Consider the following 115,343-nt stretch of genomic DNA (forward strand, 5'->3'; position numbering starts at 1 on the left):
TAGATGCCTCAAAAAGTCAGTACATCCTCAATCTCTTTCATTTTGTTTATATTGAAATAATCGAAATGTATCTTTACAGCAAAATAGTATATTTTAAACATTAATATTCTCAAAAAAGTCTGTACATATAATTTTGTAAATATTTGTGTAATAGGTATATATATTTTTTGAAACTTCAAAAAGTCTGTATGTTTCTAATCTCTTTCATCTTTTATGGATATGAAATCTTTGCATAAAAGCAGGCATGTTTTAGATTGCCGGTGTCTGATATTGTTTTTGATATATCCGGAAAATCACTGGTTTTATGATGTTAATCGATCAATATGTAATAATTATTTAATTCAATCATTTGTGATAATGAATATCAAAAAAACAGCGTGCCGATATTTTGAATCTGACACGCTGTGATAAATCAATCATTTATTGATTAAAAGTTGAACAGATGCGATTTTAAATTTATCATAGTCTTTTGATAATCATATTCTGTTGCAAAATATTCTTTCATTGCGTTTTGATAATATTCCACCTCAAGGAGGTATTCTACCAAACTCATCTCACCTGCATCAAAAGATTTTTTCAACAGTTCTTGACTATCATACTGTTTCACTATGTAGGATATGTTTTGCAGATTTTCCTGCAGCATGACAGCTTGTTGATATAACGTAAACAGACTGTTATACATGCTGTTGTTATTGTTTATTATCATGCTTTCCGATGCTTCTGCCTGTGTTTTTGCCTGTTGTACAGTCTTTTTGTTATGCCAGAAAGGCAAAGATAAACCAACCACTACGCCATTGAAGCTGTTGCCGTCTTCATTTTCGTAGGCATAGCCGACTTTGAATTTTGGTATCCATTCAGAACGACATAATTTAACGTTCTGTTTATCAGCTTCATTGTTTAATCGAAGATAAACAAAAGACGGATTATTGGCTTGCACCGTACTGTACCATTGTCCGAAATCAGAGGGTAATACTACATTGTCATAATCTTCATAGGTGAAACTAATGTCTTTGCCACCATTAAGTGTTTTCAATTCTCCGAGAATATATTTTCTCTCTATACGTGTTTGAGACAATGCCGTCTTGCAATTCATCAGATTGATTTGAGCTTTGTTATAATCCAATACGTTAACTTCGCCCGCTTCAAGACTTTTATTGAAGCCGTCAGCAATGTTTTCAGCGTTATCAAGACATTGTTGATAGAAGTCGAGCATCTTTTTGTTATAGATAAGATCGAGACATAACTGTTGCACCTGATACATGATTTCATAATGTTGCATTTCGAGTTCAGCATCTATGATAGTATTATTTATCTTTCTGATTTTCTTTTTATTACTATAAACTGTAGGAAACTCTATTTCTTGCACGAGATTCAATTCCATACCATTGCCTGCTTCTCCTACACCCCATTTATATGCACCTTCCAACTCCGGATTTTCGACGAAAGACCTTGCATTATTGGCAGCTTTCATTGCATCATACTGTTTTGTCACGGATGACAGCACTGTGCTGTTTGTTTCTATTTGGTCTAATACCGATTGATATGCATTTTGTGCATACAAGATATTGACAGCCAATAATAATACTAAAACAAAACTATATTTCTTCATGGTTTTTCAGTTTTTCATATTCTTTTTATGTACCATTTCATATACTACCGGTATGACATAGATGTTAAGTAATGTCGAAGTCAACAAGCCGCCGAGTACGACGACAGCCATTGGGCTTTGTATCTCATTGCCAGATTTGTCACCATTCAACACCAATGGAATAAGTGCCAATGCCGATGTTAAAGCTGTCATTAATATCGGGGGCAGACGGTCTTTGGAGCCCTCTATTATGGAAGACCTTAATGTGCCACCGTGATGTTCTATGGTCTGATAACGAGATATAAGCAATATTCCGTTACGTGTGGCAATGCCGAACAGGGTGATGAAACCTATTATAGAAGGTATGCTTATCACTTTTGACGAGAAATAAATGGCGAGGACTCCGCCTATAAGAGCAAGAGGCAGATTCAGCAATGTTATTGCCGACAGTGTCACATCTTTGAACTCACCGTAAAGAAGCATGAATACAATGAACAGTGCTATTATGGACATTCCTGCCAATACACGAGAAGCGTCTTTGGCACTTTGGAACTGTCCTCCGTATTCGATACGGTATCCCTCTTCGAGTTTGATGTTGTCATTTACCCTTTCTTTTATATCATTCACAACACTCATGACATCACGGCCAGACACGTTGGCAGATACCACTATCTTGCGTTGTACGTTCTCTCTACTGATGGCATTAGGTCCGCCTACTGAAACTATTTCTGCAATTTCTTCAAGTGGTACCACACCGCCGTCACCTGTACTTATCAAAGCTGATTTTACGGCTTCTATGCTTTCGGTATATTGAGGTGCGAGACGTAATACAAGGTCGAAACTACGTTGTCCTTCATATATCTCGGACAGTTTTTCTCCTGCAAACGCCAATTCGATGAAACTGTTGAACTCTTCCATGCTGATGCCATAGCGTGCCAGCATGTTGCGATTGGCTCTTATTTGTAATTCAGGTGTTTCCGTCTGTTGTTCCACGCTGACATCTACAAGACCTTCTATGTCTGATATTTCATTTTTCACCTCGTTGGCAGTGATGAAAAGCCGGCTGAGGTCTGTGCCGAAGATTTTGATGGCTATGGCAGCTCTGGTACCTGTCAGCATGTGGTCTATGCGGTGGCCGAGAGGTTGCCCTACAGTAGAGGCGATGCCCGGTACAGAGGCAAGACGTTCTCTTACTTCTGCAAGAAATTCCTCTTGTGAACGCTCTCCAAGAGTATAGTTGACATCTATCTCAGCACCGTTTGTCGATTGGGAATGTTCATCTAACTCTCCTCGTCCTGTTCGGCGTGCTGTACTGTTGACCTCCGGTATCGCGAGTAACTCACGTTCAATGATTTTACCAAGTTCATGACTTTCATGTACCGAGATGCCGGGTTTACTGACTGCCGCTATCGTCAACGAGCCTTCGTTGAAATCAGGCAAGAAACTCTGTCCCATGGTGAAAAAAAGACATAAGGTTATGACAAATGCCGTAAAAGTGGTGAAAAGTATCCCTTTTTTGTGGTTTAATGCCCATTCCAAAGATTTATTGTAAGCTTTCAGCAAATTGCGTGTTACCCAACTTTCCTTTTTCTGACGCTCTAAATATTTGTCATTGGACAACATCATCTTGCACATAAGAGGTGTTATTGTCATTGCCACTACCAATGACATAAGCAAAGCTATGATGTAACTTATTCCCAATGGTTTAAGCATTCTGCCTTCCATACCAACGAGGAAGAACATAGGTGTGAACGCCACAATAGTTATCAAAGTAGCGTTGATGATGGATGTTCTTATCTCGCTTGAGCCGTGAAACACTACATTGAAGACACTGTCTCGTTCATCTCTTGGTTTTAAATAATTCTGTCTCAGTCGTTTATAAACATTTTCCACGTCTATGATAGCATCATCGACCAAAGAACCAATAGCTATGCACATACCTCCCAATGTCATGGTGTTGATATTCATTCCCAAGATATGAAGCACTATCAATGTACCGAGCAGAGACAGAGGTATTGCTATGACTGAGATGACAGTTGTACGGAAACTGCCGAGGAACAGAAACAATATTATTATCACGAATATGGCACCTTCTATCAGGGCACGAGCCACGTTGCTTACCGAAGCTTCTATGAAATCAGCCTGACGAAATATGCGGGTGTCCATTTTGACATCGGGTGGGAGGGACTTCTGTATCTCGGCAAGATTGTGTTCTATGTTTCTTGTCACCTCCAAAGTGTTGATATTAGGTTGTTTTGATATTGACAATATGACGGCATCTTCAGCATTATGCGAAGCGTATCCCATTTTTATTGCGCTGCCGACCACCACTTCGGCGACGTCGGACAATACGACAGGCATTCCGTCTGTTGTTTTGATATATGTTGAACCCAGTTCATCAAGATCGTTGGTTCTTGCCATGCCACGCAATGCATATTCATTGCCGAAGTCGCGTACCACTCCACCGACAGAATTTATGCTCAACGACTTGCCTACAGCTTCTATGTCAGCCATCGTTACGCCGTAAACATTCATTTTTACAGGGTCAACGAGTATCTGATATTGTTTCAGATCTCCTCCTATGATAGTCACCTGCGACACACCTCCTGTAGCAAGAATAGAAGGCTTCACCACCCATTCCGCCAAGGTGCGCAATTCCATCATCGAGGTGCTGTCTGCCTGTAATCCGACAAATAATATTTCACCCATCACTGAAGATTGCGGCGCCAACACCGGAGTGACGCCTTCAGGCAAAGTCTCTGCTAAGTTGACCATCTTCTCACTTACAATCTGACGAGCCTTGAATACGTCCATGCCCCAATCGAATTCTATCCATACGAAAGAATAACCCATCATGGAAGAGGAACGCACTCTGCGGACATCGGTGGCTCCGTTCATGGCTGTTTCTATGGGAAATGTCACTAATCTTTCTACTTCTTCTGCTGCCATGCGGTGGGCGTCAGTCATGACGACGACGGTTGGTGCGGTGACGTCGGGAAAGACATCTATGTCCATCTGTCGAGACGAGATATATCCTCCCACAACCAATAACAAGGCTCCAACAAGGACGAGTAACTTGTTCTCAAGCGAAAATTTTATTATCTTGTTTAACATGATCCCTCCTTTTAATGAACATGACCTGCATGTGGGTCGAGTTTACCGGACCCTTGTGCTAACTTGATAAAGATTGCTCCCTTGGTAACTATTGTCTCTCCGTTATCCACTCCTCTGATAATCTGTGTCTTTTCTGCATCAGTGACACCCCTTACAACAGGTCTTTTTTCATAAAGGTCGTGTCCTGTCTGTACGAAGACGAAGTGACTGCCCATCTCTTCCACTATTGCGCTGTTAGGCACCATCACACCTTCTTCATCTCCTACTGTTTTTATATAAAGATCAACAAAGGCACCTGGAATAAAAGTGCCGTTATTTTCTATTTCAAAAGTAACCGGGATAAGAGGATTGCCTGTACCTGTGGATTTTCCGTATGAAAGTAGCCTTCCGGAAAGGTCTTCAAGACTATAAACCTTGTCATCGTTGATATTTTTGATGTTGGCTGATACGATGTCTTTCAACACAGAATAATATTTTGGTTGCAGGTCGGCTTTTATATACACTTTACTGTTGTCCGCCACTGTCATGATAAGTTGTCCTGCTTCGACATAATCGCCGTTTTTTATGGCAATGTTTTTAACATAACCTGTCAATGGCGATTTGGTTACTTGTTTGCCATCAGGGAAGTTTTCCGACATATTACGGTATTCTTTCTCAGCCTTGATATAAGATGCCAATGCTTCCTGAAGGTCTTTTTGCGATACTATACGTTCGTCTGCCAATTCTTTCTTTCTTTCATAATCGGCTTTGGCACGTTCATATTCAGCCATGATTTCCTGTTTACGTACTTCTAAGCTGCCTTCAGCCATGTTGTTGTTGTCAATAGAAAAAATCATCTGTCCTTTTTTTATATCGCTACCTTCGACCAAACTCATATCGCTTAATTCTACCACACCATTGGTGGCAGCCGTTATTCTTATCTCGTTGTCTTGTGTCGGCAATATTTGGGCTGAAGTTCTTATTATCTGATATACAGGCTCAATGACAGCTTTTGTCACTTCAAAATTTATTTTGCTTTTCTGTTCACTTGTGAAAATGACCATGTTGCTTTCAAGTTCTTCATTATTTATAACATCATGGCTGTGGTTATCATCATAAGATAGATGTTCGTGTTCACAATCGGCATCGTGTTGATGTTCATGATTTGTATCATGCTGGTGGTTGTGGTCTTCGGTATTGGCATGACTGTGATTGTGTTCATCATGGTTATCATGGGAATGACTTCCGCAGGAAATCAAACTGATGACTATAGCTGTAATTACAAAAAATTTTTTAATCATATTTTTTCTTTGATTATTAAATACTTATTATTGGAATTGAGAATGCACAAATAACACAAGGATTATTAATCCAAGGATTGTGCATATAATAAATTAGAATGGTGCAATAAGTCAGCAGACAGGAGGGGCTCGCATCCCGAACATATCCACGACAACAGTTTCATCATAGAAGAAACACCATTGTCGATATTGAAATTTATTTCCGTTGTCACATGAAACAATATCATTGATAGAAGTCGGGATGCAACAACAGAAATCGGGAATATCCAAGTCTAAATGGAAATCAAGTTCGACATTGTCTTTTGGGAAGAAGAAGTCATCTACAACACATAATCCTGAATGAGAGGAGTGATTGTCGGCACAGTTGCAAGGTATGTCGTTACAGTTGTGTTTATAATGATGACAACATTGATTTTCAGATGATATCAAAAGACAAATCTCTTTGTAGTTATGGCAGTGATGAGGTATTATGGCATGAGCCAACAAAACTGTGCATGCCAATAAAAGACAAATTTTTGAAACAAAACTTCTCATCACGTCGATTTTGTGCAAAGGTATGATATTTTTCATTTTATGCAAAGATAAAACTCATTATTTTTCTATATTTGAACAATATTGCAATCAGGTTGCAATGTGTAAAAGAATAATGGTTACTTTTGCAGCACGAAACTATAAGACATGGATTTACTGTCGTTGATTTGTATAAGCATAGCTCTTTCCATGGATGCTTTTTCTGTTTCTATATGCAAAGGGTTGGCTGCGAGGAAATTTTCATTGAGGACTGCGTTATCATGTGGATTGTGGTTTGGATTTTTTCAAGCCTTGATGCCGTTGATAGGTTATTTTTTCGGAGTACAATTTGAACATTTTATCAGGAGTATTGACCATTGGATTGCGTTTATACTTTTGTTGTTGTTGGGTTCCAACATGATTCGTGAAGCTTTTGTCGGCGATGACAGAGAGGAAAAGGCTTCAGGAATAAAAACCATGCCTTTGCTTGCCATTGCTACCAGCATAGATGCTCTTGCTGTTGGAATCTCGTTTGCTTTTTTAAAGGTAAATATATGGAAGTCAGTGTTGCTTATAGGTATAACGACGTTTATTTTTTCTTTCGTCGGTGTAAGGATTGGCAATGTTTTCGGGGCCAGATACAGCAAAGTTGCTGAGATAATTGGCGGAGTGATACTTATATTGATAGGGACCAAGATACTTCTTGAACATCTTGAAATAATAGCTTTTTAATGTTTTTACATGTTGATATTAGAAATAATCGTAAGTGTGTTTTGTTATTGTTGATAGTCGAGATTTATTATTTTCATTTGTTGTTTTAAGATTATAAAAGATGATATTTTAATGAAAAAACAAAAAAATATTTGTCTTTTAGAAAAAAATAGTATCTTTGCAGACCAAAATATCGGTTCGGGATGTAGCGCAGCCCGGTAGCGCGCTTCGTTCGGGACGAAGAGGCCGCAAGTTCGAATCTTGTCATCCCGACAATGTCAAGGTACCATGGCCGAGGGGCTAGGCAGAGGTCTGCAAAACCTTTTACGGCGGTTCGAATCCGTCTGGTACCTCAAAAATATGGTAGTCAATCAATTGTTGATCATTTGATTGACTTTTTTTGTTGTAATATTATTTTCCGATCTTGTAAAAATTAAAATAATGAAAAAACTATTAATTAGCCATCATGATAATAACCACATTGACTGGCTGTAAAGAAATGCCTATGAACACTGAATTTAAATCCTTCGATGTACAGAAAGACTTTGCTGATAACGGATTCACTTTTTTCCAGAAAAATCCGATATTAAAATAGGAATATATTAGAAATAAGCTACTTATGAGCTTTTCTCATAGAACTAGGTAATGACTTGGCAACGGTCACAAATTCTGCGACTTGCGGTATGTTTCTGTCAAACAACTCTTAGTTTGTTTACAAAATTAGTACTTTCTTTTGAAAAACGAGCAATGTACCAAATAAAATTTTGTAACTTTGTGCCTGTCAGACAAAAGAATGCGAATATGAACCGAATAAAAGAGGCATTGGAGTCTAAAGGCATTGGTCAAACAGAACTGGCAAATAGGCTTGGAAAACTTTCAACATGGTCAATCTGTATGCCACTAATAAGGTGCAACCTCCTATTCCTGTACTGTATCGGATTGCAGACATCTTGAAAATAGATGTACGTGAGCTTCTTATTCCCAACAAACTTGATATAAAGTAATAAATGAATGCCTTTATTGAATAAACTATGCATAATATAATTTGTTTTGAAACGGAATGGTTATATAACAGCCACAAGGGTAATCAGTTCAATCTTGAAACCAAGTTGCTTTTGGATTGTTTGAGAAATTTCTACAAATGTGATATAATACATAGACACATTTTGTATAGAGAAGATTTACAATATTATATGGACTATTTTACTACCAAACGTAAATTCGCCAAATTCGATAAATATGATATCATTTATTTTGCATGTCATGGAAGGAATCATACTATATCATTTGAAGGAGAGAATGATGGGATTGATTTGATGGAACTTGCTGCCATGAACAAAAATTTTTTCTCCAGTAAGATTGTTCATTTCAGTTCATGTCGGACATTGACTAACGAAAAAGTTGCGTTAGAATTTAAAAAGCAAACAGGGGCAAAATTAGTGACAGGTTACAGTTCATCTGTTGATGCAATGAGGTCGGCAATAGCGGATATGGCATATTTCAATGAGCTTATGCACATCAAGAATGTAGGCGTTATTCTCAATGATACCAGTAAATTTTGTAAGACTTACAAATCTCTATTAGAAGAACTTAAATTTACCAGAATATGACTTTATTTGAACATCTGTCAAACTTCAAGCGTCATTCTTCTGAAGAGAAATTGACAGCGGCATTTGAGAAATTGGCACCTCATTTCATATATGGAGGCTATATTAAGGTGAATGATGCGTATAGAGTATACATTCGTACCATTGAATTTTACTACCATGATGAGAGCGACAAACCGGATGCAATCAAAGACCCAATCATGTATCACAGGAATCATACAAAAAAAGAAATAGAAGGACCTTACGAGGAACCTTATTTGCCGCTTATGTCGATTTACATGCACAGCTCTGGATATGACATCACTTTTGAGAATGAAGAACAAGAATACAGGGCTTCGGCACTGATTCGTGAATATTCGATATATGATGTTGAGCAAAAAGAGTTTCTCCGCCTGACTTCTAAAGGAATGTTTTGTGATGAACGAGTTCTATATTTGAAATATTATCTTAACGGCTTCTCGCTAAACGGCAAGCCCGGTATCGTATGGGTCGATGATGAACACTTCCCACAATCTAATCTTTTGCAAAATGCGAGAAAAGGAGTGTATATTATAAAAGACGGCAAGAAAACAACAGAAAAAGACAAACGGCAATGGAGCTTTAAACTCAATGAAGATATATGGTTACCGACCGATTGACTGATATTGTGTATTTCTCGGAATGGGCATTGAAGGACTTTCCTGTGCCCATAAATAATATCTGCAAGTTATTGGACAAGTATGGGATTAAATATGGCTTCCTGCGCCATACCAAAGATTATTGGTGCAGGGACTATATGCCCATACAAGTTAATGAAACCAAATTTGTACAATACGCTTATGCTCCTGACTATTTGCAGAACGAGAAAGATAGGAGGTATATAACCGACCCGACAGCCGTTTTGCATGACCTGAACACTCCGACCGTCAAAACAAATTTGATAATAGATGGCGGTAACATTATCAAGTGCCCCGACAAAGTGATAATGACTGAAAAGGTGTTTTGTGAGAACAAAAACATCCCGCGTAACAAGGTAATTGCCATACTTGAACAGTTGTTTGAATGTAGCATTGTCTTTCTGCCATGGGATAAATCAGAAACATACGGTCATGCAGATGGCATTGTCCGTTGGGTTAACGGAAATACAGTATTACTGACTGCTTACGAAATGTCCCGCTACTTTGCGAACAAGTTTCTCAAAGAGTTGGAACGGGACTTTGATGTCATAGTCATGAAATACTCCACTCGCCCACGGAACAGGGGACATTCTTGGGCATACATCAATTTTCTTCAGACAAAGAATGTTATCATAGTGCCTGTATTCAATATAAAGGAAGATGAACAGGCTTTACAGCAAATTGAGGCGGCATTTCCAGACTATCAAGGTCGTATCGAACCAGTTGATATCTCAAATATAATCAGTCATGGAGGGGGTCTCAACTGTATCTCATGGAACATAAAACAACCCTCATAAATTCATCGAACATACATTCAATGACAATCTCTAAAAAATAGGAAATCGACCAACGGAAGGATCGTAAGTCTGTTTTAGGCATACCAAAACACAAACTTGCTATCCTCCTATTATCATTGTTTATAATCCTATGCCCTTGCCTCTCCTGAGCGGCTCAACAGTCCTTCTGATGGACGAAAACAGCCTGTCAAACTGCTCCTTGAACCATTCGCCAATCGGTTGCCCGTTGATGGCAAGTGCAAGTTTAGACCTGTCTTTCGGGTCTTTCACCACTTGGAATCCCGCCCTTTCGGTCTTGAACTTCCGCTTGTGTTCCTCCGAATAGAGTTCGCCCTCGTAGAATAGCGGCTTGCCGCTGATAAGCGTGGCGGTCTGCCGCTCGTTGAAGCCGACTTTCAGGCAGAACTTCTCCATGTACACCAGCTCTTGGAACAGAGGAAACCATTTCTTGGCTTTCTGGATGATGGATTTCAGGAATGACACTTCCTTTTGGTGCTCCGCTTCCTTGTACGACATCTTCCGGCGGTACTTAGCTTGCAGTTCCATCAGTTGCCATTGGTGTTCCTCCCGCTGCCTCTCAATCTGTTGCTGCAACAGTTCTATGCTTTCGTCACGGGCGGCAACCTCGCCTTGCAGGGTGCGGTTGTCGGCTTCCAGTTCTTTCAGCTTTCCGCTGCCCATAAGAGAACCGACCTTTGCCATGAGTGCCGCTTTCGCCTCGGTCTTGGCGGCTTCCAGCTTCTCCGACCTGATTTCTTTCCGTACTTCGTCAAGCTGTTGTTCCGCCTGTTTCTGTTCGGTCTGCAACTGCCTCACGTTGGCTTCAAGCTCTCCCGTCTGCCGTTTCATGTCACGGTAGTATTGGGCTGTAGTGGTGTGCCGTGCGTCCGAGCCACGGACACCACGCTGCAAGCCGTATTTCGCCATTGCTGCGGCATAGCTGTCATGGTAGGCGACAAGCCTTTCACGGGTCAGGAGGTCATCGGCGCATAGGCGCACGGCGTTGGCTTTCTTGCGGTAAGTGCGCTTGCCTTCTGCTTGCTTTTTCCTTGCTTTTCTGCGCTCGCCCGTCACTATCGGCACGACCGTTGCGTGGATGTGCGGCGTATGTTCGTCCATGTGCAGCACCGCCGATACGGTGTTCTCCTTGCCGAATGTGCGGTGCAACCATTGCAGGTTGTCATCGCACCATTCGCCAAGCCTTCCCTCGTCCTGCATTTTAATCATGTCCTCATGCGTACCCGAAAGCACGATGCGGATTGCCCGTACTTGGTCGGGCGTTATCTTCCGCCTGATGCCCGCCGTGCGGATGCGGTGGCTTATCGCTCCGGTGCGGTCTGCCACGCCGTCGGGGAATTGCACCAGCTCACGGTTGAGATGGGTGCGTGTCGGGTCTGCGTTCTTGGGTGTGGTCTTGCGTTCTATGTGGTCGGATGCGCCCGTGTCAGCCGACCCTTTCGCCTTGTTGATTTGGATGCTGATATATCCCATGTTCATTTCTTGTTTTTAGAGGTTATGCAAACTTGTTTGTCGGTGTCCGCCTGCCTGCGGTCATAGCCGCACGGGGCAAGCGGGGGTGTCCAGAGGGGTGCAATCCCGCTGGCTCATTGGGGCGTTTTTAGCATTAGCGTCAGTGGTGCGTGAAGAAAACGCCCTAATGAGCTATGGCTTTTTGTCCCCCAAAAGCCTGCGGTGGTGTCGGCGGTGATGTCGGCGGACATTGGTTGCCTTTTTCTTTTTGCCACGATGTAGGCTTTTCCTTGTCGGTCGGCAGACCGGAAGTCCGTCCGACCAGCCTGCGGATGGCAGTGTTCACCTCTATTGCTTTCCCTACGGACTTGTTGAGGAGTGAAAATCCGATGAATTGATGATTGGACATCCTAACACATTGACATACATTGCAATATCCTTTCATCGGCGTTTCATCAAACCGCTCGCCAAAAGAAAAATGATGTGTGGGGCTGCATCCGCTTTCTCTTTTCATCAGCCAAATCCTTTTGTTGAGGGTTCGATGAGGATGTAAACCGCTGTCATTCTTTATGTTTATATATACTTTCATCATTTCATCAAAATATCAGAGTGTTTCCAACTGTTCCTTGCTTACCGTGTAATAGCGTCCAATCCTCCTGACGGGTGAGTAACGGCATTCACGGTTGTAGTCGTATTGGTAGGTCGTGTAGGAAAGCGAGTTGGATGCAGGAGCCAGCTTCCAGCATTCCTGCACCACTTTCCGAACCTGCGACTTCTCCACCTTGACTTGCGAGCAGACGAGCAACGGGATGATGTCATTGAGGCAAAAAGAAACAGAACTGACACCTGTGCTTGCCATGATGTCAAGCAGCAGTTCCGCCATCTCTATCTCCAAACGATTGCGGTTGCTTCGGATAATCTTCCGCAGGGCATCCGTCTCCAGCCGCTTCGGGTTGAACCACATGCGGCTCTCCTTTTCGGTGGAGAGCTTACGACCAGCAAGGAAATGCTGGAAAGCTGGGATTTCGGCTTTCAGCTTTTGCAGGAAGTTAGTATCATCGCTTTTGAGCGGCATAATCTTCCGCACCCAATAGCGTGTCTCCCCGGCGTCAATGATGACGGGCAGGTGCTCGTTGTTGGAGCAAAGCACGAACTTGGCGAAGAAGCCTATCTCGTCACGGTCCTTGCCTTTCGCCTCCACCTTGTAGGAAAGCGTGGTGCTGAGGTTCTTCAGCCTTTCGCTGTCCTCACGGCGGTTGAGCAACACTTCATCCACCATGATGAGCAGCTTGCCCGCCCAATCGGAATTGAACTGGCTGCGGAAGTCCTCGTTGGTGTTGAACGTCACGTTGTTTTGGAAGATAGCTTTCAGGAAATTCAGGAACGTACTCTTGCCCGTGTTCCTCTCTTCGGACACGAGCAACAGGATGGGCAGCTTCTGGACGGGGTAAAGGTAGAGCAACTGCAAATAGTCCATGCCCAACTCGTACTGTTCGCCGAAGATGTGTTCCACCAACGAGCGGATGCAGGGGAAGTCGCCCTGCACGGGAACATGGTTTATCGGCTCGTAGAGGTTGAGGAACTTGCCGACTACGGGCTTGTATCCCACATGGTCGGGTACGGTACAGAAGCCGTCATACTTTGGGATGCCAGCCATATAATCCTTGCCGTAGTCCTGCCGCAAGGTCTCAGAGTTCCATGCGATGCGCTTCCTCACATAGCCGCCGTCAATGCGGGGCTGGTTCACAATCTTGTAGAGCGTTGTGCCTACTCGGATGAATTCTTCTTTTTCAGTCATTGGCTTTACTTGGTTTTAGTGCCGCCGACACCTTGTCGGCAAGTGGATTAAACATGGTTGCAAAGCTACGGCAGGACGGCTAAAACATTGATAAGTAAAACTATGCGAAACGGCGCAAAAGAAACCGATAAACAAGAAAATGTGGCGGAACGGGTAATGCCAGCCATTAAAAGGCGAAAAGAAAAAGCCCGAAGAAGCAAAATCGCACTTCTTCGGGCTGATGATGTTGTGTACCTGAACTGTTGTGCTGACGCACGACAATCTCTCTAACATTAACACGATGTCCTGTTGCTTAACGACAACCACAGGACTTGCCTTTCTTTTCGCAAGTACATCCTTTCTAAAAGGGCATTACGCACCCATGCGGCATCGGACGTGTTGATACGGAAAGCAAGTGCCACGACCATCGGCAGGGCATACACGTCCGCATAATAGCCGTTGGACATTTTGATGCGCCTTTCCGTCTCGCAAGGCTTCAACACTCCGCTTTTGTACACGGCTCGGATGGCGGCACGGAGTGTCGGGGCAATTGCACCGAACAGCGTTACCAATTCCATTTCGTTCATCCACAAATTGGCGGCATCGGACGGCACGGCAACCCTGCCATACTCGTCCATCATGATTGTTGTCCGTTCCATAGGCTTATATGGCGAAACGTCCGCTTACCTTGTTCTCAAAGGCGGATATGTCGTTTTCAAGTTTAGCGTTGGTCACCTTCGCGTAAATTTGCGTGGTGGTTATGTTCGTATGTCCCAAAATCTTGCTTACGCTCTCTATCGGCATACCGTAATTCAATGCCAAAACAGCGAATGAATGGCGGCTTAGATGGAATGAAACCGGCTTTTCTATCCCGCATTTCTTCGCCACAGCCTTGATACGCTTGTTCACCATGTCAAGCGAGCCGATATTGAAAAGCCGCTTGTCTCTTCTGAACGGCTCGTAACGCTTGATTATCTGCATCGGGATGTCCATCAGCTTGATTTGGAACGGCACACCCGTCTTTTGGCGTTTCGACACAATCCAAGATGCACCGTTTATTTCCACGATATTGTCGGTGGTCAAATTCTTTATGTCCGTGAACGAAATGCCAGTCCAGCACCCGAACAGGAACAAATCCCTCGCCAATGCGAAGTTGGGATTGTCCAGTTTGATTGCGCCCAATGCCCGCATCTCGTCCTCCGTGAGAAAGCCACGCTCCTTGTGGTCGGGGTCAACGTGGTACATCGCAAACGGGTTTCTCGGTATCTTGCCGTTGTAGTGCGCCGTGGTTACGATGTGTTTCAGCGGTATGGAGTATATCCACACGGACGATTGCGCCAGCCCCACTTCGTTGCGCAAGTACAGGCAGTAGTCACGGATGAAGTCCTCCGTCAGTTCGTTCATCGCCATGTCCGTCCGCTTGTACTGCCGCTTGATGAACTCCGCCACGTATTTGCGGACGGTCAGGTACTTTTGATACGTGCGCTTGGAGCGGTCTTTTCCCACCCGTTTGGCAAACGCCTCGTTTTCCTTGTCAAAGGCACGGAGCAGTGTCTCGTACTCCGTACCGATACCCTGATAGGCGTTGCGTACCATTTCAGCCGTGACAAACGCCTCACGGTCGGAAAGCCGCTGGTAGTGCTTCGTTATCTGCGCCTTGATGTTGTCAAGCGCATAGTTCACCGCCACCGCCTCTCGGCTCTTGCCTTTGGCATCCCACAAATCCTTGGAGATGCGCTGCTTGCAACTGAACTGCGCGATAGTCCCGTTGATTGTAACCCGTCCCATGATGGGGACAATTCCGTTTTTCTCCTTGCTTCCGTTTACATAGAAGACGGTCTTGAAAGTACTCCTCATAATCCTACTTTTGTTTGGTTCAAAATTAGTTTACGGGAGTTGTAAAGGCAGAATGTAAACCTACGCAGAACGCAGAAATAGAGACCGTTAGTGTTAAATGTGCATTCGGTGTCGGGTAATGGTTTGGAAGTGCATCTGCTGCTGCAATCTGCCTAAATCCGTTTTCCCGACCTTATGCCGTTCTGTGCCACTTAAAGCCAAACTCTCTGACCGTCAGTGAGAATACTCAAATTCGCTTATTTTTGCTCTTTATCCTATTCTTTTCACAAAAAAACTTATCCTTTGCTCGGGAGACACCACTGAGAGCAATGCTATGACAATTGGCTGGGGCAGTATTGGAAACTATATTGGCAGTGATCGCCCAACTGTGACTGTCTATGTTGCTCCTGCTCGTTACACATGGGAGTTTATGGAGCATCATCCACGATTTACGATTATGGAGTTTGAAGATCCGGAAGTTTGGAAATATATGGGCAGTAACAGTGGCAGGGATGGAGACAAGGCTGCTGCGATAGGACTTCATAAAACTTATACTGAAAAAGGCACACCATATTACATGGAGGCTAAATTAGTTATAGAGTGTGAGATAATGACATCGTGGCACCAGAATGAAAACGATTTTCGTAGCAGTATTCCTAAGGAATGGTATGCTGATTTCGATGCCGGTATTCACACAATTTATATAGGTGAGGTTATTGGTGCTTGGAAAAAATAATTACTTTTTAAAACAAATCTTCTATTCCAAGTTGGTAATTGCACATTTCTGTGTAACTGCTTTATGATAATTTGTTTGGGTTTTCATAGTAAGAAAAAGAATTTCTTATCTTGTGAATGTGTTGATTCTACGCCTTAAGCGAGAATCTTCTTCATTATCTTGAGAGGGAAACATCAATTGTGTATTTAATTTATGAAATTTGATAGTTAGCTCATTTCTATCTATTGATATGCTTACTTGTATTTGTTTTCATGTGCAAAATAAATGCTTGTAATGATTGGCAGATTTAGATAAAATGACACATTCTCATTGATTATACTATGATTTTTGTATTTTATTTGGATTGCATTATTTTTTTGGCTTTTAAAGGATTGTAAAATCATTTGTTCCGTATTTGTGTTGGATAAAACGCATCTTCTATGTGATTGATGATATGTTCTCCGTTATCATTTATTATTATAGAGATAATATCGAAACGCACCTCCATGTTTATGTCGAATCTATTGACATAATTCTCGGCGGCATAAACGAGATTACGTTGTTTGGTACGGTTTACTGAAACTTCCGGTTCAATAAGACAATTGCTGTGTCGGGTCTTTACTTCGATAATGACCAAAACATCTTTGTCTATTGCTATGATATCGATCTCTTTATGGTTTGAAATCCATTTAGAGTTCAATATTTTGTAATTTTTCTTTATTAAAAATTCTTTGGCTATGTTTTCGCCTGAGTTTCCGGTATCGGTGGTTGATGTCATTTTCATAAATATTGGTATGCAAAACTAATCATTCATCCATGATATGATATAAGGAATTGTTAACAGATGATGATAAATAAGAAGATGTAAAAAATTTTTTGTTTAAATCCTTACATCTTTAAGGGATATGTTAATTTTTTTATTTTTAATCTTATTTTTCCTCAGTCAAGGTCATATTGTCGTCTGTATTCAAGCGGTGTACAGCCGACTTGACGTTTAAACAATCTGCTAAAATGTTGAGGATACTGAAAACCAAGAGTATATGCTATCTCGCTTATGTTTTGGTTGCTTCCTATGATACGTTCTTTAGATATATTGATGATTTTATTTTGAATGTACTCCTGTGCTGTTTTTCCTGTTTCTTTTTTTACGAGGTCGCCAAAATAACCCGGTGATAAACAGCATTTTTCAGCGAAGTATCTTACTGTTGGGAATCCGTTGTGTAGTATTGTATCATCTTTGAAATAACTGTTCAGCTCTTGTTCGAATTGTTGTAAAATATCATTGTTGATTTTTTCCCTTGTGATGAACTGTCTGTCATAAAAGCGCATGCAATATTCTAACAATAATTCAATGTTGACACACAACAGTTCGCGGCTGTGTTTGTCAATAGGGTGTTCCAACTCTTGTTGTATTTTGTCGAAGCAGTCGATTATTATACATCTTTCCTGAAGAGAAAGATGTAATGCCTCATTTTGTTCGTATGAGAAAAAAGTATAATTGTCTATTTTTCTTCCCAATGAGGTGCCATAAATCAAATCCGGGTGAAACAATACGCCTAAGACATCCGGTTTTATTTCATCGATATCGCTGTCGTAGCCTATCAATTGTCCAGGTGCAAAACTGACTATACTACCTTCTTGGTAATCATAGTTGCGTCTGCCATATTTTAAGGTACAGTTGACACCTTGTTTTAAATACAGTGCATATATGCCATAATGCATCTTGACATGATTCACGACATTAGCGGCTTTTTTAAGGTCTATGACAGCAACGAGAGGATGTAACGTTTCCAACCCGTATAATGTATTATAGGCATCTATGCTGTTTAATTCTATTATTCCGTTATTATTCTTCATCATGATGCAAAAATATGTAAAAAAATTTTTTCTATGACCATATAAAGTGTAAATACGTAAAAATGGTTGTTTATTCCATAATGTATATACATTATCATCAATGTCCGGCAAAAGTTTTTAAGAAATGAAAGACAATAAAGAAGTACCCGGGATTGCACCGAGACATTTTGATACCGACAATTATTTCATAAAAGCAGATAGTTCTGTTTTCAATACAAAATATTTATTGCCAATTGGTTGCGTTAAATCAATCATTCGGCATCAATACTCACGAAACGCATGGCAGAACTGTCGAACAAGCCTTTGTCACTCAATTTCAACTGAGGTATTACAAGCAAAGCCATAAAGGACAATGTCATAAACGGGGCGTTGATATCACAACCGAGTTCTTTGGCTTTCTCATTTATCTTACGATATTTGGCTGCCACATCAAAACCGTTGTCTGCACTCATGATTCCGGCCACAGGCAGTTGAATTTCCACCGTATCGTCGTTAGAATATGCCACAATGCCACCTTTGGAATTTATGACAGTATTGACAGCAGCGGCAATGTCCTCATCGGTACATCCAACGACGACTATGTTATGACTGTCATGTGCCACACTCGATGCCAAGGCGCCTTTTTTCAAGCCAAAATTATGAACGAATGCCACTGCAGGTTTGGCTTTTGAATATCTGTTGACAACAGCTATCTTCAGTATGTCATGTTCCACATCACTGACAATATTGCCGTCAACAACTTTTGGAACAGCTACAAAACTATTAGTAACAATCTGATTTTTAACGATATCAATAACACGTATGTTTTTTCCGTGATACTCCACCTTGAAATCCTGAGGAGAAAAGCTGTCGATGTTAAAATTATTGATACAATACGGTTTGGAAGACGACAAGAGTGTTTTGCCGTTCTCAGCGACAAGGATGCCATTAATATAAGTCTGCAAAACATTGAAATCATTGAAGTTATCCACTATGATAAAATCTGCCGGGTCATTTTTTTGCAGCAACCCTACGGGGAGACGATAATGACGCACAGGATTAAGCGTTGCAGATTTTATTACATCCAATATATTGTATCCTAAGGCTATGGCACGTTTCACCATCAGGTTAATATGACCCTCCACGAGTTCATCAGGGTGTTTGTCGTCAGCACAAAACATCAGATTCTCGGGAGCAATATTCATAATAGGTATAAGGTCATCGAAATTATGTGCCGCGCTACCTTCACGTATTAATATTTTCATGCCATGATTCAGTTTTTCGAGAGCCTCGTCCTTGGTATAACACTCATGGTCTGTTGTTATACCGGCATTACAATAATGAGTCAAATCCGTGCCTCTCAAGCCTGGAGCATGACCATCTACGGGCTTACCTTTCTCGAGAGCTGCCTTTATCTTGGCACAGACTTCATCATCATCATTAATTACGGCAGGGAAGTTCATCATCTCACCAAGAAAGTAAATATCGTCCGACTGCAGTAGAGCACGTATTTCCTCAATGCCGAGTACTGCACCGGAAGTCTCAAAAGGAGTAGCCGGAACACAACTCGGGGCACCAAAAAAGAATTTATACGGTGACGATTTGCCATCTTCTATCATATACTTAACACCTTCCATGCCAAGAACATTAGCTATCTCATGGGGGTCGCATACAGCAGCCACACCTCCATTGACTACATCGATTTTAGCATATTCCGAAGGCACAAGCATGGAACTTTCGATATGAATATGGGCATCCACAAGACCCGGCATGATAAGCTGTTTCTCATCATGTTGTTCTTCCTTTACATCGACAATCTGTCCGTCATGTATATATATGGCACCGGAGAAAATTCTATCATTTACAACATCAACAATCTGTCCCTTTAATTCCAAAACATTAGCATCCATAATAAAACTGATTTTAGCATGACAAAGATACAATTTTTGTTTAATAGATATTAATAACAACAGCAAATAAACAATGATTCAACAAAATATCACAAGGAAAACAAATATTTTTCAACTTTTTTTATTTTATATTAAAAACAATATTTATTAACTTTGCGATAAATATATGTAAAATATGGGAGAATTGTTACCACTATATCCTGTTATCAAGTTACGTGCCGGGAAAGATGAAGTAGTAAGGCGATTTCATCCGTGGATATTTTCCGGTGCAATAGGCAAGGTGTCACAGCGTTTACAGGCCGGTGATATAGTTACAGTTACAGATTATAAAGATGAAATACTCGGTACTGGCTTTTGTGAGACCGGTAGTATAGCAGTAAAATTACTGAGTTTTGAAAATACATTAATAGACAGCAGTTTTTGGAAGACTCGTCTTGAGAAATGTTTAACAATGAGAGAATCATTAGGATTACTCAATAACAAACACACTAATTGTTACAGATTGGTACATTCTGAGGGAGACAATTTGCCGGGACTTATAATAGACATTTACGGCAACACTGCTGTCATACAGGCGCATACTGAAGGTATGGCACTTCATATCAATGAGATAGCTGAGACTCTGAAAAGTTTTGACAAGTTAAACATCACTTCTATCTATAACAAAAGTGCCAGTACCATGCATAGAATGGGTAAAGATGCCATTGATGACGGATACCTTTGGGGTGAAAGTGATGTGAATTATGTATTGGAAAATGATGCAAGATTCCTTGTGGACTGCGAAGAAGGTCAAAAGACAGGTTTTTTTCTCGACCAACGTAACAGCAGAAACCTTGTCGGTATGATATCAAAAGACAAAACTGTCTTGAACACTTTCTGTTATACAGGAGGATTTTCCGTAATGGCATTAAAAGGCGGCGCCAAGAAAGTCGTCTCCATCGACAGTTCCAAAAAAGCAATAGAAACATGTCAAAAAAATCTTGTCTTGAACGGTTTTTCTACAACTGACAATCCATGTGTCGTTGAAGATGCCAAGATGTTTTTGACTAATATGCCTGACAAACAGTATGATATAATAATATTAGACCCGCCTGCTTTTGCAAAGAATCATAAGTCATTGCATAATGGTCTTTTGGGATACAAATTCATCAACAAAGAAGCCATAAGTAAGATAAAACCCGGAGGATTGTTATTGACATTCAGTTGTTCACAGGCTGTTGACAAGATGCAGTTTCAAAGTGTAATATTGTCAGCGTCTATCGAGACAGGACGTAACGTCCGAATTATAAATCAACTGTCACAGCCGGAAGACCATCCAATCAATATTTATCATCCTGAAGGTAATTATCTCAAGGGTTTGGTTTTAATTATTGAGTAGTATTTACAAAAAAACAAGGTAAATTTCTGTTGTATAAGTTGTCATCAGGCAATTTTTAGGCAGTTGTAGTTTTATTAAAAGCACTTCTTTCAATGGTGATACTGTCCCAAAAGTGTGTAAAAATTTCTTAAAAACTTTTACCGAACAGAAATAATATCATATAGATTTGTTACCAAAACAAATCCCCGACCATAAAAAGCCGGGGATTTTTCATTAAATTAGAGATTTGAGAATATTGATTATTTTACTATTATTTTAGCAGTTTTCATTGTTGAGCCAAGCACTTTAACGAAATACACTCCACTTGCAAGGTCTGATATGTCAATTTGTTTACTTCCGCTGAAAGTGAAGTTTCTGACTTCTTGACCTTGTGAGTTTATTATAAGAACGCTGAGTTTTCCTGTCTCATAATCGCTGCTGAAGTTAATATATTTGTCAGCAGGATTAGGATAGATGTCAATGTTATAAATATCATCATCTACAATAACATTGTTGATGCTGGTAAGGATATTGACATTATTGCTGTATCCGACAATTTTTCCGGAGACTCTCAATAATGGATTGTCCGGAGCAGCGCATTGAATACAAGTCTGTCCATCTACGCAATTGGGATGGTTGGGATGACAAAGGTCGAGATAAGTCGGGTCGAACTGATAAAATATTTCTATGTTGCCGTCGCTGATATGTTCTGTCAAATCATAATCCCATACCATGGCAATGCTACCGGGGCACCAACCGGAACGTTCGTATGTCCATGTTCCTGCTTGTGGCTGACAACCGGCAGGATTCGGATTACATGTCCTCCATAAGTCTTGTGTAAACTCCACCTCGTCATTGATATAAATGTTGTGAATTGCATGGTAAAATTCTGCAGCATTTCCGGTATTGTTGGTGTTGTTGGTACCGCTGCTCCAGTTGTGACCTGTTGTGATAAGTTTTAATTTGGCAGCAACAACATTGTCGTCAAAGAAATAGTTGGCTACTGGTACCGGGAATTGATTAGCATAATCTCCAAACGGGTATGTGTCGTACCATATCTCCTTGACATCAGCATACAGATAATCCGGAGTACCTTTGGTGAGTTCAAAGGTTAGAGTTGGATTAAATCCGGAGCCGTTCCATGATTCAAAATAAAATTCAAATTCCACCAATCCTTGCAGTATCGAAGTAAAATCTGTAACATCGACATTATCTTCACATTGAACTCCGAAAGGAGAGATATAACGGAACAGTTCCATCCATTCTCCTCTATAATTGCGCACTCTGATGCCACCCACTCTGTCGTATGTGTCACAGTTGCCGTCAACACAATTGTGGTCGTAGTGTGCAGTGATATCGTTAAATGCTCCTACATGCATTGGCATTTCATATTCGCCTGTTGCAGATTGTATTGTTGGAGTACAGATAAGGTCTCCGTTTAATGTGGTTACACTGAGATTGTCATATTCGTCAGTCACTGTAAATGTACATTGGTCTGTAGTCACTTTCCCACCAGATGTGGTAATGGTGACATTCATAGTATATTCACCGTATGATGTCGGTGTCCAATAACCATAGAAATAACCGTTGTCGTAATTGTTGGGATAGTCTGTCATGAGTATCACATCTTCTCCATCTATGGTACATTTCACCTCTTCAAATTTGATGGCATCCGGATGGTCGATATAAGTACTGAGGCACAATACCATAGCTCTTTTTTCAGGCATATATACAATACTGCCGTCATAAGGGCGACGCAATGTTATCTCAGGAGAATATAACATAGGATCGACTACGTCAAAGACTTTGAAGACATCTGGAGCTGGGAGCCAGATGTCGTTGCCGCCCTGTGTTGCCTTGATGGTGACTGTTCCTGTTTCCCCTGTCAATGTCAAAATATTGCCATTTAAAGTAGCAGGACCTTCTATAAGTTCAAAAGATACAGGTAAGCCTGACGTGGCAGAAGCAGATAATGAGATCGGAGGATTGTTGACAAGTTGTTTCGGTATGTCAGGCATATTGATATATTGCATGTTGCCTTCAGGCATCTGACGTACCAAAAGGTTATCGAAACCTCCTGTACCGCCTTGGCAGTGGAAGAATATGGCATCCCATACTCTGTAGTCCATTTTATCTCCTGAACCCGGGGTTAAACCCATGTTGACTTCTGTCAATTCTGATATCTGGCTCCATTCTCCCCAGCCCGATTCGTCCGAATAGGATTTTACAAATACTGTCACCGACCCGGCACCGTCGAAAGCACTGAAATCAAAAGACATTTTATACCTTGCCCAGCCATCTTGTATGAATGATGTTGCCAAGATACTTGTCCCATTAGGTAATGATAGATTAGGAGAGTAGTTGTTCTCGCTGCCTTTGCATTGCAAGAAGATGCCGCCGTCTCCTTCTGTCATTCCGCACAAGACATTGCCATCGCCGTCAGCATCGTAACCTACACCGAAATAACAGCCCCACCATACCATATACATGTCGAACTCCATGTCTATGATGCCACCGTTTTGGAAGTTGAAATTGAAGTTGTCTGTGGCTTTGCGGGTTGCTGTACGACCAACGCCGGGACCTCCGTAGGGATAGAATACAGCAATAGATTCATCAGGGGACAAGATGCTGCCGCAGGTGTAATCGACATCGAAATCCTGTGATGTTCCGGCTGTTTGATAGTGTGTTGACCAACCGTCCTGTCCGTTGAGGCATTGTGTTCCTGTTGTAAGGTTGTTGAAGTCATAGAGGAACTCTTCCTGTGCAAATGTTGTCATAGCACAAAAGAGAGCAAAAGTTAAATAAATCAATTTTTTCATCTTGTTAAATAAATTTAGTTGTTAAGTTATTTTGTCATCCACCACACTTTGGTTTCACGGCTGTCGCCGTGTGTCATTTTGGAGACTTGTTGTAAGTAATTGTCATAATTGTATGTTATCTCCGTAGGAGGATAAGGCATTCTGTATGATGTAAGTTTTTGATGGTTTGTCGTTGTTGGTGTCATGAAGGTACGACGTGCCAATGACCAGGCTTCTCCCGGTTGACGGAAGAGGTCTAACCATCTCTGTTGATAAATAAGTTTGAGATATGACTCTTCGCTATAGTCGAAATTTGGATTCATATAAATCAGTTGGTTCATCAGGTTTGATGAATAAGAATATGATACAGCCCATATATCGCTGTTACTCAATATGGTGTCCAATCCGGGGTAAGTATATTTCCATGTCGGATTATAATCTACATCATGAGGTTGCAGCCATAACAGATATGACATCTCAATGCCCTTGCGTATCATGTCGTCAAGTTCTATGCCGCTGTTTGGTACTATACCTTTAATCATCATCTCAGCTTTTATGAAACACACTTCCGCAGCGCTCATAAGAACTTTTGGCATGAAGCCGACCTCGTCGCTGTTGTCGCGTATCATGTAATAGTTGAATGGAGAATATATACAACTTGGACCTTTAAACTGATAGTTGGCATCACGAGATCTCTCGTATGGTGAGCCTCCTTCCGAAGGTGTTGATGCTGTTCTTATTTGAGGATATCCGACCCATGCTCCGTCAGGAAACTCATCTGTTTTGTGGTTTGTGTCGAAAAATACATACATGCGCAAATCGAAGATGTCTTTTCCTGTCGGATCCGGGGTGGATGACATTTGTGCAAAAACAGTCTCTCCCATTCTTAGATTTCTATGCTCACGGAAACTCCAGTTTACATCACCTATTCCGGTTGTCAGATAAGATGGCCATAAGATGAAACCACCATTACCGCTGTAATAATAATCATCTATTACAGGCATGTTGTATGCAGTAACGAGAAGAGTGTCGGCAAAGTTCGGGTCTTTGTCTCTCATTCTCATGCCATGTTTCAGAATCAATGAGTTGGCAATCTTACCCCATTTTTCGTAGTTGTTGGCATATAATACATCATAGGAGCCGAGAGAGTAATAATTGTTACCTAAGGAGGTGACATTGACAGGATTATTTAATATTCCGCGTGCCCAGACAAGTTCTTCGAGCAGAGACTTGTATATAGATTCTTGGCTGTCGAATTTGGGTTTTTGGAATGAAGTGTTTTGAGTGTTATACCATATCTTGCCGGCTTCGGAATACGGAATATCACCAAACATGTCGGTTACTTTAAATGTCTTGAATGCTTTCAATACTATCAGCTGAGCCCGTGCCTTATCGCAATATTCATCATCTCCCATTGCAGCACATTCATCATCGAAACGGCTTTCAATGTCGCGAATGTTGGATAAAGCATTATAATAGTTGTCCCATACAGCTTGGGTACCGATCTGATAATTGCCCCATGCGTCTGATATCAAAGCTCCAAGTTCAGATTCCGGGTAAAATATTTCGTTGTCAAGATAAAACATCTCATTGCCTTGAAATGTCAATGTACTCACCACTCCGTTGAAAAGCGGACCTATGTCGGTTCCTGTCGGATTGGTTGGATTGACATTCATCTCTTCAAAACCTTTGGTGCAGGAACATAATATCATTCCCGCCATAATTGCCAATGATGCTATTTTTTTCATTTTTTTTAGTTTTTCAGATTTATACAATGACATTACAAACCGACACGCAATGAGAATAAAAATGAACGTGTCATAGGATATGAACCGTATTCAAGACCTTGTGCATTGCCAGAACCGAGTGTACCTTCAGGATTGATATTGTCAGGAAGGTTTTTGTATATGTAGAACAAGTCTCGTCCTGTCAATGACAATGATGCGGTTTGGAACACTTTGCTCTTTTCCAACCATTTCTTTGGCAGGTTATATGATATTGTAATCTCTCTCATTTTAATCCAAGTATTGTTTACTATGCCGGGAGTAGTGATATAGTTGCCCCATCCTCCGAAGTTAGGCATATATTTGTAATAATAATGTACTACATTTTCATTGACGGTAGCATCGCCGGTTTCCGGATCGACATAAACGCCCGGCAATACCACACCATAATTACCAAGGAAGTTGCCATTGCTGTCGTAAAGAGGAATGCCGTTGCCTTCGCGTTCGTACAATGATTCTAAACTTTGTCCTGTTTGCATGGCAATGACGTATGAGCCGCAATATATCTGACCGCCAAGTTTCATGTCAATCAAAGAATATATCGAGAAATTTTTATAGTTAAAAGTCAAGTTAAATCCTCCTGTTATCAAGGGAGCGCAGTTACCAACAGGTACACGGTTGTCTGTTTTAAGGTATTCTGTTCCTTCTTCATTGATAAGAGGTAACATATTGCCGTCGTTATCGTAAAAAGGGCCTACCACGGTGCCGTCTGCCAAGGTAGTAGTATAAACATAATCCCAACCGTAAATGGTGCCGTATTCTTCTCCTTCAGCCACAGCTATTGCAGGACCGTTGGAGCCCCATACCTCTGACAATATATACATGTCGGCGCCGCTGAGGTCAACAATTCTGTTGGTGTTGCGAGCGAAGTTAAGACCCAACTGTAGATAACCCCTGGGATTTTGATATACATTGTAGTTGATGATGGCTTCAATACCCTTATTTGTCACCACTCCCGTGTTGATACGTACGCTTCCGGCTCCTGATGACTGTGCGATAGGTGCTGATAAAATCTGATCCCATGAATATATGTCATAATAGGTAAAATCTAAATTCACCTTATCCAAGAATCCTATGTCGAAACCAACTTCAAAAGAGCGTTGCCTTTGAGGTTTAAGTTGCAAAGGAGGTACTTGAGTAGGAAGGAAAGCTGTAAGTTGACCTCCGAAAGAACCGGTATTATAGGTGAAATCGAGTTGATATGGAGCATCATCGCTCGCAGTCATGGCAGCAGATGCTCTGAGTTTTAAGAAACTGATGATACCCCAATTCATCTTGAAAGCCTCTGTGGCCACAAAACTCAAAGTGGCAGACGGATAGAAATAACTGTTGTTGTCCAAAGGCAAAGTCGAAGACCAGTCGTTACGTCCTGTGATGTCGAGGAACAAGAATTTGTTGTAAGAGATATTCAAGAACCCGTACAATGAATTGACTTGTTTCTCATAAAATGACTCTCCGGGTAACATTGATGTCTCGTTAGTGCCATTGACATAATTATAAAAGGTGTATAAGTTGGCATAAGCCCATCTTCCTGTACCGGCCCAGATGCCATAGTCATTTTTATAATATCTCTCTCCTCCAAAAGAAAATTTTACATTGAACAGTGAGTGAAAGATATTGTCTTTGTAAAATGTAGCAAGGAAGTCGGCATCTAAGGTATAATAAGAACCTATATTCTGTTTGTAGTATCCGTCCGTTATACCGTCGCTCATGGTAGGTTTGTTGCGTGTCTCATATTGGTCGTAGCTGAAGTCCAAAGCCGCTTTGCCGGAAAGCATGAGCCAATCGGTGACATCGTATATTATTCTGGCGGAGCCATAGAGTTTGTTACGGTCGAGAGTAGTATTGTTATTATAGAAATTCCAGAAGGTATTTGAATATATATATTGAAAAGGATAATTGTCGAATACCGTCATGGTGCCGTCAGGCTGTTCATAAGACTGTGATTCTATGCCTTGCCAGCTGCGAGGCCAGCTGTACAACAAACCTTTGTTGAAGTTGTAATATGACTCACCGAGTACCGGAGAGTTAAGTCTGTGGTAGTCGAGATATGTCAATGAGACTTCTGCTTTTATTCTCTTTGAGATGTTAAGGAAAGAACCCACGTTGAATGTGGTCTGACGAAGGTCGCAGTTATCGATGATAGCATCGGAGCGTTCATCGGTGATAGATACTCTCACGGAGCCGAAGTCGCCTGCATTTTGGAATGATACGCTGTTAGTCATGGAATAAGAATTTTTGTACAGCATGCTAAGGTTGTCCGGTTGAGGAGAGTAGTTGCGCATCTGTCCGTCCCACCACAACATTTCGGTGCCGTCCATCACCGGACCCCAAGACACAGAGCCGCCATAGTAGCCGAATGTAGTGTTAGTTGGCTCGCCTTCAGGACCGTTGTCATCGCTATAATGTCCGTCATAGATGAAGTTGCCGTTTTCATCTGTTGTTAATGTAGGTGTCATGAAAGACACAGGTCCTCCGGCACCGTATTTGTTCTGTACATCACGATAGCCGTAGGGTGTTGTCATTTTGAATGTGGCAGAATAATTGATACCGAGCCCCTGTTGTTTCTTACCTTTTTTTGTGGTGATAAGTACAACGCCGTTGCCGCCTCGTGAACCATAAAGCGCTGCAGCGGTAGGTCCTTTCAAGATGCTGAGGTCTTCAATGTCTTCTTGATTGATGTTGTTAAGTGCAGTACCCCAATCTTGTCCACCGCTCCAACTTGTAATGCCGCCTTCGTTAGACATAGGTACTCCATCAACGACGATAAGTGGTTGGTTGTCACCAAAAATGCTGTTATTACCTCGTATTACTATACGAGAAGAACTTCCCGCCACACCATCACTGTTGATGATTTGCACACCGGCAGCTCTACCGCTTAATGCACTGATGACATTGTCACTGCCTGATTTTGCCAAAATTTCGCCATCAATATCTTCCGTAGCATAACCTAACTCTCGTTTCTGTCTTTTGATACCTAAAGCTGTCACAACAACATCGTCGAGAAGTTGCGTATCAGGACTTAATGCCACATCGATTTTGACTCTCCCGTTGATAGGCAGTACAATGGTCTTAAATCCTATAAATGAAAACTCTAAGGAATCGTTTGCATTGGCATTGATAATATAATCTCCGTCCAAGCCTGTTACGGTACCTTCTGAAGTGTTTTTTACACGTATTGTTACACCTGGTAATCCAAATCCATCTTCAGTCGATGTCACAACTCCGCTCACACTTACGATTTGTCCGAATGCTGTAGTGCATAATAAAAACAAGAGATAAAATAGGGAATAAAGTCTCTTCATAATCATTGCTTTACATTAAACAAATGTATTTAAACCGCAAAATTAAAATTTATTTTGACAAAATTCAATTTTTTTTTATCTTTGTATTAAAAAAATGATGATGTCTAAGACCAAGACAGTATTTTTCTGTAAAGAATGCGGGAATGAATCTCCTAAATGGATAGGTCATTGTCCGGCTTGTGGTTCGTGGAACAGTTATGTAGAAGAATCGGTAGTGACAGGTAAAAAGAAATACGACAAAACTGAAAGTTTCATAGTCACGGAATCAGTACCAGTTCCTATTTCAGAAATAAAATGTGGAGATGAAGAAAGATTAGATCTTTATTGTCAAGAACTTAACAGAGTTCTTGGAGGAGGCTTGGTTCAAGGTTCCCTTGTACTTTTGGGAGGGGAACCCGGCATTGGCAAGTCAACGTTATTATTGCAGACCGCCTTGCATCTTAAAAAAAAGGTGCTGTATGTTTCGGGAGAAGAGAGTTGTCGCCAAATCAAGATGCGAGCTGACCGCTTGGGTATTGATAATAAAGATTGTATTATTCTTACTGAAACTGATACTATGGAGATAATACGTCATTGTAAGGAAATCAAACCATGTATGGTAGTTGTAGATTCCATACAGACATTGGAGACAGCATCGGTGGACTCTGTAGCCGGCAGTATCAGTCAGATAAGAGAATCGGCAGCTCTTCTCAACAAGATGGCGAAAACTTCGCAGATTCCGGTGTTTCTCATTGGTCATATAACTAAAGACGGAAGTATTGCAGGTCCCAAAGTGCTCGAACACATTGTCGATACAGTGATTCAGTTTGAGGGAGATCGTCATTATGGTTTTCGCATTTTGCGCACCATCAAGAACAGATTTGGTCCATCGTCGGAAATAGGAATTTTCGAAATGGACCATAACGGACTTAAGGAAGTGCTCAATCCGAGTGAGTTGTTTTTGTCTCACAGAGAGGAATCTGTAAGCGGAATAGCTCGTGCCGCCATGATGGAAAGCATACGTCCCATGATGATAGAGACACAGGCATTGGTGAGCACTGCAGTATATGGCACTCCGCAGAGGTCATGTACAGGTTTCGATATCAGGAGATTAAATATGTTGCTCGCCGTGCTTGAGAGGAAAGCCGGTTTCAGACTCGGTGCCAAAGACGTATTTTTGAATATTGCCGGTGGAATCAGAGTGGACGACCCTGCCATAGACCTCGCCGTTATTGCAGCTGTCTTGTCTTCAAGTGAAGATATCCCTGTAGATGTAAAATATGCCTTTGCTGCAGAAGTAGGGCTGTCAGGCGAGGTGCGCGCAGTCAACAGAATTGAAACACGTATTTCAGAGGCAGATAAACTTGGCTTCGACAAATTGTTCGTTTCTAAATATAACGTCAAAGGAATAGATGCTTCTAAATATCATCTTGAAATAGTGCCGCTCGCTACTGTGGAGGACTTGCTGAAAGAACTTTTCGGATGATTTATTAGTAATGTTTCAAAAAGTGTGTAATTGGGACGCCATGATATGACGGCTTACAACATAAAAACAGAGACTGCCTGAACTTGTCAGACAGTCTCTTACAGTTAATATATAATGTTTCCTTTTTTACTATTTTTAGAATTACTATTGTTTTATCCATTTACCGCTTTCTGCCTCTTTTCCTTCACTATAAACTCTCCACAGATACATCCCTTTCGCCCATCCTTCTGTCGGTATCTTTGTGACCTCTTCGGTAATATCCTGTTTATATACCACTTTCCCGAGAATGTCATACACTTCTATCCTTCCTTCCGGTAATGCCGTCCTGATGTTCATCTCTCCTCTTCCCGGATTCGGATAACAATCACTTACTTCCAACTTATCATCGTTCTCTTCCACATTTAACGGATTCTCTATGAAATTACCATTTCCGTCATTATATAATATGTCAACATAATTCGGATACAACAGAAAAGTTCTTCTTGCCGTTGCTATGTCCTTATATTCGTCTCCGTTAAAATCTGCTATATGAATACGTCTCTCTCCTTCTTTATAATACTTCAATTGCACATAATGATAGTCTTCCGGATCGGTGAATTGGAAATTTCCCAGATTATACAGTATCCTGACACCTGACACTTCATTCGCTATCAATCCGTCTTCTTGGTAATATTCGATATTAAACACCCAATCGGGCAATCCGTCATTGTTCATGTCTTCCATCTTAAGATCATTGTTCCCGCCTACGTATTGACACAATACAGACTCTTCCATTGGATACAACGGCTCAAATTCTTCATTCCCCTGATTTACACATACTCCCAAAAGCATTATATCAGAAGCCGGTCCGGGTGGCGTTATTACCGTCGCTATGTCTTTTAATCCGTCCCCGTCAAAATCCACTATTCGAGTATATGTGTACCACACTTCAGGAAGACAGCGTTCCCTGAAATCTCTCCCTGTGGAATAATATATAAACATATCTCCTTTGCCTCCCGTTGTTACTACCACATCATCCTTCTTGTCATTGTTCAAATCCCCTATTTCTATATCATTTACACAACTATCAGGATATGTGCGGTAAACAGGTTTTGAGAATCTCCTGTTCCCGTAATTGTACAACACTCCCCATTGCTGCGTTGAACTCATATAGTTTATCCGTACAAAAATATCAGTAAGACCGTCCCCGTCTGCATCGCCAAAACTCAATTCACTCACAGGATCTGATGCAAAAAGATCATAATCTTCATAATAGTTGAAATTTCCTTCGCCGTCGTTATACCATATTCTTAAATAAAGACTAAGATCTTTACAATCACAATACAATGTTACCAAATCCGGATACTCATCCTCATCTATCCTCTCCGCAAATATGCTAAATTGGGCTCCTGCATACGTCTTTGTCGTATCGCTCATCTCATAACTGTTGTCTCCCTCATTCTTTAATATCGTAAACGTAATATCATCATCATAACACTCGGAATAATGTCCTAATATTATATCCATATCCCCGTCCAAATCCAAGTCACATGCATTTATCGACTCTGCTGCAGGTGGTATCTCATAAACTGTCTGTGCCATCCCTCTTATCATAAAAAAGGATATCATGGCTGTCAATAACAGGTAAAATTTGTTCATACTCATTTCTTTTATTTTTTATACATTTTGTTATTTCTATTTAATCTTCTGTCTTATAATCAATTTTATGGAATGTCATGATCAGAATAATCATTTCCGCGGACAATAGAACAGTCCTTCCTCTGTTCAACTTTATCTTTGTCTTATTGATGCCTTTATTCCTTCTTCGGTTACTGTCTCCGCAAACGGCTGCTCTTTTTGCGGGGACTTTATACAATGTATTTCTTTATGTGTTTCATGACTCGATGTTTTATATTCTGATTACATTACTCCTTTCTTCGCTCTGTTTCGTTGTCATACTCATTGCCTCCAAAAATTTTGTGTATAACTTTTGTTGCCATGCTCTCTTTATGTATAGCTTCCTTTTTTACTGATTTCATTTCCTTAATCCTTTTTACGTTCCATTTACGCAAATTTAATGAATATAATATTAAAAAAACAGGATTAAAAAAGCTTTACAAACTTTTTTCAGGACAGTTTTATATTTAAAATGTTGATTATAAATATTATATGTATATAACACGAAGAATTTTTTACAAACTTTTTTTCGGTTTTTACATGGTCTTATTGTCTGTTTTTGACATTTTGTCATATAATTTCCACCTGTATTTATCCATGCCATAAACAGAACAATGCATGAAATCGGCTTCTTACTGTCTCGACAAATCGAAATGTGACAGGATACATATCTTGAACTCCTTTTCATTCAAGTCTTGATATTGTGTTTTAATCATGTCTGTTCTGCCAGGAAACAATCTGTCAATATCGGATTGCAATGAAATCTAATGTGTTTTTATTGTTTTTGGGAATATTGCATAGACGCCATGATATGACGTCTATACTGAAAGACTTTCATTAATATTTTTTGATTCTAATGGCTGATGTGAAACCGTGTTTTTAATATCCTTTCAATCTTGCGTTCCCAAACGAGTATCATTGCCATGAAAAGCCGTGACAACAACATCCATAGGAAAGAACCTCCCAATGCCGTGAACAACAACAGGTCTTCCAAGTTGCTGTGCGATACGCAGATATGATGATTGAGCAAGTCGTTGTCTTCTTTTGAGGTATTTCCGTGTTCCGATTCATCTATCATTATGGCTGCACCGTAAGCAAGTCCCAAAGTATTGGCGATGAGCCATAAAAACGCAGTATGAGGCGGAAGACCGAAAAACTGCATAATCGGTTTTAAAAACTTTGCCATGTATCCTATGATGCCGAATTCCGATAATATCCTTTGCAAGATGGTAAGAAGATATACCAATATCACCATCATTATTGTCGTTTTAAGTGTCTTGAATGCCCATTCCTCGAGCATGATGATGAAATTCTGTTCTGTCATGCCGGTGTTTTGAGTCACTATGTTTTCATAATGGTTCGGCATGATTTTGTTGAGTATCCAAGCGAGAATAAAAGCCGACAGAGTACGTATCACTACTATCCTTGCTGCTGAAGACCCTGTCTTGTGTTGTACAGTTGTCTCGACTATCATGTTATGGGAACATAATACCATGACAGCCAGAATAGTGACGGCTCTTGTATCAAGATTGAGAGACACCATGACAGCCATGGCAGAATAACAGTTTACGAAGTAACCCGACACGTATGCCAAAGCTGCTTCACCGGGAAGGCCAAAATAAGAAAAAATGGGTGTCATCCAATTTGATACCCATTGAATGACACCGAAATATTGTAATAACATTATGCCGAAAGACACGCATATCATGATTTTTGCAAGCCAGATTACTGTCTTGGTGGCGTTGCGTAACGACATTCTGACACATTCCGATATACGTTGTCCCGTTGTCATTATTCTATAATTGTCATCTCGTCAATGAGACGTGTAGCACCGGCATATTTGTCTATTATAAACAATACATAACGTATGTCAACGGAAATATTTTTACAGACAGACGGGTCATAAACGAGGTCGCTCATGGTACCTTCCCATGTACGGTCGAAATTGAGACCGAGCAGATGACCGTCGGCATTGAGGATAGGACTGCCGGAGTTGCCTCCCGTAGTATGATTGCCGGCTATGAATGCCACGTGCATGCTGCCGTCGGCATCAGCATAACGCCCATAATCTTTATTTTCATATAACTCTCTGAGACGGTCTGTCACAACGTAATCGTAGATATCCGGATTCTCCTTTTGCATGATGCCATCCAAAGTGGTGAAATGTTTATATCTCACAGCATCACGCGGTGAGAATCCTCCGACTTTGCCGTATGTCACACGTAAGGTGAAATTGGCATCCGGATAAATCATCTTCTCCGGTCGTGTCTCTTTAAGCATCTCCATCTGTCCTCTCATGTAAAGACGACGTAATGTGTTTATTTTTTTGGAATGTCTTGAACTCTCCGGCATTATTTTGGTTCTGTAAAAATCCATAAAGTCCTCGTATGCCATCACGGCAGGGTCTTTGGTTATCTTCTTTGCTTTGGAGACTTTATAGTTGTCAAGCATTTTCATGACCTTATCTTTAGATGTAAACATGGATTTGTCGAACAAGTCGTTGACATATCTTTCTACCGAACCATCATATTTTTTGTCAATTAGGTTTAGAATAGAAGGACGGAAGTCTTCCGGCTGGTTTTCACGATATGCCGTCAGCATGGCGACAGCCACTTCTCTGTCGATAGGTTGATGATAGTCTTTAAAAAATGTTTCCGTTTCTTCTTTTAAAGATGAAATTATTGCGTCCAAATCCTCTTGACTTGTCTCCTTTGTCGTTTCGGCAAGTTCAGTAAATGCAGATGCAAAATATATCAGCTCTGTCGAAAGTCCTGCTTCTGTGAGATATATAATGGCGAGACGATATTTCTCCAAATCGTTATACGCAGTGTCAAAATTGTGGAGCAAGTCTATGTAGGCGTGGCGGGAACGTTTTTGAAGCACCCATTCCTGAAATTCTTTTTCAAACTGTTTTTTCTTCTGCACACCTTTAAATTTGTTGATGCCTTCCGTCACTCCCATATATTTTTTCCAACCGTTGGCGAGACCGGCATGTTTTGAGGCATATTGGATACGTATCTTAGGATCTTTCTGTTGGTATCTGTTATATATGTCAAGTATCTGCCCCCTCAAATCAACAACTACGGGATATATCACATTGGCTTCCTGATTTACAGCTTGTGAAGGAAGGTATTCGTTGGTGTATGCAGGATAACCGAATACAAAGGTAAAATCACCTTCATTGACACCATTCAATGATATAGGGAAGTGATAAGCAGGAGTGTAAGGTACGTTATCCTGACTGTATTCTGCCGGTTTTCCATCCGGTGAAGTATAGATGCGGAAGATGGAGAAATCTCCGGTATGACGAGGCCATACCCAGTTGTCGGTGTCACCTCCGAATTTGCCTATGTTTGACGGCGGTGCTCCAACCATACGTATATCTTTGAAGACTTCATTATACATAAGATAATATTGATTGTCGATATAAAATGATTTGATCGACACTTCATATTCAGTGTTTTTCTTGGCTTCTTCAATAATCTTGTCGATGTTTTCCTTTATTATCTTGCTACGTTCCTGTTCAGTAAGTTCATCAGTAACACCTTCCAATACTTGTGATGTCACATCTTTCATTTCCTTGAGCATCACAGCGGTAAGTCCCGGACAAGGCAATTCTTCTTCCATACTCATTGCCCAGAATCCATTTGTTAGATAGTCATGTTCTACACTGCTGTGACGTTGAATCCAGTCGTATCCGCAGTGATGATTGGTAAGAAGCAGCCCCTTGTCGCTGACTATTTCACCCGTACATCCGCCACCAAATAACACTACTGCATCTTTCATGCTGCTGTTATTGATGGAATATATATCTTCTGCTGTTATCCTCATACCCATCTCTTGCATTTCTTTCTCGTTGTTCTGCAACAACATGGGAATCCACATGCCTTCGTCCGCATGTAACATGCAGAAGGTCATAAATACGGTGATAAGTGACAAAAATGTTTTTCTCATAAAATTCACGGATTTAGTTTAATTTGCAAAAATATGCTTTTTTTGTCTTTCGACAATACTTTTTGTGACATTTGATGATAATGTCTCATCTTCTATGATTCAAAAGACATTTTGCATTGTAGTTGTATATCGAATAGATTCAGACTCGAAAAACTGCCGTGTTTTTTTATTACAAGTCTGTTTTTATATAAAAAAACGCCTGTAAACAGTCAAAAAAGTTTGTAAAATCTCCAGAAAAAGTTTGTAATGCAAATTTGTTGTTTCATTTATAATCAATATATTATATTGTATTTTAAGCTAAAAAAGTTTATAAAGCATGTTTGTAATGTAAGTTTTTAACATCATTTGGCATGATTTTTAATATTATTAAGTAGGTAAATAATATGATATACTGATGGAATTAAATGTGAAGTGAATAATAATGCCTTTTAATAATCATTACTTTAATTGTCTTTTAAGATTGTTATATGCCAAGACTTTTTTGTTGCAACTGTTAAATTATATTTTTTCAAATCAAAAGAATTTTGTATCTTTGCAAATTAAAAACTTAGTACTATGACCGATTCAGAAAAATTTGTTGAGGGAGGTCTCACATACGATGATGTGCTTTTGATACCTTCGTACAGTAACATTATTCCAAAAGATACAGATTTAAGAACGAAATTTTCGCGCAACATACAACTTAATATACCTATTGTAACGGCCGGTATGGATACTGTTACTGAAGCTCCTATGGCAATAGCCATAGCGCAGGAGGGTGGTATTGGTGTCATTCATAAAAATATGACCATCGAACGTCAGGCTGCTGAGGTGCGTAAGGTGAAAAGAGCTGAAAATGGCATGATTATCAATCCTGTGACGATAAGAGACACGGCTTTGGTACGTGACGCTCTCAAGATAATGAATGAGAATCGTATTGGTGGCATTCCTGTCGTCAACGAGAATAATGTTCTTGTCGGCATAGTTACTAACAGAGATCTTCGTTTTGAACGTCAGGTTAACAGGCCTATTACCGAAGTCATGACGAAAGATAATCTTGTCACCACGACGGAGTTCACTGATTTCGAGACGGCTGCCGACAAATTGCAGGAACACCGTATTGAGAAATTGCCTGTAGTGGACAAGGATTTTCATCTTATTGGGTTGATAACATATAAAGATATAATAAAAATCAAGGAAAGACCCAATGCCTCCAAAGATGCCCATGGGCGTCTCAGGGTAGCAGCCGCTGTCGGTATTGCGAGTAATACCATAGAAAGAGCCGAAGCCCTCGTTGCGGAAGGCGTGGATGCCATTGTCGTCGATACTGCACACGGTCATTCCCAAAATGTCATCAATGTAGCTAAAGAACTGAGAAATAAATTCCCTGATATTGACCTCGTCATAGGTAACATTGCCACTGCTGAGGCAGCATACGACCTGGCAAAACTGGATATAGACGCCATCAAGGTCGGCATAGGTCCGGGTTCTATTTGTACTACACGTATCATCGCCGGCATTGGCGTGCCGCAGTTGACGGCGGTTTACAACGTCTCCAAAGCGTTGGAAGGTGCCGGAATACCTGTCATTGCCGATGGTGGGATACGTTATACCGGCGATATAGTGAAAGCCATCGCTGCCGGTGCTTCTTCTATCATGGCTGGTTCCTTGTTTGCCGGCGTCAACGAGTCCCCCGGTGACACTATAATTTTTGAAGGAAGAAAATATAAATCCTATAGAGGTATGGGCTCTCTTGAGGCTATGCAACATGGCTCCAAAGACCGTTATTTCCAGGATATGGAAGACGATATCAAAAAATTGGTGCCGGAAGGCATTGTTGGCAGAGTGCCTTATAAAGGAAGCCTCTCCGAGGTGGTTTATCAACTTGTCGGAGGCCTTCGCGCCGGCATGGGTTATACAGGCTCCAAGAATATCAACGAACTTAAAAAAGCTCGCTTTATCAAAATAACTTCTTCAGGAATGCACGAAAGCCATCCTCATGACATCACAATAACTCAGGAGGCTCCTAATTATAGTACAAAGGCTTGACAATATTTGAATTTTGAATTCGTTACATAAAAAAACTAATATATGAAAAGAATATCTGTAACTGTTTTAATGGCACTGTTTATGTTGCCGGCTCTCGTTTTTGGGCAATCTTATAAATCAAAGACATTGTTGACTTTAGGTGATAAAGAATTTACTGCCGATGAATTTATGGCTGTTTATGAGAAAAATAATGTCAGAAGCGATGTTATCGATAAGAAAACAGTTGATGAATATATGGATTTGTTTATTAACTTTAAATTGAAAGTTACTGAGGCTGAAAATCTTAAAATGGATACAAGTGCTAAATTCATACGTGAGTTGAATGGTTATCGTCAACAGTTGGCAAAGCCGTATTTCTCTAATGATGAAGTTACAGAGAAAATAGTAGAAGAGGCGTATGAGAGAATGAAATATGACCTTAATGCGGACCATATTCTGGTAAAATGCGATTTACATGCCGTGCCTTCTGACACATTGAAAGCATATAATAAGGCTTTGGAGTTGCGTAAACGTATTTTGGCAGGAGAAGATTTCGGCGATGTTGCAGTGGAGGCTTCCGACGACTTGTCAGCAAGGGACATCGAGCCGGTACCCGGACAACATAACGGTATGAAAGGCAATCGCGGCAATCTCGGATATTTTACTGTATTTGATATGGTGTATCCTTTTGAGTCAGGAGCTTATAATACACCTGTTGGGGAGATATCTATGCCTGTACGTTCCGACTTCGGATATCATTTAATAAAAGTCAACAGTAAAACACCTGCTTCCGGCGTCATTCGTGCTGCTCATATTTTCCTTATCGTTGATGAGAATGACCCTGACAGACAAGACTCTGTGGTGAAAGCTAAAATAGATAACATATATAAGGAGTTGGAACCTGATGGATCCAACTGGAGCAATACCGTGAGAAAATATACCGATGATAAAGGTACTATTAAGAACGACGGTATGCTTAGCCCGTTTAGAGTGAGTAATCTCGTACCGGAGTTTATCGACGCTGTCAAGAGTCTTGAACCGGAACAATTCTCAAAACCTGTGAAAACAAAATATGGGTATCATATCGTTAAACTTATAGGTACCTCAGGAGTTGGTGATTTCGAGACAGAAAAAGACAGACTTAAAGAAAGAGTCGGAAAGGATATGCGTGCATCATTCAGCGAAGAGGTGGTGTTGAAACGTATCATGAAGGAGAATAAGTTTAAAGAAATGGCTGATGTGAAAGATAATTTCATCAACAGTATAGACAGCACCCTGTCTCTCGGAGTGTATAAGATGTCGGAAAATGTCAACAAAGATGAAGTACTCTTTTCCATCAATCAACAGAAATATACTATTGGCGATTTCGTAGATTATATCTATAAACATCAGGAACCTCAGCCTTTTATCTCTGCTGCTTCCTTTGCATATCAGCTCTATGATGCTTTTGTGAAAGAAAAAGTCTTTGAATATGAAGATGCTCATCTTGAAGACAAATATCCGGAATTCAACACTCTTATACAGGAATATCATGACGGCATTCTTCTTTTTGATTTGATGGAACAGCAGGTTTGGAGAAAAGCTATTGAGGATACCGTCTCATTGCAAAATTATTTTGAACAACATAAAGACGAATACATGTGGGGCGACAGAGTCAAAGCTATGGTGGTAACTCTTAATCGTCCTGATAATCTTGAAAAAGTAAAAGAACTTGTTACTGAAGAGAATGATATAGATAATTTGCGTAAGAGAATAAAGGAAGATAGCATACGATATGTGAATGCACGTTGTAATTTCTATCAGAAAGGCGACAATATCAATATTGATAAAATGGAATGGACTGTAGGCAATATCTTGGTGATACCTTCTACTGTAGATAAGTCAACGGAAATAATCAAGATATTGGAAGTTCGTGCTCCGGAACACAAGACTTTGAAAGAAGCAAAAGGACTTGTGACATCAGCTTATCAGGAAGAACTTGAAAAACAGTGGGTTGAAGAACTTAAGGTTAAATATCCTGTCAATATTAACAATAAGTTGCTCAAAAAAATAAAGAAATACTACGGACAAAAATAGTATTATTGTGATAAAGTATTTTCTGATAGGACTTGTTTTTGTCTTGTCTTTAACATCTTGTGGTGATAACAAGGTGGAAAGATCTGATGCGGTCGTTGCTTCTGTTTATGGCAAAGTGTTGTACAAGTCGGATCTTGAAAGTATTATGTATGAAGGTATTACTACTAATGACAGTATTGTGCGAGTCAAAGCATTTATTGATGCATGGATACGTCGTGAATTACTGATACGTAAGGCGGAAACAACTCTCGAGAAGGAAAAACTCGACTTCTCAAAGCAAATCGAAGACTATCGTAATTCCCTTGTGATATATACCTACGAGACGGAGATGTTGCGCGATAACCTCGATACGGTGATATCTGATGATGAGATAGAAAGTTATTATAATGAAAATGTTTCTAATTTCAGATTGGACCATAACATTGTCAAGGTTATCTTTTTGGAGTTCCCAAAAAACAACAAATGGAAATGGACGTTTTATAACCTGTTGAGCAATCCTGATACTGTTATGTTTGATTCTATCAATAATCTGGCATTGCGTTATTCTGATGTCTATGAAAGTAATTTGGATTCATGGAGACGTTTCGATGATGTGGTGGCAAGTTATAATTTAGACGTCAATGACGAGTTGTCATTTCTAAAAAACAACAATTTTGTAATGAGAGAGAATAGAGACAGAACTTCCATGTTACGTATATGCGAAGTTAGAGTGATAGGTGATTTTTCGCCATTGGAGTTCGAGAAAAAAGGTATCAGCTATATTATACTTAATGCAAGAAAAAAAGAGTTTTTAGAGAAATTGCATAATGACCTGTATGATGATGCGATGAAAAATCGTATTTTTGAAATATATTAATTATGAAGATAAAAAGTTATATAACATTGTTGCTGTTGTTTGTCGGATTTGAGACGGCATATCCGCAAGAGGCGAAAGTTATTGATAAAGTCGTTGCTGTAGTTGGTAAAAATGTGATATTACAATCTGACATAGATGCACAATATATGCAGTACAGATTACAGGGCGGTATAAAAGGTACTGCTAAAAGTATCAGATGTGAGATATTGGAAGATCTTCTTTTTCAAAAACTTATGCTTAATCAGGCAGAGATGGACAGTATCACTATTACTGATGAACAGGTCAACAGCGAGGTGGAAAGTCGTCTTCGTTATTTTATTAATCAACTTGGCTCTCAGGAGAAGTTGGAGAATTATTATAACAAGACAATGGCTGAGATACGCGAGGAACTTACAACAATAATAAGAGATCAGTTTCTTGTACAACAGGTTCAGCAGACCATAGTATCCAATGTCTTTGTGACACCTGCCGAGGTGAAGGAATTTTATCGTAGTATCCCGGCCGACAGCATACCTATGATAAATGCAGAATACGAGATAGCTCAATTAGTGAAAAAACCGCCTATCACTCTTGATGAGAAACTTGCTGTCAAAGACCGTTTGTATCAGTTGCGTAAACGTATTCTCGACGGTGAGAGATTTTCTACTATGGCTTTGTTGTATTCCGAAGATCCCGGCTCTGCCAAAAAAGGAGGAGAATTAGGATTCCATGGCAGAGGAGAATTCGCACCTGAATTCGAAGCTGCCGCATTTGCCCTTAGAGACGGAGAGATATCGGAAGTTATTGAAACAGAATATGGATTCCATATTATTCAAATGATAGAACGTCGTGGCGATTATATCAATGTACGTCATATATTATTGACTGTCAAAGTGTCTCCTTATGCACTGCAGGAAGCATACGATGAATTGGACTCCATAGCAACGCTTATTAAGAATGACAGTATGACATTCGATGAAGCTGTGACATTGTTTAGCGATGAAGGAGACAAAATCAATGGCGGTATTTTGGTAAATCCTATCACCGGCAGCACCTTGTTCGCAGCTGATGAATTAGACCAACAGGTATCATACGTCATCAATAACATGAAAGTTGGAGAGATTAGCAACCCGGTACCTATGAAAGACTCAAAAGATAAAGACGCTTATCGTCTTTTGATGCTTAAACGCAAGACTACACCTCATAAAGCTAACTTGAAAGATGATTATTCTCTGATACAAAATTGGACTATGCAACAAAAACGCGAAGAGGCAATAAACAAATGGATAAAATCCAAATCGAAAAAAGCATACGTTCGTATAGCTGAGGATTATAAAGATTGCGATTTTAGATTCGAATGGTTAATACAATAACAAAATGATTATGTACCAGTCTGATGTGGAAGGTGCCAAGGCACTTGTTAAGAAATATGATGATTTAAAAAAGGAGATTTCCAAGGTAATAGTCGGACAACATGACGTGATACACAAAACCATATTGTCGATATTCTGTCAGGGACATGTGTTGCTCGTTGGAGTGCCGGGACTTGCCAAGACATTGTTGGTCAACACCATAGGACAGGCTTTGGGTCTTAAGTTCAACAGAATACAGTTTACTCCCGACCTCATGCCTTCAGATATCATTGGAACAGAGATACTTGATGAGACACGACAGTTTAAATTTGTAAAGGGTCCTGTATTTGCTAACATAGTGCTTGCCGATGAGATTAACAGAACACCGCCAAAGACACAAGCTGCCCTTCTCGAGGCAATGCAGGAGAAAAATGTCACGGTGTCCGGTAAGAGTTATAGATTGCAAGAGCCTTTCTTTGTCCTGGCAACACAGAATCCTATTGAACAGGAAGGCACATATCCGTTGCCGGAAGCTCAGTTGGACCGTTTTATGTTTAATATCATGTTGGATTATCCTGCATACGAAGAAGAAATAGATGTAGTGAAAAATACGACCGGTGCCATGCTTGGTCAGGTGTCACCGGTGATGAATGCCGAAGAGATAGTATATTTTCAACAGTTAGTGCGTCGCGTTCCAGTGGCGGATAACGTATATGAATATGCTGTGCGTTTGGTGTCTCGTACAAGACCGCATACTGCTACTGCACATGAGATGAGTAATAAATATCTCAGTTGGGGCGCCGGTCCGCGTGCATCACAATATCTTATCATTGGAGCTAAAGGTAATGCCTTGCTGAAAGGCAAATACTCTCCCGATATCGAAGATGTCATGGAAATTGCAATACCTATTTTACGCCACCGTGTGGTACGCAATTATACCGCTGAAGCTGAAGGTGTCACAGTAGAAGATATTATCAATGGTTTGATGGAATAACATTAAGATATTGGATATTATCAATCTGTAAAAATAATAAACAAAGTTTTGCATTTAGAATCTTTTTGATTTTATTCGTTGTGTAAAAACATATTGAATTTCATCGGAATCCGACAATTTATTATAAATCGATTGATTATCAATATAATGGACTATTGTATTTGCTGTTTGCAGGATTTGAGAAATAATTTGATTTTCAAGATATTATAAATGAACTTGAAGATTTTTGTTGACAGTAATGGTTTTTATTAAGACTATCAAAATTATACTGTTGGAATATGGTATGGCAGTTATGATGATTCTTACTGATTTTGTCTATAGTCAATGGTAGCCCCAATGCTAAATTTAAGATAAAAACGACAATTGGATATTAAGAACAGACCGTAGAAATACACAATTCACGACATTGCAATATTTTAGTCTTTTAAGTCATTGATTTTATTGATAATATTAGTAGTAGAAAATCCATCGACAAGGTCTATGGTTATGACTTTACCGCCTTTGGAGGTGACAATATCATAACCCACTACATCTTCCGGTTTATAATCTTTACCTTTCACCAAGACATCTGGTTGCACCTTATTAATAAGATTATACGGAGTATCCTCGTCAAAAAATACGACGGCATCCACAAAAGAAAGAGCAGCGAGCAAAAGTGCCCTGGATTCCTGTCCGTTGACAGGACGTGATTCACCTTTGAGACGGCGTACCGATGCGTCAGTATTAAGACCAATTATCAAAACATCTCCCAAATCAGCAGCTTTGGAAAGATATTCCACATGACCTCGATGTAAAATATCGAAACAGCCATTGGAAAACACTATTTTGTCTCCATGTTCACGACACTGTCGCAACCAGACATCGAGACTTTCATTGTCAAGTATTTTTTTTGATATGCATTCTAAATTATTCATCATCGGCATTATTGACAGGTTTTCTTCTATCAATGAAAATCAGCAATATATATGACAGTCCTCCGGCTACTATATAAAACAACAGCTGAGAGGCATGATTTATTGCCACAAAAGAGGCGGCTGTCTGTTTAGAGATACCGTAAAAGCCGTTGAGAAGCAGAATACCAATATAATGATAGGTGCCGATGCCGCCCGGTACTGGTGCTACAAAACCAAGAGTGGCAAGACCAAGCAAGGTGACAGCTTCCACAATGCCAAGACTCGATGTCTCATTGAACATGTAAAATGGCAACCATGTCATAATGACATAAAAACCCCAAATCAAAACAGTATATAGAACAAACAACCATTTATGTTGCATGGTAAAGACAGACTTGATACCATCGACAAAACCATGCCATATTCCTGATATTTTAGATGCCAATTTTTTCTTTGGCATTTTGACTTTATCTTTTTTGAGATAAATAAAAGTCACTATGACAGCAAGAACCAACAATACGATTACTACTGTTAAAATATTGTTTGTAAGCATATTGAAAAAAGGTATAAGCCATGAAGTGATAAGGTCTCCCAACAACTGCCATTGAAACACTATTACCAACAAAGCCAATACAAGAAGTACCAACATATCGACAATACGTTCAGACACCACAGTGCCGAAAGACTTATCGAAAGGGATATTCTCACGTTTTGACAAGACACCGCATCTGACGACTTCACCCAAACGAGGAAACACGTTATTGGCGAGATAAGCTATCAACACAGCGCCAAAAGTAGTAGATGCACGTGTTTTATAGTCAAGAGCATTTATCATCAAGTTCCATCGTAAAGCTCTGAAGAACAGTGATATGGCAAGGCATGCCAAACTAAGGAACATCCATGAATAATGTGATTTTTTAATGTCTTCCCAAAGAAGAGACAAATCTATATTACGAAAACAAAGATATAACAGAAGTACCCCCAAGACGAGGAACACAATATATGTCAACACCTTAGGAGTTTTTTTCATCGATATTCCTATAGTTTATTGTTAGAATCAGGAAAGATAATAGAAGGTTTATGATGTTTTGCCTCTTCGAAATCCATGGAACAGTAAGAAGCTATTATCACAAGGTCACCGACATTCACTTTATGTGCAGCAGCGCCATTGATACCGATGACTCCCGAACCTCTTTTGCCTTTAATGACATAGGTGCTCAAGCGTTCGCCGTTAGTGATGTTATAAATGTCAACGCGTTCGTTTTCAATTATATTGACAGCATCCATAAGGTCTTCATCTATAGTGATGCTACCAATGTAATTCAAATCTGCCTGTGTTACCGTAGCACGATGAATTTTAGATTTCAGGACTTCAATATTCATAATTCAAAATATTCTGAGGTTATCGATTAAACGAACCTGCCCCAATTGCAGAGCTACAAAGATACGAGCATTTTTGCAATTATCCCATGATTTTATGGATTTTAGATTCGTTTCATCGGTAATTTCCACATATTCAATGTCAAAATATTTAATATCTGCATATTTCTCAAGGGCTGATTTTTTCATCTCGTCAGGAGACAATGAGTCTTTCAGTGCCGCCACTTCGCTAAGGACCTTATATATCATAGGGGCGACAGCACGTTCCTCAGGAGTCAGGCGCATATTGCGGGAACTCATGGCAAGACCGTCTTTCTCACGTACTATGTCACATGGTACTATAGTGAGGTTTAAAGAGAGGTCGGCGACGAGTTTGCGAATGATAGCCTGTTGCTGGAAGTCTTTCTCGCCGAAGTAGGCTCTGTCGGGCATCACTATCTCGAACAGTTTGCGCACCACTATTGCAACTCCGTTAAAATGACCGGGACGGCACACTCCTTCCATCACTCTTTCCAAATCGCCAAAGTCATATTTATCAGTGACAGGAACAGGGTACATCTCTTTTTCAGAAGGAACAAACACAGCATCGCAGCCGGCATTTTGAAGCATCTCTATATCTCTTTCAGGAGTACGAGGATATTTCTCGAAATCAGTGGAGTTGTTAAACTGTACCGGATTAACGAATACACTTGCAACGACAATGTCATTTTCTTTCTCGGCACGGCGAACCAACGAGAGATGACCTTCGTGTAAGGCACCCATTGTGGGGACAAGACCTACAGAATGTCCCTTTTCGCGCTCTGACTTCAGAAACTTCTGAATGTCAGTGATATAATTAAAGACATGTATCATAACTACTTTCTTTGTTATATTTTTGCCCTAAAGCAAAAAAATCGGCACAAAGGTACATATTTAATTAAATTGTTGTTCAAATAATCCTAAAAAATTAAATGCAGACAAATGACTGAGAGAATCAAAAAAGTCATATCTTTGCAGAGTGAAGATGCGCCCCTGTAGTTCAACGGATAGAACGAAAGTTTCCTAAACTTTAAATTTGGGTTCGATTCCCAGCGGGGGTACGAATAATCCTTGTAAACATTTGTTAATCAATATTGTTTATAAGGATTTTTTGTTATATGGACAAAATGCAATTGTTTTTAAATTTATATTATATTTTAAAATCAAAAAGATAAATAATTTGCATCAATGACATTAATGATTTTTATCAGTCATTTCTAAAGATAATTATTTACATCAATAAAAAAGTTTGGATTTTCAAACAAAAGAGTCAAAATATTTGGATTGTGTTATAAATTGAACTATCTTTGCCACGTACTCAAAAGGTGGTGTCCGGTAATTAATTTGCCGTGTCTGAGATCATACACATTGAACCAGTACAGATAATGCTGACGCTGGGATTTTTGATGCGCTACTCTATGGCAGGTTCCGTGCCGCCTCTTTTGAGAATATAAAAGAGGAATATGAATCAAGAAGATTGTTGTAACACTATTGTCAGAAAGAAACATTATGCAGTAGGTTTGTCTATTGCAGGGTCTGACCCTTCAGGCGGTGCCGGGATACAGGCAGATATCAAGACCTTTTCTGCTCTTGGTGTATATGGTGCGGCTGTCATTACAGCACTTACTATACAAAACACTGTAGGAGTACAATATGTACATCCTGTTCCGCCTCAAGTGGTTTATGACCAGATTGTTGCTGTAATGTCCGATATAAGACCGAGTGTCGTCAAAGTTGGCATGGTAAATGACGTTCTTACTCTTAAAGCCATTGTAACAGCTTTGCGACAATATAAACCTTCATTTCTTATAGTTGACCCTGTCATTATGTCGAGCAGTGGCAAACAACTGATGTCGGATGATGCTATGGCACTATTAATAAATGACATGTTGCCTGTAACAGACTTATTGACTCCCAATATTCCTGAAGCTAAAAGACTTACCGATAACAATGATTTATCCGGTGCAGCCATAACATTATTGGAATATGGTGTCAAGGCTGTCTTGATAAAAGGAGGACATTCTACGGATAAGGATAAGACTGATATTTTATTCAGAAAGACAGAAAACGGTATTGTAACAGATTCATACACGTCTTCATCTGTCAACAGCAATAACACTCATGGTACCGGATGCACACTGTCAACAGCCATTGCATCGTTTTTAGCAAGAGGTTGTGATATTTGTCATGCAATAGAAAAGGCAAAGCATTATATCACTGAAGCCTTAAAAGCCGGAGCTGAAGTAGAAACAGGAAAAGGAACAGGTCCATTGAATCATTTTTTCGATCCGGAACCACTTATTATCAAAGATTATGAATAATTTACAGTTTATAACGCATCAGACTGAGAAATACAGCTACGTAGCTTCTGCCCAAATGGCACTTGAAGGAGGATGTAGATGGATTCAGTTGAGAATGAAAGATGTAACAGAAGAAATCTTTGAAACGACAGCAGCTGAGGTGAAAATGTTGTGCCGTCATTACGGAGCTGCTTTTATAATAGATGACAATGTGATGTTGGCACAACGTATTGAAGCCGACGGAGTACATCTCGGCATTCATGACATGCCTGTAGCTGAGGCAAGAAAAATATTGGGCAAAGGTTTTATCATTGGAGGTACAGCCAATACCATAGACGATATTTGCCGTCTGTCTCGACAGGGTGCCGATTATATTGGCTGTGGACCATACAGATTCACCACGACGAAAAAGAATCTTGCTGCTATTTTGGGAATAAATGGTTACAATGATATTATAAGACAAATGCGGGAATATGGCATAAGTCTTCCTCTTATTGCAATAGGAGGCATAGAATACGATGACATAGAAATCCTTCTTTCAACAGGAGTCAACGGCATAGCATTGAGTAGCAGTGTGTTAAATGCCGACGATCCGGTGAAGGAAATGCGTAGAATAGTTGAATTGATGAATAATAAACAACAAATATTATAATTATGGACAATAATGTAAGGATTACTTATCCGGGGTCTGAAAAAGTCTATATGAAAGGCAAGCTTTATCCGGACATACGTGTAGGCATGCGTTTGGTAAAGCAGACCCCCACAGTGACCGTAGAAGGAGGCAACACCATTGAGCGTCAGAATCCTTCTATATATATTTATGATACTTCCGGACCATACAGCGACCCCGATGTGAATATTGATGTAAGAAAAGGGTTGCCGCGTATGCGGGAACCTTGGATATTGCAACGTGGAGGCGTTGTAAGATTGAAAGAGATATCGTCGGAATACGGACGTATGCGTCGTGATGACCACAGCCTTGATTCTTTGCGTTTTGACCACATCTCTCTGCCATATATTGCCGAGGAAGGTAAGCAGGTAAGTCAACTTTATTATGCAAAACAAGGCATTATAACGCCGGAGATGGAATATGTGGCGATACGGGAAAACATGAATTGTGCGGAACTCGGGATAGAGACTCATATCACGCCAGAGTTCGTGCGCGACGAGGTGGCTGCAGGACGAGCCGTAATACCAGCCAACATTAATCACCCGGAGGCTGAGCCTATGATAATAGGACGCAACTTCTTAGTGAAAATAAACACTAACATAGGCAATTCTGCCACTACATCCGGCATTGACGAAGAGGTGGAGAAGGCAGTATGGAGTTGCAAATGGGGCGGAGATACATTGATGGACCTTTCCACAGGCCCTAACATTCATGAGACTCGCGAATGGATAATACGTAACTGTCCAGTTCCGGTTGGTACCGTACCCATGTATCAGGCTATGGAAAAAGTCAACGGTCGGGCCGAAGATCTCACGTGGGAGTTGTTCCGCGACACCTTGATAGAGCAATGCGAACAGGGTGTTGATTATTTCACCATACACTGCGGCATAAGACTGAGAAACATACATCTGTCAAGCGACAGGCTGACGGGTATGGTAAGCCGTGGCGGCAGCATCATCTCCAAATGGTGTCAGATGCATCAAAAAGAGAGTTTTCTATATGAACATTTCGATGATATATGTGACATCCTGGCACGTTATGATGTAGCGGTGTCTTTAGGCGACGGTCTGCGACCCGGCAGTATATACGATGCCAATGACAAGGCACAATTCGCGGAACTCGACACCATGGGAGAACTTGTTGAGAGAGCTTGGGCAAAGAACGTTCAGGCTTTCATAGAAGGTCCCGGTCATGTCCCCATGCACAAGATAGAGGAGAACATGCATCGTCAGATAGAGAAATGCCACAATGCTCCATTTTACACTTTGGGACCTGTAGTCACCGACATAGCTCCCGGCTATGACCATATCACGAGTGCCATAGGAGCAGCGCAGATAGGTTGGTTGGGCACCGCCATGTTGTGTTATGTCACACCTAAAGAACATCTTGCACTTCCCAACCGAGAAGATGTACGTGTTGGAGTGGTGACATATAAACTCGCGGCACATGCTGCTGACATCGCCAAAGGGCATCCCGGCGCCATGATACGTGACAACGCTCTCAGCAAGGCACGCTATGAGTTTCGTTGGAAAGACCAGTTCAACTTAAGCCTCGACCCGGAGAAGGCTCTCGAATATTATAAGACTGCCAATCATGTAGGTGGCAAATACTGCACCATGTGCGGACCTAATTTTTGCGCCATGCGCATAAGTCAGACTTTAGATAAGGAATGTAATGAAATTTAAAAACATAAAACATAAGTACAATGATTGAGAAAAAAGTATCACAAGGTATCATAAACACCTATTTCAACAAGTTGGAAAACAACTTAGACCTCGATGTCGCTATAGTTGGTGGAGGTCCTTCAGGCATAGTAGCAGCTTATTATTTGGCAAAAGCAGGTCTCAAAGTAGCGCAGTTTGACCGTAAATTGTCTCCCGGCGGCGGCATGTGGGGCGGCGCCATGATGTTCAACCAGATAGTAGTGCAAAAAGAAGCTCTCGAAATAGTTAAAGAATTCGATATCAACTTCAAGCCTTATGAAGACCTCTATGTGATGGATTCCGTAGAGAGTACTTCCGCTCTTCTTTACAAGGCGGTACATGCCGGAGCCACAATATTCAACTGTTATTCTGTTGAGGATGTTGTATTTAAAAACAATGTGGTGAGTGGCGTGGTGGTAAACTGGACTCCGGTGCTTCGTGAAGGCATGCACGTGGACCCTCTCAACATCATGGCTAAATGTGTAATCGATGGTACCGGACACGACAGCGAGATGTGCAAGACGGTTGCCAGAAAGAACGGAATACGTTTAGCTACCGAGACAGGTGATGTCATTGGAGAACGTTCTTTAGACGTTGAAGCCGGTGAGGCTGAGGTGGTGAACGGCACCAAGGAGATCTACCCTGGACTGTATGTATGCGGTATGGCTGCCTCGGCAGTAAGCGGAACTCCACGTATGGGACCTATCTTCGGTGGAATGCTGATGTCAGGCAAAAAAGTAGCCGACTTGATAATAGCAAAATTGAAAAAATGAAATGGATAACAATAACCTCTCCGTCTTTTTTTGACGGAGAGGCTTGTTTCCTGCATCGTCTCTTCGATGCAGGTATAGATACTCTTCATCTTAGAAAACCGACCTCTTCATTGGAAGACTGCCGCCGTCTGCTCGATAAGTTGTCCCAAGATGAATTGTCAAAAACGATAATACATGATTTCTTTGAATTGACATTTGATTATCCGTTGAAAGGCATTCATCTTAACAGTCGCAATAATATTATTACTGTTGATTATCATGGATATGTCAGTCGTTCATGTCATTCTTTAAAAGAAGTTGTACAATATAAGCCGTATTGCGGTTATATGTTTCTAAGCCCTATATTTGACAGTATTTCCAAACAAGGCTACCTTTCGACTTTCAGTGAGACAACCCTCGATGATGCTGCAAGTCAAGGTATTATCGATGATAAAGTGATAGCTTTGGGAGGTGTTGATATTGAAAAATTGCCACTTCTTAGAAGATGGCATTTCGGTGGTGCCGCAATGTTGGGCTGCATTCTTAATATAGCATCTCTTCCTGTTGCACAACAGCAACATAAATTACGCGAAATTTATAATGCGTTTCATAATAACTTTTAACTGTTTTCAAAAATATCATTTTGCTTGTCTTTGATAGCATAAAATAACATATCTTTGCATTGCAATGATTGTTGTTAGGTGGCAAATACGAATGAAGTAGATGTCGAAACTTTATGAACGTCATTACATTATTATTATTTTACCATTTGATTGCAACAATAAAAACAGTCATTTTGTGTTATTATTAAAAGTCATATCACACCATGAAAAAGAGTTTTATCCTTATTATATTATTGATTACAAATATATTATACGTTTTTTCGCAGAATGCTATTGGCGAATGGTGTACACACACGCCAGGGCGTAAAGTAATATGTGTTGACATCATGAACGATAAAATATTTGCTGCAACTCCATACGATGTGTTTTATTTTAATAAGAATGACAACAGTATAAGGTCTATCAACAAAGTCAACGGCCTTTCCGATTTCGGAGTCAATGTGTTGAAATATAATGAGACCGAAGGTGTAATGATGATAGGATATTCCAATGCCAACATTGACATAATTGACGACGGTGATTTTGTCATCAACATTCCGGACATAAAAAATAAAACCATCTTAGGCAATAAAACCATTAACGACATATATTTTAACGGACATTATGCCTATCTCAGTTGTGGTTTTGGTGTTGTGGTTGTCGATATGAATCGTTATGAGATTAAAGATACTTATATTATAGGTGATAATGGTACTTATATGAATATCAATGATATTACAATATATCAAGATAAACTGTATTTGGCAACCGATATAGGTATTTATTACGCCGATGTCAACAACGATAACCTTGCAGACTATTCTCAATGGACACTTGACACAAGTTTGCCGAGACCTAATTCTGCTTATACTGAAATTGAGACTTTTGGCGACATTCTTTTGGCATATTTGAACACAAACAATACAAATATGACATACTTCTACAATGGTGAAGAATGGAAAGTTCTTGAAATGGAAAATGACAATACGCATAGAGAAATACGTGCATATAGTGACAGAGTCGTTTTTGTAAATTCCGACAAGGTCAATGTTTACAGTAAAAGCAACGATCTTATAACATCATTGACATTTTATTATCCATATTCGGCCGCGTTTGACAGAAGTTCGAACAACTACTGGGTGGGAGACAATGATTATTCATTGATAAAATGTACTGAGAGTGGCGAAAAGACGTATTTTGAAAAGAACGGACCATATTCCAACAGGGTCTTTCAAATCAAGGCAAGAGGAGAACAGGTTTGGGTCGCTTCTGGAGGTTATTCAAGTACATGGGCAAAACTTTATATCAGTGATGGTGCTTTTGTCTATGACAATAACAAATGGGATTTTCTTAATCCTTGGAAATCAAGTGCATTCGATTCTATTTCAGACATAGCCTGTACTGCCATAGACCCTGTTGACCCCAATAGAGTTTATCTCGGCTCCTACGACAAAGGTATCATGGAGTTTTATAATAAACGGCTTGTTGACATTTACGATGAAACCAATAGCAGTTTGGGTAAGCTTTTGGGTTATGACTTTGTTTATATTACCGACATGGATTTTGATAGCGATAACAATCTTTGGGTTGCCAACAGCAGTACGGACAACCTTTTGTCCGTTCGTACGCGCAACGGCGACTGGCATTCATATTATATTGGCAACGGTGGCGGAAATATCAGTAGAATGATTGTTGACGATAATGATTACAAGTGGGTGCTGAAAAGGGAAGGAGAGCTTATAGTATTCAATGATAACAATACCTTGAATAATACTGACGACGACAGATATAAAACTATAAAAAACACCTCAGGACAGGGAGGCTTGCCCGGCACAGTAAACTGTATGGCTGTTGACAATAGCGGTACTTTGTGGGTGGGCACTACTGATGGTGTAGGGTTGTTTCGCAATACTGCCAACATCTTCAATAACGATGGCAGCAGCTACGATTGTACACGTATTCTCGTGCCTCGTAATGACGGAACCGGACAGGCGGATTATCTCCTTTCAGGAGAATCTATACTTTCTATTGCTGTTGACGGCGCAAATAACTTGTGGTTCGGCACTACAAACGGAGTGTTTTACATCTCCAACAATGGACTTACAGAATATTTGCACTTTACCACCGAAAACAGTCCGTTGTTATCCAACACTGTCAAAGATATTGCTATAGATAGTAACGGCAACGTATATTTTGCTACCGACAACGGCATTATTTCATATAGAAATACAGCTACAGAAGGAGGAATTACCAATTCTGATGTTGTGGTTTTTCCAAATCCGGTAAGAAGTGATTTTACGGGATATGTTGGCATCAAGGGTCTTGTCTCTGATGCTTTGGTAAAAATCACTGCCGTTGACGGCAGATTTGTAACGCACCTCAAGGCTCAGGGAGGACAAGCAGTATGGGATTGTACCAACATCAATGGTGAAAAGGTACAACCCGGCATTTATCTTATCTTCTCAACGGATACTACCGGTAAGGAAACTTATGCCACAAAAGTGCTTATCATGAAATGATATGAGAAATATCGTAAAGACACAAGCCGTAGTGATAAAGTCTATCAAATACGGAGACAGTAGCCTTATTATCAGATTGTTAACTAAGGACTACGGGATAAAGTCTTATATAGCAAAAGGAGTTTTCAACAAAAATTCTAAAGTGAAAGCTGCCTATTTTCAACCCATGACGATAATAGACATCATTGCATCACAATCCGGAGGAGAACTCGACCTTATTAAAGAAGTGTCTTTGACTTATCAATTCAAAAGCATACCTTTCCATATTAATAAAAACACCATTGTGTTGTTCATGAGTGAGTTATTATACAAATCCATAATAGAAAGCGAGACAGATCACGATTTGTTCGATTTTGTTACAAGTTTTGTCATATCGCTCGATGAAATGGAAGAGGGTTATAATAATTATCCGTTGTGTTTCAGTGTTTTGTTAACACGATATTTAGGTTGTTTCCCCAACATGCAACATTATTCAAAAGGATTGTTATTTGATATAGATGAAGGTTGTTTCAGAAATGAAAACACTCGTATGATAAATTTCTTAAATGCAGAACAAAGCATGATATTGTATGATATTTGTTGTGGGACAATACAGTTTTCTGTCAATAAGAAAGACAGACGAGAACTTATGGATGGGATAATGAAATATTACAAGGCACATGTTGCCGGTTTCAAAGACATCAATTCACACAATATTCTCAGGACGGTTTTGGATACGTAAAATACAGTTGTTTTATCATATTCTGATAATTTACAAAGTCTTGTTAATAAAACAATTATTTTGAGTGATGAAGGCAGAAAAAAGTTTAGTCCCGATCTGAAAATACTGACCGGGACATTATGGTTTTTACTATTATTGGGTATTTATCAAAAATGCTTTAACAATTTATTATTTTGATAGTCAATGTATTAGCTTAAAAGTTAAAAATTGTTTCTGATATTTCTCAATGAATAATGTTTTGAAATAGAATTGTTTTTTGACGCATTTTCAACTTTAAGTAGAAGCATATTGATATTTTACAAAGGTTCGTCTTTTTTCAAAAGAAAAAGTATTTATACTGCAAACATATAAGAATATCAATATGTTGATTGCTGTTTTATGTTTTCTACTATTTCTATTAATTCATTATCAAGTTCATCTTTTGAAAGGACTGTGATATAAACATTTTCGAATGAATTGTTTTTTAGCAGAACAGGCAGTTCATTTAAATCTAAATATTTTAAGGATTCTTTGATGTTTTGATTATTTGAAGAATTGTCTTTGTTCTTAATATCTTTTATCTGAGAGACTAATTTTTCATTGGGCTTGGAATTAAAGTTTACAATAGCAATTATTTTAAAATATTCATTAATATTATCTTTGAGAGTTTTACATGCTTTTTTGTTGGGATTTTTTAATTTATAGGCATCATTAAGGATTGCAGTAATTTGGGCGGCTCCGAATTTCTTGTCATGAATCGGATTGTTGCATTTGACTTCTACAAGTATATTAGGGTTGTCTATTTTAATGTCGAATCCGTTGGAATTTGCTTTTGTGGCATCAATATTATTAAACAAATCTTGTTTTTCAGGGTCTTGGAGATTTAATATAGACGCTATTTTTTTTGCAATGGCTCTGGTTGCTATTAACGTCATTATGTTGTTGATATTGGAGAACACACGTTTTAGGTTTGTCAATTTATCAATTGTAATGTTTTCATAAACATCATCTTTGTTTAATGAATTGATAAAATCAGTGTAATTTTTAATTAAATCTTTTGATCTTGAATATAATTTGTTTTCCATAGATTTTAAATTGTTAATGTATGAATGATTTAGTTTTTTTAATATATCAACAAAATTAATAAATATTAAACAAATAGTCAAGAATAATATTGAAGAATTTTAAAAATTTATTTATAATTTTTATTAAAAAATATAAAAATACTATTGTATTTTGGGAGAATATATAGCATATATGATTTAAAGAAATGTAGCAAATTTGTATTTTTTTTTGGTATGTTTTAATCGCATGATTTTACAAAGGCGTAAAACATATTCAAAAAAGCGTGTTTTTCAACAATAAAGTAAGTTTATCGATATATTGTTATGTCATTGAGTTATGACAATACCGAGTCTGTCGTTGATAATGCTTTTTATTTCGTCCAATTCTTTCTTTTTTTTGAGCAGTATCATCAAGTCTTCGTCGTTGTTTGCAGCGGCTATTTCTTTTAGCAACTCGGCTCGACGTTCTTCAAGAATCATGTCTTTATATCTTAATAGGGAAGATGATATTGTTTGCAGCAGAAGGTCGTCTTCAGTAGTGACGAAGATGTTGTGGCGTTTCCAGTCGTCCAATTTGTAGTTGGATAACAGCAAGTTGGATGCGTAATTTGACATTGCTTCGTCATTATTTGTAGTAAATATGTGATAGTCTGGTATATTCTCGTTTTTTAGAAATTCATCGAATGTGTTGAATATCTGTTTATTCAGCTCGTCTTTAAATATAAGTCTGTCATTTTTCAGGTCTTCAATAATAAGGGAGGCGACACTGACAGGAACAGTCTCGACAGAGCCGTTTTCTTGTGTCATTTCTAAATTAATGAATTTGTTCCCGTGGTTAAGAAGCAGTCTTACGAGTTCTTTCTCCTGACAAAGACTTTTGTTTTGCAAGTCGTCTTCCGGATTGTGTTGTTCCCGGACAGTGATAGGTTCTACTTCCGGCAGTTCCTGTTCGGTTTTATGTATTTTCCCTATTTTTGCACGCAACAATTTGTTGAGTTCATTCATCAGGGTTTGTTCCGCAATGTCGAGCAATTGGCTACATTTTTTAATATAAGTAGCTCTGTAGATGGCATCCGGTATCACAGACACTGATTCGAGTATATCTCGTGTCACCTCGGCTTTTTTAACAGGGTCGTTAGTGGAATCTTTTAAGAGCAATATGGTTTTAAACTCAATAAAATCTTTGGCATTGTCTTTGAGATATTGTTCCACAGTAGTGGCAGAGTTATGTCTTGCGAAAGAGTCCGGGTCTTCTTCAGGTGGCAGCACCACCACTTTGACATTCATGCCTTCTTCGAGTATCATGTCAGTGCCTCGTAAGGCAGCTTTCAGACCAGCGGCATCGCCATCATACAACATAGTCACGTTTTTTGTATAACGGCTTATCAAAAGTATCTGTTCTTTAGTCAAAGAAGTACCGGAACTTGCCACGACGTTCTCAAATCCCGCCTGATGCATGCTGATAACATCCGCGTACCCCTCCACAAGGATGCAGTTATCTTGTCTTATAATCTCGTTTTTTGCAAAATAAATCCCGTAAAGTGTCTTGCTTTTGTTGTAAATCTCTGATTCCGGCGAATTGAGATATTTAGCCTTGGTTTTGTCATTGGTTAGTATTCTTCCGCCGAAACCGACAACTTTACCGGTGAGATTATGAATGGGAAATATCACACGTCCCTGGAAACGGTCGTAAAGACGTTCTTCGTTGCCTGTGCATAAGCCGGTTTTCAACAGAATATCTTTTGAATAACCGTTTCTGATTGCATGTTGTGCGAAGGCGTCTTTATTATCAAGGCAAAAGCCGAGTTGAAATTTGTTGATTATAGCATCTTTGAAGTCACGTTCATAAAGATAACTCATGCCTATGGCATTGCCTGTTTCGTTGTTATGCAGTATGTCGCTGAAATATTTTTGAGCGAAGCTGTTGACATTGAACATTTCTTCGCGTTCGCTTTGTAACTTTATCTCTTCCGGGGTCTTTTCTTTTTCTTCTATGATGATACCGTATTTCTGTGCAAGATAACGCAATGCTTCAGGATAAGTATAATGCTCGTGTTCCATGATGAAACGAACAGAATCGCCTGCCTTGCCGCAACCGAAACATTTGAAGATGTTTTTTGCCGGCGATACTATGAATGAAGGGGTCTTCTCCTTGTGAAACGGACAAATGCCTACATAGTTGCTACCGCTTTTACTTAATGATACGAACTCCCTAACTACCTCTTCAATGCGGGCGGTTTCAATGATGGCATTTATGGTCTCCTGTGGTATCATCGCATTATATTTTCTGCAAAGATAATATTTTGACGCTAATGGAAAGTTTTTAAAAGATTAATAATTGGTGTTTTTATAATGACGTATTTGCTGTTTGAATGACCTAAACAAATACGGATTCACAGATGATGTGATATTTTGTTCCCTCAAAATACAAAAATAAAACAGCATGCTATCTTGTATGTCAGTATAAAGGACTGAGGTCTCCAAATATTTCATGGCAGAGATCTTTGCAGTATTGCAGACAAAATGTCGAGTCTTTTTTCTTTGTCTCATTCATTGCTGCAAGAGCATCGGTATAATCTTTCAGTTTGTATGTAGTAGCATTTTTTGGACCGTATCTGAAATGTGTCACCACAGGTTCTACTCCGTAGTCTTTTATCACTACCGTACCATTGTCATCGCGAGTCAGAGTAACTTTTGCCATCGCACCTATCATACGGTTGGGTGTCATGTTGGCATTGATAAAGTTGCCTATTGAATAATAGACGAGTGCTTTATTGTCTTTTTCGTCCTCGAACCATTCCACAGGTTGTATGACATGAGGATGTGTACCTATAATGAGGTCAGCGCCATTTTCTACCATCAACTTGGTCCATTTTTTCTGTTCATCGGATGGTGTATGCATGTATTCCGTGCCCCAATGAGGACATACTATTATGAAGTCAGCTTCTTTTTTGGCATTAGCGAGGTCGGTTATTATTTTTTCGGTGTTCAACATGCTGACGGCAAACGGCATGTCTTCAGGCAATGGAATACCGTTGGTACCGTAGGTATAGTTGAGAATGGCGATACGCATACCGTCTTTTTCATAAATATAGCGATTTCTGTCATAATCATTCTGATTGTCATATATGCCGAGGACTGCTATCTCGTTATGGTTAGTCCTCCAGTATTGCAGGCAGTTGTTTATGCCTTTTTTACCTTTGTCCAAGGCATGGTTGGTAGCATGAAGCACCACATCGAAGCCGGCAGTCGTGATGGCATCTCCCACTTCGTAGGCGCCGTTGAAGACAGGATATCCGCTGATGCCGAGTTCTCTGCCGCCAAGAATGACTTCCTGATTTACAATGGCAAGGTCTGCCGCTTCAATATCTTTTCTTACCATGGCAAATATATGGTCATAATTGTAAGTGCTGTCATTGATTTTTCCGCTGTTTGAAATATTTTCGTGAAGCAATATGTCTCCGACCATAATGATTGAAATTTCTTCATTGTTTGAGGTGTTGGATACTTCTTCTTGTATATTATTGATTCTTATTTCTTTTTCAGGTGTTCCGGCATAACAACTTAATATAAACACCCATATTACGATGATGATTAACTTCTTTTTCATGTTTTTTGTTATGTTTCGTTTCAGACAACGGGAATTATATTGTTTGACTTAAATTCGAGTGTACAAACTAATGCTCTTATATAACTATCTAATAATCAGTCTCTCAGCATGACTTGTTCCGTCAGGTGTTATGATTTGCAACAGATAAATACCTTGTGTCAATGTTTCAATGTCGAGTTTGTAATGTTGTTCTCCCGGTTCCGAATCAGGATGGTCTCTCAACATTGTCTGTCCCAATGCGTTGAATAATTTTATCTCCACTTTGCCATGACTTTGCTGTTTAAAGCTTACATGAAGGTTGTTTGAGGCCGGGTTAGGATACATCTTAAAATCGATGATGTCAGCGGAGATATCTTCCACATCCCATCTGTCGTCTATGGATATCCTCATGGTAATAGGTAGATGGTCTGAGTTGTAATACAAGGCGTTTGCTACTTCCTGAGGCACTGCATCATTGCCGGAAGCGTTGATGCTTCTGTTGAAATGGTTGCCGTCCTGTCCCAATGCCATGTAGCTGTCTTCAACATACCTCACACCGTTTCTGCCTGTTCTGATATTCTCGGACATCATGATAAAATCGAACCTGTCATCCATACCGCCGCCTGTACGGCAGGAGTTACCTGAAGCGTTAGTCGATTGGGTATGGTAACGGGCAAAGGCACCGTTGTTGTTCCAATCGCCGACACCATCGTCTTCTATTGGGTCGATAAAATAGGAGTTGGGGTATAAACTGCTGTTGGTCAATATCTTGTATGCGTCTTCATCGGCGCTGTACAAGTTAAAATCACCCATGACGAGGACATTGGCATCAGCGCAGTAGTTCCTCAGATAATTCATGGTATTCTGAGCCATGAATTTGCGTTTTTCCTCGTTGTCGCTGCCGGTGCCCGCCTTGAGATGGGCAATTACGCAATACATGAATATGGTGTCACCTTGTTCCAAACTCTCTGTATTGAAATACAGTTTGTAAACGTCTATATCTCTGATATAGTTTTGTGCTGTTTTATGACTTGTCAATGTCATTTTGCGTGAATCATAAAAAATGGCATTAACGAGGTCTGAAGACGCATGGTTTATTGTCTCGGTAGTTTTCCAATAATTTACTCCGTTGATATTCAGGTTATTATTTAAAAAACGTTCCGGTAAGGATGGGTCTGAACCGAATTCATTGACAGTAAGCAAATCCGGGTTGTATTCCGACAATATTGTCCTTATATAACCATCTTTGTTGTTGACATTGTTGTTCGAGGATGTACAGAAACTGCTGTTGACGCCATAGTGCAATAAGTTGTATTGCATTATTTTCAGTGTTTCTTGTCCTTGTGACAGAAAGCATGACAATAATAACAGCGTAACGATAGCGAGTTTCTTCATGGCAGATGTCATTGTATTCTTTTAAGCATGCTAATCTCGGCAGAAGTAAGAAATCTCCAATGTCCGCGTGGCAGGTTTTGTTTGGTTAAACCGGCGAACATCACTCTGTCGAGTTTCACCACTTCATAGCCGAGGCTCTCGAAGATACGGCGCACTATATGGTTGCGTCCGGAATGTATCTCTATTCCTATTTCTCTTTTTGTAGGGTCATCTACCACCCAGCTGATGTCATCCACTTTTATAGGACCATCTTCTAATACGAGACCTTCCTGTATCTTGGCAAGGTCGTTTTTTGTCAATGGTTTGTTAAGTGTGGCATGATACAGTTTCTTCACCTCGTGGCTGGGGTGTGTCAAAGTCTTGGCGAGGTCGCCGTCGTTGGTGAGCAGCAGCAGGCCTATGGTATTTCTATCGAGGCGACCGACGGGATAAATACGTTCTTCACAAGCGCCTTCTACGAGTTCCATCACGGTATGGCGTTCGTATGGGTCGTCTGATGTAGTTATGACACCTTTAGGTTTGTTCAGCAGTACATAACGCAGTTTTTCTCGTCTCAGCGTCTCGCCTCCGTATGACACCTTGTCTTCAGGACCTACTCTGACGCCTAATTCTTTCACCACTTCTCCGTTTACTGTCACGGCGCCGGCGAGTATGAGGTCATCAGCTTCGCGGCGAGAGCAGATGCCGGAGTCGGCGAGATATTTGTTAAGACGTATCAGTCCGGTGGCTTTCGGTCTGTCATGCAACGGGTCTTTCTCTCTTCTTCTGAAGCCGCTGCCGCGACGTTCTCTGAAATCTTTTTCTTCTCTTTTGAAGCCGCGTCTGTCGTCATCATCGAATCTGTCAAAACGGGCTGCTCCGCGTCTATGACTATGTTGTTCCTCGCCACGGTTGCGGAAGGTCTCTCTGTAGTCACGTCTGTCGTCTCTGTCTTTTCTGAAACTCTTTCTTCCGAAGTCACGACTATCGTCTCTGTCTCTTTTGAAGTTTCTTCTTTCAAAGTCATGATTATCATCTCTGTCTTTTCTAAAACTTCTTTTCTCAAACCCACCTCTTCTGGAGTTTCTATCTTCAAAATCACTTTCTCTTGAATCAAAACGAGATTTTCTCTCTAATCTGTCATCTCTTCTTGTTTCAAAATTTCTTCTTTTCTCATCGCCATCCCGGCGTGATGCTTTTTCTTTTTCAAACTGTTTTAGTCTTTCATCGCTGAATCGTCTTACCTCGACAGTTTTCCTTTTTGTAATGTGTTGACGTTTCCCCGTTCTTCCTTCTGAATTCATCTTTCAAAAAATAAATATTAATCAATTGATTTGGGCGGCAAAGTTACTATTTTTATAGATATGACAGAACGTTATTTTTATTTTTTTCTTGTTGTCGTCACATTATTTATTCCATCATATCTTATTTTTTTTCATCATATAAAGTTTTATAAAAAAAATATTTAAATTTGCATTGTTAAATTTGGAAATTAAAGAACTATGGACTTATCGACTAAATATTTAGGATTAAAGTTGAAGTCTCCTGTAATAGTAGGAAGTTCCACTTTTACAGGCAGTGTAGAAGGTGTTAAAAATTGTGCTGCTGCAGGTGCCGGTGCTGTCGTCTTGAAATCTTTGTTTGAAGAACAGATTCTTGCAGATATCAAAAAAGAAGAAGGTTATACCGATATTTATGATGCCATGCCGGATGCTCATCGATATATGACAACATTTCTTCGTGGCAATGAAATAGAATTGTATGTAAAATTGATAAGAGAATCCAAAAAAGCTGTAGATATTCCGGTAATTGCAAGTATTAACTGTACGGATTTGGGAGAATGGACTGCTATAGCAAAAGAGTTTCAGGATGCAGGAGCCGATGCCATAGAATTAAACATAGCAATATTTCCTTTTGACAGGAATGTTAAGGCTGAAGCTATTGAAGATGAAGCTGTTGCCATCCTTAAAGCTGTTAAGAAAAGTGTCACAATACCGGTCTCGGTGAAGATAGGATCTCATTTTACCAATATCTGTAACTTTGCTTTCCGTCTTGCACAGGAAGGAGCCGACGGCTTGGTGCTTTTCAATCGCTTCTACAATACTGACATTGATATCGAGACTGTTAAGGTGATTCCGGGTAATGCACTCTCAGTGCCGGAAGAGAATAGCGACACACTCAGATGGATATCTCTGTTATCTTCTCAGAAGATACCTTCCGACCTGTCGGCATCTACAGGAGTTTTTTGCGGTAATGCCGTAGTAAAACAACTGCTTGCAGGAGCCTCTTCTGTTCAACTTTGCAGTACTTTGTATAAAAACGGATTGTCTCATGTCTCGACTGTGCTGTCAGAGTTGAAGGATTGGATGTCACGTCATAATTACAACACTGTCAAAGACTTTAAAGGACTTCTCAACAGTGATGACGATGTAAAGGTGTTCGAACGCCTCCAATATCTCAGAAGAAACTATGATATGAATTGATATTTTGATCATTCTGTAAGTAATAATGTAAAATAAATTGTTGAATAATAACTAATCTAAAATTAAATTAATATTATGAAAAAGTATGTTTGCACAGTATGTGGTTATGTCTATGACCCTGAAGTAGGAGACCCTGACAATGGTATAGCTCCCGGCACTCCTTTTGAAAAGTTGCCTGAAAGTTGGTCATGTCCACTATGTGGAGTTTCAAAAGAAAATTTTGAAGTACAAAACTAAAAATGTATAATGGATACAAACGCATTATTTAAAATAGGTTATGGACTTTATGTCTTGACGACAAACTATGAGAATAAGGATAACGGATGTATCATTAATACTGTAATGCAAATCAGTGATTCACCGTTACGGATCTCCGTGACGGTGAATAAACTGAATCTTACTCATGATATGATAAAGGATTCCTGTGTCTTTAATATCTCCTGTCTTACTGTTGATACTCCTTTCGAAATATTTGAGCGTTTCGGATATCATTCAGGAAGAGATACAGATAAATTTAATGACTTCGACAATCTTGTGCGTACTGCCAACAATGTACTTTGTGTCCCTCAGTATTCCAATGCCATCATCTCGTGCCGTGTGGTGAAATCTATAGATTTCGATACACATACCATGTTTATAGCCGAAGTGGTGGACTCTAAAGTGTTGTCCGATAAAGAATCTGTAACATATCAGTGTTATCAGGATAAAATAAAACCTAAACCTGAGAAGACAAAGAAGAAAGGCTGGAGATGCAAGATATGCGGCTGGGTTTATGAAGGTGAAGAACTTCCGGCAGACATAATATGCCCTATATGTAAACATGGAGCTATCGACTTTGTTCCTTTAGAATAACTAAAACTGTAATTATGAACCATATTAAATTAGCTGATAATGTCTATTACGTCGGCGTGAACGACCGTAGGACAGAACTTTTTGAGAATCACATGGAGTTACCTAACGGTGTCTCTTATAATTCATATCTTATTGTTGATGATAAAGTTACTCTCATAGACCCGGTAGAACAGGGCTTTATGTCGGAATATCTTTTCAAGATAAAATCCATTCTTGGAGACCGTAGAGTAGATTATCTGATTATCAATCATGATGAGCCGGATCATAGCGGTGCTGTAAGTGCAATAATCAGGGAATATCCTGATGTTTGTGTCATTGGTAATGCAAAGACTTTCGGTCCATTAGAAGCATTTTACGGCTGTATAAAGAATAAGAAGGTGGTGGCTGAAGGCGAGATTTTGTGTACAGGACAACATACTTTCCGGTTTTTTATGGTTCCTATGGTACATTGGCCTGAGTCGATGGTGACTTATGAACAAAAGACGAAAATAATATTTTCTAATGATGCTTTCGGAGGTTTTGGTGCGCTTAACGGTGTCATCTTCGATGATGAGGCGAACCTCGATTTTTATGAGGATGACATGCGCAGATATTATGCTAACATAGTCGGCAAGGTGGCAGCCATGGCTCTTAAAGCGATACAGAAGGTTGGACCTTTGGATATCAGCATGATAGCACCTTCACACGGGTTGATTTGGCGTAGCAACCTCGCCTGGGTGGTAGAACGTTATGCCAAATGGAGCAAACATGAAGGTGAAAACGGAGTGGTGATAGTTTATGGCTCCATGTACGGTAATACCGGCAGAATGGCAGACATCGTGGCTCGAGGTGTGGCGGAATGTGGCATAAAAGATATACGTGTCTATGATATCTCCAAGACAGAAGTATCGTTTATAATGAGTGATATATGGAAATATAAAGCTGTCGTTCTTGGCGCTGCGTCGCATTATGGCTGTGTATTTCCCAATATGAGTTTACTTCTTCATGAACTCGTTGAGTTTAGACCTCATAATAAAGTGTTCGGTATCTTCGGAGGTATGAGCTGGAGCGGAGGAGGAGTTAAGACAATAATGGCTACTGCCGAATGTGCTAAATGGAACGTCATTGCAGACCCGGTCGAGGTGAAAGGTGCTCCTATACGCGAAGAGGATATTGATAAACTCTATAACCTTGGTAAAACGATAGGTATGGCAGTGTTGCAAAATAATTAATATGTCATGAAGAAAGTTATCGCCTTGGTGGCGCACGATGCCAGAAAGAAAGAGTTGCTCGAATGGGTGTCTAAACATGTCAACAAATTGAAAGGCAATGACTTCTATGCTACCGGTACAACAGGAAAGTTGTTATCCTCCGTACTCGATAACGTACGTTGTTTGAAATCGGGACCTCTTGGTGGCGACCAACAACTCGGCTCACTCATCTCAGAAGGGAAAATAGATTATCTGATCTTTTTCTGGGACCCTATGACAAGTCAGCCTCATGATGTAGATGTCAAGGCTTTGCTTCGTCTTAGTGTGTTATATGACATACCGACGGCTTGCAACAGAGCTTCTGCCGATTTCCTGATAAATTCCTTGTTGTTTGGCGACCCTGATTATCAGCCGGTGGTGACAGATTATTCGGATTATCTCAACAGAGTGTTGTAATTATTCATATTGAAGGTAAAATTTGGTAGAGATGTCATAATATGGCGTCTCTACATGTTTTTAATAATATATCGTTGTGTTTCAGGGAAATATATTTTCTTGAAAAACTTGACGGGTCATCCTATTTTAACAAGGTGCAATTCAAATGAACTGCACCTTGAGTTTAAGATATTTATAAGAACGATTAATGTCTTGCTGCTATGAGCAAGTCAAGCATTTTGATAGCTGAATCTGATATCACAGTTCCTGGACCGAATATTGCCGCTGCTCCGGCATCATAAAGGAACTGATAATCTTGTGGAGGTATTACTCCACCTACAACTACCATTATATCTGGACGTCCAAGTTTTTCCAATTCCTGTATCACCTGTGGCACGAGCGTTTTATGTCCTGCCGCCAAACTTGACACGCCGAGTATGTGAACATCGTTTTCGACAGCCTGACGGGCAGCTTCTGCCGGTGTCTGGAACAATGGTCCCATATCTACATCAAAACCTATATCGGCATATCCTGTCGCCACTACTTTGGCGCCACGGTCGTGACCGTCTTGTCCCATTTTTGCAATCATGATACGAGGACGGCGTCCTTCTATTTTAGCAAATTCTTCAGCTTTGGCAACAGCCTCGGCGAATTTTTTGTCACCTTTAGTCTCCATAGAATAAACTCCTGATATAGAACGTATTACAGCTTTATAACGACCAGCCACCTTCTCGCATGCCATAGATATCTCTCCTAATGAGGCACGACATTTTGCGGCTTCTACAGCCAATGCCAACAAGTTGCCTTTACCTGTCTTTGCTGCCTCAGTGATGGCGTCAAGACAACGTTGCACATCGGCTTCGTTACGATTGGCTCTTAAAGTGTTGAGACGTTTGATTTGAGCTTCTCGTACTGCAGTATTGTCAACCTCGAGAGTCTCTATGGGATCTTCATGGTCGAGGCGGTATTTGTTGATACCTACTATCGTCTCGCGTCCCGAGTCTATCTTGGCTTGTTTGCGTGCTGCTGCCTCTTCTATACGCATCTTGGGCAGGCCTGTCTCTATGGCTTTCGCCATACCGCCCATGGCTTCTATTTCCATGATGTGTTCCCAAGCTTTCTCTGCTATCTCCTTAGTCAGAGACTCTACATAATATGAGCCTGCCCATGGGTCAACGACTCTGCAAATATTGGTCTCTTCCTGTATGTATATCTGTGTGTTACGTGCTATACGTGCTGAGAAGTCTGTCGGCAGTGCTATAGCCTCGTCGAGGGCGTTGGTGTGCAATGACTGGGTATGACCGAGAGCGGCACCCATAGCTTCTATACAGGTACGGGCTACGTTGTTGAACGGATCTTGTTCTGTCAGTGACCAGCCTGAAGTCTGAGTATGAGTACGCAATGCCAATGACTTTTCGTTCTTTGGATTGAAAGTCTTGACAATCTTTGCCCACAGCATACGAGCAGCACGCATCTTGGCAATTTCCATGAAATGATTCATGCCGGACCCCCAGAAAAATGACAGACGCGGTGCAAAGGCATCGATATCCAACCCCGCCTTCACTCCGGTACGTAGATAATCCCATCCATCGGCAAGTGTATATGCTAATTCAATATCTGCCGTGGCACCCGCTTCCTGCATGTGATATCCGGAAATAGAAATGGAATTGAACTTTGGCATGTTTTGTGAGGTGAACTCGAAGATGTCGGCAATGATACGCATGGAGAACTCCGGAGGATAAATGTAAGTGTTACGCACCATGAACTCCTTAAGAATGTCGTTTTGTATGGTGCCTTGCAGTTCTTCGTATTTGGCTCCTTGTTCCAATGCTGTCACTATGTAAAATGCTAAGATTGGCAATACAGCGCCATTCATCGTCATGGAAACGGACATCTTGTTGAGTGGTATCTGGTCGAACAATATCTTCATGTCCTCAACCGAGCATATACTGACACCAGCCTTTCCGACATCGCCCATGACTCTCTCATGATCAGCATCATAGCCTCTGTGAGTGGCAAGGTCGAAAGCCACTGACAGACCTTTTTGTCCGGCTGCTAAATTACGACGGTAAAAAGCATTGGACTCTTCTGCTGTAGAGAATCCTGCATACTGACGTATCGTCCATGGACGCATCACATACATGGTGGAATAAGGTCCTCTTAAAAATGGCGCTATACCGGCTGCATAGTTCAGATGTTCCATGTCTTCCAATTCAGCGGCTGTATATGCCGGACGCACCATGATATGTTCAGCTGTCTCCCACTCGGGATTTACATTATGATTGACTTCCCAAGCCTTGTTACCCTCATTCTGCGGTATAACGTTGATATTTATGTTTTTGAAATCCGGTTTCATCGTTTTGCTCCTTATTATTTAGTTATACCTAATTTTTTCTGAAAACTTTGCAAAGTCTCGAGGACGTTGCTTTTTACATGTATGAAATATTCCATGCCGGCTTCTTTGAGTATGTCGGCAGTACCTGCAGGATTACCGGCAAGTACCACTATGGTATCATCTTGTAATTCTTCAAAGATACGCAAAGCATTGCCGTCGCCGTATTCTTCGTCTGAAGAACAGATTACTACGATCTCCGGCTTGAGGTTCAATGCGGCTTTTATGCCGTCGTCTAATGTCTTGAATCCGGCATTGTCGATGATTTCAAATCCTGCACAGGCAAAGAAATTGGATGCAAACTGCGAACGCGCTTTCAGCATGGCGAGGTTGCCGTATGTGAACATCCACGCCCTCGGACGCTGATGTGTCTTGCTGTAAACATCAGTGGCATAACGCAACTTCTCGAACTGCTGTGCCACACGGAATGTCACTATGGTGTCAACCTCGGCTTTCTCCTCACGACGGTCGTTGGCTTCAAACACCCACTGCTCCGGCACGAACTTCATGGATTCCGTGAAGTTGGGATATTGATTGGTGCCTAGTATTATCTCTTTTCTTGTCGCCACGTTGTTGAAACGTTTTGCGGCGTTTTCTTTTATCATGTTCTGTATCATGCCGCTGCGTACTGCTGCAAGATAGCCTCCTTCTTCCTGTATCTTGAGGAACAGGTCCCATGCTGCTTTACAAAGTGATACTGTGAGGTTTTCTATGTAATAAGAACCTGCCGACGGGTCTGCCACCTTGTCGAAATGTGACTCTTCTTTGAGTATCAGCTGTTGGTTGCGGGCTATACGGTCGGCGAAGTCACTGCTGTTCTCGTAAGTGCTGTCGAATGGCGTCACGCTGAAAGAGTCAACGCCGCCCAACACTGCCGACATGGTGCCGGTGGTAGTACGCAACATATTGACGTATGCATCATATAAACTCATGTTGATGAGTGCATTGAAAGCATGGATGCGCATCTTGCAGTTCTCGTCGTCGGCACCGTAAGCCTTGACGATGTTAGCCCATAAAAGTCGGTAGGCTCGCATCTTGGCCATCTCCATGAAATAATTCTGTCCTACTGCCACATTGAAACGCATCTTGGGTGCTATCTCGTTGATGTTGAGTTCTCTGTCTGTCAACTTGTTGAGATATTCCGCGCCTATCGCCAAAGAAAATGCCATCTCTTGTGTAATGGTGGCACCGGCATTGGTGAAAATATGACTGTTGACGCCAATGGTCTGAAATCCTGGAATCTCTGCCTTGACTAAGATGTAAGCTAACTCCATGTCGGTGTTCTCTGTGACGAACCAAGTTCCGCGGCGTATGTATCTTGTCAATGGGTCATAGTTAAGTGAACCGTGCAAACCGGGTATCTTGGATAACATCTCCAAAAGCGGAAGATGATATTTGTTGTTATAAAAACTGAGTTCTACTTTTTTGGCGTCAATGCCGTTCAACAGTCCGGAGATCTCTATGGTGTCATAGAGTTTGTCGTACTCCAATTTAAAACTGATAGCTTCGGCTCCTCTGCTGATGGCATCGAGTGCCTTTTTGTTGGCTGTAGCGTAGTCTGTCACGGTAATATCTTGACAAACAAGCCAATTATTGCCTTTCTCTTTGTTTCCTCTTATATATGGAAACTCATCGGGCAAAGCATTTATCCATGCTACCGAGTCTAAATTTTCTGAACGGTAATAAGGTCTGACGCTAAAACCTTCCGCTGTTTTCCAGACTAATTTCTTGTCATAATCGGCTCCTTTGAGGTCTTTTTCTATTACTGATTCCCACTGTTCCGTAGTTATTGGTGGAAATTCCTCAAAAAGTTTCTTTTGATCACTCATATTATTTTGATTAATTTCGTTCCTGATTTTTTTTGCAAAGATACAGTTTTTTTAATATGGAAACCAATAGAATAAGAATAATAATACACTGTCTTTTTTTTGCCGGAAAAAACTTTTTTCCCGTTTGTGGAAATCTGTCTTTTATTTTTGAAGTTTTATCTTGTAATGGAAGTTAATATATTTTTAGAATAAGGATATATTTTTATTTCATATTAGTTGATTTATATTATATATTTTAAATCAAAAATCTTTAATTATCATTGATAATCATATTTAAAATTTTTTAAATAACACATAAAATATTTAATTTAAGCTGTTTTGTGTAATTTTGAATATTATAATGTGGAGGGGTACGCGGCGAGGGTAAAGTGTCGTTAAAAATGTTAAAATTCATTTTCAATTTAATAATGATACAGTAATTATTTCTTAAAAATAGTTAAAAATGCTGATTTTTGTATTGCCAAATGAGTCGATATAGAAAAGAATTTATATCTTTGCAAAAAAATGTCTATGAGGTTTATTTTATTTTCATTGTTAATTGCGTGCTTTTTTATTGGTAAAGCGCAAACAATCGAGGTTAGCGGAGAACAAAGCGGAATTTGGGAGGCTGATACCGTTATTGTAAAAGGTGATGTTACAGTTTTGCCGGGTACGGTGCTTTTTATTGAAGAAGGTACTCGTGTCATTTTTGATGATTATTACGGCATCGTCGTCAATGGCGGAATAGAAGCTGTTGGTACAGAAACAGATTCTATTTATTTTACTGTTGCTGATACCACAGGTTTTTATCTCACCCATAAGGGTAATGGGGCATGGAACGGCATAAGATTGGAAAATTGCAATGAATCGGTTGTTTTGTCTTATTGTAATTTTGAATATGGTAAAGCAATACCGGAAGATCCTTATGGTGGTGCATTGCGTATTTATGACACTAAAAACATACTTGTGACTAACTGTAAATTCAGAAATAATGTCATGTGGAAACGAGGAGGCGCTCTGTATGCGGAAAATTCGGATTTGGAGTTCCGTAAGATAGAAGTGGCTGACAATAAAGGATATAACGTAGAAGGTGATATTTATTTGCATGGTGCCGGCATGTCATTCCTGAAATGCAATGTTAAAATGGAAGATATGTATGTTCATGGTAATGAATGTGCCGTATGCTATGGAGGAGGGCTTGCTTTCGACAGCTGTTCAGTAGTACTTGACAGAGCTGTCATAAACGATAATATTGCATGTAATGCAGGTGGATTGGGAGTGCAACGTTCCCAACATCTTGATGTCGTCATGTCCAACGTGTTGCTTTATAATAATAACGCTGTTCACTATGGCGGAGGCCTTGCCGTGGCAACAGCCAACCCTCTCTTTGTCAATTTCAGCATAATAAATAACTGTTGCGAATCAGCAGGCGGTGGTGGCATGCAGTGCGCTTTCGAGGCTCACCCTAAATTCTACAATTCTATTATTTGGGAAAATCATTGGGCTCATTCATCTTCTTTGGATGGTTCTCAGATTTGGGTCTGGGATGGCGAAACAAAATTGGATCTCTATAATGTCGCTTTGCAGAACGGAATGGAAAGCATACACACCGCTTTTGCTGAGGTGACTATTGAGGATATGTTGGTGGAAGATCCTCAATTTGTGGATTTCGATAATAATGACTTCAGATTGACAAAGTCAAGTCCATGTATAGATTATGGCAGAACTGAAGTGCCCGGGTTTACTTTTCCTTCTCTTGACCTTGCAGGCAACCAACGTGTGTTTAATGGTATCATAGACCTTGGAACTTATGAGTTCAATGATATTTATATTGATGAGAATAATTATGAAATGAATATAAAAATCATGCCTAATCCTTTGTCTTCTAACAGTGTCTGTGAGATAGATTTACGCGAGACATCCGACGTGATTTTGAAGTTATATTCTATTACCGGAGCATTGATATGTGAAAAAAATTATGGCTCTTTTTGTGCAGGTAAGCATAGTTTGTCACTATCCGAGATGTTTAATACCGGTAATCTTAAAAGTGGCGGCTATTTGTTGAATGTTGTCACTGATTATTCAAGAAAAGTTGTAAAAGTGGTTTATTAAAATATTGATATGAGCGACTTTATAAAGAAGAATAGGCATGCTTTGTCTATATTGTTGGCAATCATAGGATTTGCTGTCATTACCATGGTGTATTTTTCTCCTGTTTTGCAGGGTAAGAGAATTAAACAGCATGATATAGACATGTACAAAGGGATGTCAAAAGAGATATCCGATTTCAGGGAAGAGACAGGAGAGCAGACTTTATGGACCAACTCTATGTTTGGCGGAATGCCTTCCTGGAATATTTCCGTCACACAAAACAGTAACCTTATGACGTATATCAATAAGATTCTGAGTGTGGGATTTCCGCATCCTGTCGGAGCTGTTTTCATAAGCATGCTAGGCTTCTTTGTATTGTTGATGGTTCTAAATGCAGGTACTTGGGTCAGTTTTATCGGTGCTGTGGCTTACGGATTGTCTTCCTATCTCTTCATTGTGATAGGCGCCGGACATAACTCCAAAGCCATGGCAATGGCATATATGGCACCCGTTATTGCCGGTATTTTGTTGTCTTATAAAGGTAAATATCTTTGGGGTACTGTGTTGACAGCATTGTCGCTCGCTCTTGAAGTACGTGCCGGACATCTGCAAATAACATATTATTTACTGTTGATAGTGGTATTTGTAGTGCTGTTCGAGTTCGTCAAGGCTTTTAAAGATAAGAAATTCGACGTATTCTTCAAGGCAAGTGCTCTGCTTGCTGTAGCTGCTGTGTTGGCGGTGATGACAAGTTCTACTAACCTCTATGCTAACTATAAATATGTCAACGATACCATGAGAGGTAAACCGGTATTGTCTAAAGATATTGATAATCAGACAAATGGACTTGACAGAGATTATGTCACACAATGGAGTTACGGCATTGGGGAGACATGGAGTCTTATGATACCAAATGTTAAAGGTGGTGCTTCAGGCTATATTGGCAATGACAATCCGGCTCTTCATAATGTGGATTCCCGCTTTAAACAGGCTATTGCTCAACAGAATGCGTATTGGGGCGATCAACCGGGTACAAGCGGTCCCGTATATGTTGGCGCTATTGTGGTATTCCTCTTTGTATTAGGACTTTTTGTGGTGAAAAACGAGTATAAATGGATACTTCTGGCAGCTACAGTGTTGTCTATACTGCTGAGTTGGGGTAAGAATTTCATGGGATTTACCGATTTCTTCCTTGACTATGTGCCAGGATATAATAAATTCCGGGCTGTGTCTATGACTCTCGTCATTGCAGAGGTGTGTATGCCGCTGCTCGCTTTCCTTGCTCTCGCCGAGATAATGAAAAATCCCGACGTGTTGAAAAACAATATGAAAGCCCTTTATATCTCCTTCGGCTTGACAGGCGGTATATGCTTGATAATGTCTGTAATGCCAGATGTGTTCTTTAATTTTCTGAGTAAAAATGAAATGGCTCAGTTTGAACAACTTACAAAAGGTGCCGGTGGCTCGGTTTACCAATCCATGATGTCTCAGTTGGAGGAAGTGCGTATGGCTGTCTTTAGAAAAGATGCTCTGAGAAGTTTCTTTTTCATAACAGCATCTGCAATATGTATTCTGTTGTTTGTCAAGGGTAAGATGAAACAGAAAATATTGTTGCCTGTCCTCGCTGTCCTTGTATTGGTGGATATGTTGCCGGTGGACAAACGATATCTTAATAATGACAACTTTATATCAAAACGTCAGTTCGACAGGCCTTTTACCATGACAAAGGCTGATGAGTTCATATTGAATGACAATACTCTTGATTTCAGAGTGGTAGATATTTCCAAAAATGTCTTTAACGATGCAAGTACTTCATATTATCATAAATCCGTCGGAGGTTATCATGGTGCTAAACAACGTCGTTATCAAGACATTATTTCTCATTATCTTGACAGTGAGATAAATGATTTACGCAAAGGCTTTTCCAATGCCAAAACTGAATACGATGTTGTTAAGTTGTTGGACAACACAAAGGTTCTCAATATGCTGAATACCAAATATGTGATTTATCACGGTGATGCACAGCCTTTGATTAACAGAAATGCCTTTGGCAATGCCTGGCTCGTCGATGAAGTGAGATGGGTCGATACTCCAAATGAAGAGATAGATGCTATTGCTGATACCGATGTCAAAAATATTGCTATTGTCAACAGAGAGTTCGAGAATGATTTGATAAACTTTAAAGGTAATGACAGTCATGGTGTTATAGAGATGAAATCATATAAACCCAATGAGTTGGTTTATGAATTCGAATCTTCTGCAGACGAGTTGGTGGTATTTTCGGAAATCTGGACTTCCGATGGATGGAAGATGACTGTCGATGGTAAAGACCATAAGATTTTACGTGCCGATTATATGATGCGGGCAGCTTTGATTCCAGCCGGTAATCATGAGATAGTGATGCGTTACGAACCCGGAGTATGGAAAGTCGGCAATGCCATTTCTTTTGTGACTTCTTTGATTATTCTGTTGGCATTGGTGGCTGCGGTAGCTTTTGCTTTCAAGCAGAAGAAGACTGAAGAATGAAAAAGGTCTTGATAATAACATATTATTGGTATCCATCCGGAGGTTCCGGTGTACAACGATGGCTTAAAATGTCGAAGTATCTTCCGGAGAATGGTTGGCTGCCGGTGATATATACTGCAGAAAATGCAGAATATCCTGTCGAAGACCTCTCTTTGGAGAAAGATATTGTTCCGGAGGTGAAGGTGATACGCCGTCCTATAATAGAACCTTATTCTTTATATAAGAGATTTCTTGGATTTAAAAAAGATGAAAAGATAAAAGCCGGTTTTATTGAAGAAGGAGAAAAGAAAAAAGGATGGAAACAGAATCTTAGCGTATGGATAAGAGGTAATATGTTTATTCCGGATGCTCGTTGTATGTGGGTGCGTCCATCAGTGCGTTTTCTTAAAGGATATCTGAAAGATAATCCTGTCGATGCTGTCATTAGTACCGGTCCGCCTCATTCTATGCATCTCATCGCAATGAAACTGCATGATGATCTTGGCGTTCCATGGATAGCAGACTTTAGAGACCCGTGGACCGGGATAGACTTTTATAACGACTTGCATTTGTCTGCACGTAGCGACAGAAAACATCACCGTCTTGAAAATGAAGTGCTTGTAAAGGCAGACCGTGTGGTTGCAGTGGGTCGTGACCTCGCTGACAGCCTGTCACGTCTTGGTGCACGTGACGTCACTGTGATAACCAATGGCTACGACTTTAATGAAAATGATATTCATGATGTCAGACTGTCTGATGACTTCACTATATCACATATAGGTATTATCGGCAGTACCCGTAATGCAGTGACTCTGTGGAAGGCTCTCGGTGAACTCGTTGCTGAAAATGAAGAGTTTAAGAAAAAATTGAGGCTTCGTCTCATAGGTCAGGTAGATAATACTGTACTGTTATCCATAAGTCAAAATGGTCTTGATGGCAATCTTCAGCATATAAGTTATATACCGCATGATAGTGTCATGAAAGAACAGTGTTCTTCACAGTTGCTGCTGTTGCTTGTCAACGACACTCCTAATGCTAAAGGAATATTGACAGGCAAGGTGTTTGAATATCTTGCAGCCCGTCGTCCTGTCTTGGCTGTTGGACCTGAAGATGGAGATACTGCTGCTTTGCTGCGCGACACCTCTGCCGGCATAGTGATTGATTTTCATAATAAGGAGAAAATGAAAACAGTCATAATGGACTTTTTTAATAAATATTTGAATAATAATCTTTTGTGTCATGACAGCTCCGTAGATGGATATTCCCGCCGAAATCTTACCCGCGATTATGCCGTTCTGCTCAATGACTTGATAAAAAATAAGGAAAAAAAGATATGACAGATATAAAAAACAAAGTCCTGTATGTTGCTAACAATATCACTACTCCAACACGCGTCAGCAATCGTATTATTGTAGATATAGCTCTGCATTTGTCGCGATATTATGACATAGCAATGGTTTATCCTAAGGAGTTCGTGCCTTTTCCGGTATATAAATTCAAGAAATACAAGTATCTACATTCTCTCGATAAGACTTGGTATAATGACGGTATTCCGGTTACTCCCATAGAGTATTACCGGTTGCCGGGCTTCAGCCTCTCGTTTTCATTGCTGAGAACTGCAGAGCATGATGTTTGCCGTTATGTGGAACAGAATGGACAGCCTGCATTGACACATGCTCATTTTGTGCTGCCTGACGGTTATTTCGCCCGCATATTGAAAAGAAGATATGGCATACCTTATATAGTGTCGATAAGAGAAACAGATGTCAAATATATCAATAAGGCTTTCGCTTCAGGCTGTCATAAATCCAAGTTCGAGGAGGTGTTGCATGATGCAGACAGAATCATTGTACACAATGTCTTTCAACAGGATTTCATAAAAAGCCATTTTGGAGTGAATAGTATAGTAATACCTCATGCCATAGATGATAATCTGTTGCAATACAGGGAGTTACAGCCTTGCCGTGATGAAGTTGTAATTACTGTTGTAAGCAGTATGATAAAACGAAAACGTTTGTCCTGGGTTATTGATGCTGTAAAGGAATATAATGGCAACAAAAAAATCTTTCTTGGAATAATAGGCGACGGTGAACTGAGACATGAACTTTACTCTCAGGCTGAAGGCATGGACAATGTTAAGTTTTATGGACAATTGTCCCATGATAAAGTGGTCGAGTTGTTGGCAGAAAGCGATATCTTTGCCTTGCCAAGTGAAGGCGAGACATTCGGATTGGTATATCTTGAAGCTGCAGCCGTGATGAATGCTGTGATAGCTGTTGAAGGTACCGGCGTTTGGGGTGTCTTTAAAGAAGATGAACAGGCGTTGTTTTGCCATGATTACCACTCCTTTAAAAATATGCTTCACCAACTTATAGATGATGACGATAAAAGAATGACAATGGCTGTCAATGCTTATAATAAGGTGAAAGAAGATTTGGTTTGGGATAAGATAACGGAAAAATATCATGAAGTTTATCAGGAAGTTATTCGGAATAATCCAGGTTGAATTCTGTCAACAGTAAGGTCCGAGAAGTCTGAATACAATATGTTTTTACACGTAGATATATTATGAAGTGTTTGCAATATGTTGATAGAACGACATTTGTGCTTTAATAATAATCTCATATATAAAATATCCATATAATGATTTTATTCGGACAGCAAAGAAATATTTATATTCGTATTATTAGGAAGTACTATCTGAGGCAATCGGATATAATACGACGGAAAGATATTTATATAAAGTAAAAAATAATATTTTGAGTCTTTCCACAAAAAGTATTCGTTGATACAAATTTAATATCAACTCAAACAATGTTTTTTATTGTGGTGGCATAGATCCGACTATCTCCATACAGGTATTACTGATTATTTGAGGCCTTGTAATCCGCCATTAAGGATAGATTATATAAAATGTGGTAATAAATGTATTTAGCTGATATTCTTGATGATAATATAATTTTGTGTTTGTAAATCAGAAATAGTAATTATATTACTTAGAAAAAAACAAGAAATTTTTGGAAGTAAAAAAATAATCTGTATATTTGCAACATAAAATAGAGTAAAATGATTACTAAGAAAAAAATATATCTAAAAGAGGTTGCAGAGGTTTTATCAGGAGTATATGAGAAAACAGATCCGGATGGAGAAATAACCTATTTACAGACTAAGGACTGTACTGACACCATAGTCACAAGGCATGCTTCACGAGTATTTCAAACATCTAAAATGCATAAGAATTTGTTGCATGAAGGTGATATCCTTTTTACCTCCAAAGGTGTAAATTATTTAAGTGTCGTATTTCGTGAGCAAGAAAAAGCGGTGGCATCCACTTCTTTTTTTGTGATTCGGTTGAAATCCCCGATTGTTACACCTGAATATCTTTGTTGGTTTTTACGTCAGCCTTCAGTGGAAGCATATTTTAAGACTCACCAGGTTGGTAGTGCAACGCCGCTTATTCATAAACCTGCCGTAGAAAATTTAGAGATACCAATCCCTTCGTTGACGGAACAAAATATTATCGTAAAGATTGCAGACTTGTCTCAAAGAGAAAAAGAACTGCAACATGCAATCATCGAAAAGAAACATATTATTATGCAACGATTATTAATGAATAAAATAAAATAACTTATATATGGAAATTCAACAGAAAACAGACCAGTCGCAAATTAATCGTGTGGTTTGGAAAGCTTGTGATACTTTCCGCGGAGTGATAGACCCCAGCCAATATAAAGATTATATCCTGACTATGCTTTTCCTTAAGTATGTCAGTGATGTATATAAAGCCAAGCATTCTGAATATTTAGAGCGATATGAAGGAGATAAGGAACGTGCGGCGCGTGCCATGCGCCATGAGCGTTTTATGGTGCCGGAAAACAGCTCGTTCCACTATCTGTATGAAAACCGCAATGCAAACAATATAGGCGAGCTGATTGATATGGCTTTGGCCGATTTGGAGGATGCCAACCGTGAAAAGATGAGCAGTGAAGACGGCAGCAGCATTTTCCGCAACATCAGTTTCAATTCGGCCAATTTGGGCGAACCCAAGGAAAAAAATGCACGCTTGAAAAACCTGCTGGTCGATTTCAGCGAGCTGGAATTAGATGAATCCCATTTGGAAGACAACGATATCATTGGAGATTCCTATATGTATCTGGTTTCCACGTTTGCCAGCGAGTCGGGCAAGAAGGCGGGCGAGTTCTTCACGCCGGCCGAAGTGTCCACCTTGTTGGCCAAACTGACCAAAAGCAAGCCGGGTGCCCGTATCTGCGACCCAACTTGCGGTTCCGGTTCCCTGCTGATTAAGGCCGGCAAGGAAGTGGGCAACAACAATTTCTCGCTTTACGGACAGGAAGTGAACGGCAGCACATGGGCGTTGGCCATGATGAACATGTTCCTGCATAATTTTGACAATGCAGTTATCCGTTGGGGCGACACTTTGCGTAATCCCAAGCTGAAAGAGAATGACCGGCTGATGAAATTCGATACGGTTGTGGCCAATCCTCCCTTCTCTTTGGATAAATGGGGAGCCGATGAAGCGGCCACCGACCCGTATAACCGTTTCTGGCGTGGCATTCCGCCCAAAAGCAAAGGCGACTGGGCTTTCATCTCGCACATGATAGAGGTGGCGCAGGAAGGCAGCGGCAAGGTGGGTGTGGTCATTCCCCATGGCGTGCTGTTCCGTGGCGCGAGCGAGGGAAAAATACGCCGGCATGTCATAGAGGAAAACCTGTTGGAAGCCGTGATCGGACTTCCGGCCAACCTGTTCTACGGTACAGGCATTCCGGCAGCCATCGCCATTTTCAACAAAGGCAAGAAAACCGACCATGTGTTGTTTGTCGATGCCAGCCGTGAGTATGAAAACGGCAAGAACCAGAACAAGCTCCGCCCGCAGGACATTGACCATATTGTCAGCGTTTACCGCCGCTTTGCCAATGGCGAATTGGATGCCGGTGTGGCGGAAGACAAATATGCCTTTGTGGCCACTCCTGCCGATATCCGCGAAAACGATTTCAACCTGAACATTCCGCGCTATGTCGATACCTTTGAAGAGGAAGCCGAAGTGGATATTCCCGCCGTACAGCAGGAGATTGATGCGCTTGAAGCCGAATTGGCCGAAGTACAGGCAAAAATGAAAGAGTATTTGAAGGAATTGGGATATTAAGCATAATATTTTCACTATGAACCGTATTGAACAATTATATAATGAATGGCAGTCGTTGTTGCCTTTAAAGCCGGAAGACCAAAGTCGTTTGGACCGCAAATTCATGTTGGAGTTCAACTATAATTCCAACCATATCGAAGGCAATACGCTGACTTACGGGCAGACGGAGTTGCTCCTGCTTTTCGGCAAGGTGGTGGATGAAGCCAATATGAAGGATTTGGAAGAAATGAAAGCCCACAATGTGTGCCTGAAAATGATGCAGACCGAGGCGGCCGACAAGGGAAAGCCGCTGACCGAAACTTTTATCCGCCAGCTGCATCGGACCATGTTGCGTGAGGATTATGTTTGTTACCGCCGGTTGTCCGATGGCACGAATACATCCTATACCATTCATGCGGGCATTTACAAAACCCGTCCCAATTCGGTGATAACGGTTACAGGTGAGCGTTTTGAATACGCTTCGCCGGAGGAAACACCTGCCTTAATGGCCGATTTGGTGAATTGGTATAATGAAGCGGAAGCAAAAGCCGAATTGTCGCCCATTGAATTGGCATCCGTTTTTCATTACCGCTACATACGTATTCACCCGTTTGAGGATGGCAATGGCCGCATAGCCCGTTTGATGGTCAATTATATATTGGCACGACACAATTATCCGATGATAGTGGTGAAAAGCAAGGACAAAAGCCGTTACCTGACGGCATTGCATCAGGCAGATGCATTGACGGGAAAATTGCCGGCTGACGGTGCATTTGCCGGCAAAGAGGCAATAAAACCCTTTACCGACTATATGGAGCAGTTGCTTTGCGGTGAGTTGTCTGATAATATCTCGTTTGTAAAGGAAAAAGCGGATATGATATGGTGGTACAATGGTGCATTTGTGAAATTTGCCAACGAGAATACGGTAAAGCTGATAAAGGTGCTTTTGGATGCACCTGCCATTACCGTACGCGAACTGTCGGAGCGTTTGCCCATTAACAAGTCGGCAGTACAGAAACAGCTGAAAGCACTGCAGGATAAGGGCTACATTGTCCGTTTGGGTGGTGCGCGAGGCGGTTATTGGCATGTGGCATTGGTTTGTACCACTTCGGAAGGTGGACAAATAATAAATGGTGGACAAAATAAATAGGTGGCGTTATGACAATAAAAAACATACCGGTAGGATACAAGGATTCACCATTGGGTATTATTCCTATGGAGTGGGAGGTGAAAAGGTTGGGGGAGGTATTATCGATAGGAAATGGTAAAGATTATAAGCATCTTTCTGTAGGACATGTTCCTGTCTTTGGCACAGGAGGGATTATTACCTATGTTAATAATTATTTATATAATGGGGACACTGTTTGCATAGGTAGAAAAGGAACAATTGATAAACCGATATTCTATTCGGGTAAAATATGGACAGTAGATACCTTGTTTTATACGTATGCATTTAAAACCACTTTTGCGAGGTATATTTATTTGTTATTTCAGATAATAGATTGGAAAAAATATAATGAGGCAACAGGTGTACCTTCTTTGTCGAAATCAACAATAGAGCGAATTATGATTCCTCTCCCTCCTCTTCCCGAGCAAGAGAAAATAGCAGAAATTTTGAGTACATGGGATAAGGCCATAGAAAGACAGACCCAGCTGATTCAGAAATTGGAATTGCGAAAAAAAGGCTTGATGCAGCAACTGCTCACGGGAAAGAAACGTTTGCCGGGGTTTACAGGAGAATGGAAGAAAGTAAAGGCAGGTTTGATTTTTAAAAGTGTATCAATACGTTCCAATAAACAAGAAATTCTTCTTTCTGCAACTCAAGAACATGGTGTTATTCCGAGAGATATGTTAGAGTCTAGAGTTACCATGCCTACTGGTGATTTGTCTTCTTTTAAACTTGTTGATGTTGGTGATTTTGTAATAAGTTTGAGGTCATTTGAAGGGGGAATTGAATATTCACAATATCGTGGTGTTGTTAGTCCTGCATATACTGTATTAAAAAAGGCTCTTGATGTAGACAGTGCATTCTATAAGGCATATTTTAAAAGTAATGATTTTATTCAACGATTGTCTGTAGCGGTAATAGGGATTAGAGATGGAAAGCAAATTAGTTATTCTGATTTTGCCTATATCAAGATACCTTTTCCTGCATTGCAAGAACAAACCGCCATTGCCAATATCCTTTCATCAAGTGATGAAGAAATCCGCTTGGCGCAAGATAAGTTGGCTGCCATGAAGGAACAAAAGAAAGGTTTGATGCAAGTATTATTAACAGGGAAAAGGAGAGTGAAGTTATAAAATATGAAAGAACGGGAAGGAAATTGTAGAATACGAAATCTAATAGCATGGTTCTGTGAAAAGGCCACAAACCTATGGACTTTAGCAATGCATAAAAATTTGTTTTGGACATTGCTATTTATCGTTTATTTCTGCTTTCAATCGTTTTTTGAAAAGCTGTTGACATATTATTTAGTCCTTCCATTTCTTTCTTCTTTTGAGGTTACATTTTTTACGCGTATCCTCTTTGTGGTTGGTGTAATATATATAATTGTCCGCACTTGCTATGCTTTATGGAATAAGGAACAGATTTCACCTTCCCATTTATATATTGCTCTTTTGTTGGTGCTTATATGGGCATATTATAGATTTTATAGTGATGCATTTACGTTTACTTATGTTATTGACAATATAGCCTTTGTTGATATTGTTGCTCTATATGCCGTATTGCTTTACTTTACTTGGTCTGCCGTGTGGGTGATAACAAAAATATCCTCTATTCGCAATAAAAAGGTGAATCAAGGTGAGGGTTTTGTTTTGGATGAACCTATACATGAAAATCCCCAAGAAGACATTTTAAAACGTAGTCCATTTGCCGAAAGCATTGCAAATAAGTTATTGCGAACAAAATTGTCAGAAAGGTCGTTTGCCATTGGTATTGTTGCTCCTTGGGGATATGGCAAAACATCGTTTGTTAATCTGATAAAATATCATTTAGGAGATAGGGCTATTGTTATGGATTATTCTCCTTGGGTATATGGCAAAGGAAGTAACTTGACACAAGCCTTTTTTGCGGAGCTAAGCAAGAAGTTGAGTTGTTATAACCGTTCATTAAATCATCAAATAAAAGCATACGCATCTTTGTTGGGAAAGACTGATTCGACTATGTTGCAATTGTTGTCATCGGTTTATGCATTATTTCATCGGGAGGATAGTCTGGAAACGGCTAAGGAGACTTTGGAAAAGACATTGCAAAGCATACCAAAGCCGATAGTAGTTGTTGTGGATGACTTGGACAGGTTGATAGGTGAAGAAATAATGGAAGTGTTGCAGTTGCTGAGGAATGGAGCGAGTTTTCCAAACCTATATTTTATTGCAGCTTATGACAAAAATTATATGGTCAAGACAATCTCGGAGCAAAATAAAGTGATTATGCCAGATATTTATCTGGAAAAGATTTTTCAGATAGAATATACAATACCTAAGTTTGAAAAGAAGGTATTGCAAGATGTTTTGTTTGAATCTTGCTGTAAGTTTATGGTAAGTAAGAGAGATGTAGAAGATTTGAAAGTCACCGTCTATGACTCGTCCGGTTCAAGAGATTTTGTAATAGATGAGTTGAGAAATTTACGTGATGTGAAGCGTTTTACCAATGCATTACATTCTTCTTATCCTCATTTGGCAGGAGAGATTGTCCTAAAAGACTTAATGAACATAACTTTGTTAAAAGTCAAGTATAAAGAGGCATTTGATTTATTGGGCAAGTATCAGTCTCGCTTGTTTAAAAAAGGAATATATGGTAGTTTGGTTTTGTATAAAAGGGAGAATGAACAAAACGATCCAACTGGATTAAATGGCTTTTTGAATAGAGATATGATTGATATTAGAGAAGAATGGGATAAATATTTTGGACATGTATATTCAGAGGTACAGAAAGAGAAGATATTGTCTATATTTGATAAATTATTTTCTGATAGTTCAATTGATTTGAGAGGTATAAATTCTGAAGATGCTTATGAAAGATACTTTTATGATATGCTTTTGGAAGAAGACTATTCTGCGGATGAATTTGATAATTTGTGGGGTTTGCCATTTGAGGAAATTAAAAGAAGGGTAAAATCAGCGCTATCAACAAAATCTTTTTCATTGCAAAGCCAATTGAAAAAATTTCAACCAAAAGATAAAGATACATATATGAAATGGGTGCGTACTATTTTATATGTAGGAACGAACTCTACGAAAAATATTTTTGGAATAAATGATTTTAGAAAGATAAAGATATTGAATCCTCCTTCTTGTTTTAAGAACGGGCATGATACTTATAAAACGTTTTTGCAGACTGTACTTTATGAAAATGGTCCGTCATGGTTCGTATGTGAATTTCTGATGCATCTGGAAAGAGAGGTGGAGTGGCCCCTTGAATTATTTACTCAAGAAGAAACAAGAGAAATAAGATTGAATATGTTTAATAAAATTGCCAGCCTCAAAGATACTTCATTTATGGTTGTTGATAATTACATGGAATTAATGAGGATTATAGTGAGAACGGCGAGTGAAAATGGCCTTTTAAAAGAAGAAAGAAGATATATAGATGGAGCGAAAAATATTTATAAAAGTTTTTCTGAACAGCATATTATACCTATGGTAACGAGCATGATTATACCATTGAATGTTTTTGGGACTAAACGTTATGGAATTAATCAACGTGTAATTACTATTTGGGATTCATGGAAAGATTTTGAAGATTTTGTCATTAGAATCAAGAAAAATCAAGTGAATCATAATATAGATTCGAAAGAATTGGACGAGTTTATCCGTTTTATGGATGAATGTAAAAATAGAGGTTGGGAAACAGGTGTTGAGTTTGAATTTGAGTATTTGAATGTCGAAAAATAGGTGTTTATGCAAGGAATATCATTTAAAGAAGATCATATCAGTCAGATACCCGCTTTGCAGATGTTGCAGAAGTTGGGCTATATCTATCTGACGCCGGAGGAGGCGTTGGCGATGCGTGGCGGCAAGACGTCGAATGTCCTGCTGGAAGATGTGTTGCGCAATCAGTTGAGGCGCATCAACTCCATTAGGGTGAACAGCAACAAGGAAGAGCTGTTTTCAGAGCAGAACATTGAAAACGGCGTGCTCGCCATGCGCAATATCCCTATGGAAGGCGGCTACATAAGCGGCAATGAAACTGTTTACAACATGCTGACACTTGGTAAGGCTTTTGAGCAGAGCATCGACGGCGACAAAAAGAGTTATACCATGCGTTTTATCGACTGGGAGCAGCCTGAACGCAATGTGTTTCATGTAACGGAAGAATTTGCGGTAACCCGCACCGGTTTGGCAGAAATCTATCGTCCGGATATCGTGCTGTTTGTCAATGGCATTCCGTTAGTGGTGATAGAGTGCAAGCGTCCGGATATCAAAGGCGCGCTCGACCAGGCAATTTCCCAACATTTGCGCAACCAGAAAGATGACGGCATACGTACCCTATATCTGTACAGCGCCCTGCTGCTCAGTATAGGAAACAGTTTCGGGTCGTATGCAACCACAGGAACACCTGTCAAATTCTGGAGCAAGTGGAAGGAGTTGTTCCTTACTGAACAAGAGGAGGAGGATTATGCACAGCAGTTGGACAGTCTTGTCAACACTCCATTAGATGATAAACAGAAAGCTCATCTGTTTGGTGACCGTTTCCGCTATGTACGGACGTATTTCGATGCTATGGAACAGGAAAAGATGCTGCCCACAGAACAGGATCGGTATCTGTTTGGCTTGTGTCGTCCGGAGCGATTGCTCGACTTGATTCATAATTTTACCATCTATGACGGTGGTATCAAGAAATTAGCCCGCTACCAGCAATATTTTACGGTAAAGGAGATAACGGAAAGAGTGAAAGCCTTAGAAAATGGCAAACGTCGTGGAGGTGTGGTATGGCATACACAGGGAAGCGGCAAGTCGCTTACGATGGTTCTGCTGGCACAGTCTATCGCCCAAGCCAAAAAAGAAATAAAGAATTCGAGAATAGTGATGGTAACAGATCGTACAGACCTGGACGACCAGATTACCACTACATTCAAGAAATGCGGACGGGAAGTGATGAATGCCACTACCGGCCACAATCTGATGAAATTGCTGGAAAGCAAGACGGATGCCATTATCACAACCGTCATCAACAAGTTTGAAACGGCGGTCAAACAAATGAAGCAACCGCTTACTGACCCGAATATCTTTATACTGATTGATGAGGCACACCGCAGTCAATACAAGGAAATGGCAATCAAAATGGACAAAGTGTTGCCCAATGCCTGCAAGATAGCTTTTACCGGTACGCCTTTGATGAAAAAAGAAAAGAATACTGCCAATACGTTTGGCGGTATCATCCGTCCGGTATATACTGTGCGGCAGGCTGTGGATGATAAGGCTGTGATTCCCTTGCTTTATGAAGGACGTATTGTGCCTCAGCATGTAAACGAGGGCCCCATAGACAATTTCTTCACCAAGGTTTGCGAAGGGTTGAATGAATATCAAACGGCGGACTTGAAACGAAAGTATTCGCGTACCGATTTTGTGAATCAGACAGAGCAACGGGTATATTCCATAGCCTGGAATATCTCCGAACATTTCCGCGAAAATTGGCAGGGAACCCGGTTCAAGGCTATGCTGGTCACTCCACGCAAGTCTATTGCAGTGTTGTATAAGAAATATTTGGACGAAATCGGTATGGTATCTTCTGAAGTGCTCATTACAGCTCCGGATATGCGCGAAGGTGAAGAATCGTCATACGGCGAGACTTCAGAAGAAGTAAAGGTATATTGGAAAAAAATGATGGATGAACATGGGTCGCCTAAAAAATATCAGAAAAATCTGATTTCTCGCTTCAAAAATCAGGAACAGCCGGAAATAATGATAGTGGTGGACAAACTGTTGACCGGATTTGATGAGCAGAAGGTTGTGGTTATGTATCTGGACCGCAAATTGAACGGGCATACTCTGTTGCAGGCTGTGGCGCGTGTAAACCGTGTCTGTGATTTTGCAGACAAAAAATTCGGTTATATCATAGACTATTATGGGGTGTTGAAAGAACTTGACGATGCCTTGGAACTTTATTCCAATTATGATGAAGAGGAACAGGAGGCTTTCCGTGAGACTTTGGAATCCGTAGATACGGAAATAGCAAAACTGCCACAGAAATATTCCGACTTATGGGATTTGTTCAAATCCATCCCGAACAAAAGGGATTTGGAGGCATACGCCCGGTCGTTGCGGGATGAAGACAGACGACATGAATTTTATGAGAGGCTGACAGATTATGCATCTTGCTTGAAGATAGCCCTTTCTACGCGTAATTTCCATGCACAAACCCGGGAAGATGAAATCAAGCGTTATAAGGATGACTTGAATATGTTCGTTAAGCTGAGATCGGCAGTTCAGTTGCGTTATTCGGATACTATAGATTACAGGCAATATGAAAGTCAGATACAGAAACTGATTAACCGTCATGTGGAGAGTGGAGCAGTAAAGCCAATTACAGAGTTGGTAAACATCTTTGATACGGAAGCCTTTGAACAGGAGGTGAAAAAAATTGTGGGGACAGCGGCTAAGGCCGATACAATCGCCTCCCGTACCAGTAAGTTCATTACTGAGAATATGGATACAGACCCGGTATTTTATAAAAAATTCTCCCAATTGCTGAAAGAAACTATTGCCGCTTATGAACAGGGTAGAATCGATGAATCGGAATATTTGAAACGAGTATTGAAATACAAGGATGACATATTGACTCATACTGATAATGAATTGCCGGGAGTATTACAGCAAAACAATACGGCAAAGGCTTATTATGGTTTGGCCTTGGAAACATATCAGCGTATATTTGATGATACACAGGTTGATTCGAAAAAGTTGGCATTAGAAACTGCTATGACTTTTGATGGAATCATAAACCGTACATTAATTGTTGACGGTAATGTATTGGTTGACTGGCAACAGAAATCGGATATTATCGGCCGTATGAAAATAGAACTGGAAGATTATCTGATAGATGAAGTGAAAAAAAAGTATGGACTTAATTTCTCATTTGATGATATGGATACGATTATTGACGGATGTGTTGACGTGGCAAAGTTATGGATCAAATAAAAGATAGTATCGAATATGGTTCTGTTGTAATGGAATATACCGTAGAATACAGAGACAGGAAAACTTTGGGTATCTGTGTGCATCCTGATGGCAGTGTGGATATAAAAGCTCCTGTGGAAACTCCATTGGAACAAATCAGAAAACACGTACATCGTCGTGCTCCGTGGATTTGCAAACAGCAACGATATTTTTCCTCATTCGGCATTCACACACCTGAACGAAAATATGTTAGTGGAGAATCCCACTTGTATTTAGGCCGACAATATATGCTACGCATTGTTGACAGCGAACGCAACGAGGTGCATTACAAAGGAAATATACTCGAGGTAGAGTGCAGACACCGTGAAGATGCACGTCATTTACTTATAGCCTGGTATAGAAAACGTGCTGAAATCAAATTCAATGAATATGCCGGTCCTTTGGTGGCACGTTTCAGCCGTCATCAGGTCAAACCCTCCGGCATCAAACTGAAAGAAATGGAAACCCGTTGGGGAAGCTGTACCGCTTCCGGACAAATTCTGTTGAATCCAAAGTTAATCGGTGCCTCGCGTATTTGCATTGAGTATGTTATCCTGCATGAACTTTGTCATCTTGTTCATCGTAACCATACCAAAGCCTTTTATGAGTTATTGTCTCAGGAAATGCCGGATTGGAAGAAATGGAAAATGAAATTGGAAAGGATGATAATTTAAAACGCTTTGAAAGTTGAGACTGTAAATATTTAAGATAGACAATTAACTTTAAACTCTAATAAAAAAGAATTATGAAACAATAACTAAATGAAATTATAATAGACATATTGAAAGAAAATGAAAAGCTTGTATTCATTGCAATAAAACAGCGTGCTAAATTTGAAGGATGGTTGAAATTTGAAATAGCATGCAGACTGTTCGATTCTTATTGCGATGTGGAGGTGGAATATCCATATCCAAACAATAAAAATCGATACGCAGATATTTATGCTAATGGAAATCTAATAGAATAAAAGACTCCCAACACAAATTATAATGCCGAGCAATGCAAATCTTGTACGAGACCCATCACGAAAAATATTTCATCTATTATCGAAGACATTAACAAATTAAGAAATGCAGGTGGTAATTGTAAAAAATATATTGCATTTGTATTATTTCCTATTGATAGTGACGGGAAATATAGTGAATATATTGAGCGGATTAAGAATGATGGAAAAGTAGAACTTATATGTAAGCCCCTTACTATAAATAGGACTAATGTATTGGTATGTTCTGCTGAAGTCTTTTGACAAATAATTTATATTATGAGATGATTATATTAACTGTATTTTTGAGTTAGAAAAATGAAAACATTGCTGTCCGGTGAAATCGTACTAAGAAGCTTATATAAAAGATAATTACTTTAGACATCAATATTGTATTATCAACTATAGTATAGACGTCATATTATGGCGTCTCTACGTGTAAAAACATATTAAATCCTATTGAAATCTGACAGAAAATCACAAATTGATTATCAATTTTAAATGACATATTACTATAAAAAGTCTGTATATATAATTTCATATTTATCTTATTATCAATAATATAAAGTTTATCACTCATAAAAAAGTCTGTATGTTACTATATGTATTACACTGTATATATTGTATAAAATCCATACATTTTAACAGTTGTTATTTTTTTAAAAAATATATATATATATTATAAAAAAAGTCTGTACATAAAAAGTTATATTTAATTGATTATTAAATATATAAATTTTTAGCAATATAAAAAAGTCTGTACATTACAAATTGTAATTATTATTTTAGTATTGTGATAATTATTCTAAAAATATTAGTATAAAAATATAATACGTATTTGTCAAAAAATGTAGATTTTCTTAAAAAAGTCTGTACATTGTAAATTATATATGTCTGATTATCAAATATATAATATTTTTGTTATATAGAAAAGTCTGTATCATATTTTTACCTTGATTCATATTTGGGATTGGGTAAAGAAAATGAAAGTCCTTTAAATATAAGTTATATTGTTAAAGGGGAATTAGAATTTAAAGCTGGTGGTAAAATAAAAGAATCGCAGATTGGATATCATTATCTTACTGTTTATTATGGTTTGCCGGTAATGATTAATAATCCTCCAATTTTAAATGAAAGGTAATTTAATAACATGGGGATATGTCAAATGTGGCATGCATATCCCACTCTTTCAATGGCAAACAACTGTAATTATCACATTACTTATTAAAAGCCAATAGTTTTAAAAATCATTTTCAATTATATTCCTTTTGACAGGAGCAGAAACGATGCAGTTGGAGATACAGAATATCCCATCAGGGAATTATATTTTGAACATAACAGTTGACAAAGGAAAAAATGCAGCGAGAAGATAATAACAACGGAATGACGGTAGAATGATGATAATAATACATTTTATAAATTGTCAAGGCGATTAGTTATCGGAATACAATGTTATTATGTAATAATGTCAATTAGATATTATTTATCTAAAATCCAAGGTTCATCGAGGTCTATATCCCAGTTGGCTTTTATTTCAAAGACATTATTATATATTATTACTTTTTCCGGTTGTATTTTACGAAGATAGTTGCCGGGCGACCATATACCATTGCCGTCTTTATCGAGTATTGCTTTTAGTTTGTATTTTCCGGGTTTGAGAAATTCAAATGCTATTTCTCCATTCTCTCGGACAATTCTCGTATCTTTAATCTTATCATTCTCATCTGTCAGATATACAATGGCTTGTGGAATGTCATCCGGTATCATCACAGTGATATATATATTGCCGAACTCGTTGTAATCTGCAATGCTGAACGACAATTTGGTGACATCATTGGTATATCCTCTGAAACTGTAAAATACAGAATCCGGTATTATGATGGTATATTTTTCTTCAGGTTCTATGGTGTTGAGCATCTTGAATTTCATACCGTCATTGTCGATTTTCTCAAACTCGATATTGTTGAATACCGTATCTTTTGAAGTGATGAACCATGTGGTATCGTGCATGTCATATTTTGTAACAGGTTCCGGGAAAGACAGTATAAGGTCATGTTCGGGTATCAGTTTGCCTTGTGAAGTGTTGTTGCTTATTGACAGTTTTTTTACTTCAGTCTCCTGTCTTCGACGTTTGACAGTCTTGGGCTTTAGGCTGAAATGAATGGTGTCGTGTATCAATGTGTCATAATTGATGCTTACGAGCAGACTGTCTTTATTAGGAGTGAAATACCACAACACCGTATCTTGTCGTTGTGAATATAAAGGATAAATATCGAAGGTGTCCGGAAGGGTTTCCTGAACTTCTATCTTCACATCTTGTGCCGGATAGCGAAATACAAAACGCAGAAGTCCGTCTTCAACAAGTTCTTTTTTGAACAGTTTCTGAATGGAGTCTTCCTGTAAATAACTGTAAAGTGTACATTCGTTGACAGTGTAATTCAGAGTGGTGTCAACATAAATGTCAATGATGCTGTCTTGCAGGTTTTCTTCTGTTTCTGAAGAAGTAACAGTGTCTTTTGGGATATTGAACAATTTGTCCGGGATATAAACAGGTCTTACATATTCCGGGTAGAATGCGATATTTTCGTTAGGCAAGTCGTAAAGCATATTGGAGTTACCGTCTTTCAAAGCAAAAAGCAGATAGTTTTTGTCGGATAATGCCCTGAAGACGAATTTGCCTTTGTCATCAGTCATTGTGATATAGTCGGGTAGGGAAAGATATGGAAGCGAGTCTATGTTGGCATTTTCTTTTCCCGTATCATATAACATGACATACATTTCTTTTTCTGCTTCGAGTTTATAGGCATTGTAAACAGTGCCTATCAGCGAGAGCGAATCTGTATAATTGCCTGTAGAAAAAATGTATGTATAGTTTTTCAAGATGTTGCCTTCGTGCAGATCTTTTATGGCATTGCCGAAATTGATTGAATATGTTGTTTCCGGTTTAAGTTCTTCCTCAAAACGTACCATCAGGGTCTTGCCGTTGAGTTTGAAGACTGGACTTTTTTCCATTGGGGGCGAGATAAGTACGTTTTTAGTAGGATTGTCGAGAGTGACATATTCATCAAAGGTAATATGTATTGTCTTACCGGTAAAGTTAACGGAGTTGTTGTTGGGTGAAGTTGAAAGTACTACAGGAGGAGTGTCGTCTTTGGGTCCGCCGGTAGGCGATACTACATTGGCACAACGGAGCAGCAAAAACGATAACATTAACAATACAATATGTCTTACGGTCTTTCTCATGCTGCAAAGTTACATTAAAAATCATAGCTAAAGGCATTATGGCAAAAAATAGTTGTCTGTTTGATAAGTGTTTTGATTAATGTTTTTATAAAAAAAGATAATATCATAATGACAAAAAAAGAATTTTTTGATAAAAAATCATCTCGTGATTGTGATATTTCACCCCTGAAACAGGCATCTTCACCCCTTAATAGTATAATTTCACCCCTGAAAAAGGCACTTTCGTCCCTGAATGATGTTTTTTACCCCATTACGTTGTTGAAATGTCCCTTTTTCTACACATCAGCATACGGCAAGAGTATTTTTGCAGCACCGATTGTTTATGAAATAAAATGTCTCATGATGATAAATAAAAAGATAGTTGCTTTTGGAGATTCAATAATGAAAGGTGTCGTTGCTGCGGCAGACACGCAAAATCCTCGTTATGTTACAAGTGATGAGGGATTCTTGAAACGTTGTGAAAGAATTTTCGGAATGAAAATATATAATTATGCCTGTTTTGGCAGTACTACCTTAAATGGTCTGAAATATTTGGATCGTCATCTGAAAGATATTCAGGATGCCGATTATGCTTTTCTCGAATTCGGAGGCAACGACTGTGACTATAATTGGAAAGAGATATCGGAAAAACCTGATGAACAACATTATCCCAAAACCGGTATGATGGATTTTATCAGTCATTATACTGAACTGATAAACAGAGTTATACATCTTAAAGTCAAGCCGGTGATATTGTCATTGCCATTGATAGATGCAGAACGATATTTCAACTTTTTCTCTGTTACTCTCAACAGAAACAATATTTTGCAATGGCTTCACGGCAAGGTGTCAAATATCTATCATTGGCATGAGATGTATAATGTAGAGTTGTTTAAAATCGCCTCGCGTTTCAATATTCCAATAATAGATATCACCACGCCTTTTTTAAGAGAGAAGAATTATCAGGATTATTTATGTTCTGACGGGATACATCCCAATGAAAAAGGACATGCGTTGATAGCTTCAGCCATTTGTGAGTATAGCCGAAATCTTTAATTTATGACAGACTGTTGAAAGTGAAGCCTTTGTCATGGAAATGCTGCAATACTTTGGGCAAGGTGTAGAGCATGTTGTCACAGGCTTTAATGCTGTCGTGGAATACTATAATACTGCCGTCGTGAGTTTTTTTGATTATATTTTTAAAACATTCTTCCGGTGTCAATGTCTTGTCCCAGTCGTACGATATCAAAGACCATGCTACGATTTTATATTTTTTTCGCAACAGTCTTATCTGGCGAGGGCGCATTCTGCCATGCGGAGGACGGAATAAGACGGTCTCTGCCATGGCATTGGCGGCGTCAACAGAGGCGACATAATCTGCAGTCTTAGTCTTCCATCCGTTTTCATGGTGGAATGTATGTATCCCAATGCTGTGTCCGTCGGCTTTTATGGCTTCGAAAAGCTGCGGATATTTCTTGATATTGTTTCCTAAACAGAAGAAAGTGGCTTTGGCATTATATTTTCTCAGTATTTCCAACACCTTCGAGGTGATGTCCGGTGTGGGACCGTCATCAAAGGTTAGATATATCTTCTTCTCTCCACTCGGCATATACCAGATGAAAGAAGGATAAAACAGTCTTATTGCCCACGGCGTACGGAATATTCTCATTTCAACAATGTATTGCTGCAAAAGTAATTCAAAATTCGAGTTGTTGAATAAAAAATATTAACTTTGCAACAAAAATAAAATCTTCATGTTTAATTAAAAAAACCTTTGGAAATGAAAAAGCTGATATTAATACGCCATGGTGAAAGTGTATGGAACAAACTCAATCTTTTTACGGGTTGGACAGATGTGGATTTAAGTGAAAACGGCATAGTGGAGGCATATAATGCCGGCAAGTTGTTGAAAGAAGAGGGATTCTTTCCGCAGATGTGTTATACCTCTTATCTTAAAAGAGCGGTGAAGACGTTGAACAATGTGTTGGATGCCATGGATATGGATTGGCTTCCTGTGGAGAAGAGCTGGCGTCTCAACGAGAAGAGTTACGGTGCCATACAGGGTCTCAACAAGGCTGATACCGCTGCAAAATATGGTGATGAACAAGTGAAATTGTGGAGACGTTCTTTTGATGTCCGGCCTCCGGCGCTGAGTATGGATGATGATAAAAGCCCTCGCAAGGACCCGCGTTATGCTGAACTGACAGATGAACAAATACCTTTGACAGAGTCGCTGAAAGATACTATAAACCGTCTGTTGCCTTATTATAATGACGTGATTATGAAATCTTTCGAAAAGTATGACCAGGTGTTGGTGGTGGCTCATGGCAACAGCTTGAGGGGTATTGTAAAGGAATTGCGCCAGATGTCCAACAGCGAGATTATAGAGTTCAACATTCCTACTGCAGTGCCCTATATCTTCGAGTTTGACGAGAATATGAAACTTGTAAATTGTTATTTCCTCGGCGACCAGGAAGAGATAGCTCGCAAGATGCAGAGTGTCGCAAATCAAGGTAAGGCAAAGTAAATCTGTTTATTTGTTTAATGCCATTATCGGCAATCGATGGCGGTGATTGGATTTTCTGATGCACCGCCATTGTTATGAAACGAGTTGTATAATAAAATGATTGATAATAATATCATTATTATGTTAATGTTGTGTTTTTAAAATTATGTTTATTGTAATATTTTAACTATATTTTTATTAAATTATCTTAAAATATTATCCTAATAATGGTAATATTTTTGATTCCTTTTTTGGTGATATTTTCCGGATTTGAAATACACTGTGAATGAGAAAGAATAATTTATAACAAGAAATTTTGCACATTTTTTAAGCTTGTATATCTATTGTGTCAAGAGAATAAATGACGACATTTGCTGCGATAAATCAGTTTGGATATGGAGTTAAAAGAGAAAAAACAGAGTCAAAATGCATCTAAAGGTAATCCGTATGTGGGATTTTTATGGGTTATATTAATAGTATTGTTGCTTAATGGATTGATTTTTCCAAATATAGCAAAACGACAGATAATAGCCACCGATTATGGTTCTTTCATAGAAATGGTAAATGAAGGAAAAGTTAAGGATGTCAATATAGAAAGCAATCGCATATATTTTACTGTGGAAGATGATGGCAATACAATTGTTTATTATACGGGGGAAACTAATGACCCTCAGTTGGTGGATAGATTGCTGAATGCTGAAAGTCCTAATGAAAATCATAAAATATCATTCAACCAGGTTGTGCCTAAGGAAAATTCTCCCATTATGAATTTCATTTTGATGTGGATTTTGCCGGGATTGATATTTTATATTATTTGGAGACAGGCGAGTAAAAACATACAGAACAGGATAGGTGCAGGGAATAATTTTATGTCTTTTGGAGGCAGTGGTGCCAAGATTTATGCGGAATCGGATATAAAGACCACGTTTGCAGATGTCGCCGGACAAGATGAAGCCAAGGATGCTCTTACAGAGATAGTCGATTTTTTACACAATCCGACAAAATATGCCGAGATTGGTGCTTCGTTGCCCAAAGGAGCATTGCTTGTCGGACCTCCCGGTACCGGAAAGACGTTGATTGCCAGAGCTGTGGCAGGTGAGGCTAAAGTGCCTTTTTTTGCAATATCCGGTTCTGAGTTTGTTCAGATGTTTGTGGGTATGGGTGCCGCCAAGGTGCGAGACCTTTTCATGCAAGCTAATGAAAAGGCTCCTTGCATAATCTTTATCGATGAGATAGATGCCATTGGGAAAAAACGTGATTTGGGAATGGGTAATGATGAACGTGAACAGACTTTAAACCAGTTGCTTACAGAGATGGATGGTTTCGACGGACGAAAAGGTGTGGTGATATTGGCGGCTACTAATCGTCCGGAGAGTTTGGATAAGGCATTGTTGCGTCCGGGTCGTTTTGACAGACGTGTTCAAATGGAATTGCCGGACTTGGAAGGGCGAAAGGCTATTCTTGACGTGCATTTGAAGAAAGTAAAACATGAGAATGTGAATTTGGATATTGTCGCTATGTCAACTGCGGGTTCTTCAGGTGCCGAACTTGCCAATATTGTGAATGAAGCTGCTTTGCGTGCTGTTCGTATGGGGCGTAAGTCGGTTACAACATCCGATTTGGAGGAAAGTGTTGAGACTGTCCTTGCCGGTGCGCAGAAGAAGAATGCAATATTGTCTGCTGATGAAAAGAAAATAGTGGCATATCATGAGATAGGACATGCTTTGGTTGCAGCCATGCAGTCCCATTCTGCTCCTGTACATAAAATCACTATTATTCCTCGTACTTCAGGCGCACTGGGTTATACCATGCAGGTGGAAAACGGGGAACATTTTTTGTTGAATAAAGAAGAATTGTTTAACCGTATAGTGACATTTACCGGTGGTCGTTCTGCTGAAGAAGTTGTTTTTGGTACAGTCACGACAGGCGCTTCCAACGATATAGAACAGGCTACAAAATTGGCACGTGCTATGGTTACACGTTATGGAATGAGTGAAAAATATGATATGATGGGACTCGAAACTGTGAATAATCCTTATTTAGGTGATGACAGCTCTTTGACATGTTCGGCAGACACAGCAGCAAATATTGATAATGAAGTCCTGAGTGTGATAAAAGATGCACATGAGAAGGCCAAACGTATTATCTCCGAAAATATCGACATTATGCATAAAGCTGCATCATTCTTGATAGAAAAAGAAACGATCACCGGTGATGAGTTTATGAATATAATAAGAGAATCAGAGAAAAACTAAATGAACTGATGTGACTTATGTTTCATTGTTTTTTCTGTAACATAAAGGAGTGCATCCTACATGTGTCCTGAAAAATCTGATAAATGAAGACGATGTAGGGAAATGTAGTTTTTCGGATATTTGTTGTATTGTTAATATTGAAGTGTTTAAATATCGCTTGGCTTCTATCAAAACGACTTCGTTGATCCAACTTTGAACTGAATGATTGGTGACGGACTTGACTGCTGTAGTTAGATATTTAGGGGTAATGCAAAGCTTGTCAGCATAAAAAAATACGTTTCTCTCAGTTTCATAATGCCTTAGCAATATTTCAAAAAAACATCGTGTGAGGTCTTCCTGACGGGAATATGGAACTTTCTTGTTCATTTGTATATTATCGAATAAAGAAGTCGCAATCAATATCAAGGAAAGAGTAAGTGCATCCTGTATTTGTTTGTTTAATATGCTCTTGTTATCGTATTTCTCAATTAATGTAAATATTTTGATGAAGTCTTCCTGTTGTTCTTCAGTCATTTTGACATCTGGGCATGTTTCTATGTTCTTTAATAAATAAAAATTAGGAGAAGTTGGAATGTTTTGAATGAAATCAAGCGAAATAAAAACTGTTTTTACATCGAGGTCGGAAGAATGTTCTAAAATTGTAAACACATGTTTGGGTATTATGACAAACATATCTCCGGATGTAATCAGATACTCTTTGTAGTTGATTTTTATTTTCAACTTTCCTTTCATACATACATTGAAAACGAAACCGTCAAAAATGTAGGAGTGTTTCAGAAAATCCTTTCCAAGAAACTCTGATATTTCTTTGAATACATTACGATCTCCTTTCAAATCTTTTGGATTTTTTATTTTATTTTGCTCAGTCATGTTACATATTTGCATTTTAATTGCAAAAATACGAAATATTGCACATTTTTTGATACTATATTTTAATTAAAAAATTGTTGAATTTTGTTTATATTGCCAAATTTAAAAATATAAGCTATGTTAACAGAAACTAATTTAGAAAAAAAGACATTTAAGTATTGGTGGTTATCACTCATTGTAGGAATAATGAGTATGGTTGCGGGTATATGCTGTTTTGTTACTCCCGTAAGTTCAATTGTTGCTTTAACGACCCTTTTCATGGTAGTTTTGATTTTAGGTGGAATTTTTAATATTGTCTCTGCAATAATGAAGAGACAATGGAATCATTATTGGGGTTGGGATTTGGCACGTGGAATAATAGAGGTGTTATTTGGGATTTGGTTGTTTATGCTTCCTACATCTCTTGTAACCACTACATTGGTATATGTATTCGGTTTTTGGATGATGTTTCATTCGATCATAGGTATTTGTGAGTCATGCGAACTTGCCGGCTTCCCTCTTAAGGGTTGGGGCTGGTTGTTATTCTTTAATATTTTGAGTTTGTTATGTTCTTTCATTTTCTTGATTAGTCCTATTTATGGCGGGATATTCATACTTGTTTATGTAGGTATTTCTTTCATGTTATACGGAATATTCAGAATAGTATTGGCTTTCCAGTTCAGAAAACTCAGTAAGGTATTACAATAATAAACTATATTTTTATTGACGGTGTGCCGGAATAAAATCTGACGCACCGTTTTTTTATACGTACCTATGTTTCTCATCTTACAAGACAATCATCATTTTTTAGTTTCATTTGAACAATATTGTTGTTTTTTAGTTTTATTTTTAAATGATTTGCTTATCAAAACGAGTGTTGTAAAATATGGATTGTGGAGATACTGTTTTTAGGTTGTTTCTGTTTTTGGAGAAGATAGAAAAATAAAGACGTTTTTGACAGTAATGGTAATTGTTCACGATATTATGTTATGTCTGCAAATTAGGTTTTATACAATTTAATAAAAATTTACAGTAAAGAAATTTGCTTTGTAGCTTATTTTCATTTTTAATATTTTTTGTGTCATTTTAGGGTTGATGTTGTTTTTAGTGTTAAAACATGTATATTTGCAAATAAATTGACTGTTTGAAATATGGGAAATCGCTGGGTTATTCCGGATATCCATGGCTGTTTTAAGACTTTTAAGTCATTGGTGGAAAGGGAGATTGGTCTTACTAAAGAAGATACACTGTATCTTCTTGGGGACTATATAGACAGAGGAGAGAATTCGAAAGAAGTAATAGATTACATTATTCATATTACTGAAGAATCATATAATGTCAATTATTTAATTGGCAATCATGAAAAATATTGTATTGATGCATGGGAAGCAGACCGGAACCGTTTGCTCGGGCGCAGCAGGGTTGAAAGAGACTGGAGAAAACATGGTGCTGCAAATACATTGAAGAGTTTTGAAGTCAACAGGCCTCGTAAAATAAATCAAAAGTATATTGATTGGATGAAACAAGGCAAGTATTATATTGAATTAGAAGAATATGTGTTGGTACATGCAGGTCTTAATTTTAAAATCATCAATCCTTTTGAAGACCTTTACAGCATGATGTGGATAAGGGATTTTAAAGTTAATAGAGACAAAATCGGAGGCAAAAAAGTCATTCACGGTCATATTCCGATGGAGTTGAGTATGATAAACCTGTTCCTCGATAATCCCAATTATGGGTTCATAGCTCTTGACAATGGTGTGTATTATGGCAACTCGAATGCCGGATTCGGCAATCTTACCGCATTTAACCTGGATACTAAAGAATTGTTGGTGCAACATAATTTAGATTTGTAAACGTGGCGTGTTTTGTTGATATTCATACACATGGATGTAGTTCTCATGATCACGATATCGTTGAGGTAGTAAGTTTAGATGTTGCAGATATTGCATTTCATTTCGATGAAGATATTTTGTGCAGTGTTGGAATACATCCGTGGAGCATAAAATCCGATACCGATAAGGCATCTTTGTTTGGTATTATCGATGAATATTTAGATAAAGATTGTGTGTTGGCTGTTGGGGAGGCCGGATTGGACAGATGTCATATAGATACTGTTGTTGAACAAAAAGAAGTGTTTGTCAAAGAGATAGAATTGTCGGAATGTCATGCCAAGCCATTGATAATACATGCAGTACGTTCTTGTTACGATATTATTGAGATGCGAAAAATATCTGGTGCCGTTATGCCGTGGATAATACATGGATTCAGAGGGTCGTTGAGGATGGCGGAACAACTGCTTCAGCATGATGTTGGTATTTCCTTGGGAATCATGTCGTTGCATGACGACAATAAAGCTTCGATGTTATTGAAAATGATACCAATGGATAAACTGTTTTTTGAGACTGATGTGTCAACAGTGCCGATAAAGGATGTTTATGAAAGGGCATCATTATTGCTTGATATGGATGTAGAGTTTTTGAGAGATAATATTTATGACAATTTTGTAAAATGTTTTTGCAGATAATATGGATTGGAAATCGCGTACTGAAATATTGATAGGAAAGGAAGGCGTTGAACGTCTCGCAAATGCTCATGTTCTTGTCGTAGGACTTGGAGGAGTGGGAGCATATACAGCCGAACAACTTGTACGTGCAGGAATAGGTAATATGACCATAGTGGACAGCGACATTGTCAACATCACCAATAAAAACAGGCAACTCTTGGCTTTGGACAGCACTATAGGACGTTATAAGACTGAAGTGATGGCAGAACGTATCAAAGATATCAATCCGGACATCAATCTGCATGTCATGACGCAATATCTTAAAGATCAATCTATCATAGATCTTATGCAACAGCCTTTCGATTTTGTCGTCGATGCCATAGATACCCTTGCTCCCAAGGTGTTTCTTTTGTATTATGCTGTTAAGAATGCTCGTAATATAGTTAGTTGCATGGGTGCTGGCGGCAAATTTTTTCCTGAAAAAATAGAAATAGTCGATATATCGAAATCTTACAATTGCAGACTTGCTTTTTACATACGTAAAAGGCTGCATCGTTTAGGTATAAGAGAAGGTATCACGGTGGTATTCTCTCCGGAAAAAGTGTCGGACGATGCTTTCATTGTAGAAGATGAGAAAGTGGATAATAAGGTGGCTACTGTAGGCACAATCTCATATATGCCTGCCGTATTCGGGTGTTTTTGTGCCTCATACGTAATAAACAGCCTATTAGCTGAAGTTGCTGATAAATGAATTTCATCAGCCGACTACGAGAAAGACGAAATCTTTTTTCTGTTTTACCTTTTTTTCAATATTGGCGATATAATGGGTGCGTCGCGGCACTTTGTCGAGAATCTCTTGTGCCTTGCCATATTGTCCTGTCTCGCGGTAAAGTTCCATGATTTCTAATATGGACCTTTCATATTCATCGTCGCTTGGCGAATAGCGGTTTTCAACAAGGCGTAACAATGCTATGCAATTGTCAATGTATTCTTCATGGTAATGACGAAATAGCCACATTCCTTTAAAAATCTTATTTCTATTTTTACGCCATACGTTGAAACTCATCTCTCCGGAGAAAAGATAATTCCATGATGCTTGATAGAAGTTACGAACCAAATCGTTATAAGCCCACCATAGCATACGACGCAGATAAATTTCACGTTCTATGTTATGAATAGAGGTGAGAAAACTTTTGTAGTGTTCTATTAGAGCTGTCTTGCCTTCGTTGGAGGCAAAATGAACTCCGAAAAAACGCCATGTGTTCCAACCGTAGCACCATTCTGTTGGTTTTGTCGTCGTTATCGCCGGTTCTTCATAATGTTCTATCCAAAACCAATGACTGCATGCAGGACATATTATGATTTTTTGCGGTGTTATGATATAATCGTCATTGAGTGTCTTACCATCAGAATACAAGATGGATGAATTTACCATCTCGGATCTCAGTTTATGTCCTTCAAGCCATGAGTTGCACTGTGGGCAACGTAAATAAATAGGTTCAAACTTAATCATCAGTATGCATTTTGTTGATGAAAGTATTATTTTCTGCCGAAGTCTGCAGGTATTTCTCCCCACAGCTCGGTTTTCCATTTATAAACAGGTACTCTGAAGTCGTTGTTTTTGAGCCAATTTTCGGCACGCCGTATCACTTCAAACAATTCCTTGTTATGTTCTGTCTCCAAAAGCTTTGTCTTACACAATCCCGAACTGACCCAACGCTGTCCATTTATGGAATCTGAATATATAGGATAATGAAGGTTGTTCTTTTGTTGCCATGCAAGGCAATGTACTATAGCGAGGAACTCCCCTATATTGTTGGTTCCACCTTCATAAACACGGCTTTTAAACAACACTCTGTTATCTTCTACATAAACGCCGCGGTATTCCATCTTACCCGGATTGCCGGAACATGCGGCATCTACGGCTATGCTGCGCATTATGGGACTTTCCGTGCTGTCGTAAATTATCTTGTTATGGCTGTTAATATACTCTTCATAACCTTCATTAAAAGCTTTTTCCGCGCTCTCTCGGTCTGGAAAACCTTTGTAACAAGCGCCTTTGTAATTCATTATGACAGCTTTACACTCGTTCCAATTGTCGTAAATACCGGGTTTATGTCCTATCCATACTGTGTAAAACTTGTTTTTTGTCATGCTACAAAAATAATGAAGTTATATTGATTATTAACAGAAATCAAAAAAATTATTTTTTTTGAAACATATAAACGAAATTTTTTGTAAAATTGCGCTAAATATAAATAGGTGTGTAAAAAATAATGAGAATAGACGGAATAACGGATAATGACAGTTATAAAATATTTATAAGTATTTCATTATTAATACTTTTTTTGTTTACTTTCAGGATTGATGCCATGGCGTCAGATAAAGAAAGCATAGTGCAGGAGGAAGAAGAAGTGGTGGAGAAATTGGATGCCGGCAGTATCATTATAGAACATTTGCTCAATGACTATGAGTGGCATGTTTTTACTTGGAAAGGAAAACATTTTACGGTGTATTTACCTGTAATATTGTTAGATAAGGGCAATATGTATGTTTTCTCGTCGAGACGTTTGTCGCATGATGAAAGATATGTGTTAAAAGACAAGAAGACGGGAGAGGATATTGTATTTAGTATTCCGGAAGAAGGGAAATATAAAGATAAGATTGTTATCATAGATGAAAATGGTGAGGTGAGACGTCCTTTCGATATTTCCATCACTAAAAATGTATTGGGGTTGTTTGTATCATGTACATTGATGGTGGTGCTGTTTCTGATAGTCGCCAAGGCGTACAAGAAAAGAGGCGAGAAGGCACCCAAAGGCTTGCAGTCTCTTTTCGAGATGTTGATATGTTTTGTTAGAGACGATATAGCAAAGAAGACAATAGACGAACATCATTACGAGAAATACTTGCCTTATTTGGTGACGGTGTTTTTCTTCATCTTTATAAACAATCTGTTGGGACTTATACCTATTTTCCCGTTTGGTGCCAATCTTACAGGCAATATTACGGTGACTATAGTGTTGGCTTTGTTTACTTTTATTATAACCAATATTTTTGGTAACAGAGAATATTATAAAGATATAGTCAATACACCGGGAGTGCCGTGGTATTTGAAACTGCCTGTTCCGTTGATGCCTGTCATTGAGTTGGTGGGTTGTTTTACCAAACCTTTTGTGTTGGCAGTACGTCTCTTTGCCAATATCACGGCAGGTCATATCGTGGTGTTGGGATTCATCACCATAATATTTGTGTTGGGCGAGATGAGCATGTATGCAGGTTATGCAATGTCTGTTGTGTCATTGCTCCTTGCTATCTTCGTCGATTGTCTCGAACTGTTGGTGGCATTTATACAGGCGTATGTCTTTACTCTGCTGTCGGCATTGTATTTCGGCATGTCGTGTAAGGAAGAACATAAGGAATGAAATAAAAAACCGTTTAAATTTTTAAATTATGTCAACATTGTTTGTTTTGTTACAAGAAGTGGTTAAGGCTGCGACAGACCTCGAGCCTATAGCAAAAATGGGAGCATCTATCGCTGCCGCATTGGTAACCATAGGCGCTGCATTTGGTATAGGCAATATAGGTCGCAGTGCTTTGGAGTCCATGGCACGTCAGCCTGAAGCTGCCGGCAACATTCAGATGAATATGATTATCGCCGCCGCTTTGGTGGAAGGCGTGTCATTCTTCGCTTTAGTGGTTTGTTTGCTCGTAGCTCTTTAATTTTTTAAGATTCAGTGTTGCAGCGGTTGGCTGTAACACTGAATATCGTTTTTAACAACTGATAAAAAATACAGTATGGAACTCATAACACCGGATTTCGGATTAATGTTTTGGATGGTACTCGCCTTTGCGATAGTATTCTTTATACTCCTTAAATTCGCTTTTCCTGTAATCAACAAAATGTTGAAAAACAGAGAAGAGAAGATAGCTACTGCCTTGGAGGAAGCGGAAAAAATACATGAGGATATGCTTAACATACAACAGAGTAATGCTAAACTGTTGAAACAGGCACAGGAAGAGAGAGATAAGATGTTTGCAGAGGCTCGACAAGAGTACGATGAGATGTTGAAAAAAGCTAAGACCAAGGCTAATGAGGAAGCTGAACGTATCATTGAAAATGCTAAGGTAAGCATTGAAAATGAACGTATGGCAGCCATGACGGACATTAAAAACCAAATAGCCAATATTTCTATTAAGGTGGCAGAGAAGATTCTTGAACAGCATCTTGACAATGACGAGGCTCAAGTCGCTTATATTAACCGTCTTCTTGAAAAAGAAGAGAAAAAATAATGATGATGAAAAATGTCCTATTGATACGGAGATATGCCAAGGCTTTTTTTGAATATGCCTTGGAAAATAATGTCATCGACAGATGTTATGACGACTTGAAACTTGTTTCCGATACTTTGAAAGAGAATGATGAACTGAGATTGATTCTGGAAAAATCTTTTGTGTCAGTAGATTATAAAACCGATATTTTGGTTAAGATTTTCAAACCCTATATTCTTGATGTCAGCATGCAACTGTTGACTATGATGGTGAAAAAAGGCAGGTCTTCGTGCATAGAATATGTCTTTGGAGAATATGAGACATTGTTATTGGATTATAAGGGTATATCGGTTGTGACTGTTATCACTGCCGTAGAAATTGATGATGATACAAAACACCGTATGCTGAGGTTTGTGGAAGACAAAGTGAAAGGTGACATCAAGATAGAGAGCCGCATTGACAAGAATATAATAGGTGGTTTTATCGTTGAATATGGCGATTATCAGTATGATGCGAGTGTTAAAGGCGTCATCGAACGTTTGAAAAAGAACTTTAATAAAAATTTGTTTGTTAAAGGATATTAAAAAAGAAATTAAACGAAATAAATATGGGAACTATTAAACCCGCTGAAGTATCAGCGATTTTGCTTGACGAGTTGACAAATTTCGACAAGAAAGGTTCATTGAATGTCAAGGGTACGGTGTTGCAGGTTGGTGACGGTGTGGCACGTGTTTATGGCATGAGAGATGCCGAGTCGGGCGAGTTGGTGGAGTTCGAGAAAAATGGTGTAAAAGGTATAGTGTTGAATTTAGAGGAAGACAATGCCGGTGTTGTGTTGCTTAACGATGCAGGAGATATCTGTGAAGGTGACACTGTGGTATGTACACGTCGCATTGCTTCTATTAAAGTAGGCGAAGGGCTTCTCGGACGTGTGGTGAACACCCTTGGAGAACCTATTGATGGTAAAGGCAGTATCAAGGGCGAGACCTATGATATGCCGTTAGACCGCAAGGCTCCGGGCGTTATTTTCCGTCAGCCTGTCAATGAACCGTTGCAAACCGGTATCAAGGCTATTGATGCCATGATACCTGTCGGTAGAGGACAACGTGAATTGATAATAGGTGACCGTCAGACCGGTAAAACGACCATCGCTGTCGATACCATCATTAACCAGAAAGAGTTTTACGACAGAGGAGAACCTGTTTATTGTATCTATGTAGCTGTAGGACAGAAAGGTTCTACCGTTGCCAATATAGTGAAGAATCTCGAAGACCATGGAGCTCTGCCTTATACCGTCGTTGTTGTCGCCACTGCCTCTGATGCGGCGGCAATGCAGTATTACGCTCCTTTTGCCGGTGCTGCCATTGGAGAATATTTCAGAGATACCGGGCGTGCTGCTTTAGTGGTCTATGATGACTTGTCAAAACAGGCGGTGGCATACCGCGAGGTGTCGTTACTGCTTCGTCGTCCACCGGGACGTGAGGCTTATCCGGGCGACGTGTTCTATCTTCATTCACGTCTCTTGGAACGTGCTGCCAAGATAATAGAATCTGACGAGATAGCTAAAAATATGAATGACTTGCCGGATTGTCTCAAAGGTAAAGTGAAAGGCGGCGGTTCTCTTACGGCTTTGCCTGTTATCGAGACACAGTCCGGCGACGTTTCTGCCTATATCCCTACTAATGTGATTTCTATTACCGACGGTCAGATATTCTTGGAGACGAATCTTTTCAATTCAGGTATTCGTCCCGCTATCAATGTGGGTATCTCGGTGTCTCGTGTCGGTGGCAAAGCCCAGATAAAATCCATGAAAAAAGTGGCCGGAACTCTGAAATTAGACCAGGCACAATATCGTGAACTCGAGTCTTTCGCCAAGTTCGGCTCCGACCTCGACCCAGCTACTCAGGCAGTGCTCGAGAAAGGTAAACGTAATGTTCAGATGCTTATACAACCTCAGTCTTCTCCTTTGAGAGTGGAAGAAGAGGTGGCAATGATATATTGCGGCGTCAATAACCTGATGAAGGATATACAACCCGAGATGGTGGCTGAATTTCAGAATATATATCTGAAATCATTGAGAGACAATTATAAAGACGTATTAGACCGACTTGGTGCCGGTAATTTGGACGATGATATTATACAGGTACTGAGAAAAGTGGCTGGCGAGACAGTTAAAAGTATCAATGGTAAAGTCTGACAACTATGGCGAATCTTAAAGAAGTAAGGACAAGGATAGAATCGGTAAATTCCACCATGCAGATTACCAGCGCCATGAAAATGGTGTCGGCTTCCAAACTGCGTAAGTTCCAGAATGCCATCACAGCATTGCGTCCTTATGCCGATAATCTGAATAAGTTGATGCATGATGTGTCGTCGGATATGGATACTTCGGCGAAAAGTGTCTTTGCCGAAATGAGACAGTCCGGTAAAATACTCGTTATTCCGGTGACATCCAACAAGGGTTTGTGCGGCGTCTTTAATGCCATTGTAATAAAAGAAACAGAAAAATTGATAAAAGAAGACTTTAAACAGCAACTCGAAGAGGGTAACGTGGATGTGCTTTGTATTGGCAATAAGGCGGATGAGATGATGAAAGCTCGTAAATATCATGTCATAGGTAATGAGAGTAACCTTTTGGATAATCTTACTTATGATAATGTGGTGCCTTTTGCCGAACGTCTTATGAACGACTTCAAAGAACGTAAGTACGACCGTATAATATTTGTTTATAACCAATTCAAAAATGCCGGTACTCAGATACTCGTCCATGAACAGTTTCTTCCCATTGCAGTGGAGAATGAAAATGACGATGAAAAGGAGATGAAAACTGAAGAGGTGGACTATATCTTTCAACCTAATAGGGAAGATATACTCAATGAATTGATACCCAAGTCGTTGAAACTTCAGGTGTATAAGATAATACTCGACAGTTTTACTTCGGAACAGGGTGCCCGTATGGTTTCTATGACAAAGGCAACCGATAATGCCATGGAGTTGTTGAAAGAATTGAATATCACTTATAACAAAACACGACAGTCTTCTATTACCAATGAGATTGTGGAGATAGTAAGCGGTGCAAATGCCTTGAATGGTTGATGTCGCTGTATTGTAAGAAATGGAGGTGTGCTGAAATATAAATTAGGCACACCTTTTATTTTTTATGTGTTAAATGCATCTTTCCCATGTTTTTGCTTTTCGATGTAATATTGTAATTGTATGTTTGTTATTATATGATTTGTAATAGTAAAATCCTTTGTTGATGATAAAATATTTTACATTGTATTTTATTTAGTTAGGTATGGTGATAGAGTTTGTATGTTATATTTATCGAATTGTTAAGATATTATTACATTTCTATTGCGATTATTGTTTGTTGAGTTAATTTATTATTACATGTTCAAATTTTATTAAAAATACTATTGCAGTATAATAAAAATAGGTTACATTTGCAAAAAAATTGAAAAGGTTTTTAAAAAATAAAAAAATGAAATTGAAATTTACTTATTTTTCAGCATGGGTATTTTTCCTGTGCTTGATCTTGGGAGAGTATTCATTAAATGCTCAACAAACATTTTCTAAATTGACGAATCATACTGATGTAACAGCCGATGGAACATATATGATTGTTGATGTAAATGGTAGTTATGCGCTTACGAGTGCCAACGGTTCTTCTTCGGCACCAACGGCAGTTTCTGTTGTAATTGAAAACAACACCATTCAAGGTGACATTGCTGCCGAACTGCAATGGAAATTCACTGCTGTAGAAGGCGGATACAAGATATCTCCATTGAACGACAACAGTGTTTTTCTATATTCTACCAATGACAACAATGGCGTCAGAGTAGGTGGCGGAGATGCCAATATCTGGACTTTAGACATCACAAATGCATCATCCCCTAACTACCACGGCTTCTTAAATAACGAATTCAACCGTTATTTAGGTGTGTATCTTCCTAATCCAGACTGGCGTACCTATACTTCAGTGCACAACAACATCAAGAACACACAAATTGAAATATTCGAGTTAAACGGCACTCCCACCCCTCCGGTAAGCACCGTAGCGACGCCTACATTTAGTCCTGTGGGAGGTACCTATTACGAGCCTCAGACTGTCAGCATTAACTGCAATACGGAAGGCGCCACAATATACTACACCATCGACGGCACCGAGCCTACAATAGAAAGCAGCGTTTACAGCAGCCCTCTTGTCATTGCCAACAGCACCACCGTCAAGGCAATAGCATGTAAGGAAGGGATGGAAAACAGTAATGTGGCGACAGCGGAATACAACATTATGACAGGCGTAGTCACTATTTTCGATCAGGACTGGGAAGGCGAGATGAACGGATGGACATTTGTCAATGTAAGCGGTTCAGGCGAATGGTCCATAGCATCATATAACAACAACCATTATGCCTACATCAACGGTTATGACACCGGTGCCAACGTTGACTGGTGCATCTCTCCTGCTTTCAATCTCAACGAATACAGCAATACCGTCCTGACATTCATCACCGCCAAAAACTATACAGGTCCTGACTTGGAGGTGTATTTCTCCAACGATTACGACGGCAGCAATCCCGAGACTGCCACATGGACTCCATTGACATGCACACTCTCATCAGGTTCATGGACATGGACACCATCCGGTGACATATCACTCGACGGATTCAGCGGTAATAATTGTTATATAGGTTTCAAATATACTTCAATAGAGTTGCAGGCTGCTGCTTGGGAAATAGATAATATAAATTTGACAGGTTTTGAAAACAGCGGCACCACCACTGTAGCGACGCCTACATTCAGTCCTGTGGGAGGTACCTATTACGAGCCTCTGACTGTCAGCATTAACTGCAATACGGAAGGCGCCACAATATACTATACCACCGACGGCACCGAGCCTACAGCAGAAAGCAGCGTTTACAGCAGCCCAATATCGGTATCTACAACAACGACCATTAAAGCGATGGCTGTAAAAGAAGGTTTGGACAACAGTGCTGTGGCCGTAGCGACATATACGTTCCCTACACTTATTACTATTGCGGAAGCACGTGCACTCAATGAGAATGAGACGGCAATAGTGGAAGGTGTTGTAACTTTCATAGATGGACGTAACATTTACATACAGGACGAGACTGCTGCCATAGACTTGTTTCTCAATTATAATACTGTTCCTGAGACCTTGGCATTAGGCGATAAGGTAAGGGCTTTGGGTACCAAAACCGTTTATAATGGACTTGTCGAACTTACCGGCATAGACGGTAATGTGGAATCAGAATTCCGTATAGTATCGAGCGGCAACATCTTGCCTTCCGCAGTCAAAACAATAGCGGAACTTCTTGCAGACTTTGAAGCCGACAACATGTTACAAAGTACAAGAGTTCAAATAGTAGATGCCGTGATGGGTACTATCGACAATAACGGCAACACTATCATAACACAAGACAACAACGAAATGGTAATATATCGTTTGCCTGTAGTAGAGGGGCTGATGGAAGGTGACTTGGTGACCTTGACTGCTGTCGTCGGTTGCTATAACAACAACATACAGTTAAGAGTCAACAGTGCTGAAGATGTTATTGTTACAAAAATACCGACTATTACTGTAACCCCTGATGAATTGTTGGGTTTTGTATGTTATGAAGGAGAAGGACCTTCGGAATCTAAAACACTTGCATTAAATGCGATGAATTTGACTGCTGATTTGTATATTTATGTAGATGAATATTTTGAAGTTTCATTAGATGATGTCGATTATCAGGATAATTTGACTGTGTCGCCTGTTGGAGGAAATATTGATACTACATTATATGTACGTATGAAGTCAGGTCTTACTGTAGGTGAATCTATAGGTATTATTACTTTTCAGACAAATGGAACGGAAGATGTAGAGATATTGTTATCTGGAAATGTTGTAAGTCAATGTCAAATAACTTATATGATAAACGGAGTGCCGGAAGTTGTGACAGTACCTGCCGGACTGCCCACACCATTGAAGACAGATGTTGTATCTCCTTCCGGATTTGATTTTAAAGGTTGGACAACAACGGAGATAATAGGTATGGCATCTCCCTCTTCTGTAGATATACAGTCCGGTGATGTAACTGTCAATGAAGATATTATGCTATATGCAGTGTTTGGTGGTCCGGGAACGACATATTATTCCAAACATACTTCTATAGATGGTATGGAAGGAGACTTTCTAATAGTTTGTGAAGAAAAAGGTGTGGCATTCGACGGTTCTTTGCCTTCTCTTGATAACGTGAATAATTATGTTAGTGTGATTGTTGCGGATAATATGATAGAAAATACCGAAACACTTGAAAATTCATGTTTTACGATAAGCAGTACTGAAAATGGTTATTCTGTCAGGTCTAAATCGGGTTTTTATATTGGAAATATATCGGATAAAAATGGATTAGAATGTAGTTATGAAACAATATATGACAATGGTATTTCTTTTGAAGAAAATGGTGATGCTAAAATTGTTTCCTTCGATTCTCATCTTAGATTCAATGCTGCAAGTAATCAGATGAGATTCCGTTATTACAAAAGTTCTACCTATGAAAATCAGAAATCTATTCAGCTTTATAAGAAGATTGTTTCAAGTTCCAATGTATGTACCAGTATTGAGGTCATGGATGAGATGATGTTAAGCGGTAATGTGGTGAAAGACAATGTTTCTATAAATGGAGTAGTTACTGTTACAAATGGAGCCGTGTTGACAGTCAATGGTATCCTTGGCAATACAACACCTTCTAATCTTGTAATTGAAGATGGAGGGCAACTTATACACGGCAATGCCGGTGTCATGGCGACAGTGAGACAAAGTATTGATAATCCTCAGACATGGGGAGTTGATAATACAGGCTGGCAGATTGTGTCGTCTCCTATGGTTAATGCTCCTGTGACGAATTTCATTGAGAGTGACGACGATTATGATTTGTATAAATGGGTTCCTGAAAATGAAGACGAGAACGGTGTGGCTCGTCCATGGTATAACCATAAGTCGCATTCATCAGATTTCTTGACTTTGAAAGAAGGAGAAGGTTATCTCGTGTCATATCGTGATCAGGTAAGTTTCGACAATACCGGAACTCTGAATTTCGGAAATACATGGGATTTCGTCTTGTCAACATATAATGCGGATAATCAGTGGAGTTATTATACCTTGTTGGGTAATCCTTTCGTTTACGATATAGATTGGAACTCGATGACTAAGACCAATATATTTGAAGGCGGATTTGCCACTGTCGAAAATGGAGTGTTCCGATATAATGCAGCCGGAATAATTCCGGTCGCAGAAGGTTTCATGGTGAAAGCTATAGATGCAGCAGCTTCTCTTAAATATAACAGGGGTGCTGCAAAAAGTACCGATACTTTCAGAAGTGTCAATATCATAGTGGAAAGCAATGCAGGTACAGATAATGCAGTAGTGGTGATGAATAATGGAAAAGGAGGTTTTGAGAAGTTGGCAAATGTCAATGACAAGGTAAGTCTCGTGTTTTTGACATCAGGATATGACAGATATGGCATATACAGTTGTCCTGAGAATGTGAACTCGGTATCAGTAGGATTTAAAGCCAAAACAATGAGTGAGTTCAAGATGAGAATAGAGACAGTGGGTGAATTCGACTGCATCTATCTCATAGATAACAGTACAGGCGATAAAGTCAACATGTTGATGGAAGAGTGTTATGAGTTTGTTGGAATGCCAAATGGCGACATCAACAGATTCAGTCTTGTATTCGACGAGAGCAATGAAACAGTGACAACCGGAGAACAGTTTGCTTACGTGTCGGATAATGTTATCATCATAGAAAATGTGAAAGGCATTGGAGAGGTAAAAGTTATTGATATGTTGGGCAGACTGATGTTGACGGGAAAAGTTTCTTCCGGCGATGGTATTAATGTCGAGTCCTTGAATACCGGTGTGTTTGTCATTCAGATGATAGACGAGTCCGGTTTGAAGACACAAAAGGTTTTGGTTAAATAAATATGATAACAATGATAAAGATTTTGGATATGAAAAAGGTTATAATGACAATAGCGATAATATTGACGATGGGTTTTGGAACTGCCATGGCGCAGAGTGACGGATTCTTCAGATATGAAGACATGGATGCCAGGGATATTGAAGACCCGACTGCACCTATTCTTCCGGGGATACATGGTCAAATAGGAGATTCTGTGGCGCATAATACACCTATTGGCAGCGGCATTGTGTTTCTTACAGGTCTCGGTTTGGCATATGCAATGTTTCGTAAGAAAGATAAAGAATAATTTATGACAAACGAATCTGTAGCAAACTTTTGTTGCAGATTCGTTTTTTTGATAATATTTAAGTTTAATGGGGCCATCCGTATAAACAGATAGTATTTATTGTTGTTATGATATTATTGTTTTTAAAGTATAGTTTCATACCTTTGCAACAAGTAAATTTAAAATAGATATAATATGAATTCGTTACAGGATCTTGTGAGTCAATTGATAGATTCAGGTGTTGAACTCGGTAAAAATATTTTGGCAGCAATAGCTATCTACATCATAGGAAGATGGCTTATCAAACTCGTTAAGAAACTTGTTAACAAGATAATGCAGCGTAACAAATGGGAAGCCTCGATACGCAGTTTTGTGACAAGTTTCATCAATATTACACTTACTGTATTGCTTGTGATAGCTGTGGTGGGTGCTCTTGGTGTGGAAACAGCATCATTTGCAGCATTGTTGGCATCTGTAGGTGTCGCCATTGGTATGGCATTGAGCGGACAGTTGCAGAATTTCGCAGGCGGTATCATCATTTTGTTTGTCAAACCTTATCGTTTGGGTGACTTTATAGAGACACAGGGACTGTCAGGTACTGTGGAGTCTATACAGATGTTCCAGACAGTATTGACAACGACTGACAATAAGACCATATTCATCCCTAATGGTTCTTTGAGCAATGGCACTATTATCAACTACAGCAAACAGGAATTGCGCCGTGTGGATTGGACAGTTAGTATTGAATATGGAGAGGATTTTGAAAAGGCAAAGAGCGTTATCGGCGGTATTTTGGATGCCGATTCAAGAGTGATGAAAGATAAAACCATAACAATAGAATTGGGTGCTTTGGCAGACAGCAGCATAAACCTCACAGTACGTGCTTGGGTTAAAGGTACGGACTATTGGAGCGTGTTTTTTGATTTCAACAAAACCGTTTATTCCAGATTCAATGAGGAAAAGATAGGTTTCCCATTCCCTCAGATTACTGTTCATCAGGCTTGATACAGATTGTTGTTAATGAGTGGCTCTTTGTGGCGGAGCCTTCATTTTTATCTTGATATGTTAGATTTTCGTTTTTTGTATTTATTCTGTTCGACCGGGAAATGCCGTTATTTTACTGTTGGCAGGTTGTATTTGTTCCAGCCTAATATACCGCCTTTCATGTCGTAAACCTTGAAGCCTTGTTTCTGCATCATCACGGCAGCATTGTGACTTCTTCGTCCGCTGCGACAGTATATATAATAGTTCTTGTTCTTGTCAAGATTATTTAGACCTTCCTCAAAAGATTCCGTATCGAGGTAATTGAGTAATATGGCATTGGGAAGGTGTCCTTCATAATATTCTGAAGGTTGCCTTACATCGAGTATTACAGCTAAACTGTCGTTGCTGATGGCATTGTTGAATTCTTCCGGTGTCAATGCCTTGATTTCTTCTTGTCCTTTACAGGCGCAGAATATACAAAACATGGTTATTACCGATATTATTTTTATTCCTGTCTTCATTTTTTTTCGCAAAAATAATATTTTATAAGATTCATAGTGTTGTTTTTATATTTTTAACTGTAACATAATGATTATTTTGTGGTATTGTTTTGCAAGTTGCGATTTTTTTATAATTTTGTGAGTGAAAAATATTGAGAAAATGAAAAATACATATTCCATAGGTATAGATATCGGAGGAACAAACACCGATATGGGTTTAGTACGCAATGATGGCAGGATTATGGACCGTGCCAATATTCCCACCAATGAATATTATGATATTACATTATATGTCAATGATATAGCTGATGCTATCAAGAAGATGATGTATAAAAACAATGTCACTGCAATTGACGGTATAGGCATTGGTGCTCCCAATGGCAATTATTATACGGGCAGTATAGAAGGTGCCACAAATCTCAACTTCAAAGGCAATGTGAATTTAAGGGAGGAGATGAAGAAACATTTCGATGTTAATGTTGTAGTCTCCAATGATGCCAATGCTGCTGTTTTCGGAGAGTATATTTATGGTGGTGCCAAAGGACTTAAACATGTCATTATGTTTACCTTGGGTACAGGTGTGGGAAGCGGTATCATAATAGATGGCAGACTTGTACTTGGCTCTACCGGTGGTGCCGGAGAACTTGGACATTCTGTCATAATACCCGGAGGACGTCAGTGTAACTGCGGTTTGAAAGGCTGTCTCGAGACTTATACCTCAGCACGCGGAATATGTCGCACTGCTTTGGAACTGATAGAGAAACATACTGATTACAATGGCATACTATGCACTATCCCAACAGATAAACTTACAAGCAAAATGGTGGGTGATGCAGCCAAAGAAGGTGACCCTGTCGCTTTGGAAACTTTCGACAATGTTGGTTATCTGCTCGGTGTCGCTATGGCAAATGCCTGTTCTTTCTCTGCCCCGGAAGCGATCTTCTTGATGGGAGGTCCGGTGAAAGCAGGTGAAGTATTGCTGAAACCTCTTC

88 protein-coding genes, 3 tRNA genes and 1 pseudogene (1 of these 92 cut by a window edge) are annotated in these 115,343 nt (G+C 39.5%); 57 read left to right on the plus strand and 35 right to left on the minus strand.

The genetic code is table 11. The features are described from left to right. Positions 1–427: 427 nt before the first annotated feature. From ACZOVS_RS04200 to ACZOVS_RS04215, 4 genes are all read right to left on the minus strand, one after another. Complete coding sequence (locus tag ACZOVS_RS04200; protein WP_483995977.1) at positions 428–1,609, minus strand: TolC family protein; 1,182 nt, start codon at positions 1,607–1,609, stop codon at positions 428–430. Between the two features lie 6 nt (positions 1,610–1,615). Beyond that, a complete protein-coding gene (locus ACZOVS_RS04205) occupies positions 1,616–4,702 on the minus strand; it encodes an efflux RND transporter permease subunit (RefSeq protein ID WP_483995978.1) in 3,087 nt (1,028 codons plus the stop codon). Between the two features lie 11 nt (positions 4,703–4,713). Next, positions 4,714–5,982 carry an efflux RND transporter periplasmic adaptor subunit gene (locus ACZOVS_RS04210; RefSeq protein ID WP_483995979.1) on the minus strand — a complete coding sequence of 423 codons (1,269 nt, stop codon included), beginning with the start codon at positions 5,980–5,982 and terminating at the stop codon, positions 4,714–4,716. A 111-nt stretch (positions 5,983–6,093) separates the two neighbouring features. Further along, on the minus strand, positions 6,094–6,516 hold the full coding sequence (locus ACZOVS_RS04215) for a hypothetical protein (RefSeq protein WP_483995980.1): 423 nt from the start codon (positions 6,514–6,516) through the stop codon (positions 6,094–6,096). 144 nt (positions 6,517–6,660) lie between these two features. Between ACZOVS_RS04215 and ACZOVS_RS04220 the strand changes: the two genes are divergently transcribed. The 7 genes and pseudogenes from ACZOVS_RS04220 to ACZOVS_RS04250 all read left to right on the plus strand — a co-directional run bounded on the left by ACZOVS_RS04220 (position 6,661) and on the right by ACZOVS_RS04250 (position 10,263). Continuing rightward, positions 6,661–7,224 carry a manganese efflux pump MntP gene (locus ACZOVS_RS04220; RefSeq protein WP_483995981.1) on the plus strand — a complete coding sequence of 188 codons (564 nt, stop codon included), beginning with the start codon at positions 6,661–6,663 and terminating at the stop codon, positions 7,222–7,224. A 178-nt stretch (positions 7,225–7,402) separates the two neighbouring features. Next, a tRNA-Pro gene (locus ACZOVS_RS04225) sits at positions 7,403–7,476 on the plus strand. A gap of 9 nt (positions 7,477–7,485) precedes the next feature. After that, positions 7,486–7,556 (plus strand) — tRNA-Cys (locus tag ACZOVS_RS04230). Between the two features lie 448 nt (positions 7,557–8,004). Further along, positions 8,005–8,207, plus strand: a pseudogene (locus ACZOVS_RS04235) (helix-turn-helix domain-containing protein). A gap of 27 nt (positions 8,208–8,234) precedes the next feature. Next, entirely contained in the window at positions 8,235–8,813 is a 579-nt protein-coding gene (locus tag ACZOVS_RS04240) for a DUF6642 family protein (protein WP_483995982.1), read from the plus strand. After that, complete coding sequence (locus tag ACZOVS_RS04245) at positions 8,810–9,448, plus strand: hypothetical protein (protein WP_483995983.1); 639 nt, start codon at positions 8,810–8,812, stop codon at positions 9,446–9,448. The genes ACZOVS_RS04240 and ACZOVS_RS04245 overlap by 4 nt, the downstream gene beginning before the upstream one ends. Next, positions 9,430–10,263, plus strand: a complete 834-nt coding sequence (locus ACZOVS_RS04250; protein WP_483995984.1) for an agmatine deiminase family protein — start codon at positions 9,430–9,432, stop codon at positions 10,261–10,263. Before ACZOVS_RS04245 ends, ACZOVS_RS04250 begins: the two co-directional genes overlap by 19 nt. A 120-nt stretch (positions 10,264–10,383) precedes the next feature. Here the strand turns inward: ACZOVS_RS04250 and mobV are convergent, their stop codons facing one another. From mobV to ACZOVS_RS04275, 5 genes are all read right to left on the minus strand, one after another. Next, the gene (gene mobV / locus ACZOVS_RS04255; protein WP_483995985.1) at positions 10,384–11,754 is read right to left on the minus strand and encodes a MobV family relaxase; all 1,371 of its coding nucleotides are present in this window, start codon (positions 11,752–11,754) and stop codon (positions 10,384–10,386) included. 163 nt (positions 11,755–11,917) lie between these two features. After that, a complete protein-coding gene (locus tag ACZOVS_RS04260; protein ID WP_483995986.1) occupies positions 11,918–12,325 on the minus strand; it encodes a hypothetical protein in 408 nt (135 codons plus the stop codon). 12 nt (positions 12,326–12,337) lie between these two features. Beyond that, positions 12,338–13,531 (minus strand): primase-helicase family protein, encoded by a 1,194-nt coding sequence (locus tag ACZOVS_RS04265; protein WP_483995987.1) that lies wholly within the window; start codon positions 13,529–13,531, stop codon positions 12,338–12,340. 272 nt (positions 13,532–13,803) lie between these two features. After that, on the minus strand, positions 13,804–14,169 hold the full coding sequence (locus ACZOVS_RS04270) for a hypothetical protein (protein WP_483995988.1): 366 nt from the start codon (positions 14,167–14,169) through the stop codon (positions 13,804–13,806). Between the two features lie 4 nt (positions 14,170–14,173). Then, the gene (locus ACZOVS_RS04275) at positions 14,174–15,370 is read right to left on the minus strand and encodes a site-specific integrase (RefSeq protein WP_483996063.1); all 1,197 of its coding nucleotides are present in this window, start codon (positions 15,368–15,370) and stop codon (positions 14,174–14,176) included. 274 nt (positions 15,371–15,644) lie between these two features. Between ACZOVS_RS04275 and ACZOVS_RS04280 the strand changes: the two genes are divergently transcribed. Beyond that, positions 15,645–16,082 (plus strand): flavin reductase family protein, encoded by a 438-nt coding sequence (locus ACZOVS_RS04280; RefSeq protein ID WP_483996064.1) that lies wholly within the window; start codon positions 15,645–15,647, stop codon positions 16,080–16,082. A gap of 379 nt (positions 16,083–16,461) precedes the next feature. On the opposite strand, the gene ACZOVS_RS04285 is transcribed toward ACZOVS_RS04280, so the two are convergent. The 3 genes from ACZOVS_RS04285 to ade all read right to left on the minus strand — a co-directional run bounded on the left by ACZOVS_RS04285 (position 16,462) and on the right by ade (position 19,807). Beyond that, entirely contained in the window at positions 16,462–16,845 is a 384-nt protein-coding gene (locus tag ACZOVS_RS04285) for a YraN family protein (protein ID WP_483995989.1), read from the minus strand. 155 nt (positions 16,846–17,000) lie between these two features. After that, positions 17,001–17,921 (minus strand): helix-turn-helix domain-containing protein, encoded by a 921-nt coding sequence (locus ACZOVS_RS04290; RefSeq protein ID WP_483995990.1) that lies wholly within the window; start codon positions 17,919–17,921, stop codon positions 17,001–17,003. A gap of 248 nt (positions 17,922–18,169) precedes the next feature. Further along, the gene (gene ade / locus ACZOVS_RS04295) at positions 18,170–19,807 is read right to left on the minus strand and encodes an adenine deaminase (protein WP_483995991.1); all 1,638 of its coding nucleotides are present in this window, start codon (positions 19,805–19,807) and stop codon (positions 18,170–18,172) included. 175 nt (positions 19,808–19,982) lie between these two features. On the opposite strand from ade, the gene ACZOVS_RS04300 reads away from it, so the two are divergent. Next, positions 19,983–21,185 carry a class I SAM-dependent rRNA methyltransferase gene (locus ACZOVS_RS04300; protein ID WP_483995992.1) on the plus strand — a complete coding sequence of 401 codons (1,203 nt, stop codon included), beginning with the start codon at positions 19,983–19,985 and terminating at the stop codon, positions 21,183–21,185. Between the two features lie 239 nt (positions 21,186–21,424). Here the strand turns inward: ACZOVS_RS04300 and ACZOVS_RS04305 are convergent, their stop codons facing one another. Genes ACZOVS_RS04305 through ACZOVS_RS04315 form a run of 3 tightly spaced genes read right to left on the minus strand, consistent with a single transcriptional unit; the run spans position 21,425 to position 29,051 of the window. Further along, on the minus strand, positions 21,425–23,983 hold the full coding sequence (locus ACZOVS_RS04305) for a T9SS type A sorting domain-containing protein (RefSeq protein ID WP_483995993.1): 2,559 nt from the start codon (positions 23,981–23,983) through the stop codon (positions 21,425–21,427). Positions 23,984–24,009: 26 nt separating this feature from the next. Beyond that, positions 24,010–25,710, minus strand: a complete 1,701-nt coding sequence (locus tag ACZOVS_RS04310; protein ID WP_483995994.1) for a SusD/RagB family nutrient-binding outer membrane lipoprotein — start codon at positions 25,708–25,710, stop codon at positions 24,010–24,012. Positions 25,711–25,742: 32 nt separating this feature from the next. Next, positions 25,743–29,051: a SusC/RagA family TonB-linked outer membrane protein gene (locus tag ACZOVS_RS04315; RefSeq protein ID WP_483995995.1), complete on the minus strand. Its 3,309-nt coding sequence runs from the start codon at positions 29,049–29,051 to the stop codon at positions 25,743–25,745. Between the two features lie 100 nt (positions 29,052–29,151). Between ACZOVS_RS04315 and radA the strand changes: the two genes are divergently transcribed. Next, positions 29,152–30,516, plus strand: coding sequence for a DNA repair protein RadA (gene radA, locus ACZOVS_RS04320; protein WP_483995996.1), 1,365 nt, complete (start codon positions 29,152–29,154; stop codon positions 30,514–30,516). 144 nt (positions 30,517–30,660) lie between these two features. Here radA and ACZOVS_RS04325 read toward each other — a convergent pair whose 3' ends face one another. The 3 genes from ACZOVS_RS04325 to ACZOVS_RS04335 form a co-directional block, all read right to left on the minus strand. Then, positions 30,661–32,154 carry a T9SS type A sorting domain-containing protein gene (locus tag ACZOVS_RS04325; protein WP_483995997.1) on the minus strand — a complete coding sequence of 498 codons (1,494 nt, stop codon included), beginning with the start codon at positions 32,152–32,154 and terminating at the stop codon, positions 30,661–30,663. Between the two features lie 871 nt (positions 32,155–33,025). Beyond that, entirely contained in the window at positions 33,026–33,964 is a 939-nt protein-coding gene (locus ACZOVS_RS04330) for a nucleoside recognition domain-containing protein (RefSeq protein WP_483995998.1), read from the minus strand. After that, positions 33,964–36,126 carry a S46 family peptidase gene (locus tag ACZOVS_RS04335; protein WP_483995999.1) on the minus strand — a complete coding sequence of 721 codons (2,163 nt, stop codon included), beginning with the start codon at positions 36,124–36,126 and terminating at the stop codon, positions 33,964–33,966. Before ACZOVS_RS04335 ends, ACZOVS_RS04330 begins: the two co-directional genes overlap by 1 nt. Positions 36,127–36,681: 555 nt before the next feature. On the opposite strand from ACZOVS_RS04335, the gene guaB reads away from it, so the two are divergent. The 5 genes from guaB to ACZOVS_RS04360 are packed head-to-tail and all read left to right on the plus strand — an operon-like array spanning position 36,682 to position 43,390. After that, positions 36,682–38,154, plus strand: a complete 1,473-nt coding sequence (gene guaB / locus ACZOVS_RS04340) for an IMP dehydrogenase (RefSeq protein ID WP_483996000.1) — start codon at positions 36,682–36,684, stop codon at positions 38,152–38,154. A gap of 42 nt (positions 38,155–38,196) precedes the next feature. Continuing rightward, positions 38,197–40,209 carry a peptidylprolyl isomerase gene (locus ACZOVS_RS04345; RefSeq protein WP_483996001.1) on the plus strand — a complete coding sequence of 671 codons (2,013 nt, stop codon included), beginning with the start codon at positions 38,197–38,199 and terminating at the stop codon, positions 40,207–40,209. A 7-nt stretch (positions 40,210–40,216) separates the two neighbouring features. Continuing rightward, on the plus strand, positions 40,217–41,065 hold the full coding sequence (locus ACZOVS_RS04350; protein ID WP_483996002.1) for a hypothetical protein: 849 nt from the start codon (positions 40,217–40,219) through the stop codon (positions 41,063–41,065). Between the two features lie 2 nt (positions 41,066–41,067). Further along, on the plus strand, positions 41,068–42,417 hold the full coding sequence (locus ACZOVS_RS04355) for a peptidylprolyl isomerase (protein WP_483996003.1): 1,350 nt from the start codon (positions 41,068–41,070) through the stop codon (positions 42,415–42,417). A gap of 4 nt (positions 42,418–42,421) precedes the next feature. Further along, the gene (locus ACZOVS_RS04360; protein WP_483996004.1) at positions 42,422–43,390 is read left to right on the plus strand and encodes an AAA family ATPase; all 969 of its coding nucleotides are present in this window, start codon (positions 42,422–42,424) and stop codon (positions 43,388–43,390) included. Positions 43,391–43,806: 416 nt separating this feature from the next. On the opposite strand, the gene rfaE2 is transcribed toward ACZOVS_RS04360, so the two are convergent. From rfaE2 to panC, 4 genes are read right to left on the minus strand one after another with little or no spacing between them, the layout of a single operon-like run. Then, on the minus strand, positions 43,807–44,304 hold the full coding sequence (gene rfaE2, locus ACZOVS_RS04365; protein ID WP_483996005.1) for a D-glycero-beta-D-manno-heptose 1-phosphate adenylyltransferase: 498 nt from the start codon (positions 44,302–44,304) through the stop codon (positions 43,807–43,809). Then, positions 44,297–45,313, minus strand: a complete 1,017-nt coding sequence (locus ACZOVS_RS04370; RefSeq protein WP_483996006.1) for a lysylphosphatidylglycerol synthase transmembrane domain-containing protein — start codon at positions 45,311–45,313, stop codon at positions 44,297–44,299. Before ACZOVS_RS04370 ends, rfaE2 begins: the two co-directional genes overlap by 8 nt. An 8-nt stretch (positions 45,314–45,321) precedes the next feature. Continuing rightward, positions 45,322–45,666: an aspartate 1-decarboxylase gene (panD, locus tag ACZOVS_RS04375; protein ID WP_483996007.1), complete on the minus strand. Its 345-nt coding sequence runs from the start codon at positions 45,664–45,666 to the stop codon at positions 45,322–45,324. Between the two features lie 3 nt (positions 45,667–45,669). Continuing rightward, a complete protein-coding gene (gene panC, locus ACZOVS_RS04380) occupies positions 45,670–46,515 on the minus strand; it encodes a pantoate--beta-alanine ligase (protein ID WP_483996008.1) in 846 nt (281 codons plus the stop codon). A 155-nt stretch (positions 46,516–46,670) separates the two neighbouring features. Between panC and ACZOVS_RS04385 the strand changes: the two genes are divergently transcribed. From ACZOVS_RS04385 to recO, 8 genes are all read left to right on the plus strand, one after another. Further along, positions 46,671–46,742: transfer RNA gene (locus tag ACZOVS_RS04385), tRNA-Arg, on the plus strand. Positions 46,743–47,144: 402 nt separating this feature from the next. Beyond that, the gene (thiD, locus tag ACZOVS_RS04390; protein WP_483996009.1) at positions 47,145–48,002 is read left to right on the plus strand and encodes a bifunctional hydroxymethylpyrimidine kinase/phosphomethylpyrimidine kinase; all 858 of its coding nucleotides are present in this window, start codon (positions 47,145–47,147) and stop codon (positions 48,000–48,002) included. Continuing rightward, on the plus strand, positions 47,995–48,633 hold the full coding sequence (locus ACZOVS_RS04395; RefSeq protein WP_483996010.1) for a thiamine phosphate synthase: 639 nt from the start codon (positions 47,995–47,997) through the stop codon (positions 48,631–48,633). The genes thiD and ACZOVS_RS04395 overlap by 8 nt, the downstream gene beginning before the upstream one ends. A 2-nt stretch (positions 48,634–48,635) precedes the next feature. Then, entirely contained in the window at positions 48,636–50,336 is a 1,701-nt protein-coding gene (gene thiC / locus ACZOVS_RS04400; protein WP_483996011.1) for a phosphomethylpyrimidine synthase ThiC, read from the plus strand. A gap of 20 nt (positions 50,337–50,356) precedes the next feature. Further along, positions 50,357–51,127, plus strand: a complete 771-nt coding sequence (locus ACZOVS_RS04405; protein WP_483996012.1) for a sulfide-dependent adenosine diphosphate thiazole synthase — start codon at positions 50,357–50,359, stop codon at positions 51,125–51,127. Continuing rightward, on the plus strand, positions 51,124–51,729 hold the full coding sequence (locus ACZOVS_RS04410; RefSeq protein WP_483996013.1) for a thiamine phosphate synthase: 606 nt from the start codon (positions 51,124–51,126) through the stop codon (positions 51,727–51,729). Before ACZOVS_RS04405 ends, ACZOVS_RS04410 begins: the two co-directional genes overlap by 4 nt. Before the next feature lie 203 nt (positions 51,730–51,932). Beyond that, positions 51,933–54,227 (plus strand): type IX secretion system anionic LPS delivery protein PorZ, encoded by a 2,295-nt coding sequence (gene porZ, locus ACZOVS_RS04415; protein ID WP_483996014.1) that lies wholly within the window; start codon positions 51,933–51,935, stop codon positions 54,225–54,227. 1 nt (position 54,228) lies between these two features. After that, positions 54,229–54,948 (plus strand): DNA repair protein RecO, encoded by a 720-nt coding sequence (gene recO, locus ACZOVS_RS04420; protein ID WP_483996015.1) that lies wholly within the window; start codon positions 54,229–54,231, stop codon positions 54,946–54,948. Positions 54,949–55,304: 356 nt separating this feature from the next. Here recO and ACZOVS_RS04425 read toward each other — a convergent pair whose 3' ends face one another. The 5 genes from ACZOVS_RS04425 to ACZOVS_RS04445 form a co-directional block, all read right to left on the minus strand. Beyond that, entirely contained in the window at positions 55,305–56,012 is a 708-nt protein-coding gene (locus ACZOVS_RS04425; RefSeq protein WP_483996016.1) for a hypothetical protein, read from the minus strand. A 306-nt stretch (positions 56,013–56,318) separates the two neighbouring features. Further along, on the minus strand, positions 56,319–58,265 hold the full coding sequence (gene dnaG, locus ACZOVS_RS04430; RefSeq protein WP_483996017.1) for a DNA primase: 1,947 nt from the start codon (positions 58,263–58,265) through the stop codon (positions 56,319–56,321). A gap of 184 nt (positions 58,266–58,449) precedes the next feature. Then, the gene (locus tag ACZOVS_RS04435; RefSeq protein ID WP_483996018.1) at positions 58,450–59,601 is read right to left on the minus strand and encodes a CapA family protein; all 1,152 of its coding nucleotides are present in this window, start codon (positions 59,599–59,601) and stop codon (positions 58,450–58,452) included. 84 nt (positions 59,602–59,685) lie between these two features. After that, positions 59,686–60,975 (minus strand): T9SS type A sorting domain-containing protein, encoded by a 1,290-nt coding sequence (locus ACZOVS_RS04440; protein ID WP_483996019.1) that lies wholly within the window; start codon positions 60,973–60,975, stop codon positions 59,686–59,688. 8 nt (positions 60,976–60,983) lie between these two features. Next, positions 60,984–62,258 (minus strand): pseudouridine synthase, encoded by a 1,275-nt coding sequence (locus ACZOVS_RS04445; protein ID WP_483996020.1) that lies wholly within the window; start codon positions 62,256–62,258, stop codon positions 60,984–60,986. 198 nt (positions 62,259–62,456) lie between these two features. On the opposite strand from ACZOVS_RS04445, the gene ACZOVS_RS04450 reads away from it, so the two are divergent. The 5 genes from ACZOVS_RS04450 (at position 62,457) to ACZOVS_RS04470 (ending at position 65,935) form a co-directional block, all read left to right on the plus strand. Next, complete coding sequence (locus ACZOVS_RS04450) at positions 62,457–63,437, plus strand: dihydroorotate dehydrogenase-like protein (protein ID WP_483996021.1); 981 nt, start codon at positions 62,457–62,459, stop codon at positions 63,435–63,437. Between the two features lie 75 nt (positions 63,438–63,512). Further along, positions 63,513–63,674, plus strand: coding sequence for a rubredoxin (gene rd / locus ACZOVS_RS04455; protein WP_483996022.1), 162 nt, complete (start codon positions 63,513–63,515; stop codon positions 63,672–63,674). 9 nt (positions 63,675–63,683) lie between these two features. Then, on the plus strand, positions 63,684–64,289 hold the full coding sequence (locus tag ACZOVS_RS04460; RefSeq protein ID WP_483996023.1) for a flavin reductase: 606 nt from the start codon (positions 63,684–63,686) through the stop codon (positions 64,287–64,289). A gap of 14 nt (positions 64,290–64,303) precedes the next feature. Continuing rightward, entirely contained in the window at positions 64,304–65,500 is a 1,197-nt protein-coding gene (locus ACZOVS_RS04465) for an FprA family A-type flavoprotein (protein ID WP_483996024.1), read from the plus strand. A gap of 6 nt (positions 65,501–65,506) precedes the next feature. Then, positions 65,507–65,935: a methylglyoxal synthase gene (locus ACZOVS_RS04470; RefSeq protein ID WP_483996025.1), complete on the plus strand. Its 429-nt coding sequence runs from the start codon at positions 65,507–65,509 to the stop codon at positions 65,933–65,935. A 184-nt stretch (positions 65,936–66,119) separates the two neighbouring features. Here ACZOVS_RS04470 and scpA read toward each other — a convergent pair whose 3' ends face one another. Further along, positions 66,120–68,270, minus strand: a complete 2,151-nt coding sequence (gene scpA, locus ACZOVS_RS04475; RefSeq protein ID WP_483996026.1) for a methylmalonyl-CoA mutase — start codon at positions 68,268–68,270, stop codon at positions 66,120–66,122. 14 nt (positions 68,271–68,284) lie between these two features. Then, positions 68,285–70,135 (minus strand): methylmalonyl-CoA mutase family protein, encoded by a 1,851-nt coding sequence (locus ACZOVS_RS04480; protein ID WP_483996027.1) that lies wholly within the window; start codon positions 70,133–70,135, stop codon positions 68,285–68,287. Positions 70,136–70,645: 510 nt separating this feature from the next. Here ACZOVS_RS04480 and ACZOVS_RS04485 point away from each other — a divergent pair. The 12 genes from ACZOVS_RS04485 to ACZOVS_RS04540 all read left to right on the plus strand — a co-directional run bounded on the left by ACZOVS_RS04485 (position 70,646) and on the right by ACZOVS_RS04540 (position 88,980). Next, complete coding sequence (locus ACZOVS_RS04485; protein ID WP_483996028.1) at positions 70,646–72,226, plus strand: right-handed parallel beta-helix repeat-containing protein; 1,581 nt, start codon at positions 70,646–70,648, stop codon at positions 72,224–72,226. Between the two features lie 9 nt (positions 72,227–72,235). Beyond that, positions 72,236–74,731 (plus strand): YfhO family protein, encoded by a 2,496-nt coding sequence (locus ACZOVS_RS04490; RefSeq protein ID WP_483996029.1) that lies wholly within the window; start codon positions 72,236–72,238, stop codon positions 74,729–74,731. After that, positions 74,728–76,047, plus strand: coding sequence for a glycosyltransferase (locus tag ACZOVS_RS04495; RefSeq protein ID WP_483996030.1), 1,320 nt, complete (start codon positions 74,728–74,730; stop codon positions 76,045–76,047). The genes ACZOVS_RS04490 and ACZOVS_RS04495 overlap by 4 nt, the downstream gene beginning before the upstream one ends. Beyond that, positions 76,044–77,216, plus strand: coding sequence for a glycosyltransferase (locus tag ACZOVS_RS04500; protein ID WP_483996031.1), 1,173 nt, complete (start codon positions 76,044–76,046; stop codon positions 77,214–77,216). The genes ACZOVS_RS04495 and ACZOVS_RS04500 overlap by 4 nt, the downstream gene beginning before the upstream one ends. A 560-nt stretch (positions 77,217–77,776) precedes the next feature. Next, positions 77,777–78,337, plus strand: a complete 561-nt coding sequence (locus tag ACZOVS_RS04505) for a restriction endonuclease subunit S (RefSeq protein WP_483996032.1) — start codon at positions 77,777–77,779, stop codon at positions 78,335–78,337. A 7-nt stretch (positions 78,338–78,344) separates the two neighbouring features. Then, complete coding sequence (locus ACZOVS_RS04510) at positions 78,345–79,874, plus strand: type I restriction-modification system subunit M (RefSeq protein WP_483996033.1); 1,530 nt, start codon at positions 78,345–78,347, stop codon at positions 79,872–79,874. A 16-nt stretch (positions 79,875–79,890) separates the two neighbouring features. After that, a complete protein-coding gene (locus ACZOVS_RS04515) occupies positions 79,891–81,003 on the plus strand; it encodes a Fic family protein (RefSeq protein ID WP_483996034.1) in 1,113 nt (370 codons plus the stop codon). An 8-nt stretch (positions 81,004–81,011) separates the two neighbouring features. Then, the gene (locus ACZOVS_RS04520; protein ID WP_483996035.1) at positions 81,012–82,154 is read left to right on the plus strand and encodes a restriction endonuclease subunit S; all 1,143 of its coding nucleotides are present in this window, start codon (positions 81,012–81,014) and stop codon (positions 82,152–82,154) included. Positions 82,155–82,157: 3 nt separating this feature from the next. Continuing rightward, positions 82,158–84,749 carry a KAP family P-loop NTPase fold protein gene (locus ACZOVS_RS04525; protein WP_483996036.1) on the plus strand — a complete coding sequence of 864 codons (2,592 nt, stop codon included), beginning with the start codon at positions 82,158–82,160 and terminating at the stop codon, positions 84,747–84,749. Between the two features lie 6 nt (positions 84,750–84,755). Continuing rightward, positions 84,756–87,995 carry a type I restriction endonuclease subunit R gene (locus tag ACZOVS_RS04530; RefSeq protein WP_483996037.1) on the plus strand — a complete coding sequence of 1,080 codons (3,240 nt, stop codon included), beginning with the start codon at positions 84,756–84,758 and terminating at the stop codon, positions 87,993–87,995. Further along, on the plus strand, positions 87,983–88,687 hold the full coding sequence (locus ACZOVS_RS04535) for a M48 family metallopeptidase (RefSeq protein ID WP_483996038.1): 705 nt from the start codon (positions 87,983–87,985) through the stop codon (positions 88,685–88,687). The genes ACZOVS_RS04530 and ACZOVS_RS04535 overlap by 13 nt, the downstream gene beginning before the upstream one ends. A gap of 107 nt (positions 88,688–88,794) precedes the next feature. After that, entirely contained in the window at positions 88,795–88,980 is a 186-nt protein-coding gene (locus ACZOVS_RS04540; protein ID WP_483996039.1) for a hypothetical protein, read from the plus strand. Between the two features lie 1,494 nt (positions 88,981–90,474). Here the strand turns inward: ACZOVS_RS04540 and ACZOVS_RS04545 are convergent. Continuing rightward, positions 90,475–92,238, minus strand: a complete 1,764-nt coding sequence (locus tag ACZOVS_RS04545; protein ID WP_483996040.1) for an Ig-like domain-containing domain — start codon at positions 92,236–92,238, stop codon at positions 90,475–90,477. Positions 92,239–92,577: 339 nt separating this feature from the next. On the opposite strand from ACZOVS_RS04545, the gene ACZOVS_RS04550 reads away from it, so the two are divergent. Then, positions 92,578–93,273, plus strand: a complete 696-nt coding sequence (locus ACZOVS_RS04550) for an SGNH/GDSL hydrolase family protein (protein WP_483996041.1) — start codon at positions 92,578–92,580, stop codon at positions 93,271–93,273. Between the two features lies 1 nt (position 93,274). Here ACZOVS_RS04550 and ACZOVS_RS04555 read toward each other — a convergent pair whose 3' ends face one another. Then, on the minus strand, positions 93,275–93,886 hold the full coding sequence (locus ACZOVS_RS04555) for a polysaccharide deacetylase family protein (RefSeq protein WP_483996042.1): 612 nt from the start codon (positions 93,884–93,886) through the stop codon (positions 93,275–93,277). 111 nt (positions 93,887–93,997) lie between these two features. Here ACZOVS_RS04555 and gpmA point away from each other — a divergent pair, with 111 nt between their 5' ends. Further along, positions 93,998–94,744, plus strand: coding sequence for a 2,3-diphosphoglycerate-dependent phosphoglycerate mutase (gene gpmA / locus ACZOVS_RS04560; protein WP_483996043.1), 747 nt, complete (start codon positions 93,998–94,000; stop codon positions 94,742–94,744). A gap of 374 nt (positions 94,745–95,118) precedes the next feature. Further along, the gene (ftsH, locus tag ACZOVS_RS04565; RefSeq protein WP_483996044.1) at positions 95,119–96,978 is read left to right on the plus strand and encodes an ATP-dependent zinc metalloprotease FtsH; all 1,860 of its coding nucleotides are present in this window, start codon (positions 95,119–95,121) and stop codon (positions 96,976–96,978) included. A gap of 15 nt (positions 96,979–96,993) precedes the next feature. On the opposite strand, the gene ACZOVS_RS04570 is transcribed toward ftsH, so the two are convergent. After that, a complete protein-coding gene (locus tag ACZOVS_RS04570) occupies positions 96,994–97,812 on the minus strand; it encodes an AraC family transcriptional regulator (protein ID WP_483996045.1) in 819 nt (272 codons plus the stop codon). 153 nt (positions 97,813–97,965) lie between these two features. Here ACZOVS_RS04570 and ACZOVS_RS04575 point away from each other — a divergent pair, with 153 nt between their 5' ends. The 4 genes from ACZOVS_RS04575 (at position 97,966) to ACZOVS_RS04590 (ending at position 101,084) form a co-directional block, all read left to right on the plus strand. Then, positions 97,966–98,535: an HdeD family acid-resistance protein gene (locus tag ACZOVS_RS04575; RefSeq protein WP_483996046.1), complete on the plus strand. Its 570-nt coding sequence runs from the start codon at positions 97,966–97,968 to the stop codon at positions 98,533–98,535. A gap of 443 nt (positions 98,536–98,978) precedes the next feature. After that, positions 98,979–99,683 carry a metallophosphoesterase gene (locus ACZOVS_RS04580; RefSeq protein WP_483996047.1) on the plus strand — a complete coding sequence of 235 codons (705 nt, stop codon included), beginning with the start codon at positions 98,979–98,981 and terminating at the stop codon, positions 99,681–99,683. Positions 99,684–99,685: 2 nt separating this feature from the next. Further along, the gene (locus ACZOVS_RS04585; RefSeq protein WP_483996048.1) at positions 99,686–100,354 is read left to right on the plus strand and encodes a TatD family hydrolase; all 669 of its coding nucleotides are present in this window, start codon (positions 99,686–99,688) and stop codon (positions 100,352–100,354) included. Between the two features lies 1 nt (position 100,355). Next, positions 100,356–101,084 (plus strand): tRNA threonylcarbamoyladenosine dehydratase, encoded by a 729-nt coding sequence (locus tag ACZOVS_RS04590; protein ID WP_483996049.1) that lies wholly within the window; start codon positions 100,356–100,358, stop codon positions 101,082–101,084. A gap of 6 nt (positions 101,085–101,090) precedes the next feature. On the opposite strand, the gene ACZOVS_RS04595 is transcribed toward ACZOVS_RS04590, so the two are convergent. Together ACZOVS_RS04595 and ACZOVS_RS04600 are read right to left on the minus strand one after the other, a co-directional pair. After that, on the minus strand, positions 101,091–101,846 hold the full coding sequence (locus ACZOVS_RS04595; protein ID WP_483996050.1) for a hypothetical protein: 756 nt from the start codon (positions 101,844–101,846) through the stop codon (positions 101,091–101,093). Between the two features lie 26 nt (positions 101,847–101,872). Then, on the minus strand, positions 101,873–102,487 hold the full coding sequence (locus tag ACZOVS_RS04600) for a ribonuclease H1 domain-containing protein (protein WP_483996051.1): 615 nt from the start codon (positions 102,485–102,487) through the stop codon (positions 101,873–101,875). 122 nt (positions 102,488–102,609) lie between these two features. Between ACZOVS_RS04600 and atpB the strand changes: the two genes are divergently transcribed. The 9 genes from atpB (at position 102,610) to ACZOVS_RS04645 (ending at position 113,872) form a co-directional block, all read left to right on the plus strand. After that, entirely contained in the window at positions 102,610–103,758 is a 1,149-nt protein-coding gene (gene atpB, locus ACZOVS_RS04605; protein WP_483996052.1) for a F0F1 ATP synthase subunit A, read from the plus strand. A 97-nt stretch (positions 103,759–103,855) separates the two neighbouring features. Then, complete coding sequence (atpE, locus tag ACZOVS_RS04610; protein ID WP_483996065.1) at positions 103,856–104,056, plus strand: ATP synthase F0 subunit C; 201 nt, start codon at positions 103,856–103,858, stop codon at positions 104,054–104,056. A 75-nt stretch (positions 104,057–104,131) separates the two neighbouring features. Further along, positions 104,132–104,626, plus strand: coding sequence for a F0F1 ATP synthase subunit B (gene atpF / locus ACZOVS_RS04615; protein WP_483996053.1), 495 nt, complete (start codon positions 104,132–104,134; stop codon positions 104,624–104,626). Positions 104,627–104,631: 5 nt separating this feature from the next. After that, positions 104,632–105,189, plus strand: a complete 558-nt coding sequence (gene atpH, locus ACZOVS_RS04620; RefSeq protein ID WP_483996054.1) for an ATP synthase F1 subunit delta — start codon at positions 104,632–104,634, stop codon at positions 105,187–105,189. A 23-nt stretch (positions 105,190–105,212) separates the two neighbouring features. After that, positions 105,213–106,802: a F0F1 ATP synthase subunit alpha gene (gene atpA / locus ACZOVS_RS04625; RefSeq protein ID WP_483996055.1), complete on the plus strand. Its 1,590-nt coding sequence runs from the start codon at positions 105,213–105,215 to the stop codon at positions 106,800–106,802. Positions 106,803–106,807: 5 nt separating this feature from the next. Then, entirely contained in the window at positions 106,808–107,701 is an 894-nt protein-coding gene (atpG, locus tag ACZOVS_RS04630; RefSeq protein WP_483996056.1) for an ATP synthase F1 subunit gamma, read from the plus strand. Positions 107,702–108,089: 388 nt separating this feature from the next. Beyond that, complete coding sequence (locus ACZOVS_RS04635; RefSeq protein WP_483996057.1) at positions 108,090–112,601, plus strand: chitobiase/beta-hexosaminidase C-terminal domain-containing protein; 4,512 nt, start codon at positions 108,090–108,092, stop codon at positions 112,599–112,601. 29 nt (positions 112,602–112,630) lie between these two features. Beyond that, positions 112,631–112,888 (plus strand): hypothetical protein, encoded by a 258-nt coding sequence (locus ACZOVS_RS04640; RefSeq protein ID WP_483996058.1) that lies wholly within the window; start codon positions 112,631–112,633, stop codon positions 112,886–112,888. 174 nt (positions 112,889–113,062) lie between these two features. Then, the gene (locus ACZOVS_RS04645) at positions 113,063–113,872 is read left to right on the plus strand and encodes a mechanosensitive ion channel family protein (protein WP_483996059.1); all 810 of its coding nucleotides are present in this window, start codon (positions 113,063–113,065) and stop codon (positions 113,870–113,872) included. A gap of 107 nt (positions 113,873–113,979) precedes the next feature. Here ACZOVS_RS04645 and ACZOVS_RS04650 read toward each other — a convergent pair whose 3' ends face one another. Then, positions 113,980–114,372 carry a rhodanese-like domain-containing protein gene (locus tag ACZOVS_RS04650; RefSeq protein WP_483996060.1) on the minus strand — a complete coding sequence of 131 codons (393 nt, stop codon included), beginning with the start codon at positions 114,370–114,372 and terminating at the stop codon, positions 113,980–113,982. Positions 114,373–114,511: 139 nt separating this feature from the next. Here ACZOVS_RS04650 and ACZOVS_RS04655 point away from each other — a divergent pair, with 139 nt between their 5' ends. Continuing rightward, positions 114,512–115,343 carry the 5' portion of an ROK family protein gene (locus tag ACZOVS_RS04655; RefSeq protein ID WP_483996061.1) on the plus strand. It continues 119 nt past the right edge of the window, so the window shows 832 of its 951 coding nt (coding positions 1–832); its start codon is at positions 114,512–114,514; its stop codon lies off the right edge, out of view.

The sequence above is a fragment of the Candidatus Limimorpha avicola genome (assembly GCF_056978975.1).

Excerpts from the sequence above, each read along its gene's own strand:
- ACZOVS_RS04315 (WP_483995995.1), bottom strand. The coding sequence starts at position 29,051 with ATGAAGAGACTTTATTCCCTATTTTATCTCTTGTTTTTATTATGCACT.
- ACZOVS_RS04550 (WP_483996041.1), top strand. The coding sequence starts at position 92,578 with ATGATGATAAATAAAAAGATAGTTGCTTTTGGAGATTCAATAATGAAA.
- ACZOVS_RS04435 (WP_483996018.1), bottom strand. The coding sequence starts at position 59,601 with ATGAAAAAGAAGTTAATCATCATCGTAATATGGGTGTTTATATTAAGT.
- ftsH (WP_483996044.1), top strand. The coding sequence starts at position 95,119 with ATGGAGTTAAAAGAGAAAAAACAGAGTCAAAATGCATCTAAAGGTAAT.
- ACZOVS_RS04640 (WP_483996058.1), top strand. The coding sequence starts at position 112,631 with ATGAAAAAGGTTATAATGACAATAGCGATAATATTGACGATGGGTTTT.
- ACZOVS_RS04285 (WP_483995989.1), bottom strand. The coding sequence starts at position 16,845 with ATGAAAATGACATCAACCACCGATACCGGAAACTCAGGCGAAAACATA.
- ACZOVS_RS04210 (WP_483995979.1), bottom strand. The coding sequence starts at position 5,982 with ATGATTAAAAAATTTTTTGTAATTACAGCTATAGTCATCAGTTTGATT.
- ACZOVS_RS04325 (WP_483995997.1), bottom strand. The coding sequence starts at position 32,154 with ATGAACAAATTTTACCTGTTATTGACAGCCATGATATCCTTTTTTATG.
- porZ (WP_483996014.1), top strand. The coding sequence starts at position 51,933 with ATGAAAAAGAGTTTTATCCTTATTATATTATTGATTACAAATATATTA.
- ACZOVS_RS04515 (WP_483996034.1), top strand. The coding sequence starts at position 79,891 with ATGAACCGTATTGAACAATTATATAATGAATGGCAGTCGTTGTTGCCT.
- ACZOVS_RS04445 (WP_483996020.1), bottom strand. The coding sequence starts at position 62,258 with ATGAATTCAGAAGGAAGAACGGGGAAACGTCAACACATTACAAAAAGG.
- ACZOVS_RS04520 (WP_483996035.1), top strand. The coding sequence starts at position 81,012 with ATGACAATAAAAAACATACCGGTAGGATACAAGGATTCACCATTGGGT.
- atpE (WP_483996065.1), top strand. The coding sequence starts at position 103,856 with ATGGGAGCATCTATCGCTGCCGCATTGGTAACCATAGGCGCTGCATTT.
- rfaE2 (WP_483996005.1), bottom strand. The coding sequence starts at position 44,304 with ATGAATAATTTAGAATGCATATCAAAAAAAATACTTGACAATGAAAGT.
- ACZOVS_RS04405 (WP_483996012.1), top strand. The coding sequence starts at position 50,357 with ATGATTGAGAAAAAAGTATCACAAGGTATCATAAACACCTATTTCAAC.
- ACZOVS_RS04360 (WP_483996004.1), top strand. The coding sequence starts at position 42,422 with ATGATTATGTACCAGTCTGATGTGGAAGGTGCCAAGGCACTTGTTAAG.
- ACZOVS_RS04290 (WP_483995990.1), bottom strand. The coding sequence starts at position 17,921 with ATGATGAAGAATAATAACGGAATAATAGAATTAAACAGCATAGATGCC.
- ACZOVS_RS04205 (WP_483995978.1), bottom strand. The coding sequence starts at position 4,702 with ATGTTAAACAAGATAATAAAATTTTCGCTTGAGAACAAGTTACTCGTC.
- ACZOVS_RS04595 (WP_483996050.1), bottom strand. The coding sequence starts at position 101,846 with ATGATTAAGTTTGAACCTATTTATTTACGTTGCCCACAGTGCAACTCA.
- ACZOVS_RS04335 (WP_483995999.1), bottom strand. The coding sequence starts at position 36,126 with ATGAGAAAAACATTTTTGTCACTTATCACCGTATTTATGACCTTCTGC.
- ACZOVS_RS04355 (WP_483996003.1), top strand. The coding sequence starts at position 41,068 with ATGAAGATAAAAAGTTATATAACATTGTTGCTGTTGTTTGTCGGATTT.
- ACZOVS_RS04505 (WP_483996032.1), top strand. The coding sequence starts at position 77,777 with ATGATTACTAAGAAAAAAATATATCTAAAAGAGGTTGCAGAGGTTTTA.
- ACZOVS_RS04410 (WP_483996013.1), top strand. The coding sequence starts at position 51,124 with ATGAAATGGATAACAATAACCTCTCCGTCTTTTTTTGACGGAGAGGCT.
- ACZOVS_RS04600 (WP_483996051.1), bottom strand. The coding sequence starts at position 102,487 with ATGACAAAAAACAAGTTTTACACAGTATGGATAGGACATAAACCCGGT.
- ACZOVS_RS04265 (WP_483995987.1), bottom strand. The coding sequence starts at position 13,531 with ATGACTGAAAAAGAAGAATTCATCCGAGTAGGCACAACGCTCTACAAG.
- atpG (WP_483996056.1), top strand. The coding sequence starts at position 106,808 with ATGGCGAATCTTAAAGAAGTAAGGACAAGGATAGAATCGGTAAATTCC.
- ACZOVS_RS04345 (WP_483996001.1), top strand. The coding sequence starts at position 38,197 with ATGAAAAGAATATCTGTAACTGTTTTAATGGCACTGTTTATGTTGCCG.
- ACZOVS_RS04460 (WP_483996023.1), top strand. The coding sequence starts at position 63,684 with ATGGATACAAACGCATTATTTAAAATAGGTTATGGACTTTATGTCTTG.
- ACZOVS_RS04650 (WP_483996060.1), bottom strand. The coding sequence starts at position 114,372 with ATGAAGACAGGAATAAAAATAATATCGGTAATAACCATGTTTTGTATA.
- ACZOVS_RS04470 (WP_483996025.1), top strand. The coding sequence starts at position 65,507 with ATGAAGAAAGTTATCGCCTTGGTGGCGCACGATGCCAGAAAGAAAGAG.
- ACZOVS_RS04305 (WP_483995993.1), bottom strand. The coding sequence starts at position 23,983 with ATGAAAAAATTGATTTATTTAACTTTTGCTCTCTTTTGTGCTATGACA.
- ACZOVS_RS04450 (WP_483996021.1), top strand. The coding sequence starts at position 62,457 with ATGGACTTATCGACTAAATATTTAGGATTAAAGTTGAAGTCTCCTGTA.
- radA (WP_483995996.1), top strand. The coding sequence starts at position 29,152 with ATGTCTAAGACCAAGACAGTATTTTTCTGTAAAGAATGCGGGAATGAA.
- ACZOVS_RS04395 (WP_483996010.1), top strand. The coding sequence starts at position 47,995 with ATGAATAATTTACAGTTTATAACGCATCAGACTGAGAAATACAGCTAC.
- guaB (WP_483996000.1), top strand. The coding sequence starts at position 36,682 with ATGACCGATTCAGAAAAATTTGTTGAGGGAGGTCTCACATACGATGAT.
- ACZOVS_RS04490 (WP_483996029.1), top strand. The coding sequence starts at position 72,236 with ATGAGCGACTTTATAAAGAAGAATAGGCATGCTTTGTCTATATTGTTG.
- ACZOVS_RS04425 (WP_483996016.1), bottom strand. The coding sequence starts at position 56,012 with ATGGAAAACAAATTATATTCAAGATCAAAAGATTTAATTAAAAATTAC.
- ACZOVS_RS04310 (WP_483995994.1), bottom strand. The coding sequence starts at position 25,710 with ATGAAAAAAATAGCATCATTGGCAATTATGGCGGGAATGATATTATGT.
- atpF (WP_483996053.1), top strand. The coding sequence starts at position 104,132 with ATGGAACTCATAACACCGGATTTCGGATTAATGTTTTGGATGGTACTC.
- atpB (WP_483996052.1), top strand. The coding sequence starts at position 102,610 with ATGAGAATAGACGGAATAACGGATAATGACAGTTATAAAATATTTATA.
- ACZOVS_RS04215 (WP_483995980.1), bottom strand. The coding sequence starts at position 6,516 with ATGAGAAGTTTTGTTTCAAAAATTTGTCTTTTATTGGCATGCACAGTT.
- rd (WP_483996022.1), top strand. The coding sequence starts at position 63,513 with ATGAAAAAGTATGTTTGCACAGTATGTGGTTATGTCTATGACCCTGAA.
- ACZOVS_RS04200 (WP_483995977.1), bottom strand. The coding sequence starts at position 1,609 with ATGAAGAAATATAGTTTTGTTTTAGTATTATTATTGGCTGTCAATATC.
- ACZOVS_RS04525 (WP_483996036.1), top strand. The coding sequence starts at position 82,158 with ATGAAAGAACGGGAAGGAAATTGTAGAATACGAAATCTAATAGCATGG.
- ACZOVS_RS04260 (WP_483995986.1), bottom strand. The coding sequence starts at position 12,325 with ATGATGAAAGTATATATAAACATAAAGAATGACAGCGGTTTACATCCT.
- ACZOVS_RS04495 (WP_483996030.1), top strand. The coding sequence starts at position 74,728 with ATGAAAAAGGTCTTGATAATAACATATTATTGGTATCCATCCGGAGGT.
- ACZOVS_RS04440 (WP_483996019.1), bottom strand. The coding sequence starts at position 60,975 with ATGAAGAAACTCGCTATCGTTACGCTGTTATTATTGTCATGCTTTCTG.
- ACZOVS_RS04330 (WP_483995998.1), bottom strand. The coding sequence starts at position 33,964 with ATGACAACGGGACAACGTATATCGGAATGTGTCAGAATGTCGTTACGC.
- ACZOVS_RS04465 (WP_483996024.1), top strand. The coding sequence starts at position 64,304 with ATGAACCATATTAAATTAGCTGATAATGTCTATTACGTCGGCGTGAAC.
- gpmA (WP_483996043.1), top strand. The coding sequence starts at position 93,998 with ATGAAAAAGCTGATATTAATACGCCATGGTGAAAGTGTATGGAACAAA.
- recO (WP_483996015.1), top strand. The coding sequence starts at position 54,229 with ATGAGAAATATCGTAAAGACACAAGCCGTAGTGATAAAGTCTATCAAA.
- atpA (WP_483996055.1), top strand. The coding sequence starts at position 105,213 with ATGGGAACTATTAAACCCGCTGAAGTATCAGCGATTTTGCTTGACGAG.
- thiD (WP_483996009.1), top strand. The coding sequence starts at position 47,145 with ATGAATCAAGAAGATTGTTGTAACACTATTGTCAGAAAGAAACATTAT.
- panC (WP_483996008.1), bottom strand. The coding sequence starts at position 46,515 with ATGATACATGTCTTTAATTATATCACTGACATTCAGAAGTTTCTGAAG.
- ACZOVS_RS04220 (WP_483995981.1), top strand. The coding sequence starts at position 6,661 with ATGGATTTACTGTCGTTGATTTGTATAAGCATAGCTCTTTCCATGGAT.
- ACZOVS_RS04580 (WP_483996047.1), top strand. The coding sequence starts at position 98,979 with ATGGGAAATCGCTGGGTTATTCCGGATATCCATGGCTGTTTTAAGACT.
- ACZOVS_RS04245 (WP_483995983.1), top strand. The coding sequence starts at position 8,810 with ATGACTTTATTTGAACATCTGTCAAACTTCAAGCGTCATTCTTCTGAA.
- ade (WP_483995991.1), bottom strand. The coding sequence starts at position 19,807 with ATGGATGCTAATGTTTTGGAATTAAAGGGACAGATTGTTGATGTTGTA.
- panD (WP_483996007.1), bottom strand. The coding sequence starts at position 45,666 with ATGAATATTGAAGTCCTGAAATCTAAAATTCATCGTGCTACGGTAACA.
- ACZOVS_RS04300 (WP_483995992.1), top strand. The coding sequence starts at position 19,983 with ATGGGAGAATTGTTACCACTATATCCTGTTATCAAGTTACGTGCCGGG.
- ACZOVS_RS04535 (WP_483996038.1), top strand. The coding sequence starts at position 87,983 with ATGGATCAAATAAAAGATAGTATCGAATATGGTTCTGTTGTAATGGAA.
- thiC (WP_483996011.1), top strand. The coding sequence starts at position 48,636 with ATGGACAATAATGTAAGGATTACTTATCCGGGGTCTGAAAAAGTCTAT.
- ACZOVS_RS04635 (WP_483996057.1), top strand. The coding sequence starts at position 108,090 with ATGAAATTGAAATTTACTTATTTTTCAGCATGGGTATTTTTCCTGTGC.
- ACZOVS_RS04370 (WP_483996006.1), bottom strand. The coding sequence starts at position 45,313 with ATGAAAAAAACTCCTAAGGTGTTGACATATATTGTGTTCCTCGTCTTG.
- ACZOVS_RS04510 (WP_483996033.1), top strand. The coding sequence starts at position 78,345 with ATGGAAATTCAACAGAAAACAGACCAGTCGCAAATTAATCGTGTGGTT.
- ACZOVS_RS04240 (WP_483995982.1), top strand. The coding sequence starts at position 8,235 with ATGCATAATATAATTTGTTTTGAAACGGAATGGTTATATAACAGCCAC.
- ACZOVS_RS04530 (WP_483996037.1), top strand. The coding sequence starts at position 84,756 with ATGCAAGGAATATCATTTAAAGAAGATCATATCAGTCAGATACCCGCT.
- ACZOVS_RS04485 (WP_483996028.1), top strand. The coding sequence starts at position 70,646 with ATGAGGTTTATTTTATTTTCATTGTTAATTGCGTGCTTTTTTATTGGT.
- ACZOVS_RS04590 (WP_483996049.1), top strand. The coding sequence starts at position 100,356 with ATGGATTGGAAATCGCGTACTGAAATATTGATAGGAAAGGAAGGCGTT.
- dnaG (WP_483996017.1), bottom strand. The coding sequence starts at position 58,265 with ATGATACCACAGGAGACCATAAATGCCATCATTGAAACCGCCCGCATT.
- scpA (WP_483996026.1), bottom strand. The coding sequence starts at position 68,270 with ATGAAACCGGATTTCAAAAACATAAATATCAACGTTATACCGCAGAAT.
- ACZOVS_RS04555 (WP_483996042.1), bottom strand. The coding sequence starts at position 93,886 with ATGAGAATATTCCGTACGCCGTGGGCAATAAGACTGTTTTATCCTTCT.
- mobV (WP_483995985.1), bottom strand. The coding sequence starts at position 11,754 with ATGGGATATATCAGCATCCAAATCAACAAGGCGAAAGGGTCGGCTGAC.
- ACZOVS_RS04480 (WP_483996027.1), bottom strand. The coding sequence starts at position 70,135 with ATGAGTGATCAAAAGAAACTTTTTGAGGAATTTCCACCAATAACTACG.
- ACZOVS_RS04500 (WP_483996031.1), top strand. The coding sequence starts at position 76,044 with ATGACAGATATAAAAAACAAAGTCCTGTATGTTGCTAACAATATCACT.
- ACZOVS_RS04545 (WP_483996040.1), bottom strand. The coding sequence starts at position 92,238 with ATGAGAAAGACCGTAAGACATATTGTATTGTTAATGTTATCGTTTTTG.
- ACZOVS_RS04575 (WP_483996046.1), top strand. The coding sequence starts at position 97,966 with ATGTTAACAGAAACTAATTTAGAAAAAAAGACATTTAAGTATTGGTGG.
- ACZOVS_RS04645 (WP_483996059.1), top strand. The coding sequence starts at position 113,063 with ATGAATTCGTTACAGGATCTTGTGAGTCAATTGATAGATTCAGGTGTT.
- ACZOVS_RS04270 (WP_483995988.1), bottom strand. The coding sequence starts at position 14,169 with ATGGAACGGACAACAATCATGATGGACGAGTATGGCAGGGTTGCCGTG.
- atpH (WP_483996054.1), top strand. The coding sequence starts at position 104,632 with ATGAAAAATGTCCTATTGATACGGAGATATGCCAAGGCTTTTTTTGAA.
- ACZOVS_RS04250 (WP_483995984.1), top strand. The coding sequence starts at position 9,430 with ATGGTTACCGACCGATTGACTGATATTGTGTATTTCTCGGAATGGGCA.